Genomic DNA, 115,343 nt, shown 5'->3' on the forward strand with positions numbered 1-115,343 from the left:
TTCTGCTATTATGCATGAAAGTTGACTATAAGTTAGCTTTTATAGGAGCTTTAGCATTTGGGTTTTCAACATATTTCATTGTCATTCTTGGAGTTGGCCATAACGCAAAAGCGCATGCCATTGCTTATATGCCTATGGTGCTCGCAGGAATAATTTCAGTCTTTAGGAACAGGAATATCTGGTCATTTCTATTACTTACTGTGGCCATGGCCCTGGAAATACAGGCAAATCATTTCCAGATGACTTATTATTTGTTGCTGCTGGTAATTATTTTGGGCATAGCTTATCTTATTGATGGTATTCAAAAAAACAGGTTACCAAACTATTTTAAGTCCCTGGGGCTCATGGTTGTTGCAGTGCTTATTGCAGTTGCGGCAAATGCTACCTTATTGCTGGCTACCCAGGAATATACGGCACATTCCACTAGAGGTACAACAGGCATTAGCATACAGCCTGATGGAAGTGAAAAACCCGAAGCAGGCCTTTCTTATGATTATATTACCACGTATAGTTATGGGATTATGGAAAGTTTTGATCTTTTTATTCCCCGTTTTATGGGTGGGGGAAGTGGAGAAAATGTGGGCAAAGATTCAGAAACCTATAAGGCTATTCTAAAAATGGGAGCATCGCCCGTCCAGGCATTGGATTTTGCTAAAGGCGCTCCAACTTATTGGGGTGAACAGCCCATCGTTGCTGCACCGGCTTATATTGGCGCCAGTGTATTATTCCTTTTTGTTTTTGCAATTTTCCTGATTAGAGGTCGGTTAAAATGGTGGATTCTAGGTGCCAGCATTTTGGCACTTTTACTAAGTTGGGGTAAGAATTTTGCCGTTCTCACGGAACTGTTTATTGACTTCGTTCCGCTTTATAACAAGTTTCGGGCGGTTTCTTCCATCCAGGTGATCATCGAATTATGTGTTCCCATTTTGGCAATTTTTGGGTTATATAAATTATTTAATCCTAAAGTAAAAGAAGAAGAAAAGTTGTATGCACTCAAATGGAGCGGCATTATCGCAGGAGGCCTTTGTTTATTTTTCCTATTATTTAAATCTGTTCTTTTTGATTTTTCGGGAATGAGGGATGCGATGTACCGGGAACAACTGGGAATGGACTTAATGCGTGCCATTAAGGAAGATAGAAAAGCAATGTTCACCAATGATGTATTAAGATCTTTATTGTTTGTGGGCCTTGGTGTGGGATTGATCTGGGCGGCGATTAAGAATAAACTGAATAGAAACCTGGTTATAGCCGGTTTTGGAATTCTATTTTTGGTAGATCTACTTCCCGTGAATTTTAGGTATGTAAATGAAGATGATTTCGTGCAATCACGACAGGTAAATCAGCCATTTCAGGCCACTGCTGCCGATACTCAAATTATGCAGGATACCAGTCATTATCGGGTTTTCGATTTAAGTGGGGATCCTTTTAATACCTCCCGAACTTCCTATTTTCATAATGCCTTAGGAGGTTATCACGCAGCGAAACCCGGCAGGATTCAGGATTTATATGATTTCTATATTTCGCAGAATAATATTAAAATATTGAACATGTTGAATGTAAAATATTTTATAGTTCCTACGGAAGAAGGATTACAGGTGCAGCAAAATCCGGATGCTTTTGGAAATGCCTGGTTTGTGGAAAGGATTGAATTTGTAAATTCAGCCAATGAAGAGATCCTCCAGCTTAAAGATGCAGATCTTAAAAATAGCGCGGTGGTGAATAAAGAATTTTCAGAAGCAATAGATCAATCCTTTAAATTCGATCCTTCAGCAACAATCGAACTTATAGAACAACAACCAAATCTATTAAAATATAAAACTACCGCTCAAAATGCCCAATTTGCCATATTTTCTGAAATGTATTACCAGCCAGGCTGGAATGCTTATATAGATGGCAAACCTGTGGAACATGTGCGGGCCAATTATACTTTAAGGGCAATGAATATACCTGCCGGAAAACATGAGGTCGTTTTTAAATTTGAACCGGTAGTTATCCAAACGGGTAGCAGTATTACTTTGGCCAGCTCTATATTAATAGGTTTGTTGTTTCTGGGAGCGATTGCGTTTGAAATAAAGCGCCGAAAATAATTTGTTTGAAACCCGCTTCATGAAAAAAGCACTTATCATTACCTATTACTGGCCACCTGCAGGTGGACCGGGAGTGCAACGTTGGCTGAAATTTGTAAAATATCTACCGGACTTTGACATTGAACCGGTGGTATTTATTCCTGAAAATCCCGATTATCCCATTATGGATAAATCCCTGGAATCTGAAATTTCACCAAAATTAAAGATCATTAAAAACCCGATTTTCGAACCTTATAAGATCGCTTCATTTTTTTCAAAAAAAGAAACCAAAACAATAAGTTCAGGCCTTATCGCTGAAGAAAAAAAACAGGGATTTCTTCAGAAACTGCTGCTTTTTATCCGTGGAAATTTTTTTATTCCCGATGCCCGAAAATTCTGGGTTAAACCTTCCGTTGATAAAATTTCAGACTTATTAGAGGTGGAAAAATTTGATGTTGTTATCACCACGGGACCGCCACATAGTGTGCACCTAATTGGTTTGCAATTAAAAAAAATACATGGCATCAACTGGATTGCAGATTTCAGGGATCCCTGGACCAATATTGGGTATCACTCTAAATTGAAATTACTGAAATTTGCTCGTAGAAAGCACAAGCAATTAGAGCAGGAAGTTTTGGATAAAGCCGATCAACTCCTGGTTACCAGTTTCCAAACCCAAGAAGAATTTAGGTCAAAAACCACCACGCCGGTGGCTTTGATAACGAATGGTTATGATTCTGAAATTTTTCCAAAAAAAAGAAGGTCGGAAAAATTCAAAATTTCGCATATTGGATCTTTACTATCTGGACGAAATCCTGAAAATCTGTGGAAGGCCATTTCAGAATTAATTCATGAAAATAAGGATTTTAAAGAGCAGGTTTCTATAGAACTTGCTGGTAGGGTGAGTGAAGAAGTAATTCGTTCGATAATAGATTTCAACCTCTTCGATTATTTAAATTCTTATGGTTATTTAAGCCATAAGCAGGCTGTGGAGCTTCAACGAGCATCTGATATTTTATTGTTGCTGGAGATAAATTCAGTAGAAACTAAAGGAATTATTCCGGGGAAAATATTTGAATATCTGGCGGCTCAAAATCCCATTTTAGCAATAGGGCCGCGAAATTGGGATGTGAATAAAATTGTTTCTGAAACAAAAGCGGGACAGGTTTTTCAATATAATGAGAAAGAGGAGATCAAGCACTTTATTTTATCTCATTTTGAAGGTATAAATATTTCAGAGAATTCACATCCAAAAATTGAAGAATATCATCGAAAGCGTCTTACGAGAAGACTTTCAGAATTAATTAAAAGTTTTTAATGGGGATCATTATTAACCAATCGCTAAAAAACATGGTCACTACCTATATTGGGTTTGGCATTGGCGCGATTAATACCTTATTTCTCTTTACTTATTTTTTATCCCAGGAGTACTATGGGTTGGTCAGCTTTCTATTATCTGCAGCAAATTTAATTTGGCCCTTTCTCGTTTTTGGGGTTCATTCTACGCTCATAAAATTTTTCACCTCGTATAAAACAAGAGGGGAACAGGATCGATTATTAAATTTTATTCTTTTAGCCCCAGCGGTTGCCGGAGTTGTGATAGGATTATTTGGACTTATTTTTTACGGTCAATTGCTTAATTATTTCCAGGGAGAAAATGAATTAGTTCAGCCCTATATATGGCTCATCTTTGTAATAGCCCTGAGTACCGCCTATTTTGAAGTCTTCTTTTCCTGGTCCAAGATTTACTATAAAAGTGTATTTGGAAACTTTATGAAAGAAGTTTTCCAAAGGTTTTGTATTACAGTCTTGCTCCTTTTAGTTTTTTATAAGATTATTTCTGTAGAATGGTTTATTTATTTGATGAGTGCAACTTTTGTTATTCGAATGCTCATCATGGCTCTGTATGCTTTCTCCCTTCATCGACCTAAATTTAAATTACAATTTCCGGCGAACCTTTCTTCAGTTTTAAAATACAGTGCCCTGATCCTTATAGCAGCTTCGGTAGCAACAGCTTTATTAGATCTGGATAAAGTGATGATTGAATATTATTTGCCCATTGAGAATGTGGCGATCTATGGAATCGCTGTGTATATCGCTACCGTAATATCAGTACCACAAAAGGCCATGCACCAGATCACCAATCCTATGACCGCAGAAATGTTGAATAAAAAGGATAAAATAGGATTGGAAGGGATTTATAAGAAGAGTTCTTTGAACTTATTGATCGTAAGCGGAATAATTTTTATCTGGATCATCACCAATGTTGATGCATTATATGAATTGATCCCAGATAATTATTCTTTAAGTATTTTAGTCATTTTACTGATTTCCCTAGTAAAGCTTTTTGATAATATTCTCGGGAATAATAACAGCATTTTATTTAATTCAGACTATTACAGGTTAGTGCTCGGGATAGGAGTTATTCTGGTAATTATAGCTTTTATACTTAATATATTGCTTATTCCTAAGTACGGTATTGAAGGTGCAGCGATCGCCAGTTTTATCGCTTTTTTCCTGTATAATGGGATTAAAATTTATATCGTTCAGAAGAAATTTAAAATCCAGCCTTTTAGTTTATCAACTTTATGGAGCTTAATAATCATTGGCTTCTTTACAGGAGCGTTTTATTTCTGGAACTTTCCAATTCATCCTATCCTTGATATACTCCTGAAAGTTGTAATAGCAGGACTTCTATATATCCTAATCTTTTATAAGCTCAGAATTTCTGAAGATATTAATTCGATGATATATAAACTTATCGGGAGGCGTTAAAATGGGAAAACCCCTTTGCCTTGGGAGCTTCAGGGGTTTTCCAACTAACCAACCAAAAAATTAAATTATGAATTTATCATCATAAATTATATATTCATATTCCGTGCCGAACTTCCAGATCTTGAAGTATTATTTGTAGATTTTCCTCGAGAATTTGCTTTTGTTTCACTTGTTCTGGTTGAAGAACTTCTTTGTGAAGGTGAATTTGTTCGAATACTTTTATTATTGCCTGAACTTCTCTGATTACTCGTATTAGTTCTTGTACTCATTCTATTGGGTACTGAAGAGCGTTGAGTTGTTGCTGCTTTATTTGTCCTGGTAGAAGTCATATTTTGCGACCTTTCACTAGAAGTACTTCTTTGAGGAGTTCTTACAGCTTTATAACTATTTTTTTCTACAGAAGTAGAAGGCCTGGCGGTAGATAAATTATTGCTGCTTCTATTTGTAAGAGAAGAATTTCTTCCTGTAACTTCTGAACTTCTACCAACAGTTTTTTTAGTTTCATTACGATTTTGCAAAGTTCGGTTAGACGTAGATCTTCCTGAAGCATTAGTGCTGCTTTCAGTTCTTGACTGTATTACCTGTCCGCGGCTATTTTGAGGGCTTTGGCTCCTGCCCGTAGTAATCCTATCTGAATAGGCTCTATTTTGATTCGCACTTCTAGCTGATAAATGCCGTTGGGAAGCCATATTGTTTTCAGCTACGCCTCTACGAGTATTACTATAATTCTGGCGACTGTCAACATATTTTGTTTTAGTTCTCTCGCCATAATTATAATGATCTACAGTTTGGGATGGGCGATAAAAATTTCTATTCCGTTTACCCGTAACATAATAATTGTTGTAGATATTCACATGTTCGTGATAGCTCATTCTATATGGGGCATAATATGCCCGGTAAGGTCTGCCGAAAACTATACTTACGTTTACCTGAGGTCTGCGGTAATAGTCATGCCATGGTCTATAAACATAAGCTCTGTTATAACTATTTATAAAACCAGTTTGGTGGGTAAAATGATTAAAACGGTCATAGTGAACACGCATCCTGCCTACATTGGTGACATAACCTAAGCTATTGTATCCAATAAGAATATCACCGGCCTGGACAATTCTTCCATAAAAATCATAATAAACAGGAACCGTTTCAATTTGAATCACGGCACCATAATCATCATATTGCACGTACGGCTCATAGTTGTATCCAGAATTATAACTGATATTTACATTAGGGGAAGCGATATGAACTGAATTTCCTCTTCTAAAATCAGGATTAAAGTAAAAATCAAACTCACCATTAGGATAAATAGCGAATTCAACCCCTCCTTCAACGAAAATAAAAGAATCTGAATAATTGGGGGTTAGTGTAGATGCTACGGATGCCTTTACTGACAAGCCTAAAAAGATAGCGGCAATAATTAAAGTCAGTTTTTTCATGATTTCGAAGTATTTAGTTAAAGAACTTTTTAAACCAGATACAAAGCACGTGCCAAATTCTAAAAATCGAAAATGGTAGGAAATATCTTAGATGTAAAATTGAAAGGTTATTTAATATGCACAAAAACTTCAGGAGACTGCTTCGTCCACTTCGTTCCCTCGCAGTGACATTATAGATTGTTATTGCGAGAGCAACGAAGCAATCTCATAAAACAGTTAATTAACATGATAAATGTAATTCCTGAAAGTATTGGGGTGGCGAAACAATAATTATAATAAAAAACATCTTTCCATAGAAACGCTATTAAAGTTTCTGTTTTAAATAAGGCGCGGTAAACGACTTTTTATTTTTGGCCACTTCTTCAGGAGTTCCAGTTACGATTACATGGCCTCCGGTTTCCCCTCCTTCAAGGCCAAGGTCAATGATATAATCAGCACATTTTACCAAATCCATATTGTGTTCAATAACAATCACGGTATGGCCTTGTTTGATCAATGCTTCCAATGACTTCAGGAGTTTTTTGATATCATGAAAATGCAAACCGGTGGTTGGCTCATCAAAAATGAACAGGGATTTATTTTTGTTAGCACCTTTCACTAAAAATGAAGCGAGCTTTATTCTTTGTGCTTCACCTCCTGAAAGAGTGGAGGAACTCTGTCCCAATTGAACATAACCTAAACCAACATCTCTTAAAGGTTTTAATTTCCTTACAATTTTATCCTGACTATGATCTTCAAAAAATTTAGTAGCATCGTCAATAGTCATATTTAAAACATCATCGATGTTTCTCTCGTGAAAAGTTACCTCAAGAACTTCTTTTTTAAACCTTTTTCCTTTACAGGTTTCACATTCCAGATGAACATCTGCCATAAATTGCATCTCGATGGTCACTTCACCTTCTCCCTTACAGGTCTCACAGCGTCCGCCATCTACATTAAATGAAAAATGTTTTGATTTGAACCCGCGTATTTTAGATAATCTTTGAGAGGCAAATAAATTCCGAATATCATCATATGCCTTGATATAAGTAACCGGATTGGATCGTGAAGACCTGCCTATAGGATTTTGATCTATATATTCTACTGAACTTATCGTACTAAAATTTCCTTCAATGGAACTAAATTGACCGGCTTTTTCACCATATCCTCCAATTTCCTTCTGCATTGCAGGGTAAAGAATTTTTTTAACCAGGGTAGATTTCCCACTTCCGGATACACCCGTAATTGCAGTAAACACACCAAGGGGAAATTCAACGTCAATATTTTTAAGGTTGTTTTCCCGGGCACCTGTGATCAAAATTTTATTTTTTGAAATCCTTCTTTTTTCAGGGACTTCAATTTTTAAATTACCATTTAGATAACCTGCAGTTAAGGAATCAGATTTTAAAATATCTTTGAGCGTTCCTACCGCAACAACATGTCCCCCATTGGTTCCAGCTTCGGGACCAATATCAATAATTTCATCAGCAGCATTCATAATTTCTTCATCATGCTCCACAACGATTACCGTATTGCCCAGATCGCGTAAATGCTCCAGGACACCAATTAGTTTTTCGGTGTCTTTTGGGTGCAATCCTATAGATGGCTCATCTAAAATATACATGGAACCTACCAAACTACTGCCTAAAGAGGTTGCCAAATTTATTCTTTGGGATTCACCTCCGGAAAGGGAATTAGATTTCCTGTTCAGCGTTAAATAATCTAAACCTACATTCGATAAGAATTGAAGGCGATTACTTATTTCGGTTAGTAATCTTTTACCAATTTGGGCATCATATTCATTTAATTTCAAATTGCTAAAAAATTCGCGGACTTTATCGATGGGTTTTTCAACCAGATCTGTAATGCTGTGATCAGCAATTTTTACATATTCAGTTTCAGGTCGCAATCTTTTTCCTTTACACAGCGTACATCTGGTTTTACCGCGATAACGTGATAGCATCACACGATTTTGAATTTTATAAGCTTTACTTTCCAGAAATTCAAAAAACTGGTTGAGACCTTCAAAATATTGGTTTCCATTCCAAATGAGATCTTTCTGTTCCTGGGTTAACTGAAAATAAGGTTTATGGACAGGAAAATCGAATTTGTGCGAATTTTTGATCAATTGATCTTTATACCAGCTCATGCTTTCCCCACGCCACGGGAAAATTGCATTTTCATAAACCGAAAGTCCTGTATTTGGGATCACCAGGTCTTCATCTATTCCTATCACATCCCCATAACCTTCACATTTTGGGCATGCCCCATAAGGATTATTAAAGCTGAATAGATGAACATTTGGTTCCACAAAGAGGATCCCGTCCAATTCAAATTTATTGCTGAAATGTTGCGAAGAATTATCGCTTAACTTTTCAATATATAATTCGCCTTTACCTTCAAAAAAAGCAGCTTCGATAGCATCGGCCAAACGATTATAAAAATCCTCATCATCATTTGTAATAATCCTGTCTATGACAAGTGAAACATCATCGGCTTTTAATTTCTTAAGATCTGTTTCATCAATTCGAACTACCTTCTTACCAACCTTGATTCTACTATAACCTTGCTGGGCCAGCACATTTATTTTGTTATCAAGCTTTCTTCCTTCTTCAAGATGAATAGGCGCCAGCAATAGTAATTTTTCCCTTTCAGGAAATTGCTTCACATAATTAATTACATCTGTAGTGCTATCTTTTTTCACCTGTCTACCTGAAACGGGGGAGTAGGTTTTACCAATTCTGGCAAAAAGCAACTTTAGATAATCGTAAATTTCAGTAGATGTTCCTACAGTTGAACGTGGGTTAGTAGAATTTACTTTTTGCTCAATAGCTATCGCCGGGGCAATACCTTTTATATAATCTACTTTCGGCTTATCAAGTCTGCCCAGGAATTGACGTGCATATGAACTAAGACTTTCAACGTATCGCCTTTGACCTTCTGCGTATAATGTGTCAAAAGCAAGGCTGGATTTCCCAGAACCTGATAAACCAGTAATAACTACTAATTTATTTCTGGGAATTACCACATCTATATTTTTAAGGTTGTGCAATTTTGCACCCTTGATGATAATATTCTTTTTTGGATCTATTTTTGAAATATCTACCGGCATGTTCATTTTTGCTAAAACCGCAAAGATACTCATTCTAAAGGGGTATTTAAAGCAAGCGAATTCCTATTGTAATGTTAAAAATTTAAATTTTTATTTGTATTAGTTAATATTATTCTCCTATATTTGAGCCAATCTACTAAAAATCATTGCCTATACAGCACAGTTACTTTTTTAGAAACCTAAATATCTAACCCTCAGGAAATCCCAATCTCCTGAAATAAAAAGTAACTGTTATGAACAACACAAAGGTAACTGATGCTACTCTTGTTCGCGATTATCTAGATGGAAACGAAAATGCACTTGGTGCATTAATAAATCGTCACGAACATAGAATTTACAGTTTTATTTATTCCAAAGTATTCAATAAAGATATCGCAGAAGATATTTTTCAGGATACATTTATTAAAGTCATTCGCACTCTAAAGAGAGGAAAATATAATGAAGAGGGGAAGTTCTTACCCTGGGTGATGCGAATCTCTCATAATTTAGTAATAGATCACTTCCGAAGAAATAAAAGAATGCCAAAATTTGATAATAGTGGCGATTTTAATATTTTTTCAGTTTTAAGTGATGGCTCATTAAATGCTGAAAAGCAACTTATAAAGGATCAGATCGAGCAGGATGTTCAGGAACTTATTAAAGAATTGCCCGAAGATCAACTGGAAGTGCTTACTATGAGAATATATAAAGACATGAGTTTCAAGGAGATATCTGAAAGAACTGGTGTGAGTATCAATACAGCACTTGGCAGAATGCGTTATGCCTTAATCAATCTTCGTAAGATCATCGAAAAACGCAACTTAATTTTAACAAATTAAATAAACAATATCCCCAGTTTTGTTGCGTTAATTTTATAACAATTAACAAATAAACCACATGGGGAAAATTTACTTTAAAAAATCTTCGAAAGAAGAAACTTTCAATCAATTGAGACCTAAAAAAGAGACTATAGAGTTTCTTTTGAATTATTCAAAAGCGCTGCAAGTAACAAAGTTTAGAAGTATGCAGTTTGATACGCTGCTGAATTGATTTAAAAAAGACCTGATTGCCAAAATCAGGTCTTTTTTACTTTTTCCAGATATTCTTTGATTACAGATTTTCTTCCAATTGTTTTGGTAATAGTATCTTTTTCCAGATCCCAAGCCCTTGCTGGCGAAAATTGCCTTCCATACCATATAATTTGAAGATGGAGTTTGTTCCATTTCTCCTTAGGAAATAAACGCTTTGCATCTCTTTCTGTCTGCACTACATTTTTACCATTACTTAAATTCCAGCGATACATGAGCCGATGGATATGTGTATCTACAGGAAAGGCTGGTACATTAAATGCCTGGGACATCACCACACTGGCAGTTTTATGGCCCACCGCCGGGAAAGATTCTAAAGCTTCAAAACTTTGAGGCACCTGTCCATTATATTTTTCAATTAAAATTTTTGAAAGCCCATGAATCCCTTTGGATTTCATAGGTGATAAACCAACCGGTTTAATGATATCCCTGATTTCTTCTACGGAAAGTTGAACCATTTTATAAGGATCGTCAGCAATTTCAAACAGGATAGGAGTGATTTGATTTACCTTAACATCTGTACTCTGTGCAGAAAGTAACACGGCTATTAAAAGTGTATAAGGATCTTTATGATCAAGGGGGATAGGAACTTCAGGATATATTTTTTCCAATGTCGTAATTACGAAGTGAACCTTTTCCTGTTTGGTCATAAACCTTTAAATTTACTGTAAAAGTAAGAATTATGACAACATTGAAAAAAGGGGATAAAGCTCCCGAATTTAATTCAGTAGATCAGGATGGGAACGAAGCAAAATTAACCGATTACAAGGGGAAAAAACTAGTGATGTTTTTTTATCCAAAGGCCAGCACTCCTGGTTGTACCGTAGAAGCCTGTAATTTAAACGAAAACAAAGAGAGTCTTAAGAAAAGAGGTTATGAAATTCTTGGAGTAAGTGCCGATTCTCAAAAAAGACAACAAAACTTCAGAAATAAATACGAACTGGATTATCCTCTTTTGGCAGATGAAGAAAAGGAAGTAATAAACGCGTATGGCGTGTGGGGCCCAAAGAAATTTATGGGAAAAGAATATGACGGCATCCACCGTACTACTTTTCTAATTGATGAAAATGGTAAAATTGAAGAAGTGATTCAAAAAGTAACAACGAAAGATCACGCAGCACAAATCTTAGGTTCTTAGTGTGAGTTATCAATTTCGGCTTTTAAAATCACTGCTGTACTATCGCAATTTTTAATGGTTAGAAGAAGTAGCGGGTTATCTTTAGACTTTCCTGAAACCTTATAGATATTACAGGGTTTAGCTTCAGTATCACTTTCGCTAAAGTCCACATTTCCGTTTTCAAGAATTTCTGAAACTGCAGCAGTATCAATAGATTTTGAATTAAAAAAACGTAAACTTTCATCAGAAAAAGATCGTTCCTTAATGCGAATATTTTTAAGTACCCTGGCTGTGGGACTATAATCGCAGGAAGTTCTTTTTCCGCCTAGAAAAAAGATGAGAATTACAATACCAAAAAAAAGTCCGAGACCATAATAACCCAGGCGATGAACAAATTTCATTAATTAAAAATAAGAAGATTAATATCTCTATATGAAAGATTAAACCAATCGGCAATACTTTTGTTGGTTAAAATTCCGTGGTAAAAATACAATCCATTTCTTAGACCTTTGTCAAATCTTAGTGTATTTTCCAAACCACCTTCCTCGGCAATATGTAAAAGGTATGGCGTAAAAATATTGCTGATGGATAGGGAAGAGGTTCTCGCATAACGAGAAGGGATATTGGGAACACAATAGTGAATCACTTCGTGCTTTGTAAATATAGGATCGTCATGTGAAGTAATTTCACTGGTTTCTACACAACCACCCATATCTATACTAACATCAATTACTACCGCGCCTTTTTTCATGGACTGCACCAGCTCTTCTGAAATCAACACCGGTGATCTGTCCTTTCCACGGACCGCGCCAATTAGAACATCACAGCGTTTCAACGCTTTCGATAAATTTTTAGGCTGAATGGTACTCGTATAAAAAGTGCTTTTAAGGTTTGACTGAATGTGCCTTAGTTTGGTAAGCGAACTATCAAAAACTTTAACGCTGGCCCCTAAACCAATGGCTGATCTTGCCGCGAATTCTCCAACTGTACCAGCACCAATAATCACTACTTCAACTGGAGGAACACCACTAATATTTCCAAACATAAGGCCATTTCCTTTAGTATTATTGCTCATTATCTCCGAAGCAATTAATACAGAGGCGGTACCGGCAATTTCACTTAAAGCTTTTACTATAGGATAGCTTCCATCATCGTCTTTGATGAACTCAAAGCCCAGAGCGGTAATCCTTTTTTCGGCCAATTTTTCGAAGTACTCTTTGCACTGCGTTTTTATTTGTAAAGCCGAAATTAGGATAGATTGTGGATTCATCATCTCCAATTCTTCTATGGATGGGGGTTCTATTTTGAGGATCATGGGACAGCCCCATATTTTTTTTGTCTCGTTAGTGATTTGAGCCCCGGCATCGGAATAGTCCTTATCGCCAAATCTAGCCCATTTTCCGGCGCCAGATTCGATCATCACTCTATGGCCATGAGCAGTAATTGCGGCGACAGCATCTGGGCTTAAGCAAATTCTCTTTTCCTGATAAGCAGTTTCTTTGGGGATTCCAATAAAGAGCTCTCCTTTCTTTTTCGAAATTTCTAATGTTTCTTCCTGAGGTAGTAATTGCTCTTTGGTAAAAGGGGATATCTGCTGTTTCGCCATCGGTTGATAGGTTAAAACAGTTAAATTACAATTAAATTAATAAAGTAAAAAAGAGAATTAAAGCTTACGGTAATATTCTTCTAAGATGGCATTTCCAGAATATGAATCTTCATCAAAATTTTCATTTTCCTGAAAATGTTTAAATTCTTTCCTATCGTTATCAGAAAGATCATTAAATACTGAAACTTCGGTTTCATCCAACTCTGAAAGATCTATTCCATACACACGGTCAAAGATTTTAATCCTTATCAAGTAAACGATTGATAGAATAACAATAAAAAAAGGAGCTAGATAAATAAGCTGATCAATATCCATGAATTTTGTTTCGAGATATACATCTTGATAAAATAATATTACTATTTGAAAAGAATACATTGCTATTGGTATCAGTATTACATGATACCACCAATGTTTACAGGTAAAAAACCAAATTAACAATAAAAATAGAGGAGTAACCTTACCCAAGTATGTCCAAGCGGCGGTTAATACATTTTCATAATATTTACTTTCATAGGTAAAAAAAGAATTTTCCCAAACAGGAGTGCTTGGGAAAATTTCATATAAATAAAATATATATGGTGAAAAAGCGATGCAAACCGCAACAATACTACCCAGCAGCAGGGACTTTGATTGTAGTTTTATCGACTGCTTGTTTTTCAATTTTATTATTATTGTTATCTTCGCTAGAAGTCGAAGTTACAAAAAAACTTGCTCCAAAAATAGCTGCGGCGAATAATATTGCTTTAATTTTCATCTTTATTTAGATTTTAAGATTGGTATTCCGTTTTGTTTCTGTTACAAACATATAACAACCTTAAATCCTGTGCTTTACTACATTAATCGTATCTTTGCACCTTTTTTTAAGCCAAAATTTTGGCAAAAAAGCACAATTCATTTTATAGATATGTTAGCTTAAATTTATCTATAAATCGTTTAATGAAATGAAATCATAAAATTTCATTTTATAAAGAAACCGAAAAGTAATAAAATTCTTACAAATATTCTTTCAACCTTATTTGACGTTTAAATGAAATTGTTAACAAAACTTTAACATTCTTTCTTCACTTGACATGACTTTTATGATCAATTTTTGGGTGTTTTCCCCCATTAAGTTTTTGATCTTCTCTGGCCATTCAATTAAAATCCAATTATCAGAATCCAAGTAATCCTCAATCCCAATATCTAAAGCTTCAGATTCATCATTTAACCGGTATAGGTCGAAATGGTAAACTGAACCCTCATCTGAATCGTAATGGTTAACTAGTGAAAACGTGGGACTGGAGGTAGCGCCTGTAACGCCTAGTGCTTTGACCAACTCTTTTATTAGAGTAGTTTTGCCTGCACCCATTTCACCGTAGAAAAGCAAAGTTTTGCTTTTAGTATTTTCAAGTATAAACTTGACGGCTGTATCCAGTTCTCGAAGTTTGTAGGTTAACTCCATATTCAATATGTCAGATTCGGGATGGTAAATATATATAAAAATATCTACAAACCGCTACAACTATCTGATGTTCATATTATTGTGAAATATAAATAAGCATTTAAACGGTATAAAAATACCTTTTATCGATTATTTAGGATTCAGGACTACAAATGGGATTACAACCTCTTCTAAAGAAATGCCTCCATGTTGGTAGGTATTTTTGTAATAACTAACATAATGATTGAAATTATTAGGGTAAGCGAAGAATAAATCTTCTTTTGCAAAAATATAGGAACTGGACATATTAATAGTGGGCAGGTAAACAGATTTTGGATCCTCTATCGCGAGCACTTCCTTTTTTTCATAAGTGAGGCTCCTCCCAGTTTTATACCTCAAATTTAAACTGGTGTTCTTATCGCCTATTACTTTAGAAGGATTTTTTACATTTATTGTTCCATGATCTGTAGTAATAATTAATTTAAAGCCTAATTGCTGTGCTTTTTGTATGATCTCCAAAAGCGGTGAATTTTTAAACCAACTTTGGGTTAGACTTCTATAAGACTTATCATTCGATGCAAGTTCTTTAATAACTTCCATTTCTGTCTTGCTGTGGGACAGCATGTCTACAAAGTTGTATACAAGCACCGTAAGATCGTTGTCTTTTTGACCCTTAAAATTATCAACCAATTTTTTACCGGCTTTAAGACTGGTTATTTTGTGGTATTCATATTTGTAATCTTTCCCTAACCTTTTAAGTTGTTCTTTCAGAAACTGTTCTTCATATAAATTTTTACCACCTTCTTCAACATCATTTTTCCAATATTCCGGGTATAGCTTTTCCATTTCACTAGGCATCAATCCAGAAAAGATGGCATTACGCGCATATTGTGTGGCAGTAGGTAGGATACTGTAATAAGGTACTTCTTTCTCCTTTTTATAAAAAGTATTCACGATAGGTTCCAATGTTTTCCACTGGTCATATCTTAAATTATCCACAACCACTAATAAGGTAGTTTGTTCAGAGCTAAGTTCAGGAACTACAAGTTTTTTGAACAAAGTGTGGGACATTACCGGAGCTTCAGCATTTTTTTCAAACCAGGACTCATAATTTTTTGATATAAATTTAAAGAACTGGTTATTCGCTTCAGATTTTTGGGATTCCAGGATTTCAAACATACCTGAATCTTCAATTTCTTCCAGTTGAATTTCCCAGTAAATCAATTTCTGATACAGTTCCGCCCACTCTTCAAAAGAATTTACCTGTGACATTTCCATGGCAATTTTCCTAAATTCCTGCTGATAATTGGAAGTGGTCTTTTCAGAAATAAGCCTGGAATGATCCAAATTCTTTTTAATACTCAGTAAAATTTGATTTGGATTTACAGGCTTTATAAGATAATCTGCGATTTTAGATCCAATCGCTTCTTCCATAATATATTCCTCTTCACTTTTAGTGATCATCACAATAGGAAGTGTTTCCCTCTTTTCTTTAATTTCAGATAGTGTTTCTAATCCCGTAAGGCCGGGCATATTTTCATCAAGGAATACAATGTCAAAATTTTCCGTTTCAATTAATTCTAAAGCTTCGGTTCCACTTTTACAGGTTTGCACCTCATAACCTCTGGTTTCCAGAAAAATAATGTGAGGTTTTAGAAGATCAATTTCGTCATCTACCCATAAAATTTTGATATTGTTCATATACGTATATTTGTTACTAATTATATAGAATTTAAGCTTGGCTTCCCAAACAAAACTCAAAATATTAAACGATCCAATTTACGGTTTTATTACCATCCCAAGTGATCGCATATTTCAAATCATAGAGCATCCTTATTTTCAAAGATTACGCCGAATTTCCCAAATGGGACTTTCGTACCTGGTGTATCCGGGTGCCCATCACACTAGATTTCATCATGCTTTAGGTTGTGTGCATTTAATGCAAAAGACGGTGAATGTGCTTAAGCTTAAGGGTGTGGCGATTTCCCAGGAAGAGGAAGAAGCATTATTAATTTCTATTCTAATGCATGATATTGGCCATGGTCCTTTTAGCCATGCCATGGAGCATAGCCTTGTGGAAAATGTTGATCATGAGTCTATTTCCCTCATTTTTATGCAGGAAATGAACCGGAACTTTAACCAAAGTTTAACTCTGGCCATAAAAATGTTTAAGGGGGAATATGAGCGGAATTTCATGAATCAGTTAATTTCCAGTCAGCTGGATATGGATCGGCTGGATTATCTTAAACGAGATAGTTTTTATACCGGTGCTGCGGAAGGCAACATTAATAGTGAACGTTTGATCACCATGCTGAATGTGGTAAATGATGAATTGGTGGTTGAAGAAAAAGGAATATATTCCGTAGAAAAATTTCTTATTGGCAGAAGACTTATGTACTGGCAGGTTTATTTGCATAAGACCAGCCTGGTCGCAGAGCAACTTTTAATTAGGGTATTAAAGAGGGCTAAGGAATTAATAGGACAAGACGGTGAGCTAGAGGCCAGTGAGCCGCTGCTTTATTTTCTGAATAATAAAATAAGGCTTAATAATTTTGATCTCAATACGATTGATCATTTTGCCAGGCTGGATGACTACGATGTAATTTCTGCCATGAAAAACTGGGTTTCGCACGACGATTTTGTGCTCAGCAATCTTTCAGAAATGATTATTAATCGAAATTTGCTAAAAGTCAAGATCAAGAAAAAGAAACCTTCAGATGCGAAACTTGGATCAAAAATGATCGCTCTTCAGAAAAAATATAGTATAACTGAGAAAGAGGCTGCATATTTTGTATTTGATGGTGAAATTGCCAATCTCGCCTATAAAAATGAAATTGATAACATTAATATCCTTCAGAAAAATGGGAAAATTTGTGATGTGGTAAAGGTTTCCGATCAGTTTAATTTAGAAGCCCTCACAAAAACTGTTACAAAATATTATATGTGTTATCCCAAAGTTAAACATTAACTCATTTTTTTTACTTTTGCCAGAATGAAATTCACAGCAGCGCAGATAGCAGAAATATTGGAGGGTGAAGTAGAGGGGAATCCGGAAGCGGAAGTTTCTGAACTTGCAAAAATTGAAGAAGGCACAAAAGGCAGCCTAACTTTTTTGAGCAATCCTAAGTATAATTCTTTTTTATATACGACCAATGCCAGCATCACCATCGTAAATAGCGATTTTGAAGTGGAGCAACCTATAACAACTACCTTAATTAAAGTTAAGGATGCTTATAAAGCATTTTCAACCTTACTTACCTATTATAATCAGGTAAAACTTAATAAAAGTGGAATTGAAGAACCAAATTATATTTCCGAATCTGCCGAATTCGGAAAGGAAATATATTTAGGGGCATTTTCTTATTTGGGGAATCAGGTTAAAATTGGTGACCATGTTAAGATTTATCCGAATGTATATATTGGCGATAATGTGAAAATTGGAAACAATGTAACCATCTTTGCCGGGGTAAAGATTTATTCTGAAACTATTATAGGGGATAATTGTACTATTCATAGTGGTGTAGTTTTAGGTGCTGATGGTTTTGGTTTTAGTCCCGAAGAAGGCGGGCAATATTTAAAAGTCCCGCAAATTGGAAATGTGGTTGTTGAAAATAATGTAGATATTGGCGCAGCTACGACGATAGACCGGGCAACATTAGGCTCTACAATCATACGCGAGGGGGTAAAATTGGATAATCATATCCAGATCGCACATAATGTTGAAATAGGAAAACACACCGCCATTGCTGCCCAAACCGGGATTGCCGGCTCTACTAAAATCGGCGAAAATTGCCTTATTGGAGGACAGGTTGGTATCGCCGGACATTTAACCATTGGTAATCGGGTTAAAATCCAGGCACAATCTGGAATAGGTAGGAATATTAAGGACGGTGAAATGTTGCAGGGATCACCGGCAATTTCATACGGAGCTTATAATAAATCTTACATTCACTTTAAAAATTTGCCTAAAACATTAAATAGGCTGGACCAACTGGAAAAAAAAATAAATAATGGCTGAGAATAGTTCAAAGCAGAATACCATTAAGGAAAAAGTTTCACTAGAAGGAGTGGGACTACATACAGGGAAAGCAGTTACTTTAACATTTTGTCCTGCCGAAGAGAACACAGGTTATGTGTTTAGAAGGACAGATCTTGAAGGAAGTCCTGAAATCGAAGCTGATGTTAGCTATGTGGTAAATACACAACGTGGTACCAATTTAGAAAAGAATGGAGTAAAAATCCAGACATCTGAACACGTGCTTGCTTCCTGTGTTGGTTTAGGGATCGATAATATTATTATTGAATTAAATGCTTCTGAACCGCCTATTATGGATGGTTCTTCAAAGTTTTTTGTCGAAGCTTTAGAAAAAGCGGGGATTGAAGAGCAAGATGCGGAGCGTGAAGAATTTGTAGTGAACGAAATCATTTGCTACCGGGATGAAGAAACCGGAAGCGAAATAATCGCCATGCCTGCCAATGAATACCAGGTTACCACCATGGTTGATTTTGGAACCAAGGTATTGGGGACTCAAAACGCCTCGATTAATAATCTTTCAGAATTTAAAACTGAAATAGCCGATTCAAGAACTTTCAGTTTTTTACATGAACTGGAAACCCTTCTAGAACATGGTCTCATTAAAGGTGGTGATCTTAACAATGCCATTGTTTATGTTGATAAGGAGATTAGTGAAGACACTATGAAGAAATTAAGAGTGGCCTTTAATCGCGATAAAATTTCCATCAAGCCTAATGGAATTTTAGACAACCTTACTTTGCACCATGCAAATGAGGCGGCGAGACATAAACTTCTTGATGTCCTGGGGGATCTTGCCTTAGTAGGAACAAGAATTAAAGGAAAAATTATTGCTAATAAGCCCGGCCACCATATTAATACGGAATTTGCCAAAAAACTTTCCAAAATCATCAAAGCTGAAAAAAGAAATAACGTTCCCAAAATAGACCTAAGCCAGATACCTATAATGGACGTAAACGATATTATGGAAACCCTTCCTCATCGTCCTCCCTTTCTTTTAGTAGACAAGATATATGAATTAACAGATACGCACGTTATTGGAATGAAAAACGTGACGATGAATGAGCCTTTCTTTGTGGGTCATTTTCCTGGAAAACCGGTAATGCCGGGAGTTCTTCAGGTAGAAGCCATGGCTCAAACCGGAGGAATTTTAGCGTTAAAATCGGTTCCCGATCCGGAAAACTACCTCACTTATTTTATGAAAATTGATAATGTGAAATTCAAACAACAGGTAGTTCCGGGAGATACGTTAATTTTTAAACTCGAATTACTGGCACCTATTCGCCGCGGAATTTGCCAAATGCAGGGTTATGCCTTTGTAAATGGAAAACTTGCTACAGAAGCTATTTTGATGGCTCAGATAGTTAAATCTAAATAATATGAACCAGCCATTAGCATACGTTCATCCCGGAGCGAAAATAGCAAAGAATGTAGTGATCGAACCTTTCACCACGATTCATAATAATGTAGTGATAGGAGAAGGATCCTGGATAGGAAGTAACGTTACCATTATGGAGGGTGCTCGTATCGGTAAAAATTGCAGTATTTTCCCAGGAGCTGTTATTTCAGCAGTACCTCAGGATAAAAAGTTTAATGATGAGGACACTTTAACCATTATAGGGGATAATACCACCATAAGGGAGTGTGTGACCATAAACCGGGGAACTTCTGATAGAATGAAAACCGTGGTTGGCAGTAATTGTTGGATTATGGCCTATTGTCATATTGCCCACGATTGTATCGTAGGAGATAATTGTATTTTTTCAAACAATAGTACACTTGCCGGACATATAAATGTTGGCGAACACGTTATACTGGCTGGAATGGCTGCTATTCAGCAGTTTTGTAGTATAGGAAAACATGCATTTGTAACCGGTGGTTCCATGGTGAGAAAAGATGTACCACCGTTTGTAAAGGCCGGGCGTGAACCTTTAAGTTACGTTGGAATCAATTCCATAGGTCTTAGACGTCGTGGATTTTCTACGGAAAAGATCAGGGAAATACAGGATATTTACCGAATATTATATCAGAAAAATTATAATAACTCACAGGCAGTAGCCATTATTGAAGCAGAAATGCAGGCTACAGCCGAACGTGATGAAATTTTAGAATTTATTAAAAACTCTCAGCGGGGTATCATGAAAGGATACTTCAGCTCAAACTAAATAAAAATGGCTACTTCAAACGATATAAGAAACGGACTATGTATTAAATACAATCACGACATTTACAAAGTGGTGGAATTTTTACATGTAAAACCTGGTAAAGGCCCTGCATTTGTTAGGACTAAACTCAAAAGTGTGACCACCGGGAAAGTTTTGGATAATACATTTTCCGCGGGGCATAAAATTGAAGATATCCGTGTGGAAACTCATAAGTTTCAGTTTTTATATGAAGACGGTGAATTTTTCCATTTTATGAATGTGGAAGATTACACCCAGATTCGACTTACTGAAAATGCTCTGGATATGCCTAAATTATTAAAAGAAGGCGAAGTAGTTACGATTCAAATAAATACTGAAGATAACATGCCACTCTCTGTGGATATGCCCGCAAGTGTTATTTTGGAAATCACCCAAACGGAGCCTGGTTTAAAAGGAAATACAGCCACCAACGCCACCAAACCTGCGACTACTGAAACCGGGTATGAGGTAAATGTGCCACTTTTCATCAACGAAGGGGACAAAATTAGAATAGAAACCGATAAAGGCACTTACAAGGAGAGAATAAAGGAGTGATTTAATTTGAAAATTTGAAAATGCATCAATTTGTAAATTATTTTTACACTCATTTCTTAATACCCATTTCTTAATACTCATATCTAATATCTCAATACTAGTTGAAATGAAATTTCCCCGCAGATATTCTTTAAAAGAAATAGCAGCTTTAATTCAGTGTGAATATCTGGGCGATGATGATTTTCCGGTAATGGGCATGAACGAAATTCATGTGGTCACCCCCGGGGATATTGTTTTTGTAGATCATCCAAAATATTACGACAAAGCATTAAAAAGTGATGCTAGCATAGTTCTGATCAACAAGGAGGTTGAATGTCCCGTGGGAAAAGCATTGTTGATTTCAGAAGACCCGTTTACCGATTTCAATAAACTTACACTTCATTTTCAGCCATTTCAACGGAGTGAAAAATTAATATCTGATTCTGCTGAAGTAGGAGCGGGAACGATCTTACAGCCCAATGTTTTTCTAGGCAATGAGGTCAAAATTGGTAAAAATTGCCTTATTCATGCAAATGTTTCTATTGGTGATCGTTGTGAAATAGACGATAACGTAATTATTCATAGTGGCACCGTGCTTGGTGGTGATGCCTTTTATTATAAAAAAAGACCAGAAGGTTTTGATAAATTGCGATCGGGTGGGAGGGTCGTTATAAAAGATGATGTTGAAATTGGATCAAATTGCACCATAGATCGTGGCGTTACCGGTGATACTATAATTGGAAAGGGCTCCAAGCTGGATAACCTAATCCAAATTGGCCACGATACGGTAATTGGCAAAAATTGCCTTATCGCTTCGCAAACAGGTATTGCCGGCTGCGTAATTGTGGAAAATAACGTTACCATTTGGGGACAGGTTGGGATACGAAGTGACATCACCATTACGGAAGGAACTGTTTTGATGGCTCAAAGCGGAATTTCAAAAACCACTACTCCCGGAATGTCCTATTGGGGTTCCCCGGCGATGGAAGCAAAAGCAAAATTAAAAGAGTTGGCTTTTATAAAACAAATCCCGAAATTGATCGATCAATTAAACAAAAAGGATAATGGCTTTAAAAAGTAAAGATATCGTTGAGAATTTTTATCAGTCAAATTTTTATAAGGATAAAGAAGTTTTTAAACAGTATCTACATCCAGAGGCTAAACTTGACTGGTATGGTACAACGGGTCTTCGAAAACTTGATTATAACGGCCTTGCTGAAATTCGTGAGGAACTTTCCAAATCCTACGAGTCATTACGTGCTCAAATAGATAAAACAGTAGCCCGTAAAGATGATGTGGCCATTCATTTCACCTATCACGTAAAAACAATCGAAAATCCAGATGAGGAAATGCCCCTTGCACATTTTATTGCCATTTGGGAACTTAAAGACGGCAAACTCTACAAAGGAGTTCAAATAAGCCAGCCCGGGGAGGAGATAGAAACCAATCCCGAGGAATAAATTTTGGCCTGAAACAGGCCTTTTTTTATATTATTTCATTCTACGTTTGTAGAATCAATATTTTATTCTACATTTGTAGAGTTAAATTGTCAATTATGGAACTTACCAATGCCGAGGAAGAATTAATGCAGATCATCTGGAAAAAGGAGAAAGCCTTTATCAACGATCTGGTAGATGCATATTCTGAGCCTAAACCTGCCATTACAACCATTGCCACCTTATTAAAAAGAATGCAGGATAAAAATTTTGTAGGTTATGTACAGATGGGACGGTCGCGGGAATATTTTGCAAAAGTGACCAAGAAGTCCTATTTCAGCAAACATATGAACGGACTCATTAAAAGTTTTTTCAATAATTCAACTTCCCAGTTCGCTTCATTTTTTACCCAGGAAACCAACATGTCTGAAGCTGAATTAAAGGAACTTAGAAATTTGATCGACGAGAAAATTAAAGAAAAATAAGATGTTGGAGTATATTTTAAAATCGGGATTATGCCTGCTGGTGCTTTTCAGCTTCTATAAACTATTTATGGAAGGTGAGACATTCCATAGCATCAAAAGAATTTATTTACTCCTGGCTCTGGCCATTTCTTTAATGCTTCCCCTAATCACCATCAGCTATAATATAGAAATTCCTACGGAAGAAATTGGGGAAACGATTGTTTTAAAAGGCGTTAAGTCAGCAACTGAAGTTTCGGAAAGGGCTTCATGGAAAGAACTACTACCAGGAATATTATTAGGTATTTATTTTATAGGTTTTTCAATATTTGCCTTCAGGTTTTATAAAAATTTAAAAGATTTAATTTCGGAAGCAAATAAGAACGATCAGCTTAAGGACCTGCCTTATATTTATGTATTGCTAGGTAGAAAATTAGATCCTCATTCCTTTTTTCAATACATTTTTCTGAATAAAGAAGAATTCAGAAACGATAAAATTTCCAGTGCAGTGATGGAGCATGAAAAAGCGCATGTAGATCAGAAGCATTCGCTGGACCTGTTTTTCCTGGAATTAATTCATATTGTATTCTGGTTCAACCCGGTTTTTATTTTCATCAAAAAATCGGTAAAACTGAATCACGAGTTCCTGGCAGATCATCGGGTTTTACAAAAGGCTTATTGTCCGCTGCAATATTCAAACATTTTATTTCAATACAGTTCGGGGCATCATCACAATGCATTATCGAGCCCTATCAATCATTCATTAATCAAAAAACGAATTATTATGATCACAAAAAGTTTTTCGCTTAGGCGATTGTTCTTAAAATCATTCCTTTTCCTGCCGGTGCTGGGAGTATGTGTGTATCTCTTCAATGAAGAAATTGTTGCTAAACCAGTACCTACAAATGCTGAAACCATTACAAGTGTTTCAGGGAATATTCAGGAACAGGTACGTACAATTAAAATTAAAGTAGAGGGTGAAAAAATTCAGCTAAATACTAAATTGGTAAGTCTGGAGAATTTTTCAGAAGCACTGAATAAGATCACCCGTAACTGGTCCCAGGAAGATATGAAATCTCCCTGGTTTGAGATCGATTTTGAGAATTCTACAACCGAATTTATTCAGAAACTAAACAAAGAATATCGAAAATCGAAGCTTTCTAAAATTTCTGACACCGAATTTTTGGCACCAAGTCCGGTAGTTCCGAGTGGAACTCCGCCACCGCCACCGCCACCACCCGTGCAAGGAAGAAATGGAAGTGTGCCACTACCTCCGGCAGCTGCACCACATTTAGACCAGGATACGCAAAGAGAAAATCTGTTCAGCATTAAAATAATAGGAACAAGTCTTCAGGTAAACGGAAAGGAGATCAAACCGAAAGACTTTAGTGAAACCCTGGATAAACTTTCAGAAGATAAAACAGATGAGGAATTGAAGAATTACAATTTCCGGATGCATATTTCAGATCCTGCGCCTGGATTCATGGAAAAACTGAATCATGAATTTAAAAAATCCCGTATGTCTAAAATTACGGGTCATGAAATCCTACCACCACCACCACCAGCACCACCAATGGAAGGTACTATGCCGCCACTACCATCTCCAGCACCAAATACCTATATGGAGGATAGCACCAGAATTCATCACGATAAAATGAAATTAGTTCATGAGAGTATTCAGAATGAGTTGCAGAGAATGGAAAAAATACAATTGAATTATTTAAAGGATTCAGATCTTAGTAAGGAGGAATTGGAAAAAAAGAGAAGAGAGATCGCTTTAGAATCAGAAAGGATACAATTGAGAATGGAAGAATCTCAAAAAAGAGAGGAAGAACGGGAGTTAATTATGGCTAAAAGACTGGAAGCACACGAGAAAATGATCCAGGACAGGAAGCTTTTAATATTAGAACGTCTGGAAAAATATAAAAAATCGAAAAAAGATTCTATTAAATAAGAAAAGCCCCAATCTTTGGGGCTTTTTTAAATATCACATTCTTTACATATAAATAGCTACATAAGCAATAGCCATTACTCCAATAAAGATTAAAGCCGCACGCCTAATTTCATCCACTGTTTTTTCCGGACTTAAAAGTTTTACGATTCGTTGCGTTTTAAAGGGAGCATCCTTAGTACGGAATTCCATAATTATTATGATTTGGGATTTGTATGATATAATTTTATAAAAAATATTCGATAATAAATAATGAAAACCACATAAAATTTATCTTTTATATGACTAGTAACGTGTTTATTGGAAGTTTCAGCGATTAAATATTTATTTATAAAAATTAATTGAAAGAAAAGGTTTACAAAATATTCTTGTTTTCAAAAAATATGAAATAAGTTTCCCATTTTTGCTCTAGGCCAATTAACGATCAAAACTCTTTAGGTTTTATTATTAAAAACATACTTTTGTAAACCAAAATTCAAAAGACATTTATGAGCGTTTTAGTCAATAAAGATTCTAAAGTAATTGTTCAGGGTTTTACCGGTAGTGAAGGTACTTTCCACGCCGGCCAGATGATCGAGTACGGAACAAATGTAGTTGGTGGGGTGACTCCAGGAAAAGGCGGACAAAAGCATTTGGATAAACCTGTTTTTAATACAGTTTCTGAAGCTGTAGAAAAAGTTGGAGCAGATGTTTCCATTATTTTCGTACCACCGGCATTTGCTGCCGATGCAATTATGGAAGCTGCCGATGCGGGAATTAAAGTGATCATTACCATTACCGAAGGTATTCCCATAGCCGATATGGTGAAAGCCTCACATTATATAAAAGATCGTGATTGTAGATTAATTGGGCCTAATTGTCCTGGGGTTATAACTCCTGGCGAAGCAAAGGTTGGAATTATGCCAGGTTTTGTTTTCAAAAAAGGTAAAGTTGGGATCGTTTCAAAATCCGGGACCTTAACCTATGAAGCGGCAGATCAGGTTGTAAAACAAGGTCTTGGAATTACTACGGCTATTGGTATTGGTGGAGATCCAATTATTGGAACTACTACTAAAGAAGCTGTGGAGCTTTTAATGAATGACGATGAAACTGAAGTGATTGTCATGATTGGCGAAATTGGCGGACAGTTAGAAGCCGATGCTGCACAATGGATCAAAGCAGATGGAAATAGAAAACCAGTTGTTGGATTTATCGCGGGCGAAACTGCTCCGGCAGGTAGAACGATGGGACATGCTGGTGCGATCGTTGGAGGAAGTGAAGATACTGCTCAGGCTAAAAAGAAAATTTTAAGGGAGAATGGAATTCATGTAGTAGATTCTCCTGCGGAAATAGGATTAAAAGTAGCCGAGGTTCTAAAAGGCTAATTTCATTAATAAATAAATTTAATCCTTCTGGAATAACATATTTCAGAAGGATTTTTTATGCTTATTATTTTCAGCTTAGAGAAACCCATGTTTCGTCCACCCTTCAAAATTATTATAAAAATGCTTATTTTTGAATATGAAAAGTCTCCAAGAAATTCGATTGAAGCTTGCAGAACACAAAGCACCGCTTTTTGCAAAATACCCTATTAAAAAACTGTCAATTTTCGGTTCTTTCAGCCAGAAGAACCATGAAATCAAAAACGATTTAGATTTATTGGTCGAGTTTAATGAACCAATTGGTATTCAATTTATAGATTTGGCAGAAGAATTAGAAAATCTAATAGATTACAAAGTAGATCTTGTTTCTAGAAATGGACTAAAAGAACAATATTATGAAGCCATAAAATCTGATCTAATAGATGTCTAAGCGTAACGATATGCTTCTAATTAATGATATTCTTGAAGGGATTCTCAAAATTTTCAGATATACAAAAGACATGGACTTTAAGGCATATATGAAAGATGAAAAAACCATAGATGCCGTAAATAGAAATTTTGAAATTATTGGAGAAGCTGCTAATAGGCTTTCAAAAATTTTTATAAAGGAAAATTCAAATATTCCATGGGTTCGCATCCGTGGTTTTAGGAATAGAATTGTACACGAATACTTTGGGGTGGATAATGAAATAATATGGTCAATTATCAAAAATGACCTTAATCCCCTATACCATAATTTAAAGAATTTGAAATCCAATTAGATAAAGAAATTAACATGAAATTATTAGAAGGTAAAAACGCGATCATCACAGGTGGAAGTAGGGGAATTGGAAAAGGAATAGCCCAGGTATTTGCCAAACATGGTGCGAACGTAGCTTTTACATATAATTCTTCTGCTCAGTCTGCAGAAGATCTGGCTAAAGAATTATCAGAATCTGGAATTAAAGCGGTTGCCTATCAATCTAATGCTGCCAGCTTTGAAGAATCTCAGAAACTGGTAGATCAGGTACTGGAAGAATTTGGTTCCATAGATATTCTGGTAAATAACGCCGGGATCACTAAAGACAATCTTTTAATGCGTATGAGTGAAGACGATTTTGATAAGGTGATTGAAGTGAACCTAAAATCTATTTTCAATATGACCAAGGCGATTCAACGTACTTTCTTAAAGCAAAGAAGTGGGAGTATCATTAATATGAGTTCTGTGGTTGGAGTGACCGGAAATGCCGGCCAGGCGAATTATGCCGCTTCCAAAGCAGGAATCATTGGATTTTCGAAATCGATGGCTCAGGAACTAGGCTCAAGAAATATTAGGACTAATGTGGTGGCACCCGGTTTTATCGAAACCGAAATGACCGCGAAACTGGATGAAAAAACGGTTCAGGGTTGGAGGGATGCAATTCCTTTAAAACGTGGCGGTTCACCTGAAGATATTGCCAATGCCTGCGTATATTTGGGAAGCGATCTCAGTTCCTATGTAACCGGCCAGGTTTTACACATCGATGGTGGAATGCACACATAAACTGGAATAGGGATATCTTCAATGACAATAAGCACAATTTTATTAATAACCCTGGCACTATTCGTAGCACTGGGGTTCGCTTTTTTTCAATATCTCTACAAATCACGAAGAAAAGGAAGGGATTTTCTGTTTTTTGGCATTAGAGCGGTCATTATATTTATTATGCTGCTATTACTTATCAATCCTGAAATAAATAAAATCCAGACTGAACTTGTTAAACCAAAATTATTTCTACTCGCCGATAATTCTAAATCTATTGAATATTTAAAAGCTTCTGAAAAGCTAGCATCAGATATTGAAAAATTGAAGAATAATGATCTTCTAAAAAAAAGATTTGATGTTGAGCCCTATTTTTTTAGTTCAGAAATAAGGCTGAAAGATTCTTCAGATTTCAACAATTCTCAATCAAATACATACAACGCCCTTTCCAAAATTGAAGATTTATCTAAAAATAATTCCAGCGCTATAGTATTGATGACCGATGGAAATCAAAATATTGGTCGTGATTTTAGTTATTATAAATCGAAGGAGAACAATACAATCTTACCTGTTATTTATGGCGATACGACTATTTACCAAGATTTGGCGATTGAACACATAAATGTAAATCCTTATGCATTTTTAAATAATCGATTTCCTGTGGAAGCTTTTGTAGAGTATCAGGGCAAGGAATCTGTAAATGCCACGATGGAAATTAGAAGCGGTAAAACTCTTATCTATTCTGAAAAAATTGGGTTTTCTGAAAATAAAACCTCGGCGATCGTAAACACCACGCTCCCGGCAACTTCCATCGGAATTAAGAAGTATGAAGTAAAAATAAGCGGTTTAACTTCTGAAAAAGATATCCTGAACAACACCAAACCATTTTCCATTGAAGTGATCGATGAGCGAACATCCGTGCTCATTTTAACCGATATTCTTCATCCAGATTTAGGGGCATTTAAAAAATCGATTGAAAGCAATCAGCAAAGATCGGCAGAGATAAAAACAATTACTGAAAAATTTCAACTATCATATTATCAATTGATTGTTTTATATCAGGTAAATAAAAAGTTTAATGAAGTAGTTCAGGAAATTTTAAATTCCAACCTCAATTTTATAATGGTCTCCGGCATAAAAACCGACTGGAATTATTTGAATAGCCTTAATCTAGGTTTTACGAAAAATCCCACTTTTAGCGCTCAGGAAATCTTTCCCGTTTACAATAAGGGCTTTGCTATTTTTCAGTTTGAAGATATAGGTTTTGAAGATTTTCCACCGCTCGAGGATAAATTTGGAAACATAGAGATGACCGGAAATGATTTCAATATGCTCTTGTTTCAAAAAATTCAGGGTTTGCAATTGGACGAACCTTTAATGATGGTTACAAATTCAAAACCTAAGCGCGGATTTATTTTTGGAGAGAATTTTTGGCGATGGAGGGCAAAGTCCTTCTTAGATCAACAGTCTTTTGCAGCTTTTGATAATTTCTTTGGAAAGTTTATTCAGAATCTGGCCGCTTCACAAAGAAAAGATCGTTTAACCATCAATGCCAACAATTTTTTCTATGCAAATTCAGAAGTAGTAATCCAGGCGCAATATTTCGACGAGAATTATCAATTTGATCCAAATGCTAAAATCCAGATTAAAATTATCAATCAGGATTCCGAAGAGGAAATATCCACAGAGATGCTTTTAAATGGTGATCAGTATGAATTTAGATCTTCGAATTTGGCAGGTGGAAATTATAATTATAATGTTCACGTTGTTGGGGGGAATATTTCAAAATCCGGAACTTTTGAAATCGCCTCTTTTGATATAGAAATGCAGCGGAGCAACGCAAATCTTCCAAAAATGCAAAGTTTTGCCTACTTAAATGAAACCCCGCTTTTCTTTCCTAATCAAATAGATGGTTTGATTAATGAACTTACGCAAAATGATAAGTGGAAGTCTGTTCAGAAAAGCCATCAAATTTCCGTACCTTTGATAGACTGGTACTGGTTACTATTTCTACTTGTTTTATTTCTTGCCGTAGAATGGTTTTACCGAAAGTACTTAGGTCTAATTTAAATTCAATTTTATATATGGAACGTTTACCCAAATTTGGGATCCCTTTATTTATCGGGATTGTCATTTTAATTATCATTTTAGCTAAATCTACTGTTACCATTGATTCCGGAGAGGCCGGGGTACTTTATCGAACTTTTGATGAAGGGGTAGTAACAGATGAACCGCCTCTTTCAGAAGGATTTCATGTGGTCGCTCCCTGGAATAAAGTTTTTGTTTATGAAGTAAGACAACAGTCTATAGATGAAGAAATGCGCGTACTTTCTTCCAATGGTCTTGAAATTGCCTTGGACGCTTCAGTATGGTTTCAACCAGAATACGCTACTCTGGGGAAATTACATCAGGAAAAAGGGGAGGAATATATTCAAAGATTACTTCAGCCTGCCATACGATCGGCGACCAGGGCTGTGGTGGGACGATATAATCCTGAGCAGTTATATGCAAGTAAAAGAGAAGCGATCCAAAAAGAAATTTTTGATGAAACTAATTTGTTGCTTGACGAACAATATGTCCAGGTGAATGAAATTTTGGTAAGGGATGTATCTCTTCCATCTACGATTAAGGACGCTATTGAACGTAAATTGAGACAGGAACAGGAGTCCCTGGAATATGAGTTTAGGCTTACTAAAGCTTCGCAGGAAGCAGAACGCCAACGTATTGATGCAGAAGGTAAGGCCCGCGCCAACAAAATTCTTAGCGAATCGTTAACTGACAAGGTTTTGCAGGAAAAAGGGATTCAGGCTACCCTGGAACTTGCTAAATCAACCAACAGCAAGGTGATCGTAATTGGTTCTGGAGAAAGTGGAATGCCGATAATTCTAGGTAATAATTAATAAACAAAACTTAAAATTTGATTTTTTTCTTTTTTGATTGAATTTTTTAATTAGTTTTGAAATCTAAATGAGAACACAAAAAGTACATCATCATCATTTTAATATCCACGCTCAGGCGAGGTGTATATGATGTGTTGTAAATAACAAAATATCATAACCCGTTTGAGCAATCAAACGGGTTTTTTTATTGCGAAAAATTATGGGTAAAGAAAAATTAAGAATAGCCATTCAAAAATCAGGAAGATTATTTGAAGATTCCATTAAGATCTTAAAAGATTCTGGAATTTATATCGATAATGGAAAGGAACAGTTACGGGCATCTTCCAACAATTTCCCTTTGGAAGCCATGTATTTGCGTAACGGGGATATTCCGCAGTATTTAAGGGATGGAGTTGTAGATTGTGCAATTATTGGCGAGAATGTATTAATAGAGAAAGGCCAGGATATCATTCGCGGGGAGAAATTAGGCTTTTCAAAATGCAGGGTTTCCCTGGCGGTTCCAAAATCTTTTAAGTATACTACCATAAAGGATTTGGATGGGTGCAAAATTGCCACCTCTTATCCTAACACAGTAAATCGTTTTTTAGCTGAAAAAGGAATTACCGGGGAATTGCATATTATCAATGGTTCTGTTGAAATTGCCCCTAATATTGGACTTTCCCAGGCTATTGTGGATATTGTTTCCAGTGGCAGCACACTTTTTAAAAATAACCTGAAAGAGGTGGAAGTCATTTTAAAAAGTGAAGCAGTTTTGGCAATTTCCCCCCAAATTTCTGAAGAAAGAAAGGCGATTCTGAATAAACTTCAATTCAGGTTCAATTCAGTTTTAAAAGCAAGAACCTCAAAATATATTCTGCTGAATGCACCCAATGATAAACTTCAGGATATTATAAAATTATTGCCGGGAATGCGCAGTCCTACAGTTTTGCCTTTAGCTGAAGAAGGATGGAGTTCCGTGCATACAGTTATCAATGAAGAAAAATTCTGGAATGTCCTGGATGAATTGAAAGAATATGGCGCTGAAGGAATTTTAGTGGTGCCTATAGAAAAGATGGTCATTTAATTTAGTTGAAAAGAAGAAAGATGAAAAAGATAATGGATCCAAAACGGGAAGAATGGCAGGAGGTTTTAAAACGCCCCACGCAAACTGTTGCAAATATTGAGCAAACGGTGAATCAAATCTTTGAGGAAATTCGTTCCAAGGGCGACGAAGCAGTGGCTAAATACACCGATCTTTTCGACAGAATAAAAATCACGAATACAGTGGTTTCTATTTCAGAAATTAAGGAAGCTAAAGATCAAATTTCCGAAGATTTAAAAGATGCCATCCAACTGGCCAAAAAAAATATTGAAACCTTTCATCAGGCTCAAAAAAGAGAAAGAATTTCTGTGGAAACCATGCCGGGAGTTGAATGCTGGCAGGAAAAAAAACCCATTCAAAAAGTTGGCCTATATATTCCCGGGGGTACAGCTCCTTTGTTTTCCTCAATTTTAATGCTGGCAATTCCTGCAAAGATCGCCGGTTGCGAAGAAATAATTTTATGCACACCACCTAATAAAGAGGGAAAAATTAATGAGGCAATCTTGTATGCAGCTGAATTATGCGGAGTTACGAAAATTTATAAAATAGGAGGGATCCAGGCAATAGGTGCGATGACTTTTGGTACTGAAAGTGTACCTCAGGTATATAAAATTTTCGGTCCGGGAAATCAATTTGTCACGGTGGCCAAGCAACTCGCAACGAAGTATCAGGTAGCTATTGATATGCCGGCGGGCCCATCAGAATTATTGATTTATGCTGATGATTCTGCAATTCCGGCCTACGTCGCTTCCGATCTTTTAAGCCAGGCAGAACACGGTGCAGATAGCCAGGTAATCCTCGTGAGTACTTCAGAGAAAATGATCGATTCAGTTTCAGAAGAAATTGAAAGCCAAATAAAAGAATTACCTCGAAGGTCTATCGCTGCAAAGGCCATTGAAAACAGTAAGTTAATCCAGGTAGCTTCAGAAGAAGTTGCTCTGGATTTGATCAATGAATATGGTCCGGAACATTTCATCGTTTGTTCAGAAAAGGAAGCTTTTTTTGTTGATGGAATTCAGAATGCGGGTTCAGTTTTTATAGGAAATTTTGCTCCGGAAAGTGCCGGGGATTATGCATCTGGAACCAATCACACCTTACCAACTAATGGCTATGCGAAACAATACAGCGGGGTGAACCTGGATAGCTTTATGAAAAGTATTTCCTTTCAGAGAATTTCCAAAGAAGGAATTAAAAAAATTGGGCCATCAATTGAGTTGATGGCAGAAGCCGAAGGTTTACAGGCGCATAAAAACGCGGTAAGTCTTAGATTAAAAGATTTAAAATAGATGAAAGATTTTAACTTAGATAATCTGGTTCGAAAGAACATTAAGAATTTAAAAGCTTACTCTTCAGCCCGTGATGAATTTAAAACTGAATCCGATAATATGGTTTTTTTGGATGCCAATGAAAACCCTAACGATAATGGCTTAAATCGATATCCGGATCCACAACAGCAGAAATTAAAAAGAAAACTGGCTGAAGTAAAGAATATTTCTTCGGAAAATATTCTTTTAGGAAATGGAAGCGATGAAGTTTTGGATCTTATTTTTCGAGCATTTTGTGAGCCGGGCATAGACAATGTCATCACCCTGCCGCCCACTTATGGAATGTATAAAGTGCTGGCAGATATCAATAATATTGAAAATAGGGAAGTTCTTTTAAACCATGAATTCGAGCCAGATCTTACCGCAATTTTTGAGAGGATTGAGGATAATACCAAGATCATTTTCCTGTGTTCACCCAACAATCCTTCCGGTAATTCATTTTCTCCAGATAAAATTGAACAAATTTTAAATAAATTTGAGGGACTCGTGGTGATAGACGAAGCCTATATAGATTTTTCAGAAAATGACAGCTGGTTATCAAAACTGCAATCTTACCCTAATTTGATGCTCACCCAAACCTTTTCTAAAGCCTATGGTGCCGCCGGAATTAGACTCGGAATTTTATATGCCTCTAAAGAAATCCTGGAAATTCTAAACCGTATTAAGCCTCCATATAATATAAATGAATTGACACAAAAAACTGGCTTGGAATGCCTGGGTAATATGGATTTAATAAAAAGCCAAATTTCTGAAATCCAAATCGAAAGGAACAACTTATCTAAACAATTACTTGAACTGAATTTTGTTCAAAAAATTTACAAGTCTGATGCGAATTTTTTGCTGATTGAAGTAGATGAGGCAAATAAAAGATATAATCAGTTATTAAAGAAAGATATAGTAGTTCGTAATCGATCAAATCAGCCACTTTGCAATAATTGTTTGCGGATAACGGTGGGTACAAAACCAGAAAATAATAAGTTAATTTCAGCTTTAAAAGAATTGGAAAATGAATAAAGTTTTATTTGTAGATCGCGACGGCACTTTGGTTTACGAACCGGAAGATTATCAAATTGATTCCCTGGAAAAACTGGAATTTTATCCTGGCGCCATTCCTTATCTGGCAAGAATAGCCAGTGAACTGGATTACGAAATTGTAATGGTTACCAATCAGGATGGCTTGGGTACTGAAGATTACCCGGAATCTATCTTTTTCCCTATTCAGGATTTTATCCTCAAAACTTTTGAAAATGAAGGGGTGAAATTTAGTGAAATCCTTATGGATCGTACTTTCGCAAAAGATAAGGCTCTAACCAGAAAGCCCAATACCGGTTTGTTAGAAGAAAAATATCTCCATAACGAAAGTTATGATCTCGCAAATTCCTATATGGTGGGAGATCGTTTGACCGATATGGAATTCGCCTTAAATTTTGGCGGAAAAGGAATTTTTATAGATGGTCATGAAGATCTTGCTCAGGAGGAAATAAAGAAAAATAAAGAGACCGTAACCGGTTGTATTGCTTTAAAAACGAGATCATGGAAAGATATCTATGAATTTTTGAAACTGCAGGATCGAACAGCATCCATTTCCAGGAAAACAAATGAAACCGATATTCAAATCGAGCTAAACCTGGATGGCACTGGAAAAAGTGAAATTTCCACAGGAATTTCTTTTTTCGATCATATGCTGGATCAACTTGCCCGTCACGGTCAAATGGATCTTAAGATTATCGTGAATGGTGACCTGGACGTAGATGAACATCATACGATAGAAGATACGGCAATTGCCTTGGGAGAGGTTTTTCATAAAGCTATCGGGAATAAACTTGGGATTGAAAGATATGGCTTTTGTTTGCCCATGGACGATTGTTTAGCCCAGGCAGCTATTGATTTTGGAGGCAGGAACTGGCTGGTTTGGGAAGCCGATTTTAAAAGGGAAATGATTGGGAAAATGCCCACAGAAATGTTTTATCATTTTTTTAAGTCATTTACAGATGGTGCGAAAGCCAACCTCAATATAAAAGCAGAAGGCACAAATGAGCACCACAAGATTGAAGCGATCTTTAAAGCCTTTGCCAAGGCTATAAAAATGGCGATAAAACGTGATACGGAAAAAATGATTTTACCATCAACCAAAGGAATGCTTTAATGAATATTGTAATTATAGATTATGGCGCAGGAAATATTCAAAGTATCAAATTTGCCTTAAAAAGGCTTGGTTATGATGCCATTTTAAGTGATGATCCTGAAATTATAAAAGCAGCAGACCGGGTTATTTTCCCGGGTGTTGGGGAAGCAGGAAGTGCCATGAAAATGCTGAAAGATAAAAGGCTTCATGAATTGATTCCGAAGTTACAACAACCCGTGCTTGGAATCTGTTTGGGCATGCAACTGATGTGTAATTATTCTGAAGAAGGAAAAACGGAAGGCCTGGGAATATTTGATACGGAAGTTAAAAAATTCAACAAGGATCTTAAAGTTCCGCAAATTGGATGGAATACCATTAAAAACCTGCAAACTTCCTTATTCCAGGATGTTTCTGAAAATGAATATGTATATCTGGTGCATAGTTTTTATGTAGCGGAATGTGAACATGAAATAGCACAAACTAACTATGGGGTAGATTATTCCTGTGCTTTACATAAAGAAAATTTCTATGGAGTACAGTTCCATCCAGAAAAAAGCAGCAAAGCGGGCGAGAAAATATTAGAAAACTTTCTGAAGTTAGAATTGAGAAGTTAGAAGTACTAACTATGAAGAATTTGAAAGATCGGACTAAGCAATTTGCAATAGCCTCAATCAATACTACCAGAAAAAAAATTAATAAATGAAAATAAAAATTTCGTATTTCCAACTTCTAAATTCCTATTTTATATGAGGATAATACCCGCAATAGATATCATAGATGGAAAGTGCGTTCGGCTTTCGAAAGGTGACTACAGCACTAAAAAAGTTTACAACGAAAACCCTTTGGAAGTTGCCAAAATGTTCGAAAGTCACGGAATTCAGTATTTACATTTGGTAGATTTGGACGGCGCAAAGGCTAAACATATTGTAAATCATAAGATTCTGGAAAGTATTGCCAGTAAAACCGATCTAAAAATTGATTTTGGAGGAGGTTTAAAGTCTGATAAAGACCTGAAGATCGCTTTTGAATGTGGGGCAAAACAAATTACCGGAGGTAGTATAGCGGTAAAAGACCCACAGATTTTTGAGAAATGGATTGCAACATATACTTCAGAAAGAATTATTCTTGGAGCAGATGCAAAAGATCGAAAAATCGCTATTTCCGGCTGGCAGGAAGAATCTGACCAGGAAATTATACCCTTTATTCAGAAATATGAAGAAAAAGGAGTAAAATACGTGATTTGTACTGATATTTCCAGGGATGGTATGTTAGAAGGACCTTCATTCGACTTGTATGAAGAAATACTTTCTGAAACTAAAAATATCAGGCTTACGGCTTCTGGAGGAATTTCCAAATTCGATGAACTTCCAAAATTGAAAGATTTGGGTTGTGATGGAGTGATCATTGGCAAGGCGATTTATGAAAACAGAATCAGTTTAAAACAATTGGAAAGGTATATTTTGAAGGGTTGACTATGGACGATGAGTGACGAACAATGAAGTACGAACGACGAGCGCCGAACGGGGGAATAAGCACGACGAGCAAATGCGCCAAAATAATTAGTAAGAAATTAAAATAATAACTTGAGGCAGGATTTAAAAAATAGAACCAAAATTTTTGCGCTGAATTGTTGGCATCTCTGCAAATCAATTCCGAAAACGTGGGAATATCGTCCTTCAAACCTTAAATATTAGAAATATGCTAACAAAAAGAATAATTCCCTGTCTGGATATTAAAAATGGAAGAACCGTAAAAGGGATTAATTTCCTCGATCTCATAGATGCCGGCGATCCTGTAGAACTAGCCGCAGCCTATGCTGAGCAAGGTGCAGATGAATTGGTGTTTTTAGATATTTCAGCTACGGAAGAAAAGAGGAAAACTTTGGCCGATTTAGTGTTGAAAGTTGCGGAAAAACTAAACATTCCATTTACGGTTGGAGGTGGGATCTCTTCCATTGAAGATGTAGATATACTTTTAAAAAATGGAGCTGATAAAGTTTCGATCAATTCTTCCGCAGTGAAGAATCCGCAGCTTATTAATCAGCTTTCCGCTAAATTTGGGAGTCAGTGTATCGTGGTAGCTATAGATGCCAAATTAATCGATGGCCTTTGGAAAGTTCATTTGGTTGGAGGGAAGGTTCCAACAGATCTGGATCTATTCGAGTGGGCAAAGGAAGTTGAAAGGAGGGGGGGAGGAGAAATTTTATTTACTTCCATGGATCATGACGGGACGAAAAATGGTTTTGCCAATGAAGCTTTAGCCAGACTTTCCGAGGAATTGAATATTCCCATCATCGCTTCCGGGGGAGCAGGAAAGGTTGAGCATTTCCAGGACACTTTTATTAAAGGAAAGGCTGATGCCGCACTGGCCGCAAGTGTTTTCCATTTTAAGGAAATTGAAATTTTAGAATTAAAACAGAAATTGAATAATACCGGAATTCCGGTGAGGATTTAGTTTAACCAATCTTTTAATGTACCAATGTACCAATGTATCAATGAAGGGCAGTAAATTAATTTGAAAATAGTTTTACTAAAGACCACGAACTAAAAAAGATATGAACATAGATTTCAATAAAAATAAAGACGGTTTAGTACCAGCCATCATTCAGGATAGTGAAACCAGGAAAGTATTGATGCTTGGTTATATGAACGAAGAAGCATTTCTAAAGACTAATGAAAGCAAAAAAGTTACTTTTTTCAGCAGGACAAAAAACAGATTATGGACGAAGGGCGAGGAAAGTGGAAATTTTCTGAACCTAATATCTATTGAATTAGACTGTGATCGCGATACGCTTTTAATTATGGTTGAATCAGAAGGTCCTGTTTGCCATAAAGGCACCGATACCTGTTGGGGTGAAAATAATGATTTTAATTATGGATTTCTTTCTGAATTGGAAGGAATAATTAATCAACGAAAAAAACTAAGTGAAACGGAACCGGAACTTCGTAAAGAAAATGATAGTTATGTCGTTTCTCTTTTTGATAAAGGGATCAACAAGATTGCCCAGAAAGTTGGAGAAGAAGCTATAGAAACAGTCATTGAAGCAAAAGATGAGAATGATGAGCTCTTTCTCAATGAGAGTGCAGATCTTTTATTTCATTATCTAATTTTACTAAAAGCCAAAGGTTTTGGATTGGATGATATTGTTGAGATTTTGAAAAAGCGACATTAATTGCTTCAGGATCCCATTTTTCCTGAATGAAAATCGTCATAGGCTTGTTGGATTTCCGCTTCACTATTCATCACAAAAGGATTTCCAAAAACAACTTTTTCCTCAAAGGGTTTGGCGTGTCCAAATAATAGGGTTTCCAGATCACCAACAGGATGATATTCTGCTTTATGAAGTTTCTTTAAATTCCTCATTTTCTATCTATTCCTTACATAGATAAGTTTAAACCTTGAATTTGTATTCTCCCGAGATTCAATTTCAAAACTTGGAATAGAATTGATCATGGGAGTCAGCTTTTGAAATCCATAATTTCTGGAATCGAAATTGGGTTGTTTTTTTTGCAACAAACTTCCCACATCACCCAAAAAAGCCCAGCCTTCTTCATCTGCAACGTCATTAATAGTTTGAGAGATTAGCCTTATCACCTTGGGGGTGATCTTGTCCAGATTCGCCTGTTTCTTACCACCTTTCTGTTTTTCTTCCTGTTCAGTACCTTCTTTAGACTGAGCTTTAAGAATTTCGATATATATAAATTTATCACAGGCTACAATAAATGGATCTGGTGTCTTCTTTTCTCCAATCCCAATTACCTTCATACTGGCTTCACGTAACCTTGTGGCGAGCCTTGTGAAATCTGAATCACTGGAAACTATGCAGAACCCCTGTACTTTATTTGAGTACAGAATATCCATTGCATCAATGATCATGGCAGAATCTGTCGCATTTTTTCCCTGGGTGTAGCCATATTGTTGGATAGGATGGATAGCGTTCTCCAAAAGAACATTTTTCCACTTATTTAAATGCGGTTTGGTCCAGTCGCCGTAAATTCTTTTTATCGTAGGGTTACCATATTTGGCAAGTTCCTCCATCATTTCTTTAATGTGTGCTGAAGGTATATTATCGCCGTCTATAAGAACGGCCAGGTTCGTTTCCATGGTTTGAAATAATTTAATTTATCCAAATTTAAGATTTTAAAAATGGAGAACTTTCATATTAGCGGTATTTTAAGAAATATAGGAGTTTTCTAAAATTTAGAGATCCAGCTCATCATCTGGCTCTACATGTATGAGTACATTGGCAATTTCCGGGAGCTGTTCCAGAATTTGGTCTTTTACTTCATGGGCGATATCGTGGCCTTCTTTAACGGTGATATCAGCAGAAACAGCTATATGAAGATCCACATGATAGGTCATCCCGGTTTTACGGATAAAACACTTTTCAGTTTCTACCACCCCTTGATGGGAATTGGCAATATCACGAACTTTAGATTCTATGACCGGGTGCATATGTTCATCCATAATTTCGCCTAGTGCGGGCCTTAAAATGAGATAAGCGTTGTAAAGTATAAAACCTGAAGCAAATAATGCCGCCCAATCATCGGCATTTTCATAGCCTTTTCCCAGAAAAAGTGCGATAGAAATTCCTATAAAAGCCATAAGGGAAGTGATCGCATCACTTCGGTGATGCCAGGCATCTGCCTTTAAGACCGAACTACTGGTCTCTTCACTTTTTTTAGAGATAAACCGATAGAAGACCTCTTTGATAATTACAATAGCAGCAAGGACTATCAGCGTAAAAGGTTCGGGGATTTCATGCGGAGTTCTAATATTCTCAATACTTTCATAGGCAATTATCGTTGCTGAAATTATCAAAAAACCAACCACCATAAATGTTATCAGTGGTTCAGCGCGGCCATGACCGTAAGGATGATTTTTATCAGGTGGTCTGGTAGAATATTTTAAACCGAAAAGAACCAAAATAGACGAGAAAACATCGGTAGTAGATTCGATTCCATCAGCGATAAGGGCATAAGAATTACCGAAAATTCCCGTGATGAATTTTGCGGCCGCGAGCAGCACATTTCCAATGATGCTAAAGTAAGATGCTTTTATGGCCTGTTCTTTCGCCTGCGACATGCTTTAATTTTATTGCAAAATTAGGATAATTGTTTACTTAATGGCAAGAATGTCGTTTTTTGAAAAGAATAATAAAGAAGGCTATCTATTTTGGGAATTTCAGCATTTACCACCAGGTTATAAAAGCAGATTTAAATTGATCATGATTTTTGATCCAGATTAAAGGCGCCCTTTTTTCCTGTAGTTGCTTTTCAATTTTTATTAAAACTTCGGAAGGTTTTTCCCAGGAATTATTTTTTTCAGGATTTAAGCTCCACCCGGTTTTACCCGGAAGTGCCAAAGTTTCAAAATTTCGGCTTAATTCTTTAAATTTTTGAAGATTGGAATAATTGCCGAATAAGGCATCTGGATTGATAAATTCAGAATTAGATTCTATATCTGGTGGAAGAAACAGTTGTGCTTTAAAGCAAATCTGTTGCTGAATTTGCTCCATATCAATATTGAATTTTTTGATCACGTCCCGGGACTCTTTTCTGAATAATAGCGGCAATTGTTTGGATTTTAGTTTATTTAGTTTTTTGGCAAGGGAGTCATTCCGGTTGGGGCCTAGCCATTTTTGGACTTCCGAATCGAAACCGGGATCGTATAAGTAGAACTTATAAATTAGTTCTACATGCAAAGGCTTATTAATTTGATGGTCCCACAGCAAAAAATCAATTTCTCCAAGGGTGATCTTTTCAGAAATGATCTGAATATTTGAACCAATAACCGTATAGCGTTCACTATGATCCATTGCGATCTTAAAAAAACTTTCCATCCGTTTTCCCAAAACTTTATTCCGCGGATGCTCTAAATCTTTTAACTGCTCGATAATTTTATCTGAAATCGCTACTTCAGGAAATTGAAAGTTCTGGAGACCGTCAAAAGTTTCCGTTGAAAACAGGGAAGGGGTTTGGCAAAATCCCTGAAATTGATCTGCCAGTTTTTGAATTTCAGAATCTTTCACGAAGTAGGCTTGTTTTTTATTAGAATATATGCTTATCTGTTTAGACTAACAAGTTTGTCACCTTGAGACCAGTGATAAAAAATTTATCCAGCGAAAACTGACATATTTTTTAGTAGTATCTCATAAGATGCTGAAACAAGTTCAGCATGACGGCAATTCTAAAGATCAGTATCGTCACCCTGAACTGGTTTCAGGGTCTCAATACCTAAATAAATAAAAATACGTCAATGGTAGCGCAGTCGAAAGGTCAAACAAAAATGTCTCGACTGTGCTCAATAGACAATTTTAGTCATGATTTGCCTATTAGGTGCTTTAACGGACAAGTACCTAATAAAAAACCGGCTTTAAGATTTTCCAGTTTTTACCAAATTAAATTTTAATTTGAACTCGTAAGAATTATTAAAGCCGATTTAAAATTTTAAGCCTTGCTAATTCTGCGGATTGATCACAAAATCCTTAGGCGGCGTCATTCCCTTTAAATTTTCAACAAAATAATCCCATCTCTTGCGCATCATATAATAGCTATCCTGCCCGTAACCATGGCGTGCATTCGGAAAGATTAAAAGATCAAAATCTTTGTTCGCCTTGATTAGAGCATCAACGACCAAATAAGTATGATAAGGCGGAACATTATCATCAAGGCCTCCATGCGCCAATAGCAACTTACCCTCGAGGTTTTCCGCATATTGGGCATTGGCATCGGTGACATAAGTTGAAGTGCTATCTGTGGCATCCATAAGCCCTATATACCTTTCAGCCCAGTCATCTTCATAATTCCGGTTATCATGGTTTCCACTTTCGGCGATACCTACTTTATAAAATTCGGGATATTTGAACATGGCGGCAACAGTCGCCGAACCTCCACCGGAATGTCCCCAAACGCCCACCCGGGAAGTGTCGATATACTTATATTTTTCAGCTAATTGTTTAATACCGCTTATTTGGTCTGGCAACGTGTTTTCAGCCAAACTTCCATAACAGGAATCGTGGAAAGATTTTTCTCTGCCTGGATTACAGCTACCTTCCAATACAACTACCACAAAACCTAATTCAGCCAAAGCCTGGTGATCACCACGTGAAGGATAAAATGACCAACGGCCCACGCTACCGCCTTGCGGACCCGGATAAATATAATTTACCACGGGATATTTCTTGCTTTCATCAAGATTAGTGGGAGTAAACATGAGTCCGTAAAGATCCCAATCGCCGGTCTTAGATTTTACCGAAAATTCCGTAGGGGCTTTCCAACCTGTTGCTTCCAGCCTGCTAAGATTTGTTTTTTCAAGTTCTGAAATCTTTTTTCCATTCGCATCCCTAAGCACAGCGCCGCCCGGACTAGATGGGGAAGAATAATTATCTACGAAATAATCGTGATCTGGAGACCAGCTTACCGTATGTGTTCCTTTTTCCGGGGTAAGTTTTTTCAAAGCCTTCCCATTAAATTTCACTTTATATAGATGGCTGAAATACGGATTTTCAGTTTTATCCTCCCCATTCGCCATAAAATAAATTTCTTTATTGTCCTCGTCTATATACTCAATTTCGGTTACCACAAAATCTCCTTTGGTAATTTCATTTTTTAATTTACCAGATTTCGCATCATATAAATAGAGGTGTCCAAAATCATTTCTTTCAGAATACCATATTATTTCATCAGAATCATCTATATAACTCCAGTTGATATTTCCCTGGCCAGATTCGTACTGTGTATCTACTTTTTCTTCGAAAATATTTCTCACTTCCCCGGTTTCAGCATTTGCCATTTTCATTTTAGCCGAGCGGTGATCCCTGGAAGACGAAACGAAATAGAGTCTCGCGGAATCCTCGCTCCAGTCGTTATCATCAAACGCGCCGGAACAGGAAATATCGTCGCACAAAGTGCCACGCCTGGGGTCGGCATCCATATCAAGACGAACCACCTTATTATTTTCAACATTAATAATTACGCGTTCTATCTGAATAACTTTTTCATCCTGTGGTAATGGATACTTCCATTGCTGAAGCTTTGGTGCTCCAATATTCGTAGTAACCAGATACATATCACTCACATGTCGCTGATCCTGTTGAAAAGTGGTAATTTTCTTAGAATCTGGAGACCAGAGTACAATTGGGCGATCGCTTTTTCTCCAACCGGCATTATCGGTGGCATAACCATAATTTTCAATCCCGTCTTTGGTCAGTTGGGTTTCGGTTCCGGTTTCGAGATTCTTCATCCATAGGTTCCAGTCTTTGATATAAACTACTTTTTTGCCATCTGGAGAAATTACTTCATCTCTGGAAACCTCTGGTCGCGTCGTTTCTTCTTTGGGTTTATCCATAAGTTCTTCGGAAGTGGAAGCAGTCTTTTTGTTTCCATTCTTTGGATTGATCATGACGTATTGATCTACGCCATTTTCTGAAGTTTTATAGTATAGATTTCCGTTCTCCCAGTGTGGCTGGATTCGAAGATTATCAATATTAGCTGAACCGTTAAGACTTAGAAAACTCACAGCCCTTTCATAGTCGGCCGTGGTGAGGGAATCCTGATTTATTTGAGCATTAAATTGAAAAGCGAAAAAAAGGCTTAGAAAGAAAGTCGGAATAAATTTTTTCATAAAAATTGAATTGAAATATTGAATTTGAAATATACTAAAAACCAGAAAGAAGTAGAGTGATTTATAAGAATAGCTAGAACTATTGTTTAAAATCCAAAACTTAAGATTTTATTTTCACCTGCTTTTTCCAAACTATCCATCTTGAACCAGAAATGAATCATAAATAAAAAAATAATTTTAATGATGACTTTCTGTTAAAACACCTGCAAACATTAGATAAATTTATCACTTGTAAAGCTTAAGTTTGTATACAAAAATCAATTTTTAAAGTTTGTTCCGAAAGCGTTTTTATTACTTGATAAAAGTTCAGTATTTAGGTTATCGTTTACATGGCTGGCAGAAACAGCCCAATTTGAAAACCGCGGAAGGTTTGATCTTTAAAACCCTAAAATGGGTTTTGCCGGAAGCGAAATTTAAGATTCTGGGAACCAGCAGGACAGATGGTATGGTATCTGCAGAAGAATCGGCTTTTGAATTGTTTTTAGATCACGAACCTTTAGAAGATCTGGAGGCATTTTTGAACCTTTTCAATCAGAATTTGCCCCAGGATATTAGAGCTTTAAAAATTCAGGAAGTAGATGATCAATTTAATATCATCAAACATTCAAAAACAAAGGAATATGCTTATCTCTTTACGTTTGGGAAAAAATTTCACCCGTTCAGCGCACCTTTTATGGCCAATTTTCAGGAAGGGCTGGATATAGTACTAATGAAACAAGGGGCATTACTTTTCAGGGGAACTCATAATTTTCAGAATTACTGCGTACGGGTTTCAGAAAAAAGCACTTTTGAACGTACCATGATTAAATCAGAAATTGTTGAAAACAAGCTTTATACAGCTAGTTTTTTTCCGAAGCAATCCTATCTTTTTCACATTCATGCTGCCGGTTTTTTACGTCATCAGGTTAGATTGATGATGGGAACCCTCGTATTGGTTGGGAGGGGCGAATTAAATTTAGCGCAAATTGAAGAAAGTTTACGACCAGATACCCCACACTTACAAATGGATTATTTAGCCCCCGCATCGGGTCTTATTCTGAATAAAATTGAATTCGAATAGATAATTCTCCTATTTTTATAAAAAACATTGTTTATGGCTAAGCGCAGGTTACATCTTTTAAAACGCCCTAAAAACACCCACACGGTAAACCAGATACCGGGGACGATGACTTATGTTGGCCATAAGGCGGGAAATGAGACCAAGCTGGATGTTATAGATTATAATAAGGAAGCCTATGAGCGTTTTTCTTCCAAATCTACTGAAGATGCTTTTAAATTTATGGATGAGGACAGGATCACCTGGTTTAATATCGACGGACTTAATAATATATCTGAAATTGAAAAACTAGGCAAACACTATGAATTGCATCCTTTGGTCCTTGAAGATATTGTTAATACCGGGCAACGGCCTAAAATTGAAGAGTATCAGGATTATTTATTTATTGTGGCAAAAATGCTTTATTTCGAGCAGAGAGGGGATAGCCATGAGATCGTTCAGGAACATATAAGTTTTATTGTGGGCTCTAACTACCTGCTTTCTTTCCAGGAGTCCGATGGGGATGTTTTTAATCCTGTAAGGGAACGCATTGAGACCGCTAAAGGTAGAATTCGCAGTCGCTCTGCAGATTATTTGATGTTTGCCCTGCTGGATGCAATTATCGATAATTATTTTATCGTTATCGACGATATGAGCGATCGGATTGAAGCCCTGGAAGAAAGTTTGTTTACCGCCCAGCCAAATGACGATATTACCATCGAAATCCAGGATCTAAAAAAGAATATTTTACGCATTCGCCGTGCAGTTTTTCCATTAAGAGAAGTAATAAGCCGTTTAGAGAAGCTGGAAAGTGAATTAATAGAAGAAAAAACAAAAAATTATTTACGGGATCTTTATGACCATATCATTCAGATTTCTGAAAATATCGATATCTACAGGGAAATGATCTGGGGACTGATGGATATGTATATGACCACGATAAGTAACAAAATGAACGAGGTGATGAAAGTGCTTACCATTATGGCAAGTATCTTTATTCCGCTTACTTTTATCGCGGGGATCTACGGAATGAACTTTGAATATATTCCGGAACTGCAATGGCATTACAGTTATTTCGTACTTTGGGGGGTGATGATTTTTGTATTCCTGATGATGCTTTATTATTTCAAACGGAAAAAATGGCTCTAACTTAACCTGCAATTATGAGAAAGATTTTACTATTATTTGTCCTAACATTAATGATGATACCTATGCATGCGCAAGAAACCCAGGATTCGATCAACCAGATTTATGTAGGCACCTATACTAAAAAAGAGGGGCACGTAGATGGGCAGGCTGAAGGGATTTATCTCCTCAACCAGGAACCAAATACCGGAAAATTATCTTATGTATGTGTTGCAGCGGAAGCAGTGAATCCTTCATTTGTGAAAGTGGGCAAAAAAGGTAAATATGTATATGCAGTTTCTGAATTAGGCCCCGCTGATGGAGAAACAGGATTTGTAGAATCATATAAGATCGAACCAAACGGTTCTTTAAAAAAAATAAATCGGCTGGAAACCGGCGGACTGGCTCCCGCCCATATAGCTTTAGATCGTTCAGGAAAGCTGGCTTTTGTTAGTAATTATATAGGAGGTGTGGTAAGCCTTTATAAGATTTGTGATAATGGTGCTTTAGAGCTGTCTCAGGAAATTGAAATTGAAAATCAGGACGAAGCACATACGCATTCTGTAAAAGTGAGCGGAGATAATCGTTTCGCTTATATCGCCGATCTCGGAAATGATAAGATCTGGATCTATAATTTAGATTCTACTGAAGCCAAAGTGACCCCGCATACACAAAAATTTGTAGCTCTTCCAGAAGGTGCAGGACCAAGACATTTGAGCTTTTCCAAAAATGGGAGTTATGCCTATTCCATCAATGAATTGAATAGCACGGTGAGTTCTTTTGAAGTTTTAAAAGATGGGGGATTAAAGCTTATCCAGAATATTTCCTCTTTGCCTGAAGGATATAAAATGAAAAATTCCGCAGCCGATATACACATGCATCCATCTGGCAAATATCTATATGCATCAAATCGTGGAAACGACAGTATCGTAATTTTTAAGGTCGATCAGAAAACCGGTAAACTTGAAGTGGTAGATTTTGTTGCTGTGGCTGGAAAGACCCCCAGAAATTTTGCCATTTCCCCTTATGGGAAATATTTATATGCCGCGAGCCAGGACACCGGAAACATCACCAGTTATAGAATTGATGATGCTACCGGAAAATTGACTCCAATGCCCCCGGTATTTGAATTAAAAACACCGGTTTGTTTAGATTTTAAACAAAAGGGAATTTAGACAGACTGAACAACGAAAAAGCCATCGTCCCCCTGTGCCTGATATAAGGGCATAAAAATATAGGCATCCCATTCACTTTTTAACTCCTTTCCATTTTGTGTGGCAAGGATTTCCCCTTTCTTAATCTTTTGAAAATTCTCATAACCCGGTTTCATCTCAAAAGTGTCATTTTTTTCTAATCCATGACGATGTATAATTTCAAAAGTCTTTTGATCTGGGGCATTCTTTTTTGTGAATCTTTCCACACATTCCGGATAGGTTTCAATCTTTGAAAGATCCAGGTCGCAGGCTTCTTTTAGTGCCAGCCAGATCACCCCCTCGTGATTTTCCGCAGAGGTTTCGCTGGTATGTTGTCCCGCTTCAAAAACAAAACCGGTCATTCCAATTCGGCTTAAATAATGATCGATATCCCCGGTGATAATATCACTAAAACCACGTATAATATAAGTGGGAAATTTATGCGCCCATGTATCATTATCATTCACTTCCTGCACAGAAACATAAGGCAAACTAGGGGAGGAGGTGGTGTGGCAGTCCAGGAAATAACGTTTGCTGAAATCACTTTCAGGATATTCGTTCAAGACATCAATAATTTCAAACATCTCCTTCTTCTCATGTGAATCTTTTTTTCCAGATTTCACATTTTCTGAAGTCCAGGTACGGTTGAGGTCTTCGTCTATATACCGCTGATTTTTATTCAGCGCTTTTTTATTTCCTGAAACCCCAAGAAGAGTTCCTTTTATTTCAGGTTTTGTTTTATGCAATTGTTTAAAAACCTCTTCCAGCGCTTTGACCCCGCTGGGTTCATTCCCATGAATTCCCGCAGTTACAAATAATAATGGACCTTCTTTTCCGCTGGAATATTTCCCGATGATCCGGGAGATTTCCTCATTCAGTTCTTCATTCATAAATTTCCAATTTTACTCCATGGTTGCCAGCGTACGATTAGCCAGTTGTCCCGCATAGATTTTCTTAAATTCTACCTTTCTTTCAATAGACTCGATGATCTTATCTGTAAAGGGAGGAAGGCCTATATCCTTAAAACGATCCATCCCACCGGGACTTAACACGTTGATCTCAATTAATTTGTCATCAACGATATCCAAGCCTACAAAGAAAAGTCCGTCACGGATTAATTTAGGTGCGGTAAGGTCGATAATTCGTTGCATAGCGGGAGTTAGATCGCTGCTATCTGCAGTTGCACCCACAGAGAAATTACTACGGAATTCCCCTTCGCCACTAACCCTACGAATTATGGCCATTTTCCCATCCTGTTCCATTACTTTCCCGTTCACCAAAAGAACGCGAACATCACCATCTTTTCCTGCCGGGAGATACTCCTGAGCGATCACATAACCTTGCGAACTTAAATGTGTAATGATTTGGTTCACATTTTTCTCATGCTCGTCTATTAAATAAACATCCTGGCCACCGGAACCTTCTAATGGCTTTAATACCATTTTTTTATTTTTCTGATTCTTCCAAAATTCCAGAATTAATTCTTTATCCCGGGTAATAATGGAATCTGGTTTAATCTCCTGGGGCAATTCTTCAAAATATAATTTATCAATAAAAGCATGAGAAAGGGCATAAGCATCATTCAGTACCAAAACATTTAATTGCTGGATCATTCTTCCAAAAGCAACGCCGGCCTGTTCTGCCCATTGTCTTCCTTCCTCTTCCGTGGGATTATTTCTTATAAAAAGAACATCCAGGGTACTTGAATCTATGGTCTTTGTTTTGGCTTTTTTATCCTGAAGTGCTTCCAGATATTTAGCCGGAGATTTGCTTTTGAAACTTTTCGCTACAGAAGTAGTGTGTATACTTATAGGCTTGTCGTGGTGAAAGGTAAAATCACCCACACCAATCGCAAAAACTTCATGACCTCTTTGATGTGCCATGGACATTAACGCGATCGAAGTCCCGTTTTTTTCAGTTTGAACATCGTTCAATACAAAACATATTCTCATTTACATACCATTTGTGGAAGGCTCATACCTTTCCTGATTAAATTTAATTTTTCATACATCTTATCGCTGTGTAAATAGCTTGGTTTAAGCTTTAGCGTTTTAAGAACTTTTCTTTCAGTTAATTCATTGATTACCGGGAGGTGTTTTAAGCCATATTTTCCGGCAAGTAAGGTTTCCAGTTCCCCACCATCTTTCAGGTGATTTTTTAATAAAACCAATCCCTTTAAATAAATAATATCTTTAATAAAGCCACCACCCTGCATTATTCTCGAGGTAATATTAAAAGCTCGTTCTGCAGAAAATCCATATCCGGTTTTTAATAACCTGAAAATTTCCTGAAAACCAGCCCCATTCATCACCGCTTCACCCGCAAGAACCCTTCCGGCCAAAATTCGAAGTCGATTAGGAGTGAGGCCATCGATCATGAATTCAGACATCACCGCCATTCCTTCTTGCAGGGGATCATAATCTGCCAGACCAATACTTAATTGTTCCAGTGGCTGGGTACTTCCGTTATAATAGGTAAGTACATGCGTCCCCACCTCATGTTGAATCAAAGCATCGGCTTCAACACGATTCATCTTATAATCTGAGGGGATATAAAGTTCGCCGTGAGAAACCATCATTACATTAACATCTTTTCTGATATGAACTTTACAGGTAAAGTTCTCATCCTGTTTTTTATAGAAATCAAATTCTTTTCGCGCAAGGCTACTGAAGGCCTTGGCATCTAATTCCTTTACTGCATCCGGCTCAATATGCTCTTCAACATTATTCAGAATATTAACAGCCTCCTCGCAAAGATCTTTTTGTACACCTTTATATAAGCGAATACTGTCGTACAGAAAATTATCGGTTCCGCGTTCGTTCAACATGCTAATTTGCAAATCCAATTCCTCCCTTTTTTCACGAAAAAGAAATGACATCGCTGGATCATCGATATCCTCGATTTGAAGGTTATACAGTTTTCGTTTCAGCACATCCGGATCTACCGGGAGTAACCGGTAATGGTAATCCGGAACTTTGTCATATTTACTTTCAAAGAACTCTTTCTTAATTTCAGCAATATTGGAAGGGGAAATTAACCACAGAAATTGGTAGGATCGTTCAATATCGGCAAGTTTTTTATCAATATCGAAAACGATCTGTTTTAAATATTTTCGGCCTAAAGCGTTATAACTGGCAACCCCACCAGAGGTCTGCACCCGGATAAATTCAAAAAAGGAACGGTGCATCGCCTTAATGAGGTAATCCTTGAATTTTCGAAAAAAGACGGGGTACAATTGGTTATGGGCATTTCGATAAACCGGGGGCACTTCTAAACCTACAATTACCGCTCCGCAATTTTTAGCTTCCTCAGTCGTCATTAAAGCCTCTGTTGTTTCAGGCTGCCGTTTATTGGTGTCCAGAATTTCTACCTTAAGATACATTCCTGAAAATTCAGAATTAATACCATCCAAATCTTCCTTTAGAGTATCCAGGGCGGTGGGAAGTTTGGTATGCGGACCTTTAATTTTTATTGTTGTTGATCCCTCATTGCCTGAAAAGATTTCAAACAGGAGATAGGAGTTGAATTTTGTTGAGAGCTGATCTGATAAAGCGATAAGGAGCTTTTTGTAGGATTCAAAATCATCATGGCCAATGATTAAATAGGAGGCCTCATTAATAACAAACCTTCGTGTGCCTCTATCCTCTTTTTTTCGACGATAAATTACCAGATAAGGTAATTCTTTTTCAATATGAAGAAATCCGTCAGAAGGAAGTTTGCAGATTGCTTCGTGTTCTTCCTTTAAATTTGTTAAAATTTGATTAATAGAATTTTCAGATAGATCAGCAATTTCCAACATGTACTTCGGAATTTATAGAATTATATTTTATAATCTATTTATTATCAATTGATTGAATTTAAATTCAATTTTTACAATCTTCAAGTTATAAAGATTTGGAAGCTTAGCCCTAACTGCTGAAATGTTTTATAAATACTTTAAGAAAGACTAATTATTTGAGAGAAAAATTTTACTTTAATAGCTTAATTATGATTGCTGATTTGCCAAGTGAGATAGATATTTGATAAGCACGATGTAGAACTATATGTATGTTTTTTTCCACTCTAATAAATACATACAATTTAAAATGGGAACGTAATTTTTTTCTTTCTTTCTACGATAGTTTAATTTCAGTAATTGTAGTCCAATTAATGCTTCAATTTTATTCTTCACAAGTAAATTTATTTCTCCGCAGAGTGGAAATTAAATATCAATTAAATAATTTTTTTGGTAAAAATTTATTAAATCCTGGGATAAAAAAGCCCTCAAACAAGAATCAACTAAGATGTAAAAGGCTTAAAAATTCTTTCTTATAAATTATGTAGAATGTTAAATAAAACCTAGAATGTTGTATTTCGTCTATGTTTTAGTATCTTTAATCTACCAAATCTATATATCGTGCAAGAAGTTAAGCAAACATTATCCTTTCCGAGTCTAAACTCTTATGGGATTACGCTAGTAGAAACTATAGTTAATCCTCGAAAAGGGTTCTTTGGACTTTTTAATAGTAGCACAGCAGAACCTAAGAAAGCTTATGAATTAAAAGGAGCAATCTTTGGGAAAGTGAGTGAACAGGAAATTAATTCTTTCTATAACACCTGGAGAACGCTGGTAATGAATCCGCTTTCATTTTCTTATAATAATAAAGCTTCAGTTGAACAAATTATTTTACAGGAAGAAAGTAAATTTCATGAAACCGAGATACTAAAAATCATCCTTTCAAAAGAATTGGATTTGCCGATAGAGTCCAACTATCTTAAAAATAAAATCGCTGATTGTAATAAAATATTTCATGAAGATTTTCCAGGAAATTATATTTTGGAATTGAATGGAAGTAGATTAGGTCTATTCGTATTATCAATTTGCAAAAATAATTCTGGCAACTTTAATCTGCGATATACTTTTAAAAGCGATGTTACCAGATTTTACTAGAAATGTAAATTATATAAAGTTCAAAAAAAAGAAATCCTGTTTATACAGGGTTTTTTTTTGCAATAGAATTATTAGGTGACAAAGATCTTTAAAATCCTGTATCAAACTCTTCGCATCTTTGAAACAATATTTGACAACTTTTGTCTCGGCAAAAACCAAAATTTGCGTTTTTCGAAATTTAGAGAAATATGAGGTATGTTATACATCTATAATATTTTACCATTCAACTGACCTCCAAAATCTTACGACTACAAATTTCTCAAAATTAGAAATTTTCTTTAAAGCTTTATATTTGTTTTTTCTGAATAAAAACATTGAATAGTTGCTAATAACTGATTATTAGAGAATGGAATTGTATTTATTATAAGAATTCATTAAAAATTATTCATGAAAAATTACCTGCCTTTTTTGGGCCTAAATTTTTAACACACCATATTATGATCGCTCTACTTTTTTTTTGATCTTCATCATTCAATTGAATAAGCCCCCAACTACCTTTTTTCAATTGAGTTATCTCTATATTTTACCCCACTCAAAATTTTGTGAATTCCAATTATTGGGACTCACTACGGCGGAGCCATATTAAAACTATAAGGGAAACAATAATGATCAATCATATGTTATTAAAGGAAGTAGCTTTTGTCCCTTATCTCAAAAATCGAGATGTAAGCAATTTTTAAATAAATTTTCTAATATATCTTTGTATGTATTAGCTATTGAACAAAACATGGGATTTTGCGATAGATTAATAGATTATTAGTAGGGGCAACCAAGAATATTTGTATCATACTCAAACGATTCTTCAAAATATAGGAAAAGTAAGTATTAAAAATAATCACATAATCTAGACCGCGGAATGCGGCAGAGTAACTAAATAGAACAATAGGGACTCATTTAAAGCAGTTTATAATTTAATTTTATTACTAAGGGTTACACAATTAATCAAAAAGGAATAGACAATAGGGGCAAAAAGCGAAACTTTTTTATTTAATATTTCAAAAAGATCATCAGGATTAAAATAGTTTATAACCAACTGCAGGAAAAAAACCCTACTTATTTAATGAAGTAGGCAATAGAAAAATATACCGATGAAAAGAATTTTAATAACGGGCGGTGCAGGATTTATTGGCTCCCATTTATGTGAAAGACTATTGAATGAAGGTAATGAAGTGATATGTCTGGATAATTTTTTTACAGGTCACAAGCGAAATATCTTGCCTTTCTTGGATAATCCTTATTTTGAATTAGTGCGGCATGATGTTATAAATCCCTTTATGATTGAAGTGGACCAGATTTATAATATGGCTTGTCCTGCATCTCCAATTCATTATCAGTATAATCCTATTAAAACGATTAAAACATCTGTAATGGGGGCGATTAATATGCTTGGATTGGCAAAAAGGATAAAAGCTAGGATTTTACAGGCTAGTACCAGCGAAATATATGGCGATCCCGAAGTTAATCCCCAAACGGAGGACTATTGGGGGAATGTAAATACTATTGGTCCAAGATCCTGTTATGATGAAGGAAAGCGTTGTGCAGAAACGCTTTTTATGGATTATCATAATCAAAATGATGTAGATGTAAAGATTATAAGAATTTTTAATACCTATGGACCTAACATGAATCCTCATGATGGAAGGGTAGTTTCTAATTTTATTGTACAGGCTTTAAAAGGAGAAGATATTACTATATTTGGTAATGGAGAGCAAACCAGATCTTTTCAATATGTAGATGATTTAATTGAAGGAACGATAAGGATGATGAATAAAGATAATTTCATTGGACCTGTTAACCTCGGAAATGAGAATGAATTTACCATGTTGGAACTGGCAGAAAATGTCCTCGAAATAACAGGTTCAAAATCTAAACTTAAATTTTTCGATCTGCCCAAAGACGATCCTCAACAAAGAAAACCTGATATAAGCCTGGCAAAGAAAATGCTAAACAACTGGGAGCCCAAAGTCCAGTTGAAAGAAGGTTTGATTAAAACAATTGAATATTTTGATAAAACCCATCTAACAAAAGATTGATTAAATAAAATTAATGCATTATTTTAGTACTTAATATCCTACGCTTTTAGAATTTACCCTAACTCTAAAATCACTCAAATCTTTTATTACCTACGATAAAGATACTTACCCCGAAATTAAGTGTCTAAAACCTCAATACTAACTAAATATAAATTCAAATGAGAGGGTCGTTTTTAATTATTCCGTTCTCGGTAATTTTTAATTTATTAATTATTAATATTACCCTATTAAGTCTAGCTCCAGAAATATTTACAGGATCGCTGGCTATTATCAGTTTAAACATTTCCTGGTTACTTATAGGAATCGGATTAAACTTTTATAATATTGACAGGACTGAAAGGTTTTTATCAAATTATCATAAATTTGTAAGGCACTTTTTCGTTTTTGCACTTTCCTATTTTACCGTTTTAGCATTCCTAAAAAAAGAATTTGTTCCTAAAGAGCAAATCTTGATCTTGTCTATACTCTTTGTATCACTTACTACCTACAGGTTAATTTTCTTTGAAGTAAGGAAATGGTATAGAAAAAGAGGTGGTAATTTTCTAAATGTAGTAATCCTGGGGCAAAATAAAAATACATTAAAACTGGAAGAAATTTTTGGAAATGAGGATTATGGCTACAAGTATTTTGGATATTTCTCCGGTAAAAATACCACAAAGAACTATGGCAATAATCTAGGAGATTTTTCCATGGCTTTTAGCTACATAATAGAAAACAGCATAGACGAAATTTATTGTGCTGCTAGTGATTTTTCAAATTCACAGTTGTTAGAACTAAAACAATTTTCTGATAATAATTTAAAAAGGCTCAAAATATTGCCGGATGGCAAAGGGATTGAGGCACGAGCGGCACAATATGAAATGTTTGAAAATATTCCGGTGCTTAATCTCCGGAGGTCCCCATTAGAGAAAAACTATGCTAAATATGGGAAAAGGATTTTTGACCTTTTAGTGAGTAGCCTTGTGATCATATTGGTATTGTCCTGGCTCATTCCCGTTATTTTTCTCCTGAACCTTATAGAATCCCGTGGCCCGGTGCTTTTTAAGCAACTTAGGCATGGTTATAAAAAAAACTCTTTTTACTGCTATAAATTCAGGTCTATGGAGATAAATTCACAGGCGAATTCTCAAATGTGTATTAAAAATGATACACGTGTAACCCGTTTAGGAAGAATTCTTCGAAAAACTAGTATTGATGAGCTACCTCAGTTTATAAACGTCTTTTTGGGAGAAATGAGTATAGTGGGACCACGACCACACATGCTTTTGCATACACAATCTTTTCAAAAAGATGTGGATAACTATCTGGTAAGGCATTTTACAAAACCAGGAATAACCGGCCTTGCACAGGTTAAAGGATTTAGAGGTGAAATAATTCGCAAGTCTGACATAGTTAACAGAACAAGAATGGATATCTTTTACCTCGAAAAATGGTCTGTCTTATTAGATGTACATATTATGTATGAAACAGTGCGGAATGCCTTTTTTGGTGATGCAAAAGCGTATTAAATAGTACGGATTACTTTCATATTTATCTACCTAAATCGAATTAAAAATGAAAAAGCGTTTATCACTGGTGGTGACGGGTCAAGATGAGGCATACTTAAGCGAATTCCTTTTAAAAAAAGGTTATGAAGTTCACGGATTAAAAAGGAGAGCCTTTCTTTTTTTAATATTGATCGTATAGTATATCAGGATCCACATGGAGAAAACAGAAATTTTATCCTGCCATTACGGCGATATGATGATAGTACTAACCTAATCAAACTCCTTCAGGAAACAAACTAGACGAAATTTATAATCTCGCGGCGATGAGGCACGTCCGGGTTTCCATCGAAATTCCAGAGTATACTAGGGTAATGCAGATAGTTTATGAACCCTAAGGATATTAGATGCAGTGAGGCTTTTAGGCATTTAAAATACAAGGGATATTCCAACCAACCTGGTGTTGAGATCTTATAAGGACTGGATTTAACAAATTCTGGCGCAGTTTCAGAATTTTTTAAAAAAGAAAATCCCTAGTATGTTTTCTTGCCGTAGCAAAAGTTGGTGGGATCATGGCCGAAAATACCTAAAGGGCAAATTTTATCTATAAAAATTTGATGATTCAAAATAATGTATTCATCAAAGCTAAATGCATAAGATTAAAAAAACTTCTTTTTCTGGAAGCAGTTGTATTTACCCGAATAATGCGAAGCAGCCTATGCAAGAAAGTTCGTTGCTTACAGATGAATTGGAATATACAAATGAACCTTATGCTAAAGCCAAAATAGCCGGTATAAGAATGTGTAAAAGCTGATTAATAGTTACAATGGAAAGGGGAAAATTCAAATCTGGGGTTCCGGACAACCTAGAAAGGGTTTTTTTTTAGTAAAGATATGGCCAATGCCTGTGTCTTCCTAATGGAGAATACCTCATTTGAAGATAGTGTCGCACAAATAGGTTCAGAACCAGAGAATTATTCTGAGATAAGAAATACGCATATTAATATAGGTATAGGAGATGAAATCTCTATTAGTGAACTTGCTAAAAAAATTAAAACCCGCGTTGATTTTCAGGGCGATTTATATTTTAACTCTGAAAAACCTGATGGAATGATGAGAAAATTAACTGATCCTTCTAAATTGAAGAGGTTAGTGAAACTATAGCACTAGTCTGGATGAAGTCTTAAGAAACGTATGGTTGGTATATAAATTTTGATTAAATTAAAATCCTTCTAATTTACTTCTAAAATAATAAAAATATTACATTTAATCTCTAAATGTTAAATTTTAGGAATGCTTTGCATTGAAAATTTAAAAATGATGAGAATCATACCTCCGAGTAATTGCTGCGAGGTAGTTATGATATATATTTACTTAATAAATAACTTGATTATGAAGACAGAACTAATATTTAATAGATTCTTATTAGTAGTAACTGTAGGTTTTATTTCATTGAGTTGCGACAAGACAGATGATACCACAGATGAAGGTGCCAGTATGGGACGAACAAAAATAAGAATGGAAATTCCCAGCGGAGTAAATCTTGATACTTATAACTGGAATAATGCCTTACTGGTTTGGAGTAAGGAGTTTGATGAAAACGCCTCTTTAAAGGACAACTGGACTTTTGAAAGCAACTTTAATAATCTAGGTAGTTCAGATCAGTTGCAAAGTTATTCTGAAAAGAATGCGGAGGTAGAAAATGGAAAGTTAAAAATATATGCGAGAAAAGTTGGTGCAGGTCAAAACCAGGGAGATTATACTTCTTCAAGGTTAAGCGGAAAATTTGCTTTTCAATATGGACGTATAGAAATTAACGCTAAACTTCCTATGGGTGAAAAAAGTGGACTATGGTCCAAATTAGCATTACTTGGTAATAATATAGATGAAGTAGGTTATCCCGATTCTGGAGAAATTGATTTTATGGAATATTTCAGTCATCTGCCAAATGAAACTTATATTACTGTACATTCAGCTGCAAATAATGGAGATAATGGTAATTTGATAACCTCAAGAAATGTTTTGGAAACAGTTGAGGAAGAATTTCATTCATATGGAATTTTATGGACGGATAATTACATTAGATTTTATATAGATAATACAAACAATATAGTATATACATTAGACCGTCCATCTAATGCCACCGAATTTAATTGGCCCTATGATCAACCTTTTTATCTTTTAATAGATATGGTCGTGGGAGGCCAATTTACAGGAGCCCAGGGGGTTGATGATTCTATGTTTCCGGCGGTAATGGAAATAGATTATATAAGGGTGTACCATGCAAATTAATATAGAGTATCTGTATAGAATTCTATAATTGAATTTCGAGGTATATTGAATACTTAAAAAATTTAAATTGTTTTTTAATCAGTACAATTTAATACAATTTTCAGTTATGAATAAATTTTATAAAGCCATTTATATATTGGTTGCTGTTTTGAGCTTCACCTCCTGTACCAATTTGAAAAAGGCAACCTACTTCAATAATATTCCAGAAACCCGGTTTCAATCGAACCTGGAAAATTTGGAACCTGTTTTAAGTGAAAATGATTTGCTCAGTATTTCCGTAAGCAGTTTAAACCCAGAGGCCACTCAGGTTTTTAATCCCATGAACAGTTCAGAAATATCTAAATATAATGAGAACAAGTCTCCAGAGTATTTAATAGATGAAGATGGGTTTATTCGTTTTCCATTTTTGGGAAAAATTAAAGCAGCAGGTAAAACCAAGCAAGATTTGCGTGAAGAAATTACCAATGAACTGGTAAAAAGAAAATTGTTGGTTGAACCAATAGTATTTATAAGGTATTTGAATTTTCGAGTTTCAGTTTTGGGAGAAGTGAGCAAACCTTCGGTATTATTTATTCCAAGCGAAAAGGTGAGTATTCTGGAAGCTCTTAGCCTTGCGGGAGACCTCACAATCTACTCCCAGAGAAATAACCTTCTGTTAATTAGGGAAGAAAATGATGCCAAAAAACTTACCAGAATCGACTTGACCTCAGATGATATATTTACTTCACCCAACTATTATTTAAAACCGAATGATGTTATTTATGTGCAACCAAACAAAGCAAAAGTTGAAAGCACTTCTAGACTTATAACCTGGCTACCTGTAATAATAAGCGTGCTTTCTTTTGGAATTATTGCCATTACAAGATAAATATAGAAAATTAGGTTCTATGTCCTATAATAACAAATCTGCAAAAAACGATAATCTGTTCAATACAATGATGGATTTGTTTTTCCCGTTCTGGCCGTTGCTTGCAGTAATTTTAGTATCAGTTTTATTCTTGGCCTGGGGTTATAAGAAATATGTTACTCCTACTTACGGGGTTTCAGCTACATTGATTATTAAAGATGAGAACAAAGGGGTGGATGATTCTAGAATGGTGGAATCTATGAACCCATTCGATTCTAAAAAGATAGTGGAGAATGAAATCAAGGTAATACAATCTCCAGACCTTATGAAAAAGGTGGTAGATAGCATGAACCTCTACGCTCCTTTTTATGAAGAAACTGAGTTTTTAGGCATGAATATAAAATCAATATCTGCTTATAATTCATCCCCCATCCGCCTTCAACTCAAAAACTCCAACAAGATTATTATACAAAATGACAACCCTTCTAAATATTATTTTACATACAATCCCACCTCGAAAAATGTAAAAATTGATGGGAAAACCTATCCGCTAAATGAATGGGTTGATACACCTTTTGGAGAAACTATGTTTCTTCCCAATAATAATAAAGTTAAACAAGCTAAAAATCCCTTATATTTTCTTTTAATAAATCCCCGTAATGTCACCCAAGGCTTGGCAAAATCTTTAGAAGTTGCCCCGCCCGAAAAATTGTCCACAGTAATTAATCTTTACATGGAAGATGAGGTGCCAAATCGTGGCGAAGATGTTCTAAACGGATTGATCCAGGCCTACAATCAGAAAGGTATCGATAACAGGAATAAGCTGGCTGCCAATACCATGGAATTTATTGAAGCCCGTATCAAAAATGTAGAAGATGAATTAAGTACACTTGAAACTGAAATAGAAGAATTCCGGTCTTCCAAAGGTGTAGTAGACCTTAGCGAGCAGGGAAGAATGTATTTGCAGGATGCCGGTCAAAATGATCAACGAATTGCTGATATAAGACTCAAACTTTCCGTATTGGATAAAGTTGAAAATTACATTCAATCCAAAGGCACCGGTGGTAGTATCGTGCCATCAACCTTAGGCATCGATGACCCTGTATTAACCCAATTGCTACAAAAACTATACAATGCTGAAACGGAATATGAACGCCTAAAAAAAACAACGGCGGTAAATAACCCAATCTTGATTTCCCTTGCCGATGAAATCGAAAAAATACGACCAAATATTTTAGATAACGTGCAAAGCCAAAAGAGTAATCTTAATGCTGGTCTTTCCAATTTATATGGTAACTCAGGGAAATATAGCTCAGCTTTAAAAACAATCCCCGAGAATGAGCGTAAACTGCTGGAAATAACCCGAACGAAAGCGGTAAAAAATGATCTTTTCGCTTATTTGTTGCAAAAAAGGGAAGAAATTGCCCTTTCTTACGCACCCTCCAATGAAGATGATACGGTAGTTACTAGTGCCCAGGCTTCTTTAGAACCTGTAAGCCCCAAAGGAATCAAAATTTATGGATTTGCATTGTTTATTGCTATTGGTCTTTGGATTGTTTATGTGGTGGTTAAAGAAATGCTGAACAAAAAAATACTTTTTCGTTCTGAGATAGAAGAATCAAGTAATTTACCGGTTATAGGGGAATTGACGCATTTGAAAGGGGGCAAATTGGTCTCTTCGGAAAATCCTGAAGACCTTGCCATCATTGAACAGTTTAGACATTTGGATGCGCAACTTGGATTGTACAGCAGGACATTCAGAAAAAAGAAAATTTTGGTTACTTCCAGTTTGGCCGGGGAAGGTAAAAGCTTTGTGAGCAAAAATCTGGCGTATAGTTTAGCAAAATCCGGCAAAAAGGTAATTCTTCTGGACATGGATTTTAGAAAGCCCAATACAACAAAAACCTTCCATCTTACAGACCGAAAGGGAATAATCGATTTTTTAAAAGATACGGCACACCTTGATGAACTTATAGTAAATTCTGAAATAAATCCAAATCTATTTATTCTTCCCGCTGGTAAACATAGGGAAGACTACACCCAGCTCCTCTTAAATGGGAAATTAGAGTCCTTTTTTAACAGCCTTTCTGAGAGATTTGACTATATAATTATGGATTCTGCCCCAATAGGCCTGGTATCTGATGCGAACCTACTTGCTGAATTTAGCGAAATCACATTACTTGTAGTTAGGCACGATTATACACCAAAGAAAATTGTTGAAAGATTGGATCAAAATCTTGCCGATAAAAACCTGAACCATATCGGTATCGTATTTAATGGATTGAAAAAAAGAGGTTTCGTAAAGGAAGATAGCGGATACGGCTATGGTTATAGCCAAGTATATGGATATGGTGATTATATTGCACGAAAATAATTAATGTTGATCATCTTAAAAAAGAAATTTAATGTATGATTAACAGGTACCTTCAACCATTACTCAGTTTTTCTCAAAAATTTCTTAATAAGGGGCAGGAACGGAGTATAAAAGCTAAAAAAAATATACTTTCTGCAATTCTAATTAAGGGGGGAAGTATTGGAATTAGTTTGTTGCTTGTACCCTTGACCATTAATTATGTAAATGCCGATCGTTACGGTATTTGGTTGACCATTAGTTCAATCGTTGCATGGTTCAGTTTTTTTGATATCGGCCTCACCCAAGGTCTAAGGAACAAGTTTGCGTTGGCCAAAGCTGAAGGGGACGATGAAAGCGCACAGGTTTATGTGAGTACTACATATGCTGTCCTAGGAATAATTTTTACAGTTCTTTGGGGGCTTTTTCTTCTGATAAATCCGTTATTGAATTGGAGCGATATTCTAAAAGTTTCACCTGATTTCTCTAAGGAGATTTCATTACTGGCTGCAATTGTTTTTTCATACTTCTGCTTACAATTTATTTTAAGGGTTGTAACAACAATTATTACAGCAGATCAAGAACCAGCAAGAGCATCTCTTATAGATTTTATAGGGCAGGTTATCTCCCTTTTGATAATTGGTATTCTTGTATCTACTACTGTGGGTTCTTTAATATATTTAGGAATTGCTCTTTGTGTTGCTCCTATCATCGTCTTGGTAGGGGCAAATTTTTTTTTCTTTTCAGGAAAATATAAATTATACCGGCCTTCATTGAGCAAGGTAAAATTCTCCCACGCCAAAAGTCTTTTTAACCTGGGCAGCATATTTTTTATTATACAGATTGCTGGAATCATACAGTTTGAATCTGCCAACATTATTATTTCCAGAAATTTTGGTCCTGAAGATGTCACGGACTTTAATATTGTTTACAAATATTTTGGGATTTTGAATATGGCATTTATGATATTTATTACCCCATTTTGGTCCGCTTCTACCGAAGCTTTTTTAAAAGGTGATTTACAATGGATAAGAAAGAGTATTAAACAATATAATATCCTGAATATCTTTTTTATTTTCATAGGTGCTTTTATGCTCGTGTTTTCCGGATATGTCTATACCTTATGGCTTGGCGAAGGAACAGTAAATATTAACTTTGCATTATCTCTTTGGGGGTTCCTATATTTTAGCGTTATGATGTTTGGTTCCAAATATGTTAATTTTTTAAATGGAATTAGTGCTTTGCGCATACAATTTTGGGCCAGTATTACAAGCCCTTTTCTATTTATAGCTTTGGTTTTTTTATTTATTAAATATTTTAAAATGGGGGTATATTCTTTATTTCTGGCCTCAATCATTGCTAATTTCAATGGTTTCATACTTGCGCCCCTTCAATACTATATGATCATTGTTAAAAATAAAAAAGGGCTTTGGCTTAGGTAATACCTCTTTATGACCGATTTAAATATACTTCATCTCCAATACAAAACCACAGAGTCTAGTCCAGCTAATAGACTTCACAATGCCTTTGTGGACGCGGGGATCAATTCCAACCTTCTTTCTTTATATAACGAGATAGACGAACAAAAAAATAATTCCAGTCTTGGGAGAAAGTCTAAATGGATTTCTCAAATAAACAATCGAACAGAAACCTATTTAAAAAGCAAAATGACCTCTGAATTTGGGATTTTTTCCTTTCCGGTCATTGGTTCTAATATTTCGGAAATGGATGTGGTCATTGAAGCAGATGTCATATATATCCATTGGGTGCTCAACGGTTTTTTAAGCCTTAAAAATATTGAGCAGTTGATCAAACTCAACAAACCTATAATATTTTTTATGCATGATATGTGGACCATTACGGGAGGTTGCCATCACAGCTTTGGATGTGATAAATACATGGAGCACTGCCACAACTGCAAATTTTTTAGAGGAGAGAAGCAGAATGACTTATCTTCGCGGGAATTTAAAATAAAGAAAAGATTATTTTCAAGGTTTGATAATATATATTTCGTAGCTCCAAGTAAATGGCTTTATGATTGTGCAAAACAGTCTGCACTTACAAAAGAAAAGCCTGTATTTTATATCCCCAATTATTTAGACGCCAAAATATTCAAACCATTTGAGAAGAACGTTGCCAAAAATATGCTCAATATTCAAAAAGATGATATCGTTATTGCTTTTGGCGCCATTTCTATCGATAGCCCTTATAAGGGATGGAAGTACCTGCAGAAGGCGTTGGAAATAATGGAAGAAGAAGGCAATTATAAAAATGTGAGTATATTGATATTTGGAAGTGGATTCAAACAGGAGGTTGCCGAAGCGATACCGTATAAAACAAAATTCATGGGATTTCTTACTAATGAATATGCAACGAACATTATGTATAACGCAGCAGATGTCTTCCTGGCACCATCCCTTGCGGATAATCTGCCATATTCCATTTTAGAATCCCATTATTGCGGCACTCCAGTGGTTGCTTTTAATATAGGAGGAATACCTGATTTGATCGAACACAAAGGTAACGGCTATCTTGCAGAATATAAAAATTCGATTGATCTAGCAAAGGGAATAAAGTATTGCATTGATTACGATGTCAAGGGCTATGCTTTACCTGAGTTTGAAGGTAATTTGCTCATTGGTAAACATGTAGATCTAATAGAACAAATATTGAACTAAGAAGTTGATTTTAAAGAATCAGGAAATTTTAGAAGATGATTTATATTTGGGCCGCAGGGATCGCCAGGTGCTCAATCTTTTCTGGTTCGGGTTTGTACTGTATACAGCGGGCTACACAATTTCTACTACTGATACTGTCAACTATAATGTATGTCAGGCTATTCAAATTATCGGGATTCTTATTTTTATACCCATGGCCATTCATTTAATGAGCTATACTATAAAAAACAGGTACCTACAAGGTATATATATATTGTACGTATGTTGGTTGTTGGTAATAGTAGTAAGGGGTGTTGAATTTAATTATGACTCTATAAAGTTTACCCTATTTGATGCATGGTTTGGGGTTTTTTTGTATTTAGTCCCACTTTTTTTATTGTTCCCTAAAAAATTGATCTTCTATAAACGGATTTTTGATATTATTGTAATTTTAGGAATTATCTACCTTATTTATGACGCTCTATATATCCAACAGTTAATGCGGGGTGACTTAGAAAATTTACAAAGTCAGGCAATTGTTGAATACTTTTCTAAAACCTTGGCAACCCCGTGTTTATTTCTGGTACTTACCTATAGATACCATACATTTAGAAGGAAGTTATTCGCTATGGGTATAATAGTAATAACCGTATTTTTTGCATTGATCAGGGCGAGGAGAGGCTTATTGGTAATGGAATTGCTACCATTGGTATTGGTTTATCTTCTCTATCTTTCCAATACTGGCGGTAAACTTTTTATTATATTAATGTCAATTTTGCTAAGTGGTATTGTAGTGGTGTTGGGATTAGAACTTTTCAATGCGGAACAGGACGGCCTATTCGGCAATCTTATGGATCGGGGTTTGGAAGATACGAGGTCGTTAGTTGAAACATGTTTTTATCAGGATATGACCGCTAAAGATTGGCTACTAGGCCGTGGTTTGATGGGTGAATATTTTTGTCCCGGGATAGATGTCAATGAGGTGACCGGCTATAGAGGTACTATAGAGACAGATTATCTCCAGCTAATCTTAAAAGGTGGGGTAATTTCTTTATTCCTTTTTCTATTGATAACGATCCCGGCTATTTTTAAAGGACTTTTTTATTCCAGTAATTTGCTTAGCAAGGCAGCTGCTATGTGGATAGTTTGGGTTTTAATTATCATGTACCCCTCAACTATTCACACTTTCACCATGCAGTATATTTTATTATGGATTGCTGTTGGGATTTGCTATTCCAAAACCATTAGAAATATTCCAGAACAGTTTCTTGTGGATTATTTTAAGGGAAATGAAAATCCTATCTCACTTACTCAGGAAGAAATAGAAGAACGAGCTTATTAAAATTAAATCTATGCCCATACCAAAAGTTCTTATTATAAATCAACCTTTTAACAACAATACGGGTGGCGGGATTACCCTTTCTAACCTTTTCGGTAATTGGGAACGAGAAAAATTAGCTGTTGCGTGCTCGGGATATTTGCTTAAAGAAGATATGGATCCCAAGTTATGCAATAATTATTATCAATTGGGCTCTAAAGAGCGTAAATGGATTTTCCCTTTTAACCTGTTCAGTAGGAAATATTACTCGGGTGGTTTAAATATGAACAATCTTGCAGCTACTCAAGACAAGGTAGTTATTAAAAAATCAAAACTACGGGTTAAGCTGATAATGGAATACATAAATCCCATTCTTGAATATATTGGATTTTCAAATTTTCAGGCTAAAACAAAGTTGTCTCCAGAATTTTGTTCCTGGATAGATAATTATAATCCTGATGTTTTATATATTCAAACTCATACCAGAGAAGACATTTTATTTGCAATCGAGGTTTGTGATTATGTAAAACGACCTATGGTTTTCCATATGATGGATGATTGGCCTACATTAATTGGAGTAAAAGGCCTCTTAAAAAATTTTTGGAAAAGAAAAATAAACAAAGAATTTAGGCTCTTGTTAGATAGAGCAGAGTTGCTTATGGGAATAAGCGATTATATGTGCGAGGAATATAAAAAACGATATGGGAAAAAATTCATCACTTTTCATAACCCTATAAAATTGGATTTTTGGAAAAAAGGGCAAAGGGAGAATTATGAGTTTCCCAAAAGTCCAACAGTATTATATGCCGGAAGATTGGGCCTTGGTATTGATAGATCCTTAAAAAGCATAGCGGAAGCAATACAAAAGGTTAATGAAGAACTGCAAACAAATGTAAAATTTGTGGTTCAGGCACAGGATGCACCAGATTGGATCAAGAATGATAAAAATATAGAACATAGAGGATTTGTAAAATATGAAGAACTTCCAAGGATTTTTTCAAATGCAGATCTTTTAATCCTTCCTTACGACTTTAGTGCAGAATCATTAAGTTATATAAAATATTCTATGCCCACAAAAGCTCCGGAATACATGGCAAGCGGTACTCCAATTGTTATTTTCGCCCCTCAGGATACAGCATTGGTTCAATATGCTGAAAAATACAATTGGGCAGCTATAGTCACAAATAACGACGTTGACGTATTAGCGGAAAAGTTAAAGCAATTATTTATTGAGGTATCCCTTAGGGAAGATATAGCAAAAACCGCAAAAAATATAGCTGAAATTCGCCATGATTCAGAACGTGTAGTGAAAGAATTTCAACAAATGATTTTGAAGGTGGCAGAAAATAATAAATATGAAGAAACACTTACCTTGTGAACCACTTGGGTGGTTGGGTATCTCCACTTAAAAAAGGACAAATTATAGCGTAAAGTTAAGTTTGGCATTACTTGAAAATATTGAAATGAAATTATTATTTATTTGTTCAAATAACTTCCAAACCCTTCCTGGGGGTGGTGGTTCAAAATGTACCAACAGGAATTACCTTTCTTTTTGCGATATTCTTGGAAAAGATAGCGTTGACGTTATTCAATTAGCCACTCCGCTGAAAAAAAATCTATCCTCCATTTTATCTAGGTTTAGAAACTATTCTAAAGGATATAATGCCGGCTTGTCCCAAAAAGTGATAATAAGTATTCTGGAGCGGTCACTTAAGTATAATTACATTTTTATAGATTCATCCTATTATGGAATAATTTGTAAATGCCTAAAAAAAAATAATTACAAAGGACAAATTATATGTTTTTTTCACAACGTTGAACATAAGATGCATCTTCAGCAAGCAAAAGCAAGCCCCTTCAACTTTTGGCGAAATTTTATTATCTACCACAATGAAAAAAGCGCCGTAAAATTTTCAGATCAGGTAATTGTTTTGAATGAAAGGGATTTAATGGATCTGGATGAGATTTATAAATTACCACATATTAGCACCCATATCATCCCGATAAGTTTTAAAGACAGTTATCATTTGGAGAAAATAAACCTTCAGGAGCAAACAATTATACCCCCGGTTTTTTTATTTGTGGGGAGTGATTGGTTTGCAAATATCCATGGGATTACTTGGTTTGTAGAAGAGATATTGGATCATGTGGATATAAAATTGCAAATAGCGGGAGGGGCGTCCAATGTGTTGAAGAAAAAATTTATTAATTCTAAAATACAATTTTTGGGTTTTGTGCCAGATCTTGCTTCCGTAATAGTTAATGCTGATTTTATATTGGCCCCCCTTTTTAAGGGAGGAGGTATGAAGGTCAAAATTTGTGAAGCACTAATGTATGGAAAAAATATAGTGGGAACTAAAGAGGCCTTTATGGGATATGATTTAGACCTGCAACAAACAGGAGCAGAATGCAATAACAAAAGCGACTTTATTCGAGTACTTAATGAATGTTCCTCTTCAAAAAGACAAAAGTTCAACATATATAATAGAAATCGTTTTTTAGAAAGTTATTCTTTTACCTCTACCTTAGAAAAATTTAAAAGAGTTCTTGAAAAGTCAGATGTGCCTGCTTCAAAAGAAACCCCCCATTAAAGCTATAGAAATGAAGGGGATAAGTGTTATAATTCCCACCTACAATAGGACAGAACTTGCAAAAGAAGCTGTGCATAGTGTGCTAGAGCAGGACTTTTCGTGTCCCATAGAAATCATCGTTTCAGACGATGGTTCTACAGATGAGACGCTGTCCGCGCTAACTTCTTTTGGTAACAAGGTGAAAATTCTAAAAAAACCAGACGATTGTAATTCCCAAGGAGTTTCTGGTGCGCGTAACCGAGGGCTTTTAAAAGCGACACAACCCTTTATCAGTTTTTTAGATTCCGATGATTTTTATCTTCCTGGCCACCTGCAAAAAATGAAGGAGGCCATAGAATCTGACCCTGAATTAGGTTTTGCTCTCTGTAATTCTTTAATAATGATGGATGTTGAACAGGAGAATAAATTTAGGCGCTGGACGAAAAAAAGTATCAAACCAAGGGATATTGCCAATCTTTCCATCTCCACTTTTCATTTTGCAAACAGCAACGGATTTATTTTTAAAAAGGAGGTTTTTGAAAAAGTCGGCTTATTTAATGAAAGCTATAAGAATGCGGAAGACACGGATATGTGGATGCGTATCAACGAAAATTTTAAAGGCATCCATGCAGACCATTATGGTACGGTAATTCGCCTTCATAATCTTCACCGGCTTACGGATGTTCCCAAACAATGTTTACTTCAAAATCATTATGATGTTTTTCGCAATGCCCTTAGACGTCACAAACATAAAAATTTAAATGATACATACAGAGTGCGAAAACTTTGGTTTCTTTGCTTTAAATATAAAGTAAGCCAATGGCCGGGTTTCAATAAAGTTTACAAATTTGTTAGTAAACAAAACACGAAAGCATCGGTTCTGGTAGCAGAATATCCTTCATGGAAACCTTTAGAATATTTTATCAATTCCCATTAGATACTTTTTCTTGAGGTTTAACACTATACTAGGTTGAGCCGAAAATGTATTAAAAAATCTACTGTTTTTCAGGAGTAAATAATCAAAAAACTAATTCAGCCTTATGCCCCAAAAATTATTTGGAATGGGAGGTTTATATGTGTAAATTAATTTATACTAAAAATAATATGAAAATTTTGGCAGTCGCTTCAGTAGGAGGACATTGGACTGAACTCTTACGATTATTACCAGCTTTCGAGGGTAATGAGATTATATTTGCATCCACTAAACAAAGTGTGGCTGAAACCTTAGAGTTCTCTAAGTTTCACGTGATTCCAGATATAAATAGAAATGATAAACGCAAACTTCCAAATGCGTTATATAAAATATTTGCTTTGGTAAGTTCTATTAGGCCTGATATTATTATCTCTACCGGAGCCCTCCCGGGACTTCTCTCGATCATTGCAGGAAAGATTTATGGAGCAAAAACCATCTGGGTCGATAGTATAGCAAATGTAAAAGAGCTTTCGCTTAGCGGAAAAATTGCATCTAGGGTTGCCGATAGAACCTATACGCAATGGCCCGATCTCACCAACAAAAGATGTTTGTTTCACGGAAATGTACTTTCATGATCTTTGTAACTGTAGGTACTCAAGAACCTTTTGATAGACTCATAAGAGCTATGGATGAAATTGTTCCAGAGTTGGGAGATCAAGAAATAATTGTTCAGGCTCCCTTGAAGACTTACAAACCTATCCACTTTAAAACTTTTGATTTTATAAATCCATCAAAATATAATAATATTTTTGATCGAGCAGATTTAATTATAAGTCACGCGGGAATGGGCACTATATTATCGGCCTTGACAAAAGAGAAATCTCTATTGGTAATGCCAAGACTTGTTAAGTATGGTGAACATAGAAATGAGCACCAACTTCACACAGCTCAAAAATTTAAATTTTTAAATTATATTAATGTTGCTGAAGATGAGAAACAGCTACAAACTATATTGTTGAACAAAAAGGATCAAAAATTAATGATTCCGAAAAAAATGGGAAAATATGCCTCAGATGAATTAATAAATTCTCTAAGAAAATATATAACAATAAAATGAGGACGATTATGATAATAGGGATAAGGGTATTAATTGTTTAAATCTAAATTATAATTCCCTCCGTCCATATCGTTATAAGCCATTCCTCCATTTCCCTTTTTGAGAATTTCATTTCTTTGTAATGTATTACCCGTTGCGCCTGGGAAGAAAGCTACGGTATCTGCGTAATCCCTTATGGTAATAAAAGTATTATCGTAAAAAGTGTTGCTATTGCTTTTATTCTCTACATATAAGCCTATTCCCCCATCAGAAGAATGAAAATTATTCGTAAAAGATGAGTTTTTAACATCACTTAAATGCAGGGCATCGGCATAAAATGAATTTTTTGAATATTCTAGTCCATCACAATTATAAAGTTCGTTCAAATGGGCCGCGTTTCCGGTAACAGTTCCAGAATTTCCGATTATGGCAACACCCGTCATATAAAGGCTTCCACCGGCCCTTCTATTCAAGGTTATTGGATTATATGCGTTATTTACTGAAGAGAAGGAGTTGTTCTCTATTACTACATCGTTCCAAGCCACATTTTCAATGGCCCGATCCTTGGCGTCCACAATAATATTATTCAATATGTTGGCATTTCTTCCGGTACCGCTTAAACTTATAGCCATTCCATATTTAGATGTCGTACCAAGGTTGTTAAAATAGCAATCCTTTACAGTTACATCTTCAAATCTTGAAATATCGTCCCAATCATGATTTACCGTTTCAATAGCCATTCTTCCTATATCCTGAAATATGCAATTAATAATCATTATTTTGCTGGACCTATAGGGTCCCTGGGATGTAAATTTTAAACCGTTTGTATCAATTTTTGGACTTGAAAAGCGGCACCCATCAAACAGGATATTTTCCGCATTTGTCTGACTAAAATTAATGAGTCCCCCAAAATTTATTGCAGTAGTAGAAGATGTGGAATTAAAAGTTACATTTTTAAAAGAAATGTTGTGCGCGTCTTCTTCAAATTGAATTAAGGTTTCCAGGTTACCAGAAATTACCACACCATCAGCCGCCCCTGTAATATTCAGGTTGTAGATATTCCTTAAGTTAATCCTGGAGTTTAAAGTATAAGTACCGGGAAGTAAATACAAGTTCGAATCTGATTTTAATCCAGCTATTAGTTCATTTATATTGCTTATTTCCGTAAAATTTTCTAAAATTTCATTTTGAGGTGTTTTCAAAGAATAATAATAACCTTGGGCAAATAATGAATTACCACTAAAAAAAATAAGGAATAAACTAAATATAAGTACTTTCATTATAATACAATATAAGAATTGTTACCAGTTTTTCGTATAATTCCTCCAGTATAAGCATCATTGTTTCCAATACTGGTATTTCCTCCAGAATTACCGTTGATAACAACACCTGATGCACCTTTTACTGTAAAAGTAGTACCGTGTACTTCAATATTTATAACATCGCCAACTGCCATAGCTATAAAATTAGAATCAATCGTTAAAGTTGCGGATAAAGTACACGCAATGGTATTTCCAACATCATTAGTTTTTATATTTCTAGAAGATGAAAATGGTACTACCAAAGCTTTTTTAGCATAATTTTCTTCAACTTGTTTTAATATTTCTGCTTTAATACTATCTACCTCTGACTGTGTATAAACTTGAGGCGCTCCGGTTAGACTAGAGTAATTTCCATCAAAATCATCTGCCCCATTCGTATCCCAACCCTCAAAGTTTACAGCGTTACCCCCAGATATGGAGAGGGATGAGCCTTCTAGCACCAATTCTTGGGGTGTCCCATTCCCAATTTCAATGCCTGCTATGAGATTATCAATTTCTGTAGTAGTATATAGCTGTGGGATATTGGTAAGGTCCTTATAGCTTCCACTGAATAGGATTGGTTTATCCATTAAATCTGAATAGCTTCCAGAAAAATCATCACTTGCATTGGTATCCCAACCTGTAAATGATATTGAATTACCGCCAGTAATAGAAAGAGCATCACCCTCCAGAATCAAATCTTGGGGAGACCCGTTCCCAGTTTCAATACCTGCTATAAGATTATCAATTTCTGTAGTAGTATATAGCTGTGGGATATCGGTAAGGTCCTTATAACTTCCACTAAAGAGGATTGGTTTATCCATTAAATCTGAATAGCTTCCGGAAAAATCATCTGCCGCATTCGTATCCCAATTTTCAAAAGAAATAGAATTACCCCCGGTTATTGAAAGAGTATTGTCCAATAAACTAAGGGATTGCACTACAGCTTCACCACCTTCATAGCTCACAAAAAGGCTGTCAATTTGTGAAGCTGTGTATAATTCGGGAACTTCAATAAGATCTGCAAACCTTCCGGAAAAATCATCAGTAGCGTTAGTGTCCCAATTTTCAAATGAGATCGAGTTTCCACCGGTAATAGAAAGAAGGTTTTCTTCCAGGGATAGTGATTGCACGATGCCTTCGCCGCCTTCCACACTAATTAACAAACTGTCAATTTGTGATGCCGTATATAATTCGGGAACTTCAATAAGATCTGCAAAGCTTCCGGAAAAATCATCAGCAGCGTTCGTATCCCAGTTTTCAAATGAGATCGAGTTTCCACCAGTAATAGAAAGGAGATTTTCTTCCAGGGATAGTGACTGCACCATTCCTTCTCCACCTTCCACATTAATTAACAAACTGTCAATTTGTGACGCCGTATATAATTCGGGAACTTCTATGAGATCTGCAAAGCTTCCGGAAAAATCATCAGCAGCGTTGGTGTCCCAATTTTCAAATGAGATCGAGTTTCCACCAGTAATAGAAAGGAGATTTTCTTCCAGGGATAGTGACTGCACCATTCCTTCTCCACCTTCCACATTAATTAACAAACTGTCAATTTGTGACGCTGTATATAATTCGGGAACTTCTATGAGATCTGCAAAGCTTCCGGAAAAATCATCAGCAGCGTTGGTGTCCCAATTTTCAAATGAAATAGTGTTACCTCCAGTGATAGAAAGTTGGGTTTCTTCAAGCAGTAGGGTGGGAGCAATGCCTATGCCCCCATCTATGTTGATTAATAGTTCATCAATTTCATCTTTGTTATACACCTGAGGGGTATTAATTAGATCTAAGTAATCACCGGAAAAATCATCAGATGAATCTATGTCCCAATTTTCAAAAGAAATAGTATTTGCGCCTGTAATACTTAATTGATTCGCATTAAGATTGAGCGATTGTACAGTTCCTTCACTGCCATTTAGGTTTACTACGATGCTATCAACTTGGGCTGCTGTATATAATTGCGGAATCTCCAATAAGTCAGAAAATTTTCCGGAAAAATCGTCCAGAGCATTGGTATCCCAGTTTTCAAATAAAACACTATTTCCTCCAGAAATAAGAAGTTGATCTCCCTCCAGATTTAAAGATTGTGTAATCCCTTCTCCGGCAGAGATACCGTTTAATTTTTCATCTATTTCGTATCTGTCGTAAATGTCGGGTTTATTCAATAAATCATTGTAGTCGCCCGAAAAATCATCATTGGCATTGGTATCCCAACCAGTTAGATTGATTGAATTACCTGAAGAAATTGAAATTCTAGCACCATTAAGATCCAGTTTCTGGTAGTTCGAGTTATTATTGTCACGATTCCCCTTTCTCAAAAGGTCATTTATTTCCTCTTTATTATAAATCTCCGGTATGCCGGATAGACTGGAATATTGTCCGTCAAAATCATCGCTGGCATCTTTGTCCCAATTTTCAAAAGCCATCTCCGTTCCTAAGATATCTGCTGAATTGAAGTGGGTGAGATCAGAAATCTGTGATTCCATAATTTCTCCTGTAAAGTTTTCTGTAGATTTTGAATATAGCGCATAAGGGACACTTGTGAGTTGACTAACTCCCGCAACCTTAAAGTCTGCTTCCCCATTAGGATCTACATAAGTCTCTATATAGTATAAGCCTTTATTCCATGGAATATCTTTAAAAGTACCTTTAGCTATTTCTCCAGTCCCAATTTCTAAACTAACCAGTCCGTTGTCATTAGTTTTTTTATAATGATGCTCCTCATAAACTGTGGAACCCGACTTAGACCCTTTTTTTATTAATATTTTAAGATCAACCATGGAGTTACTCACAAGTTGTTGATCCCCATTTCTAATAATTGCCTGAAAGCTGAATTTTTCCGGAGCCTGGGCGAAACACTCCAAGCTAAAGAAAATCAATATAAGTAGGGAAAGAATTGATCTCATTGCACTATTTTTTAATTAATTTTAATGTTTGGATTGTGTTATTAGTTCCAATAACCTTTAAAAGATATATGGAGGTAGGTAGTTCTTCAACTGGAATAATTGTTTTTGAACCACTTATAGCGGCAGTCTTTAAAAGTTTTCCGCTAATGGTATAGAATTCATAATAGTATTTTTCTTTCTCATATTCCGGAATACTGAGGATGACATAATTGGTCATAGGATTCGGATAGGCTTTCATGATAATTTGCTTTGGAGGAGCCTTTTTGGTTATTATCTCTGTATAAACAGCACTTTGCTGTACACCTTGGAGAAGCACTACATCCTGAGCATTGTTATGTTCATAAAAAGTTTGACCAATCGAAAATGAGATTGAACCCTGGTCATTGATACCATCGGTTCCAGATGCATTTATAGATTGCATCATAAGTGTAGGTTCTGCTGAAAGATTAGCTTGTTGATTCTCCTGGCTGTAAGTGAATAAAGGAGCGAACAAAAGCAATCTGAGTAAAAAGTTTTTTTTCATTTAGGGCGTGAAAAAAATCGTTAAAATCAAATATATAAGACGCTAAAATAAGATTGTAAAATCGATATAAGCAAGAAAAAACACGACAAAAGGTATATATTTTCTTAAGCTAATCATAAATAATTTTTTATTTTATTTAAATTTAATGAGCTTTTCCATAAAATAAAGCTTAAATAAAAACTTCAGGTATTGGAGATTAAATTACTATAAAATAGAAGTTTAAGTGTTTTATAATAAAAGAAGTCATATTGTGATTTCTATCAAAAAAATACATGTTTTTTATCTTAAAGATTTGTAAAGGAAAATTTTTGAAGTTTGTGATTATGTAGGAAAAATATTTCCGTAAAATTCTATTAATGATAAAGTTGTAAGAAATTTCTGAAAATATTGTGAAGGTTTGAAATGGTATTTTAATGATTTAGCTATTAGAATAGACCGGAAAAATATGCATGTTTATTTTTAACCGGAAACTCCCGATCTGTGAAGTTTAACCTCGTAGCTGAATAACACCATTCTATTCCATTTGCTAACTTCGAGGAGCAGTTATATCTACCATATCCAAGTCTGTAAATCTACAGGTTCTGCCTGTAATCTCTTCTTCTGCTTGTATACTTTGAATAGTAAAAAAAAGGCTTTCATTGTGAACATACTTACAAAGAAGTTTTTCATTTGGTTTATTTTATGATTCTGAAGAAGTATTAAGAAAATATTATACCTAAAATCTAAATTTTTGGTAAAGCTTTGGAATTGGGCATGTAAGGATTGCTATCTCATTTTTCATCCCATCAGCTCTATGTGGAATATCAGCATTTTTTCTACAATATGTGGATTACCCACCCGCTTTGCGAAGTTTACAACTCACAACCTTAGGTTGTTTGGAGAATGGTCGGATTAAAAAAGTTTTATGTGAAGCTTCGAAATTAATTTTAAAACTGGTACCGGAACCCTAACAAATAATGGTCGCTACTGCTTTTAAAAGTGAGTTGCATATGCTCCTGCTGGTATGGAGTAGTGAAGATTAGAGTACTTCCAATTCCTACAACCGCACCGGCAAGAATATCATACCCGTCATGTTTATCGGCATTAATCCGGGAAAAGCCGGTGAAGCCCGCGGCAAGATATGCCGGGATACTGTATTTAAATCCGTAGCGTTTATGGATAAAAGAAGCACTTTGAAAAACGGTGGAAGTATGACCTGAAGGAAAGGCATTATCACCGTTTCCATAAGGTCTTGGTTTATTTAAAGCGATCTTTAATCCAAAAGTTACTGCCTGATTTGTTAAAAAAGCTTTGGTGAATTGCCATGATCCTTCCTTATCCTTTAAAATAAAAGTTGTGGCTAGGGTAGTGGCGGGTACTGCAAATAGAAAAAAATCCCCTGCATTTTCGATATTCTTATCATTATGCTTAACCAGCTGGGAACTCCCAACAAATGGGAAAGCAAAAAGGAGAAATATTAATATGAATTTTCGAAAAAGGGAAAGCTTATTATTTAAAGTGTTTTGGGGCATATTATATCAATTGGATGCAATACTAGAAAAAGATTCTAAAGAAATACTATACCTTAAGTTTAATAATATATCCTCCATTCATTAAAATCTTTTTCGTGGTTATACCAGTCTAAAATTTCCTGAAGTGAATCATTTAAAACTTTTGTTTTTTTAATAAGTACAGCAGAATTTTTAATTGTGAGAGCCTGGCTAAATCTTCTGAATTCCCCATCAATCCGAAGATCATAGTAACTTTTTTTATAATCTTCATCGCTTTCAAAACTCAAATTTCGGAAAGTTTTATAATCCTGCTCTGCAACTGTCACGATTTGGGCATCTGTATAAAATGCTGCGGAAGGAATCAATTTATCATAAATAAAAAGCCTTTGAAGTGAAGGTTTGGTGGTGTTGATAAAACTAACCGGCTCTTTCACACTATTAATAACCGATGGATTACTGCTTGCAAAAATACTGAAGCTTATAAGAAGGGTACAGGAGAACAGGAAACCAGGGAATAATAATTTAATACTTTCAGAAGCATCAAATTTCGTAATTAGAAAAACGGCGAGCGCAAGAATTATAATTATCGTGAGCATAGAAATATATGAAATAGCGAATATTCCCAAAAATCCTGTAATCATAATTCCCAATATCAATAACCCAATAAGGGCATAAATGATCCCATTAAAAATACGCATCCAGTTTTTGGATATTTTTATAAAGAGATAGCCACCTAACAATGCTAGGAATGGATATAGAGGTAAGATATAAAGCACCAGTTTAGAAGAGAAGAAAGAGAAAATAAGGAGATTGATTAATATAGTTAAAACCAACAATTTAAGCCCGACATCTTGTTTTATAAGCTTCTTTTTCTTTATTAATTTCAAACAAATCAAAGCAACCCAGGGTAACCCAATTGCAGGAGCCAGTAAGAAATAATACCACCAGGGTTCATCACGGTGAAAGCTTTTTGCATTTACAGTCCTGTCTATTAGTTGCCTGTCTATAAAATAATCCCAAAGTTGCGGATTCGCATGTATCACAGCGACAAACCAGGAAGAGGAGATGATTAAAAATAAGAATGTTCCCAGTATATGATGCAGGGTAATTCTAAAACCTTTTTTTAAAAGTATATTATAAATAATCACAAAACTTATAAATGGAAGAAGGACCACGGGACCTTTTGTTAAAAAGCCAAGGCCAAGGAAACAACAACCTGCATATAAATATATTTTTTTGTTTTCAGCTACGTATTCGAGCCAACTATATATCGACAATAGAAAAAAGGTTGTAAGATAAGCATCTGTGGTTAGGTTCCTAATGGAAATTAATACGATAGGAAATGAAAAATAAATTAGAGTGGAGGCATAAGCAATCTCCTTATTTTTAAACAACCTATTTCCAATTTTATAGATTAAGATCAATTGTATAATTAAAGCAATTCCAAGAAAAAATCGCGCTCCAAATTCATTTGTTCCAAACATTTTATAACCTAAAGCGGTAATATAATAAGTTAGTGGTGGCTTATGAAAATGTTTAATTCCAAGTTTGGTAGGGTTTAAATAATCCCCATTTTCCGCCATTTCCCGACTTATTTCTGCATAGCGGGCTTCACTGGTTTCAGATAAACCATAACTTCCTAAACCAATGTTTAGGACACAAAAAATAATTAGAAGTGTAACAATTAATCTTTTAGACATTATAAATAGCTGAGATTAATTAGGAAGGATTTCAGTGTTTTCTTCTACAGGAGATTTAACTGCCCCTGCGGATGTTGCCGGATGACTAGTTTGATAATTGATATAACTTTTTTTCATCCATAAATAGGCAAAACAATCAAATAATGGTTTTATGAGTCGGTTTCTAAGTCCGAATTTTGGTGTGCCGGCGGTTCGGGGAAAATGCTTAATTGGAACCTGTTTTATTCTTCCTTTCTGTAATAGGATCATAGCGGGTAAAAATCGGTGTAAACCTTTAAACATGGGAATTCGTTGAGCATATTCAGTTTTAATAATTTTCAGGGGACATCCGGTATCATCCATCCCATCATCAGTAAAAGTTCTTCTAATGGTATTGGCTATTTTAGAAGTGAGATTCTTTTTAAAGCTATCTTTTCGGTTAGATCTAACACCGGTGACCAGTTCATGATCTTCAATTTCTGCCAGTAATAACCCAAAATCCATTGGACTTGTTTGCAGATCACTATCTATATAGCCCACCAGGGATGTCCTAACATGATCAAAACTAGCTTTTATGGCACTACTCAGGCCGTAATTCTGATTAAAACTTAAATAGTGAAAATTTGAGTTTTTGGATACAACTTCTTTTATAAGCTTCAGGCTGCTATCTGAAGAACCATCATTTACAAATAGAGCTTTTACGGGAATGCTGGCAATATCAATATATTTTTGGACCTCTTTTTCCACTCTAAGAATATTTCCTTCTTCGTTGTAAACCGGAATAATGATCGTAAGAGTATGTGTCATGAAAACCAATGATTTTTGTAAAAATAGAAATAGATTCTTAAGTCATTCTAAAGTGTTGAAAATTCTTGTTTCTGAATTTTTTCTATGGTCGATCAGAATCAAAATACTTATAGCAATAACTGAAACTATGGGAGAAAAACAGCGATCCAAAAAAAGATCTCTTTTTTTCGCTCTTTAATTGGGGTTACCCGTAAATTAGAATAGGTAAAATACCAAATGCTTAGGATTAGAACCAGACAGGTAAAAAAAATAAGGCTTCCATAGAAATAACCGGTATGCAAGTCCTATCCAGATAATCTGAAATTTCAGTCCCAAGTGTTGTGGTTGCGATAATCACCAACCAAAAGTTTATTCTTTCCTGGTAAGATTTATGGGGTAATTATTCACAAAAGTCGTTCTTTCAACAGGTTTTAAACAAATTTCGTTAAATTCCAGAATTTCATTACCCTGATAAATTCCTCTTCGTATGATTGCTTTAATACGTGAGTTAAGTTCTGCCAGGTGAAAGGGTTTGGTCAAATAATCATCGGCTCCCAGATCCAAACCTTCGAGTTTATCTTCTAAAGAACTGTTTGCTGAGATAATAATTACCCCGGTTGTTGTGTTGTTCTTTTTTAAATTTTTAAGAACTTCAATCCCGCTACCCGAAATAAGGTTAATGTCCAGAACAATAATATCATACTTGTAAAGTTCAACTTTTGAAATTGCTTCTTCGTAATTTGATGCAGTTTCGCAAATCGAGCCATCCTGTTTAAGGTAGTTTGCAATGGAAAGTTGCAATTCTTTTTCGTCTTCGGCAATTAGATATTTCATCCAAAAAGATTTAAAAGGAAAGTTAAGTACACTTTCTCAATTAAATCTAAAGAAATGAAAGGTAAAATAGGATGAAAAAAAGCCCTGAATTTTCAGGGCTTTAGTGTGCATTTGTGATCGCACCAGGATTCGAACCTGGGACCGCCTGCTTAGAAGGCAGCATTTTTGAATACACCTGAATACAAACTAAAGGGTGTAAATCTGTAAAACAGCATATATAGCAGTATTCGACCTCATTTGATAGCGATTGATATCAAAAATATGTGTGCGTAAAGTGTGCGTAATTTTAGCTAAATTTATATTGTAAATAGGAAAGGAAATGGCAAGAGCGAGATTAGTTTTAGATACACGGGTGAAGTCAAAATATTCCAATGATGGTCTGTTTCCAATTACTATTAGAATTTTTCATAAAAAACCTCGAATGATCCGTCTTCCGTATAGTACTTCCAAATCTGGATGGGATGATAAAAATATGTTGCTTAAGAAATCGGCTGTTGCAAATAAAGATGTTGAATGTGATAAAATTAATACCTTAATTTATAACAAACTGCATTTAGCAAAGTCTACAATTTACAATTTAGGAGATACAATCAACATCATTTCTGTTGATACCTTAGTAGAAAACATTAAAAAGTGTTGGGATGAACAACTGGATTCTAAAGTAAAACAAAACTTATCTAATGAAATTACTTTGGATAATTGGGGTCAGATTTTAATCGATCGTAAATTAAAGGCTAATAAACCAGCTACAGCAAAATGGTATAAAGACTCCATCACCGCTTTTACACAATTTAATGAAGGTAAATCGGTGAAGCTATATCAAATAACAGTTACATTTTTGAAAAATTTTGAAATGGAGCATATTTCCAGAGGAAATTCGAAAAACGGCATAAGTTCTTATATAAGAGCTATCCGGGCAATTTATAACAGCGCTTTAAGAGAAGAAAAGTATAATAATTTAAAAAATCCTTTTTTAAATTATAAAATTCCATCAACTGGAAGGACAAAAAAGAAAGCTCTCTCAAAAGAAAAAATTGTGGCTATTAGAAATTTAAAATATGAAAAATTTTCCAATCTCTGGCATACAAAGAACTACTTCTTATGTATGTTTAATTGTAGAGGAATGAACCTTATTGATTTAGCAAAGTTAAGAGTTAAAGATATAAGGAATAATAGAATTTTTTATGGTCGAAGTAAGACGGGAGATCCTTTATCTGTAAAGGTGACCATAGAATTTGCCAAAATTTTAGAATTTTATATTCAGGATAAAGATAAAGACGATTTTATTTTTCCTATCGGATATGATGGTTCCGTTAGCACTTTTAAAAAATATAGATCTGATAGAAGGTTAGTAAATAAATTGCTTAAAAAGATTGCTGAAGATGCAGGTATTGATGAAAAGATCACCTCATATTATATTCGGCATTCCTGGGCAACCATAGCTAAAAATATGGGTATTTCGACTGAAATAATAAGTGAAGGTTTAGGTCATCATTCATTAAAAACTACAGAAATCTATCTCAAAAGTTTTGATAATACAGTTCTGGATGATGCAAATGATTTAATAGTAGCTTAATATATAGCTCTAATTTTCAATAAATTTGTTTTAATAGCCTTTTAGTATATTTCTATTCCAGATTAAATAGCAAGATTACCTTTTTAAAATTTCTGGTATCACCATATCATTTTTTTACATAAATTTATAAATTCCAATTACTTACGAAGCTCTTTATAATTGCTTGGTAAATTTTTTTTGTGGTCGTGATAAAATCTATTTTCACCCAAAGGATAGATTTGTAGTGTTTTGACGAATAGGCCGTTATTTATAAATAGTCTGTTAATTCGCCTTCCTTCATTTTTGTTATAGATTAATTTAGTGCTTTGATTTTCAATTGGGTGTCATGTTTGGTGCAATTAATTTTCCGGCTTATCGTCAGCTTGATCAAATGGATTGTGGGCCTACCTGCCTAAAAATCATTACAGAATTTTACGGCAGACATTTCAATATAGATTTTTTACGTGAAATCTCATCCCAACAAAAAGGAGGAGTATCCTTTCAGGGTCTTTCACAAGCAATGGAAAGAATTGGATTAGATTCTGTTGGCATTAAAGCTAACTTAAAGGAACTGATTGAAGATATTCCACTTCCTGCAATTGCTCACTGGGAACAGAATCATTTTTTGGTGATATATAAAACTGATAAACGAAATGTTTTTGTTTCAGACCCGGCCATAGGAAGAATAAAATATTCTCATAATGAATTTCAGGTGCGATGGTCAGGTAAGAATGAAAATGAGGGCGTATTACTCCTTGTCCAACCTAAAGAGGATTTTCTGGATAACGATAATGAAGAAGCTAAGCCGGAAGGAATAGGATTTTTACTCGAATATCTTAGTCCGTATAAAAAATATATAGGACAAATCACCTTGGGTTTATTCACTGCGATGTTAATTCAGTTAATCCTTCCTTTTCTAACTCAAAGCATTGTGGATTACGGGATCAATTATGAGAATCTTGATTTTATATACCTGATCGTTATAGCACAACTTTTTTTATTTCTAACACGTTCCGTCACAGAGGTGATTCGGGATTGGCTCTTACTGCACATCAGCACCAAAGTTACCATCGCTATGGTATCGGATTTTCTGGATAAACTTTTGAAACTTCCAATTACTTTTTTTGACTCAAAAACCACCGGCGATTTTATGCAGAGGATTTACGATCATCAAAGAGTAGAGGAATTCCTGAGCGGCCAATCCCTGAGTATATTTTTTGACCTGCTTAGCATAATAGTTTTTGCTTTTGTTTTAGGAATTTTTGATAGTACGATACTTCTAATCTTCTTGATTGGAACTTCTTTGTTTTTAGGGTGGTCTCTTATATTTATGAAAAAGAAAGAGGTTCTGGATCACCAGCAATTTGATTTGCATAGAAAGGAGCAATCCCATTTTCTTCAAATCATTATGGCGGTGATGGAAATCAAACTTAACAATTCTGAAGAAAGAAGAAAATCGGAATGGAAGGTGAACCAATCCAGGCTTTTTGGTTTACAATCAACTATCCTGAAGGTTGATCATAGTCAAATTAAGGGCGGTAAATTTATTAATGAAATTACGGGCATCCTGATTGTTTTTTGGTCAGCAAAGGCAGTTATATCAGGGGAAATATCCTTAGGTACCATGCTGGCAATCCAATTCATTGTAGGAAGTCTTTACATACCAATTTCTAATACCATCGATTTCCTAGTAGGCTATCAAAAAGCAAAACTTTCTTTAAAAAGATTGGCGGAAATTCATAATCAAAAATCTGAAGTATATCAGAATGAAAGAGTTGGTTTAGAGTTTAAAGGCGATATAAAACTCGAAAATATCTCGTTTAATTATGGGGAACAGGGATCAAAAGCTGTTCTCAAGAATGTTTCTACAATTTTTCCAAACAGAAAAGTTACTGCCATTGTGGGAGCTAGTGGATCTGGTAAGACGAGCCTTCTGAAAATATTATTGAAATTATATAAACCTTGTGAAGGCAGGATAAGTATTGGAAACGAAAATTTCGAACATATTCAAGTAAACAACTGGAGAAGGATGTGTGGTGTGGTTTTACAGGATGGAATTTTATTCAATGATACCATCGAACGAAATATCACAGAATCAAAATCTGATGAACCATTAAACCAAAAGCGATTAATAGAATCGGTTGAAATGGCCAATTTGACCGGTTTAATTAGTTCACTCCCTCTTGGGTATCAAACCAGGATTGGTGAACAGGGACAGCTATTAAGCGGGGGAGAGAAACAAAGACTTCTAATTGCAAGGGCGATATACAAAGATCCTAAATATTTATTTTTTGATGAAGCTACAAGCTCCTTAGATGCTGAAAACGAAAAAATAATAACAGAAAACCTGAATCTTTTTTACCGGGATAAAACAGTAATTATCGTAGCCCATAGGCTATCCACGGTAAAAAATGCAGATCAAATACTGGTTATGGACAAGGGAAATATCGTGGAACGAGGGAATCACCAAGAGTTACTATCTCAGAAAGGTGTTTACTATACATTAATAAGAAATCAACTTTAAATTTAACCATTATCGAAAAATTCAAAAAATATAAAAATGATAATATTCTTCAGCGTGAACCCGGTTGGATATTACGGAATGGCACTAAGTTGACATTTGTTTTCTTTGTATTATTACTAATTTCCGCTGCCAATTTTCCATTTAATGAAGTTATTCAAGGAAAGGTAATTGTCACCTCTCAAAATCCACCCGTACATATAAAAGCAAAATCTGGAGGTAAAATTTTAGCGATTAACTACCAACCCGGAGATTTAGTTTTTAAGGGGGATATTTTAGGAGAACTGGAAAATGATTCAAACACAAAAGATGTTGTAAATCTACGAGCTAATTTAGATACCGTTTTCAATATTCAAACTCTCAAAGATTTAAATGAGATTTACCCTCCACATTTAATTTTAGGCAACGACCTTCAATTATATTACAATGCTTTTTTAAGTAATTATCATCATTTGATACTTGAAGCATCACTGAATGACCAATCTATTCATGATCATCAAATGAGGCAGGAATTATCAAATCAGCTTTATTCCATTGATAGTAAAAAAGAAGAATTATCTATCGCTAAAAGAAATCTTGAAGTCTCGGAAACCAATTATAAGAGGTTTCAGGAATTATTTAATAAGGGGGTGGTTTCTCAGGTTGATCTTGAAAATATAGAAAAAGATTTCTTAATGCAGCAGCGCCAATTTCATTTTTTAAATCAACAGTATTATCAGTTAACTTTAGAAAATAAGGGTATACATTCCAAATTGCAGCTTTCGAACAATACATCCTTAAGAACGAAGCGTAATCTAGAGGTTGATCTACTATTATCTCAACAGAATTTAATCAGTGCTATCCAAAAATGGGAAGATACCTACCTTTTGAAAAGCCCCATTGATGGCCGATTATCTTATTTTGAAGTTTGGGGAGAATATCAGAATGTAGAAGTAGGAGAATCAGTATATAGTGTTGTTCCCGATATTCAGCAGGATCTGATAGGGAAATGCATAATCCCCATTCGGAATGCAGGAAAGTTGAAAACAGGGCAAAAGGTAAATTTAAAGCTGGATAATTATCCTTATCACGAATGGGGAATGGTTAGAGCCAAGGTAGGATCGATTTCACAGATACCCAAAGGAGGAGACAATCCTGGTTACATTGTTTACTTAACTATTAATGATCTGAAAACCTCTTATGGTAAAGAATTAGAGTTTCATCAGGAATTAAATGGAACAGCAGAGATTTTACTGAAGGAAGTAACATTGATAGAACGGATTTTTTATCAATTCCGTCATTTATGGTCAAGTAGAGAATTTTAAATGGTTGAACATGATTTTTTCTTCTGTAATAAATCTTTCCCTGTGCCGCTCACTGTTGTTCGTGGCTTTGACTTTATTTATTTATAAGCCATTATTATTTGCCCAGGATAATATAAAACAGAGCACTACCATTTATTCAGTTAATTCATCTTTTCTAGAATTGCATGAACTTGAGGCGGCGGCTATGGCAGATTCTAAAATTGACGAACTAAATAAGATTGTAGAAGTCCATTCGCAGAAGGCTAAAAAAGAGAATGATCCCGTTGAACTAGCCAGAGCTTATTACTACAGAATTTTGACGGAGAAGCCTGAACGCGCAATTATTTATTCAGATTCCATGATCGAGATTACTGAAAACAGCGAACATCCAAACTACCCGACTCTTGGCTATATTCTCAAAGCAAATGTGCTTTATGATCAGGGTAAATTTCAACCTGCATTAGATAATTTTTTAAAAGCCTATAATCTGGCTTTGGAAAAGAATAATATGGAAGATCAGCGTGAAATTTCCCTTGCCATTGCTGCCATAAGGAATATTAACGGGCAACATTACGCCGCCGCCGATTTATATAAGCGATCCCTTAATCTTTTAAAACAGAAATCAAATTCAACCGAAGATTATTACGAGGATTATTCAACTCTGTTATATAACCTCTCACTTACCTACCTGAGATTGTCACAATTGGATACCTCAAAATATTATGTTCAGAAGGGAATTGATTTGTCAAGATTAGAGAACAAAAAAGAAGATTTTAAGGATTTTGTTTTGGTGGATGCTCAGATAAATTTTTATAAAAAGGATTTTAAAAGGGCCAAGGATACACTTCTAAAATATATTGACGATTTTGACGGTACCAGTAAGGCGATCAAGCTTTATTATTTGGGAAAAATTGAAAAAAATTATGGAAATGATAAGGTCGCGCTTAAATATTTTAAAACCATAGATTCCATCGTCTCCTCAACAGAGGATCCTTTTAACGAAGTAAAAGATGTTTATCAGCAATTAATAATCAATTCGGTTTTAGAAGACGAAGAAAAGGAACAAATTGGCTATATAGAAAAACTAATATATTATGATAGTGTTTTGTCCTCAGAGCATGAAAATATTGCAAATCAGGCAATAGTTGCTTATGATATCCCGGATCTGAAAAGACAAAAACTTAAAGCTGAAAATCAACTCAAAACAAAAAATTTATATGTGACATTGATTGCTATTCTGGCTGGTCTGGCTGTTCTTATTGGCTTATATTTTTTTATACGCTCCAGAAAAATGAATGCAAGGTTAAAACTTCTTATGGAAGGATCGGAAATGGAAGAGGGAAAATCTAAGGCCATTACAGAGCATCCTTCTTCCATTCCGGAGGAAATTAGAAAGGATATTTTAGAAAAACTGGCTGTATTTGAAAAATCAGATCGCTTTATGAGCAAAGATTTGGATATGTATGGCCTGGCCCAACAAATAGGTACCAATACTACCTATTTGTCCACTGTAATCAATCATTACAAAAAGATGAATTTTCCAACCTACGTCAAGGATTTGAAAATTAAAGCGGCAATAAATCAACTGAGTAAGAATCCTGATTTATTGAAATATAATTATCAAGGTTTAGCGGAAATTTTTGGTTTCAAAACAGGGGAATCATTTTCGAAAGCCTTTTACAAGAAAACTGGGGTATATCCATCTAAATTTTTAAATGAATTAAAATCACGCTAAACAACACGTCATTTATAAATGGAGGGTTAACCTTTTTGCAGCCTGTACCCAAATGTGATTATTTAGTACTGAAATTTATTAATCCATTAAATATTCTAATTATGAAAAAAGAACTAAAAGATTTTAAAGGAAGAGCCCTTAAAAATTTACACCAAATTAAAGGTGGGGGAGAAGATGGTCCAATTGACAGGGATAAGATCAAAACTCCGAAAGTTGGAAAACGAGATTGAAATTAAATCCGTAAAAAAATTCCCGGATCAAAATCCTGATTCGGGAATTTCAAAAAATGAAAAATGAAAAAATATATCAAATATTTTCTATTCTATTCTTTGTGTTTTTTCCTTTCGGTTTCTTTTGCCCAGGAAGGAAAGAGCAATCATTTGGTTTATCCCCAAATCCTCAAAAAACCAACTTCCGAAATACATTATGGAATAAAAGTCTTAGACGAGTATTCAAATTTAAATAAGCTAGAAGATAGTTCGGTGAAAAATTGGTTCAAAGCTCAGGATTCTCTGGCTGAAAAGTATTTTGCTACAAATGACTTAATGAAAGAATATTTAGAGAAATTTAAAAAATACCAAAATAATGCTCAATCCTCCTTGAGTATGGTTCGTATTAGTGAAAATGGAAATTATTTTTACTTAAAATATGATGATAGTTTGGGATATGAAAAATTGTTTTTTAGGGAGAATCTTGCTGATAAAGAAAAAGAATTATTCGATCCTTCCCAGTATAATTCTGGTAATCCGTCAATAACTTATCTAAACCCCTCATTTGACGGAAAAAAGATCGCAATTGGTTTTAATGACAATGGTAGTTTTTCAAGTACAATCTTAATTTATGATCTTGAAACGAATCAGATTTTAAGAGAAGTGATTACAAATATCAATCCCGATTTTGGGGGAATAGAATGGTTGCCGGATAATTCAGGATTTATCTATTTATTTTTTCCGGAAGTAGATAATTCCCAACCGGGTTATAAGAAGAACTCTTTTTCTGTTATTTATAAATTAGGTGAAAACCCCGAAGATAGAAAACCAATTTTCCAGTCTCATTATGACTTACATATTTCTGAAGATTTTTATCCTAAAGTAAAAATAGGATCGAGCCTGGATAATTATATCATTGGTTATATAGCCAGTTCTGATGATTATTATGACAGCTATATAGCTACCATTTCAGATGTCCTACAAGGAAAACCAGATTGGAAACCATTCTTCAAAAAAGAAGATGCGATATTCTACGATCAGGGAGAGGTTCGTGGTGATAAATTTATTTTCCGCCAAGGAAATTTAAACGGGAATCTATTGGGGAAAGTAAGTATCGAAAATCCTGATTTCACTAATCCGGCTGTTTTGGCAGAAGGCAGTAAAGAGAATCCTATTATTAAATTTGAAGTAACAAAGGATAATATTTATTTCGCACGGTCCTTATATGGAGCAAATGTTTCTTTATATGTTCTCAACTCTTCAAATAAGATCAGACAATTACAACCTCCTTTTGATCCCGGTTATGCTACCTTTTTTGGGGAGTCTGTAAAACACAATAATGTTGGGGTGGGTATGGATGGTTGGACTTCTGATTATACCCGCTATTTAATAAATGAAGATGGAAGTTTCTCAAGAGAAGCACTTTCACCTCTATTGGCTTATCCAGAGTTTGAAAATATTATAACGGAACAAATAATGGTTACCTCCCATGATGGGGTAGAAGTTCCTTTATCGCTGGTTTATAAGGAAGGTCTGGAAAAAAAATCAGCAAATGAAGTATTTATGTATGTATATGGTGCATACGGGGAAAGTTTGAGTCCATTTTTCTCTCCTATGTTTTTAGATTGGGCAGCCCAGGGTGGAATTTTGGCATTCCCTCATGTTAGGGGAGGCGGAGAAAAAGGGAAGGAATGGCACAAGCAGGGAATGAAGAATCTTAAATTTAATTCCTGGAAAGATCTTATTGCCTGTACCGAAGCTCTAATAAATTTGAATTTTACGGAACCAGGATTAATTTCACTTTATACCAGCAGTGCAGGAGGGATTACAGCCGGAATGGCTGTAAACGAACGTCCGGATCTTTTTTCTTCCTTTATAGCTGATGTTCCGCGACTAAATCCTTTTGGTCTGGAATCATCCAGCACGGCCAGCAGTACGAGTTACCTTGAGTATGGAACGGTCAAAGACAGTACAGAATTTTCGGGTCTTGTAAAAATGGATCCATACTTAAACATACGGTCTAAAATGGCTTATCCGGCAGTTCTTGTAATGCCGAGCTATAACGATGACCGTATTCCATTATGGGATAGTGGCAAATATATAGCTAAACTGCAAAATAGTAATCAGACAAATAATCCTGTTTTATTGGATATCGACTATCAAAACGGGCATGAAACAGCAGGTGATTATGATGAATCTGTCCGTCTATACAGTAAAATTTTCAGTTTCGCCAAATCCAATATGAAGCGTTAGTTATTTCATCCAGATTAATCAGAGTTTTCCTGTTTTTATTCCGATTGTTTATGAATGCAGCCCATTCATTTATAAAAGCAGATATCTAATATTATTTAAAGTGCAGGAATTACAGGATATTTAAGGTAGTATTTCTTAAATATCAATCTAATGGATTTTCTGATTACCGAGGATGAGCTTAAAAATGAGATTCAGGAAATTGAGCAAACTTTCCTAAATAAGAATGCTGCATACTTTGAAATAATTAACTACTGCCGTAAAGTATTAGAAACCTACCGAAAAGAGATTTATTTAAATGGCTTCCCGGATACTCCTTCAGAAATTCAGTTTTTTAAAAAACAGAAAACGATTCCTTTAACATATCAGATTTATTACGAAAACTTGCTATCCATCGAATTGGAAATTTCATCTATAGACGAATCCTCACAGTCGAAATTTATATCTAAAAAGATTCAAAAGATAAATAGTTTTCTTACTGGGCATAAAAATTTCCTTCGGTATATCGCCCTGGATCAGGAATACATGGATGAGATCTATTTCACCCGAAAATATTTTCATAAAGATCATATTGTTAATTATAGTCATTATGAAAGAGATCCCTTATTCAGCTGCTCCCACGATTTACTTTTGAGTGAATTGAATGCCCGTAATTTCTTGCTCAAATATCTAAATAATAAATTTCGGGTTAAAGAATCTGCTTCCATAGCTTATGAAGAACCTATAAAAATTAACTGGACTTCTTCTAAGGTGGCTCTAACCGAACTGATCTATGCCCTGCAGGTTAGTGGGAGCATAAATAATGGAAATACTACGCTGAAAGAACTGGTGGATATATTTGAGACATTAACAGGCTTAGATCTGGGAGACTACCATCATACTTTTTTAAGACTCAGGAGCCGCTCTGAACCTTTAAAATTTATCGATAAAATGAGAAATTCCATGCTTGAATATATGGAAGAGCTTGATGCGTGAACTTGAACATCCAAGCAGGAGCCAAGTTGGGTATTGGTTTCAATTGAAATAAATCATTTTAGCTTTATAAGCTTAACTATCATTTATATCCTATACTACCATTATTCTTCCTGAAAATCAATTTTGCCAAGTTGGTGATTGCTTGGCTAATTGTTCATTTGTTATCTACCAATTTTGTAATGAAAATCAATTCCAATCCCACTGCTTTAAAAATTATAACCTGCGGTGGGATTGTTTAAAAACAATTCATTATGCCAACGTCAATTATTACTACAGATGATTTAAGGGAGTTCAAAATAGAGCTCCTTGAAGAAATTCAGAAACTACTAGAAAAAGAATCCGGTAATATTTCTAAAAAATGGCTGAAATCCACCGAAGTCATGGAGATGCTAAAGATTAGTTCCGGAACTCTAAATGGTTTTAGAACAAAGGGGATACTACCATATAGTAAGATAGGAGGACTCATTTACTACGATTCAGCTATTATTCAAAAAATATTGACAGATAATCTAATCCAAAATGAATAAGCCATGAATTACATAAAACATTTAAACGCGGTGTTCAAGAGATTTTCTAAGGACTCTAGTCTGAATGCCACTCATATTAGTGTATATATGGCATTATTTCAATCCTGGAATATCCACCGTTTTAAAGAACTATTCTATATCCATAGGGATGAAATTATGGAAATGGCTAAAATTGGCTCCAATCCAACTTACCATAGATGCCTGAGAAAATTACACGATCAAAAATATATTCAATATCTGCCTTCCCATAATCCATATAAAGGGAGTAGGGTTAGGATGTTCATTTTCGATGCAAGCTCTAAACAAGTAGTGGGCAAGCATGAAACAAGTTCAGAACAAGTATTAACTCCTTCAATAAACTTAAATAAACAAAATAAAAACCTTAATAAACTTGAGCTCCCCCAAAGTGAAAATGAAGTATTAATTTTTTTTAAAAATAAAAATTGGCCGGAATTAGAAGGACGAAAATTTTACAATCACTACACTTCAATTGGCTGGTCGGTAAGAGGAAATATTAAAATCACTAATTGGCATGCAACTGCTGAGAGCTGGATGTTGAAAGCAAACGATTTTAGAAGTCAGTCATCAGTATTTCAAAATAGAGACAACCTTAAAACAACTAAATATAAAAATTATGGCGAACCCCTCTAGCATTGTAGAAGATGGAATTGAATATTCTCTTGGTAAATATGATGGAAAGAGAATAATTTACGATTTCCCTAAAATCCTGATTTTTCTTGAAGCCAAAGGTAAAATTCTTTTTGGGCAGCATTTTAAAATATTTGAAGAGGATAAAGATATTCTGTTTAAGCTCTCCAACTACTTTATTAAAGACTATATAAATTGTGAAAAGTTGCGGATTGATCCGGATAAAGGAATTTTGCTTACCGGTCCCGTGGGATGTGGTAAAACGAGCCTGATGAAGCTCATGCGGTATTTGGTGCCCCATCAAAGGAGCTACGTGGTTATGCCATGTAGGAATATTGTTTTTGCTTTTAATCACCTGGGATATAAAACTATTGAAGATTATGGAGATGAAGGTTTTTTCTGCTTTGATGATATGGGAATAGAGCCAATAGGAAGGCATTATGGTAGGGATTGTAATGTGATAGGGGAAATTCTGATATCTCGTTATGAACTTTTTCTTCAAACAAATTTAAAAACCCATGGCACCACAAATTTAAGTGCCATTGAAATTGAAGATATGTATGGCTCAAGAGTCAGGAGCCGAATGAAAAAGTTATTCAACCTTATTGATTTTGACTATAATACAAACGATAAACGAAAATGAAAATAGCAACCTTCAATGTTCAGAATTTATTCCATAGGGATAGAAGTTTTATGGAGAAATCTTATAAAGATTGCTCCGTGGATTGGTTTTATGAGATAGACTTTTTATTGGGGAAAACTAATAAATCGGATAAAGATAATGAGCGATTGAGAGAACTTTCATATATGGTAGGGATCGATAACTCATTGCAATTACCCTATGCGGTTATTAAAAGAAAATCAGGGTTTCTTTTTCTAAAAGGAATGAATTATTCTAAAGAATTGAAAGCAGGGGAACTTACTGACTGGAATGGATGGATAGCGTTGCAAAATGTACCATTGGAATCTTTAGCCATTGATAATAAAGCGAAGGTAATTGCAAGTGTGAATCCTGATATCCTAATTTTGCAGGAGATCGAAGATCGGGCTTCTTTAGAGGAGTTTAATACTGTTGTACTGCCCAAATTTGACTGTGAGCCATTTAAGGATTCATTTGTGGTGCAGGGAAATGATAAAAGAGGGCAGGAAATTGGAATTTTAACCAGGAAAGGATTTGAAATTCAATCGGTAAGAAGTCATATTTTTGATGTTAGCTTATCAGGAAGAAAAATTTTCAATAAAGATTTACTAGAGTACAAAATCCGAACAAAAGAGAAAAATACAATTTTTATTCTTGCCGCTCATTTTCAGGAAACCAGGAAAGATAATGATCTTTCAGGAATTTTTAGACGGGAACAGGCGGAAAATGTTGCTGAGATCTATAAGAAATTACTTGCTGAGGGTAAAGAAAATATTGCAATAGTGGGTACTCTTAATGCTGCATCTTTCTGCAATACCTTAATGCCCTTACTTCAGGAAACCAATTTGAGCGATATTACCAGGCATCACTCCTTTAATGTCGAATTTGATAAAGGAATAGATGCTGGATATTATAGCTTGGGCGCTTACCAGAAAGGAGTAAATATTAAACAAAAGGATTATTTGTTACTGTCTCCGGAGCTTTTCGCCAAATTGAAAAAATGTGGGCTAAATAGAAGAGGAGTTTGGCCCGAAAAAAGACCTATGTGGTCTATTTATCCAAATATTCAACGGAAAAACCAGGCCGCCAGTGAGCATCCTGCAGTTTGGGTGGAGTTGGATATTTAAATTAAATGTTTGAATTTTTTTGTAAACCTATTTCAAGAAATGACATATAGGTTACGGTTACGGTTCGTATGTTTAAGGAGTAAGGGACTCGGATTTGTTGTCTTAGTATTGGTTTATTGGTCAAGTTAATTATTTTCTTTCTACGGCTGCCGCTTATTGGCGATTAACCGTCTTTGTTGGGGCTAGTTATAATGTATGCGTCCGTCTAAGTGCATCTTTTCTGAACCCTTTGTAGATTATAATTTAGCGGTCTAAATATAATCAAAATGACCCGATCTTCAATTGCCACAGAAATGCGTAAGCTAGTCGATAACTATTATGAATCAGGACAAAGCCGATCCTCTTTTGCCCGTAATCACGGAATTAGCAAAGGAAAACTCTGTTATTGGATCCAGAAATTTCCCAAGGAGCAAGTTATAAAGCCCGCAAAAAGTAATTTTGTTTCCTTGTCGGCCGACCCTTCTACCACCCCAACATCCTCCAGGAGTATGCATATCCGTTTAGGTAATGGCGTAGAAATTGAAATTTCCCTGTAATGTTTGCCTTAAGTAGTTCCCTGAATTACCAGCTATATCTTCCTGGTACTGATATGCGTAAGAGTTTCGATGGATTATGTGGGCTGGTCCTTAGAGAATTAGGCCATAGTCCCCAGGATGGTTCAGTCTATATCTTTATCAATAAAGCTCGCAATAAAGTCAAGTTACTGCATTGGCAGTCCGGGGGCTTTGTGTTGTACTACAAGCGCCTGGAGCGTGGCACCTTTGAGTTGCCAAAATACGATGCATCCGTGGGAGGGTTACAGCTGGATTACACCCAACTGGTGATGCTTATCGACGGGGTGGCCATCACCAATATTACCCGAAGAAAGCGCTATAAAAAAGCCGGATAAATGCTGGCATATCTCTAACAAGGGTAGTATTTTAGCTGCCCGATGACCTATCAGGAGCTACAAAAAGAAAACCAGCAACTTCGCCAGTCCAATGAAACCTTCAAGGAGAAGATCTCCGCTTTGGAGGTACAACTCGGACAGCTCTACAAGCTGATCCAGGGCTTTAAATCGGAACGTTTTATTCCTGAAATACTTCAGCAGCAGCTATCGCTTTTTTCTGAAAATTCAGATAAAACCGGGCAAGTAGTCACTCCTAAAGAAACGATCAGCTATACCCGGGAAAAAAAGAAGCACCCGGGCCGTAATACCTTGCCGGAACACCTTCCGGTACGGGAAGTCATTCTTGAACCAGAGGAAGATGTAAGCACGCTAAAAAAAATAGGTGAGGAAGTTAGTGAAACCCTGGAGTATACCCCGGCCAGTCTGGTTAAAAGACGTACCATACGTCCTAAATATGCCAGGAAAAATGAGCAAGGGGTAGTCATTGCGCCACTGCCCACACGTCCTATCGAAAAATCTATTGCCGAAGCCTGTTTATTGGCTTATATCCTGGTGAGCAAGTATATTGACCATTTGCCATTCTATCGTCAGATCCAGCGTTTTAAACGGGAGTTTGGCTGGGAACCTGCCTCCAGTACTTTAAGTGACTGGATGGCGGGTTGTTGCCAGCTCCTGGAGCCCCTCTATAATACCCTGAAACAAAAAATCCTCACAGACGGTTACATCCAGGCTGATGAAAGTCCGATTAAGGTGCTGGATAGTGATAAAAAAGGCAGCACACATCAAGGCTACCAATGGGTCTATCACGACCCCTTGCAAAAACTGGTGCTCTTTAATTACCGTAGGGGACGTGGGCAACATGGTCCCAGGGAATTCCTTGACGGGTATAAGGGATACGTCCAATGTGATGGGTACAGCGTGTATGATAAAATCGGTGTAGATCCGGATATTACTATGGCCGGTTGTCTTGTGCATGCCCGAAGAAAATTTGTAGATACTCGGGATCAGGATAAAGAAAGAGCGGATAAAGCATTAGCCATATTTAGTGAAATTTATAGGCAGGAACGAGCGATCAAAGAAGAAGCAGCTGGTGATGCGGATATGCGAAAAGAACTAAGATTACAAAAGGTGTTGCCACTATTGCAACAGATCAAAACCTGGGTCCAGGAAGAACAGTTTAAGGTGTTGCCAAAAAGTGCTATCGGAAAAGCCATGACCTACTTTTTAAATCAATACCCCAAGTTCGAGGTGATCTTTGAGGATGGCAGGATCGAACTGGACAACAACCTTATTGAGAATGCCATTCGTCCGCTGGCCCTTGGCCGAAAAAATTTCCTGTTCGCAGGTTCCCACAGGGCTGCACAAGATGCGGCCATGTTATATTCTTTCTTTGGTAGTTGTAAAATGCAAGGTATTAATCCCCAAGAGTGGTTAGAGGATACCTTACGAAGGATACCCGATCATAACATCCAAAAGCTGGAAGAGTTATTGCCGGGGTACCACCGTACAGACAAACCATAAAAAACAAAACAATGACCAAAGAGCAGATTAAAGAAAGACAAAAACACCTTCTAGAGCTTACCGGGACCTTTTGCGCCCAGAAACTTGATGGGGAATATTTTGAGCTCTGCGAAAAGCTCATCAAAAAAATGGGCAGGAAAAGGGAAGTCCCTTTTAAAAGGGGAAAACTCGAAATATGGGCTGCTGCAGTAATATATGCCATAGGCTCTATCAACTTCCTGTTCGATAAATCTTTTGAACCCTATATCCCTTCCAAGGAGATCCACGATTATTTTGGCACCAAGCCTACAACAGTATCCAATAAAGCCAGGATCATTAAAGAAATGTTTGATATGTGGCATTTTAGCCCGGAGTTCTCTACTTCCAAAATGGAAGAAGACAACCCTTTTAACAATATGGTTATGGTTGATGATTTTATCGTTCCTGTTGACTCCCTTCCTGAAAATATGCAACAAATGGTACACCAGGCAAGGGCTGAAGGTAAAGACATTACTTTTACTACAAAATAATAAGATGATTAATCTAGCCCAGCAAATGAGCTGAACCCAGATATAAGGCGTAGTTGCTCGGACGGATACAAGAATAATTAGGGGTAAGCATCGGTGTTGGACTGATATTTTGAAATTTACCATCCTTATAATTAGAGAGTTGTTCATATTTTTGCCTGTCATCTTTGGTTGGAGAAGCCCCAAATTTATCTTGTTGCATAAAAAGCCAAAGAGCAAGAATTAAAATGGAAGCTATTACAATAAATACAATCATCACTTTTTTTAATTTTCGAAAAAACTTGTTCATCTTTTTTAGATAGAAAAATTTGATTCATTTAAATTCTTGAAAAAGCCAACACATCTAATCTTTTCCAGAAAGCTTATCACTATTTTCTTTTATTAATTTGCTAAAAACACAACGGGCAACTACTACGGGATTTTCTTGGTGGTCTTGAAAAAGTTGAATATCCACTTTAACGATGGTTTTCCCATCTTTAATCACTTGAGCCTTAGCTTCTATATCGATGGAGGTTGCAGCGTGTAGATAGTCTATGCGCATATCAATGGTATTGAGTTTGTCTTTGGGAGATTGCAGCGTAGTAGCAGCTGCAGTGCCACCTGCTGTATCTGCAATAGCAGCTAAAAACCCTCCGTGCCAACGCTCTTGAATGAAATCTCCAATGAATTCGTTTTTAAAAGGAACGTGAAGATGTGCATAACCCGACTTCACTTCCAAAATTTTTATACCTAATAGTTGATTAGCAGGCATCAATTCTTCAATGCCTTTTTTTAATAACTCAATAAATTCTTTTTGCATATTTTATGGCTTTATTTGTCATTTAATTTGCCGGTTGCAAATAAATAAGACCGCAAGATAATTTTTTTAATGATTTCTTTTTCTTCTTCATTTCGAGGGGCATACACCATAATAAAATTATGAGTAAGATAGCCCATTTTGGCAACTGGGTGTAACTCACCCCAACCTCGGCTTATGACATATTCAGCATCTTTTAATGTTAGACCTAAGTGCATACTGCCATCGGGCACTGGATGAAAGTGAGCAAACTCATTTCCAATCATAAAGGCGTGACAATCATTGCACATTTTGTCGGAAGAGAGACACATAGCTTGGGCTCCGGGAACAGATATTTTGCTGAACTCTTTGTTGATTTCAGGAAGCGAGAATGCCCAATCCATTAGTGAATCAACGAGTTTACGGTCTTCGGGCTGTTGATTCAGCTGCATATGTGGGTTGCTTGGTGTAGTTTTGGGTTTAATCCCATTTCGTAAGGGAAGTTCAAAGGTGTTTTCGTTTATCATATTTTTAGGGATTGATTTTTCATATTTTGTTAATTGTATTTTTCCTTGATTGAAACTGACGCTAAATGAAGTGAAAATCAAAACGATTAATAGTAAGTACCAATAACAGGATACTGTCATTATTGTTTGATGATAAAACTCCTTTCCCCAAAAGCGGGAAGGGAAGACTCTGATTCAAAAAAGTAATGTATTTCATCTTTGGAATCCATCAACCCTAAACTATATAATACAGGCACAAAATGGTCGGGCGTAGGAGCTGCCAGTTTGCCTAATTTATGACTGTTTTGATAATTAATAATGTTAGAGATATTTCTTTTATCTATTTGTTCCTTAACCCAGTTATCATATTCCATCTCCCAACCATAGGGCGAACTATCATTGCTTTGCATTTTTTTCATAGCAAGTGGGAGATTGTGAATTAATGCACCGCTGCCAATGATGAGTACTCCTTTTTCACGAAGTGATTTTAATTGTTTTCCTAACTCGTAATGATATTCAGGTTTTGCATAATAGTCGATGCTTAATTGAAATACAGGCACGTCCGCTTCAGGAAACAAGTGCATAAGCATAGGCCAAGCTCCGTGGTCGAGACCCCAGTCGGTAGTTTCGCTAACCGATGGGATAATGCGTTTTACTTCTTTTGCAATTTCAGGGGAGCCTTTAGCTTTGTAAAATACATCATAATATTCTTTAGGAAACCCATAGTAATCGAAAATCTGTTGCTGTTCAGGCGATACGTTAACAAAAGTTCCTCGGGTACACCAGTGAGCCGAAACCACCAAAGCAGCTTTTACTTCATAATTTTTTTTCAATTCCTTTCCCAATTGAAATAAGGTATTCCAAAAGGTGCGTTCTTCTCTTGAAAGCGGAATATCCATAGGATTGCCGTGCGAAGTAAATAAAACAGGCATCTTTTTTCCTTGAACAGGAAGTTCATCCGTATATTTTCTAAAGCTGCTTAAGGTATTCACAATTGTTAGTCCTAATGTTGCTAATATAAATTGTTTTCGATTCATTATATTCTACTGTTCAAAATTAGGAATTTGATGATGATAGATTTCCATTGAAAAGTTTATTAAACATTTCAGGGATTCTCACCCAAGCAGTTACCCAAATGAACAACAGAACGATGGATTGAAAAGCGTAAGGCTCGTCATTGGCCATATGTACCAATATGGCACCTCCAAAATAAGCACTCAATAACAACACCCCTAAAACAGCGGTGCGAGGTATTAAAAACAACAATACACTTACCAATTCACCTAGAGCTATAATGGTTATCATTGAGCCCAAGCCCCATTTACCGAAATTTTCAACCATTTCGGGGTTGCCTAATAGCTTTTGGCTGGCACTCATTACTAATAAAGCGGTAAGCAATCCTGCCATTACCCAACCTGTAATTTTTCTACTTTTGCTCATAATTGATGTTTTTAAGGTTTAAACTCTATTTTCATCTGCCGTCCAGTTTTTTATGCTTTCTTTTATGGCTTTTGGACTAAGGTTTTCTTTGGCTGCCCGCTCTATCAATGCTGCTAATTCTTTATCTGATGCAAATCTGGTGGCTACCATTTGTGCCATTGTTAATTTATCTTCTAATTCTTCTAATCTGTTGCCTGTCAAAATATAATAGCGTAATCGCAGTTCTGCTCTTATGGTTCTGTCTTGATTTTTTGTGGCATACAATCTAGCTATTAAAGAAGCGAGAAAAACACTTAAAGCTAAAATCAGAAAAAAGATTTTTTCAGTCAGACTGTGGTCAGAGAATAGCAATACAATACTCAATATCACCCCAACGAGCGTGAGCGGTGATAGAATAAAATGATGAAGTGGATTGTAACGGACGTGATTTTTAAAATTTTGCATATTCAATTATTTTTTGGTTATACTTTGTTTAAAATTATTTACAATGATGCTCTTTAGTTAAGGCAATTAGCTTTTGCAAGGTATGTTTCATCTGGTCCATTTCTTCTTGACTTATCCCTGAATGACTAATGGAGCAAGATAATTTTTCAGGTATGTAACTCGCCTTCTTTTTTAAATTTATTCCTTTTTCTGTAAGGCTTATCTCCACTACACGTTCGTCACTACTAGAGCGTTTCCTTGAAATAAAACCTTGACTTTCCAACCTTTTAAGCAAGGGAGTCAGGGTGTTGGACTCCAGCATTAGTTTACTGCCAATATCATTTACCGTCAGGTTTTGGTATTGCCAGAGCACCAACATCGTTAAATATTGAGGGTAAGTAAGCCCCAACTCGTTGAGCAGGGGCGTATAAAGTTTGGTTACCACTCTAGATGCTGCGTATATCGGAAAACAATACTGATTTTCAATTTCTAATTCAGCAGAATTTTTCATTTTTAAAGAATTTTTCGCAGGTAACTTTCCATTTTCTCCGGCTTGGTGGTAGGAGCAAATCGTTTGACCGGCTTTCCGTTTTTGTCAATGACAAATTTGGTAAAATTCCATTTGATGTTGCTACCTAAAATGCCTCCAAGTTTGGATTTTAAATACTTAAAAACGGGGTGAGCATTTTCCCCATTGACTTCTACCTTGTCGAACATAGGAAAACTTACCCCGTAATTAATTTCGCAAAATTCACTAATCTCATTGGCTGTGCCTTGTTCCTGCTTTCCGAATTGGTTGCAAGGAAATCCCAAAATAACCAACCCCTTGTCTTTGTATATTTTATACAAATTTTCCAATCCCTCATATTGTGGGGTAAGTCCGCACTTGCTAGCAGTATTTACCACCACTATGGTTTTACCTTCAAACTCTTTCAAAGAAATGGTTTCTCCGTTAAGTTTTTTTGCCTCAAGTTCAAATAAGCTCGCTTCCATTTTAATTACTTTTTAGTTGGAAAATAAGTTTTGAAAAAGGCTTTCATATCCTTCCAAGAAGCTTTGTCGGCAGCTTCATTGTAGGAAATGGGAAGGTTGAATTTTTCCCCGGTAGCTGTAGATGCTTTATTGGTAAAAGCGTGTGTGGCATCAGCATAAGACTTAAACTGGTAGGTAATGTTGTTGTCTTTCATTTGTTGATGAAAATTATCCACATCAGCTTGCGGCACAAACGAATCACTTTCACCGTGGCAAACCAATACTTTTGTGTTTTTCATTGCAGGACTTGCTTGAAAGCCGGTAAGTCCACCGTGAAAACTTACCACAGTTTCTAAAGGTACCCCTAAGCTGGCAGCAAAAAGCGAAACCGTTCCGCCAAAGCAATAACCTATGGCACTTACTTTTGAAGCGTCCACCTGTTGTAGTTGGGTTACGGCATCATAAGCCGCCTGCATCCGACTTTTTATCAGATTAGGATCGCCATAAAACCTTCCTGCATTGGCCTCTGCATCGGCAGGGTTTTCTACGACCAATCCATTACCGTACATATCTACCGCCAAAGCCACATAGCCTAACTCTGCCAACATTTTAGCACGATTTTTCACATATTCGTTCAATCCCCACCATTCGGGCACTACTAAAATAGCAGCTTGTTTTCCCTTTTGCTTTGCAGGATAATAAACAACGCCATTGAGTGTAACCTGGCCATCTTTATAGGTAATTTCTTCAGTTTTAACCTTGCTTTTTACATTTTCTTTGCTGTTTTGGGCAGTCAGAGTTTCTACACTAAAAAGGAGTGTAAAAAGCAATAAAATGTATGTTTTAAAATTTATCGTATTCATTCTGTTTGGTTTTTAAATTTTATAAAAAGAAATCTCCATTGGCTCTATCCATAGCTGTAAACTGCAACATCCAATAAGGATAAATAGGGTTTAATGCTGTTAGCTCATCCAGGATTTTAACATCTTCTGCATCCATTTCCCAGGTAGTAGTTTTGATGTTGTCTTCCAACTGGTGAGGCTTGGTAGCTCCAATAAGTACGGAAGTTACTCCGGGTTTTCTCAAAAGATAATTTAGGGCTGCTTGTGCTATAGAAGCCTTGTGTTTGTTGGCAATTTTTTCCAACTCATCAACAATAGCATAGCCTTTTTCCGGATCGATTTGAATAAAATTCTGCTCTTCATTGGTTCTTCTTGCTCCTTCCGGCATTGGCTTGTCTTTTCTGTATTTACCGGTTAAAAATCCGCCTCCAAGTGGCGACCAAGGGGTAAAGGCTAGTTTTTGATCCAAGCAAAGCGGTATCAATTCATATTCTACATCTCTGGATATAAGTGAATAAATGGCTTGCAATGAGACGGGTTTTTCCCAATGATTTTTTTCAGCGGTGTTGATAAACTTCATTAGCTGCCAAGCCGGGAAGTTACTTACCCCATAATATCTAATTTTTCCTTGTGAAACGAGGTCATCAAGGGTTGAAATGGTTTCTTCAAAAGGGGTAATAGGATCATAACTATGAAGCACATAATGGTCGATATAGTCGGTACCCAATCGTTTTAAACTATTGTGGCAGCTCTCGATGATGTGTTTTCTGGACAAGCCCACATCATTAATTTCTTTACTCATTCTACCGCGCACTTTGGTAGCAATGATGACATCCTTTCTTTTGTCTTTTACTGCTTTTCCTAAAATCTCTTCCGATTGGCCGTGAGAATACACATCAGCAGAATCGAAGTAGTTGATGCCTGAGTCTATGGCTATGTCCACTAATCGCTTGCTATCTTCATAGCCTAGAGAACCTACCACACTCCAGTAGCCACTGCTACCAAAACTCATCGTTCCCATACAAAGTTCTGAAACTAAAATTCCTGAATTTCCTAATTGATTGTACTTCATAGTGATTTAATTTAAAGTGAATGATAAATATTTAAGTGCAAAAGTATATCTTTGAAGATTAAATCGTAAGCGATATATTTTGTTTTAACAAATTTTAGGATTTTGAAATTTTTTACACTGACCGCTAACGGTTTCGCTTATCGCAAGTGTGCGGAATTTAGCACACGGAGTTGTCAGTTTATTGTTTTGTTATTTGGAGTTCTAAATTATCGATTTTGTTCAAATACCGCATATTTGCGATGAAGCGGTGTTGGCAATTGGCTGCTACTTTGTCTGCTCTATTTTTTCTGGATTTTGCCGAGTATCAAAAACATTTGCAATTTCGATACGGTTTTGTGTCTTATTAATCCAATAAATGATTTTGTAGTTTTTAAAGACTAAGTATCGAAAATCATGCTCTCTTTCTTTAAGAAGAAATTCTTTCTGCCCAATTTCCGGTGTTTTTTCTAAACCAATTGTAGTATCAATAATTCCATTAACCAATTTCGCAGCTACCCTATTGCTGGCTTTATATTTATAGTAATGAAATATATCTTCTAATTTATCCTCAGCTAGTTGAGTCCAATAAACGGTTAACTCCATTTTTGAACTTTTGCTTTTAAGTCACTTGCTTTAGTTAATCTTCCTTTTTTAGAGTCATCTAATGCTTGATCAATTTCATCATTGAATTGCTGCATAGACATGGGTTTCATCTCTTTTTCAAGTAATTCAGCCTTTCTTTTATGCAACATCTTTTCTAAACCATTTATAATTTCCTCATTTTGTAAACGAAGAAATTCTTGAACAAAAGATATTTTTTTAGCCTCTAAATCCATCTTTCTGCTTTTTATCAAAAATACGAATTCTAATTTATTACTTCTAGTTTAGTAGAATTTTTGTGCAGCTGTCTCGTCCTAGAATACGGCTACAGGTTAAACTTGATTTTTACGCTGCATTTTGGTGTACCGCATTAGGTGTTTGATAGTCTAAAGATAAATGTAATCTTATTTCATTGTATAGTTTGATCGCATTTTTTGCGGCTCTTTTAGCATGAGCTAGATCTGTAAAGGTCTGATCGAGGTAAAATTCATCTTTGAGTATTCCGTTTACCCGCTCTGCCAGTGCATTCTCATAGCAGTGATTATCCTCGGTCATGCTTATTTGTACTTTATTCTTCTGAAGGATCTGGGTGTATGTAGTACTGCAATATTGAAAACCTCTGTCGGAATGATGAATAAGCCCTTTGATATCCTTGGCCTGGTATATGGCTTTGTTTAATGCTCTCACACATCCTTTGAGTTCAAGACTGTTGCTAATGTCGTAACCTACAATTTTTCTGGAATGCATGTCTGTAATGAGGGCCAGGTAACAAAAGCCTTTTACGGTTCTGATATAGGTGATATCGCTTACCCATACCTGATTGGCTCTGCTAACTTTAAGTTCTTTGATGATATTTTTGTACTTATGGAACCGGTGCATAGAGTTGGTGGTTTTAGTGCAGTATTTCTTTCTAAGTGTGAGCATATTGTGTTTTCTAAGGATGTTGAATAAAGTATCCCTGCCTACTTTTAGGCGTGCTGTTTCGAAATCATGGTTCAGGGATCTCATGAGTTTCCTGACACCTTCTCTTGGAAGGGATTTGCGTCTTTGTTTGACGATCCTAACGACCTGTCGTTCTACTTCCAGGCGCTCGTCCTCTCTTCGTTTATACTTGTAATAGGCATCTCGTTTGAGATCGAAACACTTGCAAATAGCGGTCAAAGAAGCAAATCCCTTGGCTTTATCTTTAGCCTTAATTAAGGCTTGATATTTAGTTTTTTTTTGAGTTCCACCACTGATTTGTAGCCTAGTTTTTCAGCCGCTACTTCCAGGTATGATTCTTCAATCAAAGCATCCATATCTTTTTTAAGCAAGAGCTTTTTGAGCTGTTCAATCTCTTTCTGAAGTTGCTTAATCCGTGTTATTTCATCTTTAGTGTTCACAGTAACCCTGGTGTTCATAAGGTCTTTCCGATGGTATTTCTTGATCCATTCGTTAATAGTAGAAGGAGCAATCCCATAGAGTTTCCCTAGTTGATACTTGTTTAGTTTACCTGTGGTAAGTTCGTCTAAAATTTTCAATTTGAAGGATTCTGAATACCGTCTGATTACTTTGTCATTTTTGTACATAACTATTTAAAATTATGTAGCCTTTATTCAGGACGGGTCAAGCTTGTTGCCAACGGCCGCGCATAACACAAGTCGCGGGAATCAGGACTCGAATTTGTCGGCTTGTTGTATTTAAATTGATCTCTAAAATAACCATTTTCACTCAACTACCCGCTATTTGAGTTATGCGCTGTTGTGTGCAGCGGAGTGGCATTTTGCAGAAATGCCGCGAGCGTAGTCGCATGGCGGGCCACCATTAGCCAGGTCGAGAAGTAGCCTGGTGGTTTAGACTTATGCATTTTATCCCCCGGGACGGATAATAGGCGTCAGTCTAAATGTCGGATGGCTCCATGGAAGCCTCCCGCTGCGCACCGCTGCTTTTCCCAATTCAGTTGTTGAATGTTAGTTCTTAGATGGAACCGTTGATTTGTTAGTGCTTGGGTGCAGGAGTTGAATTTTTAGTTTTTGAAGTGTAGTTGAATATGGGTTGTTAAGCACAATTATACGTGTTTTCCTCTAGTGCTTCTTTCAGGAGTACCAACTAACTTGGGCAAACTCGCTGGCGTGTCCACGCCTTGAGAGCGAGCTCTCGGCGATGTCCATCGCGCAAGTTTGAACCAAGACTTCTCCTAACGTCAAAGTCTTGTTTAAAAAGCAGCAGTGCTTGCGGGAGACCCTGGGCCATTGCCATCCGCACCAGGCTTTTCGAGTCGGCCGCCCGCCAGACGATTGCATGCAAAACTCGTTATATTCATCCAAATATACACTTTTAATCGAGTACGTTCCGGGATAAACGCAGTTCTACCTATTTTATAACACTCAAAATTGCTAGACTTAATTCTTTCAGATTCCTAGGATCACTTAAATATCCTGCTTCAACCGGATTACTCAAAAAACCCATCTCTATCAATAAAGAAGGGGTGCTATCAATAGTTTCCCGCAGTACCTGAAAATCCGAGAATTTTACGCCCCGACTCTTTATACCAGTCCTTTGAGTGACTGATTTTTCAATTTGGTATGCTAGGTAAGTGGATTCATTTAGATTAATGCTATTCCTCCGGGAAACATAAATTTCAATTCCTCTGGCGTTTATAAAAGGGGAGTGGTTGCAATGCAGGGAAATAAATCTATCCGCTTTAAGTGATCTGGCAATTTTAGATCTGTCGCTTAGAGAAATTAAAGTATCTGAATAGCGCGTAAGATAAATTTCAAATTTATTCTGGAATACAATTAGATTTAGTTTTTGAAGGTGCAACGCTAATTTCAGCACTACCTCTTTTTCCTGGATCTCATTTACTCCTATGGCTCCGGCATCTTTGCCTCCATGTCCGGGATCGATAACAATAACTAATTTTTCATTTCCTTTCAATTGCGCAGAAATATACTGGGGCATAAGGATTAATCCTGTCAAAATAATGATCCCTACAATTGATCTTAAAAACTGCATGACTTCTGTTTTAATTGTTTAAAAATCAGACAATCAAAACTTCTATTGAGAATATTTCAAAGTTTAACATGAGCTCAAGTTAAAATTTGAACATTTCAATCCATCCCTTCTATTTCATGATAGATTCGATAAAAATTCATTCATCAAGTTGTCATCAACTACCTGTTATAACTAACAGTCAAAAAACGAAACATCATGAAAAGATCTATTTACACTACACTTTTTTTGTCTCTTTTTTCTATTCCAGTTTTCGCACAGATTGGCGGTATAGAAAATTCTGTAGCGGACATTTCCGACACTATCAGAGCAATTTTTCCCATCATTCTCGGAGTGATATTTCTGGTAGGCTTCCTTTTTAATGCCGGCCATTTTTTTGGTGAAAATGCCGATTTGAAAAAGGGAATCACCCGTGTGCTGGTTTTTGTTTTAATCGCCGGAGCGGTGGTTGGAATTTTTACTTACCTCATAAGCATCGTTGTATAATGAAACAGTTCGAGGTATATAGAAATATTAGAAAAGGAGCCATGATTTGGGGACTTCCAATCACCATGTTTGCATTGATGATGATCTGTATCGTAGGCTCACTTATGGTGATTATTTTCTCCTTCAGCTTAACAATGATCATTGGGGTTTTTATTTGTAATACCGGTCTCTATATAATTCTGATCAGGATATCAAGCAATCCCCGGCTTTTTCAATTTTCAAGTGTCTTTCCAGGTATTATCAGCAATAAAAAATCAAGCCTTTTAAATTATGAAGAAAATTAACCTAGCATCCTATTCACCAATCTTTGATATTCAGGATAATTTGGTTTTTGCCAGTAATGGGAACCTGATTCTATGTTATCAGGTTAGACTTCCCGAAATCTACTCATTGTCAGAAAAAGATTTTGATGAACTGCACAGTACTTTCTTTCAGGCATTCAAGTCACTACCTGCATCCTGTGTTATTCACAAACAGGATGTTTATTTAAAGCAGGAGTATTCTTCAGAAAAGCTTCCCAATAAAACTTTTTTGGAAAAGGCTACCCATAATCATTTTAAAGGGCGGGAGTACATAGAACACCAAAGCTATTTGTTTTTCGTGCTGACAAAAAACAAATCCTTAAACAATGCTAAATATAAAAACCCCTTCAGAAACATTTCAAAAACAATTCCTGAGACACTGGAGGAAAATATCCGGGACTTCGTAAGTACGGTATCAGATTCGGTTTCCTATATCAATAATAGCCGTAAGGTCAGCTTAGTTCCTCTTGCTGAAAATAGTATAATGAGCTTTAGCGATTCTTATTTTAATGGTTTCAATGAAGCTTGTGATACCGATATATTGCTTGATAAATCAGGTATACATATAGGAGATAATTATTTCGATTTACTATCCATAAACAGTGAATTGTGTTTCGGGGAGAGTGTTCAAAGCAGCAAAAGAAATGAACACTTTACCTCTGATGATTTTATTTTTCACCAGGGCTTTATTGATGGTTTAGGCCTGACCTTAAATGAAAACCATATAGTAAACCAGATCATCTATCTGGACGATAAACACAAATGGAGAAAGCTGCTGGACAAAAAAATAGAAGAGCTTAACAAAAGTTCCAATTTTGGATCACAAAATAAGGTGGTTCTCCAAAAAATTCAGCATATACAGGATCAGATTAATAACGACGATAGCTCCAGGATTATTCGCGGGCATTTAAACGTCATCTATTGGACAGATGAGGCCAGCAAGTTGCAGAGAATAGCATCCAGAATAAAGGCTGAATTTAAAGAATTGGATATCATACCATACTATCCGGGTGGTGAAGAACGTAAGAACTATTTCCTTAACAGCTATTTCTGTTTCTCCTCTAATTTTTCGAATGAGGATTTATATGTCACCGATCTCAAGCATGCATTGTGTATGCTTATAAATAATACAAATTATAAATCGGATCCAACCGGAATCATTTTTAATGACAGGGAGTATAATATCCCGGTTTTCAAAGATGTTTGGGATGAGAAAAAGAAGCGGATCAAGGCAAGGAATTTTGCAATTTTTGCCCCAACTGGAGAAGGCAAATCCTTTCTGGCCAATAATATTCTCCGTCAATATTTTGAAAGTGGTGTGCGTCTGGTGATCATTGATCTTGGAGGGTCTTATGCCAAATTTGCCAAATTATACCCTGGCAGCTATGCTATTCTACGCTATAAAAAGGGAACAAATTTAGGTATCAATCCATTTTATATAAATGATCTCAAGGACCTAACTCCCCAGCGTCTGGAAGATCTGGCAGATTTTCTTTTCGAATTGTTCGCCTCCGGTTTGAAAGTAACAAAGGCGCAATCGGTTTCCACTAAAAAGATCTTACTCCATTATTATCAAAATGTTCCTATCCCACATTCGTTGGGCAGTTTTTATCGCTTTATAGAAGAGAATCAAAAAGATCTACATGATCAATTAAAAGTTCATCCGGATTATTTTAATATCACTGATTTCCTTCACATTATGTCTGAATATGTAGGAAATGGAATTTATAGTTTTCTATTTAAAGAAGGATTAGATCTAACCTATAAAATTGAAGATAAAAGGCTTATCGTCTTTGAACTGGATGAAGTGAAGGATAACAAGGAGATCCTTTCGGTAATGCTGAAATTAATTAAATCTGCTATACAAAGGACCATCTGGAGAAACCGTGCTGAAAAGGGAATTATCCTTTTTGACGAATTTGCCAAACAACTGAAATTCGAAAACGTCCTGGAAAGCGTGGAGTTTTATTACCAGGCTATTCGGAAACAGAATGGAGCGATAGGGATCATTCTTCAATCTATCAATCAGCTTCCCAATAATTCCACCTCAGCAAGTATCCTGGAGAATACTCAGGTCATTTACAGCCTTCAAAATGAAAAAGGATATGACGAGTTGAAAAAACGTCTGAACCTCTCAATGCATGATTTAAATCAGCTGAAATCCATTAAAAACAACTTTGTCGGCCCCAGGATATACACTGAAATATTTATAAAGATCGGTAAGGAGAGCAATATTTTCCGCCTGGAAGTTCCGAAAGAAGCTTATGCAGCGTACCTGACCGATGGTTGGGAAAATGAAGAGATTATGAGACTTTATGAAAAATATTCTGATATGGAAAAAGCAATAATTGAATTCACATCTAAAAGATCAAACTATGAAATATCAAACTAAAATTGCAGCGCTGGCGATAGTTATTGCCCTAATCATGCCCGCAAGAGTTGCGAGTCAGGGAATGCCAGTTTATGACAACACCAATTTTATAAGTCTTGCAAAATCGCTTATAGAATCGGCCAAACAAACCTCACAATTATTGAAAACAGTGGATTTCCTTAAACAACAAAAGGAAAATCTGGAGAAAGTAAATAATGTGGTAAAACAATTGAAAGCGGTCCAGGAAATCACGGAAAATAATCAACGGCTATTTGATATAGTTCGGGACGATCTCAGGGAGATCCTGAATTCACCGTATATCAAACCGGAAGAAGTGACCCGTATTTCAGACTCCTTTAATTCTATTATTGAAAACTCATTGGAAGATCTGGATTTTATAGACCAGATACTTTCCAGCGATTATTTAAAAATGACCGATGCTGAAAGAGCGGCCATCCTGAAAGAAAAAGAAATGAATTCAAAAGAAATGGTGGCCGAGATCAACCAGAAGACCCAACGCTATCGCGATATCATTTCTTTTCGGGAGATGCAGGATAAAATTAACAAAAGGGAAACTGATTACTAAACGGCTATGGGTATATTTTTAGGAATAGGACTGGAATATGTGGACGCTGTTTTTCAAACTATCAAAAGCAGCGATTTTTCGCAATACACAATTACGGGGATGAAAAGTCTCGGGGTCATGTTGTTTCTGGTAAATATTCTCAAAAAATATAATGAAGGAATTGCCGATAGGGATGGTTATACCTGGGGTTTGAGTCCTGGAGAACTCGCTAAGAATTTTGTGATCGTTTTACTGGTCATATTCTCAACAGAGGTGCTGGGTGTCTTTGATGGTATTTTGGTAGCGATTGAAACCAATTATCGTGATACTGCACCTGCGCTTATACCGCTTCAGCTGCAGGATATTGATATCGAGCAGGATGTAGGTGCCATAGAAGCAGCAAAAAAGGCGATGGCTTTGTTGTATGAAGCCCTGGTAACTCCGCTTTACCCTGTAAAAGTACTTTCATTTATAATCGGATTATTTTTATGGGTATTGGATCTTTTCATTTACCCATTGTTTTTAGCGGAACGTTATTTTCTCCTTGGAATCATGCAGGCTTTTTTCCCATTGATTATTAGCCTAGCCGTTTTTGAGAAATTCCGAAATATGGCCTATAATTTTTTCAGGATGTATGCGGCGGTTTATATGCTCGTTCCTGCATTTTTCCTGGTGAATGTTTTTGTAAACGCTCTCTATGCGGAAATTAATATCAACTTCTGGTCGAATTTGTTAGGATCATCAACCGATAACGGAATTATTAAAATCATCATAGAAGCCGGGTCTATAGCCTTTATCGTATTTCTGAAATTTAAATTATACACACGAGCTACTTCATTCACCTTTAAACTTTTCACCGCCTAATGAAAACAGCCTATCACAACATTTTTAGTGTTCTAAAGATCAATCGCATTATAGTAATTACGGTGGTATGTGGCGCAGTCGTCACCAGCCTGTTTTCTGGTTGGCTGGTATATAACATACACCGTGAAGCTTTAAACAATGCCTTTGCAGTAAGTACAGATGGAGCGGTAATTCCGCTAAAGTGGGTAGATCAGAAAGAAAATTTAAAAGTTGAAGCCCTGGCACACCTGGAATTATTTCATCAATATTTTTATGATATCGATGCCAGTAATTACGTAAAGAACCTTGAGAAAGCACTCTGGTTAGGGAACAGTTCGGTGGACAATGTTTACCGACAGAAGAAAGCCGATGGCGTTTATAACCGCTTACTTCAATATTCCCTAGTACAAAATGTATTGAGCATAAATTCTGAACTAGACCTGGAACAAGTGCCTTTCCATTTTAAGACCACTACCATTTTTGAAATTAACCGGGGAAGTATTGTAGATACTTATGAACTGGTATCTACCGGTAATCTGATTCAGGTGGATCGGAATTTCCCCAATAATACTCACGGAATTTTGATCACCAATTATTTTGAAAACAGTTTAAAAAAGATCGAATATGAAAATAGAAAAGAATAAAGTAGTCTTCGGAAGTATATTGGCATTTGTTATCATTTTTATCGTGTCTTATTCCGTGTTGGTTTTAGGTGATGATTCTGAAGAATTTGAACAATTAAAACAAACCAAGGTACCGGAACTGGAAGAAGAGCAGGAGCAATACAATTCTAAACTCGACGCCATTAATGCGCTCAGGGAAGTCAGGGAAACCAATGCTCCGAGTATTTATGACGAAAAACTAATTGATTCCCTGGGGTTTTATGATCCAGACCTTGAGATTAAGGAAAAGGAACGTATCGTGGATAGTATCTATAAATCGGGCAGAGTTAATTACAGCGAGAACGGCTATCGAAAGACGAAGCCGGATTTAAGAAAGCCTGAAGTACAAATAGCCGATTCCATTATTCCAGAAATAAACGAAAGCCTGTCAGCTAAGGAAATTGGGCTGGAACACCAGTTATTTTTCGCCTCCCAACCTTTAAATAATGAAACTGAAATAGATTTCAATACTGACCCATTTATTTACGCAGAAGTAGACGGCGAGCAGGTAGTGAAAACTAATTCCAGACTGAGAATGCGTGTGATAGAAAATACAGTGATAAATGGTAAACCTGTTCAAGAAAATTCCCTCATCTACGGGTTTATCAGTTTCAAGCCGAATAGGGCGCTAATTGAAATTGAAAACATTCAACATCAACCGGTAAAATTAAAAGCTTTTGACCTTCAGGATGGCAGCGAAGGGATTTATGTTGAAAATAGTTTCCGTAGCGATGCCACCAGGGTAGTCATAGGCGATGTGGTGGAAGATATCAATGTAGCCGGAGTTCCACAGGTTTCAGGAATTAAAGACATATTCCAAAGAAATAATAAGAATATCAAAGTCACTATTACCAATAACTATAAGCTCATTTTAAAGGCTCATTAATATTCTACAATCATGAAAAATTCACTCATTTTATCAATCATTCTCATTTTTCCTTTTGCAATTGTAAATGCCCAGGTCCAAGGCTTTCACAATTCCAAGGATTCCCGATTGGATACCATTTTTGCAAACGATACAAAGAATGTAGCCCTATTTTTTCCCGAACCAATCCAGCAGGGAATTGCGGGTTCCGATAATTTTGTATTGACCTATAACAGGGAAAAAGAACAAACATTTGCACTGCTCCAGGCAACTCCCGGAAAAGAAAGTAATTTACTGTTTATCAGTAATTCAGGTAGTATTTTTTCGTATATTGTAAAGTATTCCGAAGAGCTTCAAAACCTAAATTATTTTATTGAAAAATCAGGGAGTATTGGCAATGTTAACCGGGTTGTGGCTAAGCCTGAAAATGTTGAAATTGAAACTGATTCACCTCTCAATACTCAAATTAAACCATCATTGAATGACCGACTTTATTTTCAGAAGTTTAGTTCTTATTTGTTGAATAAAAATATAAAGTCTGGAATGCTTCGCAAGCGGAATGAAAAAGTTGTTATAAAGCTTGAAAATATCGTATTCCATAAAGAGCATTTGTATTTTGTGATGGAAATACAGAACAGGTCGGCAATAGATTATGAAGTCAACTTTTTGAAGGTTTCGGTTAAAACCCGAAAAAATGAAAAAAGGAAATCCATGCAAAACCTGGTTCTGGATCCGATATTCAAATATGATATGCCGAATAAGATTGGAGTAGGGGAAAGCGCTCGGTTTGTATATGTAATGCCAAAATTCTCCATTGCTGATGATAAATTAGTAATACTTGACTTAAATGAAAAGAATGGCGAACGGAATATGAAATTGAAAATTAAACAGCGCTTCATTAATAATCCTAATTTCTATTAATATGAAAAATTATGTATTTATCCTGATTCTGGCTATTTGTGTTTCCTGTACTGAATCTCAGATGAGTCCTGCCATGACCGCTCAAAAAGTCGTGGAGAGCTTTTATGCTAAAGATAACTCCCAGTTAAAAAAATATACTACTGCAGAGAGTTATGAGTCCTTCCTTTCTGTACAGGACATGTTTGAAGCTCAAAATTCATCCTCATCAAATTTTAAGGTTCTTGAGGAATCTATAGATGAGAAAACGGCCTGGGTTAAATTTAGTACCAGGTTTGAAGATAATCCTGAAACCTTCAAACTCATCCAGGAAGATGGAATGTGGAAAGTTACTGAAAGCGGGATAAAGGAAACTAGTCCTTTTTAGTTTTTTATCCTAAACCGGTTTTGCTTCCAAATCTACATCATACGGAAAAGCAAAATTTGAAACTTCATTTCCTGTGAGCCATGACTTATGATCTGCAGATTTGAGTACCACGGGCATTCGCTTTTTGTTATTATGGATTTCGCTCATTAGCTCATTGGCTTCGGTGGTTACGATAGAGTAGGAGTTTACTAATTCATTATTCTCAGGATTCTTCCAGGTGGAATAAATTCCTGCAAAGGCAAATATTTCCTGGTCTTTCGGCATAAGCAGATATTTTTGTTTTTCCTTGCCTTTTGGGTCCAGTCATTGCCATTCGTAGTAACCATCTGCTATAATAAGGCAGCGATTTTTGACGGAATTCCTATAAGCCGGCTTTTCCGAAACAGTTTCAATCTTGGCATTTAGGGTCATTTTTTTGATCTTATCATCCTTTGCCCAAAACGGAATCAATCCCCAGTTGAACATTTGAATTTCTCCATGATTCTCATCGGTAATTACCGGTGTTTTCATAAAAGTGAAGGCATTGATCTCATCCATGGGAGAAAACAGCTCAGGCTCTACAAAACGAGCTTCAAACGAACGTTCAATAGCAGCAAGTCTGGAATTCAATTTGGTACGATAACACATATTATTTTATTTTGAATTTACGGAAATTTTGGAAATCAATGGAATTTTCTGTTTCAGTACTATCATTAATTTTATTAAAGAGATAGCATTTAAACTATATTTCACAGACTTAAACTTTGATTGAGTATTTGCTGAATTACTGGAATTCCAAAGGTGGATTTAAGCTTAAAATCTAAAGGTTTTATTAATGGTGGATTATTTCTAAACCAAAAAATTCCTATATTTCGCTAGATTTTCAGATTAAAAATCTTCCCTACAAGATTGTTGGTGCTTAGAAAATATTAAGGTATTTTTAACAAGCCTGAAACCTTGAACTTATTTTATGATTGAAAATAATTTTGTTCCCGGAGCTCGTATCGGGAATAGAGGGGAAGATTTTTTGATAACTGATGTAATCGAGAACTATGATGGTTCTAAAATAATTAGTGCTGAGGGGCTTAGTGAACTCGTAAAGGGAATGAGTTTTAAATTCGATTCCCGCATCGATACAGATATTGAAGTTCTGGACCCGGTTAAAACTCGAATTGTCCCGGATGAAGATTACGCTTATCGACGCACAAAACTCTTCCTGGAAACTCAACTTCGGAATAATACCACCTATAGTAAGAAAATTACCATTGCCCATAAAGCTGCATTTGATATTTCTCATTACCAGTTTGATCCTACTAATAAAGCTTTTCGTTTACCACGACCAAGAATGTTGATGGCGGATGGGGTTGGATTAGGTAAAACTATTGAAGTGGGGATTTTCCTGGCTGAAATGATTAAAAGAGGCAAAGGAAAACGTATAATGGTCCTGGCTCTTAAATCAATTTTGGGTCAGTTTCAGCAGGAAATCTGGAACCGCTTTGCAATTCCTTTAGTGAGCCTGGATTCTCAGGGGATTGCACAAATAAAATCGGAATTGCCTGCTAATAAAAACCCTTTTGAATATTACGACAAAACCATCATCTCTATAGATACTTTAAAAAACAATGCAAAATTCAGGCATTATATTGAGAAGTCGAGATGGGATATAATTGTAATTGATGAAGCTCATACGGTTGCTAATTCCAGCAGTCAGAGAGGGAGTTTGGCACAGTTTCTCGCTACACGGTGTGAATCACTGATCCTTACTTCAGCCACACCTCACAACGGAAAAAAGGAAAATTTCGCGAACCTCATCAATATGATCGAGCCTACCGCTATTCCCAGAAATGGAGAATACGGGAAGGAAGATATCGAGCCCTATTATATGCGTAGGTTTAAACATCATATCCTTGATGAGAAGGTTCGTTCTAATTTTCAGGACAGGGAAATCATTCCGATCCATGCAGTACTTTCTCAACCGGAGGAGGATCTTCTCCAGATTCAACAGAAGATTAAGTTTGAAGCTCTTTCTACTCTTAATGAAAATACAGAGGAGGATATGTTTGGAGAGGGAACACGAAGAGAAAAGAGGGATCTTTTATTCTCCATTGGGTTATTCAAAGCTTATATGTCTTCTCCAAATGCCGCTCTTGCAACTGTTAGAAACAGAATAGAGAAAATCAAGGATGCAGGAGCAGAAACCAATACCGCAGAAGATAATCTCAACCTATTGGGTGATTTAAGGGATAAGATTGAAAAGCTTATTGAAACCGGGGCTGATTCAAAATACCAGGCCTTCAAGGAAAGGCTTATTCAGCTGGGGTGGAATGGCAGAAAGAATGACGATAGAATAGTTGTTTTTGCAGAACGTATCCATACTATAAAATACATCAAGGAAAATATTCAGCGGGATTTTAAGGTTAATGATGAAGCTATCAGAGAGTTTCACGGAGGTCTTAGCGATGCCGAACAACAGGAATATATTGAAGACTTCGGAAAAAAAGATTCAGATATTAAAATTTTTATTACTTCTGATGCCGGTTCCC

The 115,343-nt window shown here is 35.9% G+C and carries 113 protein-coding genes and 2 pseudogenes (2 of these 115 cut by a window edge); 73 read left to right on the forward strand and 42 right to left on the reverse strand.

Annotation, left to right across the window (positions count from 1 at the left end):
* The 3 genes in view from DHD80_RS08575 to DHD80_RS08585 are tightly spaced (at most 19 nt apart) and all read left to right on the forward strand, a layout consistent with a single transcriptional unit that may run on beyond the window.
* Positions 1-2,087 carry the 3' portion of a YfhO family protein gene (locus DHD80_RS08575; RefSeq protein WP_251740752.1) on the forward strand. 328 nt of this gene lie to the left of the window's left edge, so 2,087 of the gene's 2,415 nt are visible here — the last part of the coding sequence; the start codon falls outside the window, past its left edge; the stop codon is at positions 2,085-2,087.
* A 19-nt stretch (positions 2,088-2,106) separates the two neighbouring features.
* Positions 2,107-3,384 (forward strand): glycosyltransferase family 4 protein, encoded by a 1,278-nt coding sequence (locus DHD80_RS08580; RefSeq protein WP_251740753.1) that lies wholly within the window; start codon positions 2,107-2,109, stop codon positions 3,382-3,384.
* Entirely contained in the window at positions 3,384-4,841 is a 1,458-nt protein-coding gene (locus DHD80_RS08585) for a polysaccharide biosynthesis C-terminal domain-containing protein (protein WP_251740754.1), read from the forward strand. Before DHD80_RS08580 ends, DHD80_RS08585 begins: the two co-directional genes overlap by 1 nt.
* Before the next feature lie 86 nt (positions 4,842-4,927).
* Here the strand turns inward: DHD80_RS08585 and DHD80_RS08590 are convergent, their stop codons facing one another.
* Together DHD80_RS08590 and uvrA are read right to left on the reverse strand one after the other, a co-directional pair.
* Positions 4,928-6,274 (reverse strand): hypothetical protein, encoded by a 1,347-nt coding sequence (locus DHD80_RS08590; RefSeq protein WP_251740755.1) that lies wholly within the window; start codon positions 6,272-6,274, stop codon positions 4,928-4,930.
* Between the two features lie 304 nt (positions 6,275-6,578).
* Positions 6,579-9,365 carry an excinuclease ABC subunit UvrA gene (gene uvrA, locus DHD80_RS08595; protein ID WP_251740907.1) on the reverse strand — a complete coding sequence of 929 codons (2,787 nt, stop codon included), beginning with the start codon at positions 9,363-9,365 and terminating at the stop codon, positions 6,579-6,581.
* Positions 9,366-9,598: 233 nt separating this feature from the next.
* Between uvrA and DHD80_RS08600 the strand changes: the two genes are divergently transcribed.
* Positions 9,599-10,183 carry a sigma-70 family RNA polymerase sigma factor gene (locus DHD80_RS08600; protein WP_251740756.1) on the forward strand — a complete coding sequence of 195 codons (585 nt, stop codon included), beginning with the start codon at positions 9,599-9,601 and terminating at the stop codon, positions 10,181-10,183.
* A gap of 236 nt (positions 10,184-10,419) precedes the next feature.
* On the opposite strand, the gene nth is transcribed toward DHD80_RS08600, so the two are convergent.
* Positions 10,420-11,082, reverse strand: a complete 663-nt coding sequence (nth, locus tag DHD80_RS08605; protein ID WP_251740757.1) for an endonuclease III — start codon at positions 11,080-11,082, stop codon at positions 10,420-10,422.
* A 32-nt stretch (positions 11,083-11,114) separates the two neighbouring features.
* On the opposite strand from nth, the gene bcp reads away from it, so the two are divergent.
* Entirely contained in the window at positions 11,115-11,570 is a 456-nt protein-coding gene (bcp, locus tag DHD80_RS08610; RefSeq protein WP_251740758.1) for a thioredoxin-dependent thiol peroxidase, read from the forward strand.
* On the opposite strand, the gene DHD80_RS08615 is transcribed toward bcp, so the two are convergent.
* The 6 genes from DHD80_RS08615 to DHD80_RS08640 form a co-directional block, all read right to left on the reverse strand.
* The gene (locus DHD80_RS08615) at positions 11,567-11,950 is read right to left on the reverse strand and encodes a hypothetical protein (RefSeq protein ID WP_251740759.1); all 384 of its coding nucleotides are present in this window, start codon (positions 11,948-11,950) and stop codon (positions 11,567-11,569) included. The genes bcp and DHD80_RS08615 overlap by 4 nt on opposite strands.
* Entirely contained in the window at positions 11,950-13,155 is a 1,206-nt protein-coding gene (locus DHD80_RS08620) for an alanine dehydrogenase (RefSeq protein ID WP_251740760.1), read from the reverse strand. Before DHD80_RS08620 ends, DHD80_RS08615 begins: the two co-directional genes overlap by 1 nt.
* A 57-nt stretch (positions 13,156-13,212) precedes the next feature.
* Entirely contained in the window at positions 13,213-13,815 is a 603-nt protein-coding gene (locus DHD80_RS08625; protein ID WP_251740761.1) for a hypothetical protein, read from the reverse strand.
* A complete protein-coding gene (locus DHD80_RS08630; protein WP_251740762.1) occupies positions 13,763-13,909 on the reverse strand; it encodes a hypothetical protein in 147 nt (48 codons plus the stop codon). The genes DHD80_RS08625 and DHD80_RS08630 overlap by 53 nt, the downstream gene beginning before the upstream one ends.
* Positions 13,910-14,191: 282 nt before the next feature.
* Positions 14,192-14,596: a tRNA (adenosine(37)-N6)-threonylcarbamoyltransferase complex ATPase subunit type 1 TsaE gene (gene tsaE, locus DHD80_RS08635; RefSeq protein WP_251740763.1), complete on the reverse strand. Its 405-nt coding sequence runs from the start codon at positions 14,594-14,596 to the stop codon at positions 14,192-14,194.
* Between the two features lie 129 nt (positions 14,597-14,725).
* The gene (locus DHD80_RS08640; RefSeq protein ID WP_251740764.1) at positions 14,726-16,276 is read right to left on the reverse strand and encodes a bifunctional response regulator/alkaline phosphatase family protein; all 1,551 of its coding nucleotides are present in this window, start codon (positions 16,274-16,276) and stop codon (positions 14,726-14,728) included.
* A 37-nt stretch (positions 16,277-16,313) separates the two neighbouring features.
* On the opposite strand from DHD80_RS08640, the gene DHD80_RS08645 reads away from it, so the two are divergent.
* The 9 genes from DHD80_RS08645 to DHD80_RS08685 all read left to right on the forward strand — a co-directional run bounded on the left by DHD80_RS08645 (position 16,314) and on the right by DHD80_RS08685 (position 25,176).
* Positions 16,314-17,543, forward strand: coding sequence for an HD domain-containing protein (locus DHD80_RS08645; RefSeq protein WP_251740765.1), 1,230 nt, complete (start codon positions 16,314-16,316; stop codon positions 17,541-17,543).
* A 24-nt stretch (positions 17,544-17,567) separates the two neighbouring features.
* Positions 17,568-18,593, forward strand: coding sequence for a UDP-3-O-(3-hydroxymyristoyl)glucosamine N-acyltransferase (lpxD, locus tag DHD80_RS08650; protein WP_251740766.1), 1,026 nt, complete (start codon positions 17,568-17,570; stop codon positions 18,591-18,593).
* Positions 18,586-19,986 (forward strand): bifunctional UDP-3-O-[3-hydroxymyristoyl] N-acetylglucosamine deacetylase/3-hydroxyacyl-ACP dehydratase, encoded by a 1,401-nt coding sequence (locus tag DHD80_RS08655; protein WP_251740767.1) that lies wholly within the window; start codon positions 18,586-18,588, stop codon positions 19,984-19,986. Before lpxD ends, DHD80_RS08655 begins: the two co-directional genes overlap by 8 nt.
* A 1-nt stretch (position 19,987) precedes the next feature.
* A complete protein-coding gene (gene lpxA, locus DHD80_RS08660; protein WP_251740768.1) occupies positions 19,988-20,773 on the forward strand; it encodes an acyl-ACP--UDP-N-acetylglucosamine O-acyltransferase in 786 nt (261 codons plus the stop codon).
* 6 nt (positions 20,774-20,779) lie between these two features.
* Positions 20,780-21,346 (forward strand): elongation factor P, encoded by a 567-nt coding sequence (gene efp, locus DHD80_RS08665; protein ID WP_251740769.1) that lies wholly within the window; start codon positions 20,780-20,782, stop codon positions 21,344-21,346.
* Between the two features lie 106 nt (positions 21,347-21,452).
* Positions 21,453-22,406: a UDP-3-O-(3-hydroxymyristoyl)glucosamine N-acyltransferase gene (locus DHD80_RS08670; RefSeq protein WP_251740770.1), complete on the forward strand. Its 954-nt coding sequence runs from the start codon at positions 21,453-21,455 to the stop codon at positions 22,404-22,406.
* Positions 22,390-22,785 carry a nuclear transport factor 2 family protein gene (locus DHD80_RS08675; protein WP_251740771.1) on the forward strand — a complete coding sequence of 132 codons (396 nt, stop codon included), beginning with the start codon at positions 22,390-22,392 and terminating at the stop codon, positions 22,783-22,785. The genes DHD80_RS08670 and DHD80_RS08675 overlap by 17 nt, the downstream gene beginning before the upstream one ends.
* Positions 22,786-22,880: 95 nt before the next feature.
* Entirely contained in the window at positions 22,881-23,246 is a 366-nt protein-coding gene (locus DHD80_RS08680) for a BlaI/MecI/CopY family transcriptional regulator (protein WP_251740772.1), read from the forward strand.
* Between the two features lies 1 nt (position 23,247).
* Positions 23,248-25,176: a M56 family metallopeptidase gene (locus tag DHD80_RS08685; protein WP_251740773.1), complete on the forward strand. Its 1,929-nt coding sequence runs from the start codon at positions 23,248-23,250 to the stop codon at positions 25,174-25,176.
* A gap of 42 nt (positions 25,177-25,218) precedes the next feature.
* Here DHD80_RS08685 and DHD80_RS08690 read toward each other — a convergent pair whose 3' ends face one another.
* Complete coding sequence (locus DHD80_RS08690) at positions 25,219-25,365, reverse strand: hypothetical protein (RefSeq protein ID WP_251740774.1); 147 nt, start codon at positions 25,363-25,365, stop codon at positions 25,219-25,221.
* A gap of 296 nt (positions 25,366-25,661) precedes the next feature.
* Here DHD80_RS08690 and sucD point away from each other — a divergent pair, with 296 nt between their 5' ends.
* From sucD to hisIE, 14 genes are all read left to right on the forward strand, one after another.
* The gene (gene sucD, locus DHD80_RS08695) at positions 25,662-26,537 is read left to right on the forward strand and encodes a succinate--CoA ligase subunit alpha (protein WP_251740775.1); all 876 of its coding nucleotides are present in this window, start codon (positions 25,662-25,664) and stop codon (positions 26,535-26,537) included.
* 136 nt (positions 26,538-26,673) lie between these two features.
* Complete coding sequence (locus tag DHD80_RS08700; protein WP_251740776.1) at positions 26,674-26,964, forward strand: nucleotidyltransferase domain-containing protein; 291 nt, start codon at positions 26,674-26,676, stop codon at positions 26,962-26,964.
* Positions 26,957-27,295, forward strand: coding sequence for a DUF86 domain-containing protein (locus tag DHD80_RS08705; RefSeq protein ID WP_251740777.1), 339 nt, complete (start codon positions 26,957-26,959; stop codon positions 27,293-27,295). The genes DHD80_RS08700 and DHD80_RS08705 overlap by 8 nt, the downstream gene beginning before the upstream one ends.
* Before the next feature lie 14 nt (positions 27,296-27,309).
* Entirely contained in the window at positions 27,310-28,056 is a 747-nt protein-coding gene (gene fabG / locus DHD80_RS08710) for a 3-oxoacyl-[acyl-carrier-protein] reductase (RefSeq protein ID WP_251740778.1), read from the forward strand.
* Positions 28,057-28,077: 21 nt separating this feature from the next.
* Positions 28,078-30,105 (forward strand): VWA domain-containing protein, encoded by a 2,028-nt coding sequence (locus tag DHD80_RS08715; RefSeq protein WP_251740779.1) that lies wholly within the window; start codon positions 28,078-28,080, stop codon positions 30,103-30,105.
* Positions 30,106-30,119: 14 nt separating this feature from the next.
* Positions 30,120-30,935 carry a prohibitin family protein gene (locus DHD80_RS08720; RefSeq protein WP_251740780.1) on the forward strand — a complete coding sequence of 272 codons (816 nt, stop codon included), beginning with the start codon at positions 30,120-30,122 and terminating at the stop codon, positions 30,933-30,935.
* Between the two features lie 199 nt (positions 30,936-31,134).
* Positions 31,135-31,998, forward strand: coding sequence for an ATP phosphoribosyltransferase (gene hisG, locus DHD80_RS08725; protein ID WP_251740781.1), 864 nt, complete (start codon positions 31,135-31,137; stop codon positions 31,996-31,998).
* 20 nt (positions 31,999-32,018) lie between these two features.
* Positions 32,019-33,302, forward strand: coding sequence for a histidinol dehydrogenase (gene hisD, locus DHD80_RS08730; protein WP_251740782.1), 1,284 nt, complete (start codon positions 32,019-32,021; stop codon positions 33,300-33,302).
* Complete coding sequence (hisC, locus tag DHD80_RS08735) at positions 33,303-34,355, forward strand: histidinol-phosphate transaminase (protein ID WP_251740783.1); 1,053 nt, start codon at positions 33,303-33,305, stop codon at positions 34,353-34,355.
* Positions 34,348-35,487, forward strand: a complete 1,140-nt coding sequence (hisB, locus tag DHD80_RS08740) for a bifunctional histidinol-phosphatase/imidazoleglycerol-phosphate dehydratase HisB (RefSeq protein WP_251740784.1) — start codon at positions 34,348-34,350, stop codon at positions 35,485-35,487. The genes hisC and hisB overlap by 8 nt, the downstream gene beginning before the upstream one ends.
* Positions 35,487-36,080 (forward strand): imidazole glycerol phosphate synthase subunit HisH, encoded by a 594-nt coding sequence (gene hisH / locus DHD80_RS08745; RefSeq protein WP_251740785.1) that lies wholly within the window; start codon positions 35,487-35,489, stop codon positions 36,078-36,080. The genes hisB and hisH overlap by 1 nt, the downstream gene beginning before the upstream one ends.
* A gap of 132 nt (positions 36,081-36,212) precedes the next feature.
* On the forward strand, positions 36,213-36,938 hold the full coding sequence (gene hisA / locus DHD80_RS08750) for a 1-(5-phosphoribosyl)-5-[(5-phosphoribosylamino)methylideneamino]imidazole-4-carboxamide isomerase (protein WP_251740786.1): 726 nt from the start codon (positions 36,213-36,215) through the stop codon (positions 36,936-36,938).
* Positions 36,939-37,164: 226 nt separating this feature from the next.
* On the forward strand, positions 37,165-37,920 hold the full coding sequence (gene hisF / locus DHD80_RS08755; RefSeq protein ID WP_251740787.1) for an imidazole glycerol phosphate synthase subunit HisF: 756 nt from the start codon (positions 37,165-37,167) through the stop codon (positions 37,918-37,920).
* Positions 37,921-38,020: 100 nt separating this feature from the next.
* Positions 38,021-38,638 carry a bifunctional phosphoribosyl-AMP cyclohydrolase/phosphoribosyl-ATP diphosphatase HisIE gene (gene hisIE / locus DHD80_RS08760; RefSeq protein WP_251740788.1) on the forward strand — a complete coding sequence of 206 codons (618 nt, stop codon included), beginning with the start codon at positions 38,021-38,023 and terminating at the stop codon, positions 38,636-38,638.
* Positions 38,639-38,643: 5 nt separating this feature from the next.
* On the opposite strand, the gene DHD80_RS08765 is transcribed toward hisIE, so the two are convergent.
* The 5 genes from DHD80_RS08765 to DHD80_RS08785 all read right to left on the reverse strand — a co-directional run bounded on the left by DHD80_RS08765 (position 38,644) and on the right by DHD80_RS08785 (position 44,091).
* The gene (locus DHD80_RS08765; protein WP_251740789.1) at positions 38,644-38,829 is read right to left on the reverse strand and encodes a pirin-like C-terminal cupin domain-containing protein; all 186 of its coding nucleotides are present in this window, start codon (positions 38,827-38,829) and stop codon (positions 38,644-38,646) included.
* Between the two features lie 3 nt (positions 38,830-38,832).
* Positions 38,833-39,570 carry an NYN domain-containing protein gene (locus DHD80_RS08770; protein ID WP_251740790.1) on the reverse strand — a complete coding sequence of 246 codons (738 nt, stop codon included), beginning with the start codon at positions 39,568-39,570 and terminating at the stop codon, positions 38,833-38,835.
* Between the two features lie 96 nt (positions 39,571-39,666).
* The gene (locus DHD80_RS08775; protein ID WP_251740791.1) at positions 39,667-40,551 is read right to left on the reverse strand and encodes a cation diffusion facilitator family transporter; all 885 of its coding nucleotides are present in this window, start codon (positions 40,549-40,551) and stop codon (positions 39,667-39,669) included.
* A 106-nt stretch (positions 40,552-40,657) separates the two neighbouring features.
* Positions 40,658-41,497, reverse strand: a complete 840-nt coding sequence (locus DHD80_RS08780; protein WP_251740792.1) for a DUF1853 family protein — start codon at positions 41,495-41,497, stop codon at positions 40,658-40,660.
* A 428-nt stretch (positions 41,498-41,925) separates the two neighbouring features.
* Positions 41,926-44,091, reverse strand: coding sequence for a S9 family peptidase (locus DHD80_RS08785; RefSeq protein WP_251740793.1), 2,166 nt, complete (start codon positions 44,089-44,091; stop codon positions 41,926-41,928).
* A 271-nt stretch (positions 44,092-44,362) separates the two neighbouring features.
* On the opposite strand from DHD80_RS08785, the gene DHD80_RS08790 reads away from it, so the two are divergent.
* Genes DHD80_RS08790 through DHD80_RS08800 form a run of 3 tightly spaced genes read left to right on the forward strand, consistent with a single transcriptional unit; the run spans position 44,363 to position 47,427 of the window.
* A complete protein-coding gene (locus DHD80_RS08790; RefSeq protein WP_251740794.1) occupies positions 44,363-45,151 on the forward strand; it encodes a tRNA pseudouridine(38-40) synthase TruA in 789 nt (262 codons plus the stop codon).
* Between the two features lie 33 nt (positions 45,152-45,184).
* Positions 45,185-46,276 carry a magnesium/cobalt transporter CorA gene (corA, locus tag DHD80_RS08795; RefSeq protein WP_251740795.1) on the forward strand — a complete coding sequence of 364 codons (1,092 nt, stop codon included), beginning with the start codon at positions 45,185-45,187 and terminating at the stop codon, positions 46,274-46,276.
* A gap of 14 nt (positions 46,277-46,290) precedes the next feature.
* On the forward strand, positions 46,291-47,427 hold the full coding sequence (locus DHD80_RS08800) for a lactonase family protein (protein ID WP_251740796.1): 1,137 nt from the start codon (positions 46,291-46,293) through the stop codon (positions 47,425-47,427).
* Here DHD80_RS08800 and DHD80_RS08805 read toward each other — a convergent pair.
* Genes DHD80_RS08805 through DHD80_RS08815 form a run of 3 tightly spaced genes read right to left on the reverse strand, consistent with a single transcriptional unit; the run spans position 47,424 to position 51,244 of the window.
* Positions 47,424-48,335, reverse strand: a complete 912-nt coding sequence (locus tag DHD80_RS08805) for a succinylglutamate desuccinylase/aspartoacylase family protein (protein ID WP_251740797.1) — start codon at positions 48,333-48,335, stop codon at positions 47,424-47,426. The genes DHD80_RS08800 and DHD80_RS08805 overlap by 4 nt on opposite strands.
* Positions 48,336-48,347: 12 nt before the next feature.
* A complete protein-coding gene (locus DHD80_RS08810) occupies positions 48,348-49,397 on the reverse strand; it encodes a glutathione synthetase (protein ID WP_251740798.1) in 1,050 nt (349 codons plus the stop codon).
* On the reverse strand, positions 49,394-51,244 hold the full coding sequence (locus tag DHD80_RS08815; protein WP_251740799.1) for a tyrosine/phenylalanine carboxypeptidase domain-containing protein: 1,851 nt from the start codon (positions 51,242-51,244) through the stop codon (positions 49,394-49,396). The genes DHD80_RS08810 and DHD80_RS08815 overlap by 4 nt, the downstream gene beginning before the upstream one ends.
* 597 nt (positions 51,245-51,841) lie before the next feature.
* Between DHD80_RS08815 and DHD80_RS08820 the strand changes: the two genes are divergently transcribed.
* From DHD80_RS08820 to DHD80_RS08900, 17 genes and pseudogenes are all read left to right on the forward strand, one after another.
* A complete protein-coding gene (locus DHD80_RS08820; RefSeq protein ID WP_251740800.1) occupies positions 51,842-52,375 on the forward strand; it encodes a hypothetical protein in 534 nt (177 codons plus the stop codon).
* 1,088 nt (positions 52,376-53,463) lie between these two features.
* Positions 53,464-54,408, forward strand: coding sequence for a UDP-glucuronic acid decarboxylase family protein (locus tag DHD80_RS08825; protein WP_251740801.1), 945 nt, complete (start codon positions 53,464-53,466; stop codon positions 54,406-54,408).
* 158 nt (positions 54,409-54,566) lie between these two features.
* Positions 54,567-55,916 carry an exopolysaccharide biosynthesis polyprenyl glycosylphosphotransferase gene (locus DHD80_RS08830; protein ID WP_251740802.1) on the forward strand — a complete coding sequence of 450 codons (1,350 nt, stop codon included), beginning with the start codon at positions 54,567-54,569 and terminating at the stop codon, positions 55,914-55,916.
* A gap of 46 nt (positions 55,917-55,962) precedes the next feature.
* Positions 55,963-56,280, forward strand: a pseudogene (locus DHD80_RS08835) (GDP-mannose 4,6-dehydratase); the annotation flags it as partial.
* A 261-nt stretch (positions 56,281-56,541) separates the two neighbouring features.
* The gene (locus tag DHD80_RS08840) at positions 56,542-56,706 is read left to right on the forward strand and encodes an NAD-dependent epimerase/dehydratase family protein (protein WP_251740803.1); all 165 of its coding nucleotides are present in this window, start codon (positions 56,542-56,544) and stop codon (positions 56,704-56,706) included.
* 79 nt (positions 56,707-56,785) lie between these two features.
* Positions 56,786-57,055 carry a hypothetical protein gene (locus DHD80_RS08845; RefSeq protein ID WP_251740804.1) on the forward strand — a complete coding sequence of 90 codons (270 nt, stop codon included), beginning with the start codon at positions 56,786-56,788 and terminating at the stop codon, positions 57,053-57,055.
* A gap of 228 nt (positions 57,056-57,283) precedes the next feature.
* Entirely contained in the window at positions 57,284-58,183 is a 900-nt protein-coding gene (locus DHD80_RS08850; RefSeq protein WP_251740805.1) for a glycoside hydrolase family 16 protein, read from the forward strand.
* A gap of 106 nt (positions 58,184-58,289) precedes the next feature.
* Complete coding sequence (locus tag DHD80_RS08855) at positions 58,290-59,051, forward strand: polysaccharide biosynthesis/export family protein (RefSeq protein ID WP_251740806.1); 762 nt, start codon at positions 58,290-58,292, stop codon at positions 59,049-59,051.
* Between the two features lie 19 nt (positions 59,052-59,070).
* Positions 59,071-61,404, forward strand: coding sequence for a polysaccharide biosynthesis tyrosine autokinase (locus DHD80_RS08860; protein WP_251740807.1), 2,334 nt, complete (start codon positions 59,071-59,073; stop codon positions 61,402-61,404).
* A gap of 35 nt (positions 61,405-61,439) precedes the next feature.
* The gene (locus DHD80_RS08865; RefSeq protein ID WP_347709964.1) at positions 61,440-62,822 is read left to right on the forward strand and encodes an MATE family efflux transporter; all 1,383 of its coding nucleotides are present in this window, start codon (positions 61,440-61,442) and stop codon (positions 62,820-62,822) included.
* Positions 62,823-62,831: 9 nt separating this feature from the next.
* On the forward strand, positions 62,832-64,058 hold the full coding sequence (locus tag DHD80_RS08870) for a glycosyltransferase (protein WP_251740809.1): 1,227 nt from the start codon (positions 62,832-62,834) through the stop codon (positions 64,056-64,058).
* A 4-nt stretch (positions 64,059-64,062) separates the two neighbouring features.
* A complete protein-coding gene (locus tag DHD80_RS08875) occupies positions 64,063-65,379 on the forward strand; it encodes a hypothetical protein (protein WP_251740810.1) in 1,317 nt (438 codons plus the stop codon).
* Positions 65,380-65,389: 10 nt separating this feature from the next.
* Entirely contained in the window at positions 65,390-66,733 is a 1,344-nt protein-coding gene (locus DHD80_RS08880; protein WP_251740811.1) for a glycosyltransferase, read from the forward strand.
* Between the two features lie 85 nt (positions 66,734-66,818).
* A complete protein-coding gene (locus DHD80_RS08885) occupies positions 66,819-67,946 on the forward strand; it encodes a glycosyltransferase family 4 protein (RefSeq protein ID WP_251740812.1) in 1,128 nt (375 codons plus the stop codon).
* Positions 67,947-67,956: 10 nt separating this feature from the next.
* On the forward strand, positions 67,957-68,862 hold the full coding sequence (locus DHD80_RS08890; RefSeq protein WP_251740813.1) for a glycosyltransferase: 906 nt from the start codon (positions 67,957-67,959) through the stop codon (positions 68,860-68,862).
* A gap of 167 nt (positions 68,863-69,029) precedes the next feature.
* Positions 69,030-69,473, forward strand: a complete 444-nt coding sequence (locus tag DHD80_RS08895; protein ID WP_251740814.1) for a UDP-N-acetylglucosamine transferase subunit ALG14 — start codon at positions 69,030-69,032, stop codon at positions 69,471-69,473.
* Positions 69,470-69,955: a glycosyltransferase gene (locus DHD80_RS08900; RefSeq protein WP_251740815.1), complete on the forward strand. Its 486-nt coding sequence runs from the start codon at positions 69,470-69,472 to the stop codon at positions 69,953-69,955. Before DHD80_RS08895 ends, DHD80_RS08900 begins: the two co-directional genes overlap by 4 nt.
* 29 nt (positions 69,956-69,984) lie before the next feature.
* Here the strand turns inward: DHD80_RS08900 and DHD80_RS08905 are convergent, their stop codons facing one another.
* The 8 genes from DHD80_RS08905 to DHD80_RS08940 all read right to left on the reverse strand — a co-directional run bounded on the left by DHD80_RS08905 (position 69,985) and on the right by DHD80_RS08940 (position 79,456).
* Positions 69,985-71,214 (reverse strand): hypothetical protein, encoded by a 1,230-nt coding sequence (locus tag DHD80_RS08905; protein WP_251740816.1) that lies wholly within the window; start codon positions 71,212-71,214, stop codon positions 69,985-69,987.
* Positions 71,214-74,144 (reverse strand): hypothetical protein, encoded by a 2,931-nt coding sequence (locus tag DHD80_RS08910; protein WP_251740817.1) that lies wholly within the window; start codon positions 74,142-74,144, stop codon positions 71,214-71,216. Before DHD80_RS08910 ends, DHD80_RS08905 begins: the two co-directional genes overlap by 1 nt.
* A gap of 4 nt (positions 74,145-74,148) precedes the next feature.
* Positions 74,149-74,568 (reverse strand): T9SS type A sorting domain-containing protein, encoded by a 420-nt coding sequence (locus DHD80_RS08915; protein ID WP_251740818.1) that lies wholly within the window; start codon positions 74,566-74,568, stop codon positions 74,149-74,151.
* Between the two features lie 1,025 nt (positions 74,569-75,593).
* A complete protein-coding gene (locus tag DHD80_RS08920; protein WP_251740819.1) occupies positions 75,594-76,178 on the reverse strand; it encodes a phosphatase PAP2 family protein in 585 nt (194 codons plus the stop codon).
* A 59-nt stretch (positions 76,179-76,237) separates the two neighbouring features.
* On the reverse strand, positions 76,238-77,857 hold the full coding sequence (locus tag DHD80_RS08925; protein WP_251740820.1) for a glycosyltransferase family 39 protein: 1,620 nt from the start codon (positions 77,855-77,857) through the stop codon (positions 76,238-76,240).
* A 15-nt stretch (positions 77,858-77,872) separates the two neighbouring features.
* On the reverse strand, positions 77,873-78,643 hold the full coding sequence (locus tag DHD80_RS08930) for a glycosyltransferase (RefSeq protein ID WP_251740821.1): 771 nt from the start codon (positions 78,641-78,643) through the stop codon (positions 77,873-77,875).
* Between the two features lie 226 nt (positions 78,644-78,869).
* A complete protein-coding gene (locus DHD80_RS08935; protein WP_251740822.1) occupies positions 78,870-78,980 on the reverse strand; it encodes a hypothetical protein in 111 nt (36 codons plus the stop codon).
* Between the two features lie 11 nt (positions 78,981-78,991).
* Positions 78,992-79,456 carry a response regulator transcription factor gene (locus DHD80_RS08940; RefSeq protein ID WP_251740823.1) on the reverse strand — a complete coding sequence of 155 codons (465 nt, stop codon included), beginning with the start codon at positions 79,454-79,456 and terminating at the stop codon, positions 78,992-78,994.
* A gap of 319 nt (positions 79,457-79,775) precedes the next feature.
* Here DHD80_RS08940 and DHD80_RS08945 point away from each other — a divergent pair, with 319 nt between their 5' ends.
* The 15 genes from DHD80_RS08945 to DHD80_RS09010 all read left to right on the forward strand — a co-directional run bounded on the left by DHD80_RS08945 (position 79,776) and on the right by DHD80_RS09010 (position 95,845).
* Positions 79,776-81,032 (forward strand): site-specific integrase, encoded by a 1,257-nt coding sequence (locus DHD80_RS08945; RefSeq protein ID WP_251740824.1) that lies wholly within the window; start codon positions 79,776-79,778, stop codon positions 81,030-81,032.
* Between the two features lie 325 nt (positions 81,033-81,357).
* Positions 81,358-83,535 carry a peptidase domain-containing ABC transporter gene (locus DHD80_RS08950; RefSeq protein WP_251740825.1) on the forward strand — a complete coding sequence of 726 codons (2,178 nt, stop codon included), beginning with the start codon at positions 81,358-81,360 and terminating at the stop codon, positions 83,533-83,535.
* An 89-nt stretch (positions 83,536-83,624) separates the two neighbouring features.
* A complete protein-coding gene (locus tag DHD80_RS08955; RefSeq protein ID WP_251740826.1) occupies positions 83,625-84,836 on the forward strand; it encodes an HlyD family efflux transporter periplasmic adaptor subunit in 1,212 nt (403 codons plus the stop codon).
* A 10-nt stretch (positions 84,837-84,846) separates the two neighbouring features.
* Positions 84,847-86,550: a helix-turn-helix domain-containing protein gene (locus DHD80_RS08960; RefSeq protein WP_251740827.1), complete on the forward strand. Its 1,704-nt coding sequence runs from the start codon at positions 84,847-84,849 to the stop codon at positions 86,548-86,550.
* A 101-nt stretch (positions 86,551-86,651) separates the two neighbouring features.
* Positions 86,652-86,780, forward strand: coding sequence for a hypothetical protein (locus DHD80_RS19895; RefSeq protein ID WP_279347017.1), 129 nt, complete (start codon positions 86,652-86,654; stop codon positions 86,778-86,780).
* 63 nt (positions 86,781-86,843) lie between these two features.
* A complete protein-coding gene (locus DHD80_RS08965; protein WP_251740828.1) occupies positions 86,844-89,012 on the forward strand; it encodes a prolyl oligopeptidase family serine peptidase in 2,169 nt (722 codons plus the stop codon).
* A gap of 150 nt (positions 89,013-89,162) precedes the next feature.
* Positions 89,163-89,984: an RteC domain-containing protein gene (locus DHD80_RS08970; RefSeq protein ID WP_251740829.1), complete on the forward strand. Its 822-nt coding sequence runs from the start codon at positions 89,163-89,165 to the stop codon at positions 89,982-89,984.
* A 251-nt stretch (positions 89,985-90,235) separates the two neighbouring features.
* Entirely contained in the window at positions 90,236-90,511 is a 276-nt protein-coding gene (locus DHD80_RS08975; RefSeq protein WP_251740830.1) for a helix-turn-helix domain-containing protein, read from the forward strand.
* 3 nt (positions 90,512-90,514) lie between these two features.
* On the forward strand, positions 90,515-91,162 hold the full coding sequence (locus tag DHD80_RS08980) for a hypothetical protein (RefSeq protein ID WP_251740831.1): 648 nt from the start codon (positions 90,515-90,517) through the stop codon (positions 91,160-91,162).
* A complete protein-coding gene (locus tag DHD80_RS08985) occupies positions 91,146-91,802 on the forward strand; it encodes an ATPase (RefSeq protein ID WP_251740832.1) in 657 nt (218 codons plus the stop codon). The genes DHD80_RS08980 and DHD80_RS08985 overlap by 17 nt, the downstream gene beginning before the upstream one ends.
* Entirely contained in the window at positions 91,799-92,926 is a 1,128-nt protein-coding gene (locus DHD80_RS08990) for a hypothetical protein (protein ID WP_251740833.1), read from the forward strand. Before DHD80_RS08985 ends, DHD80_RS08990 begins: the two co-directional genes overlap by 4 nt.
* 266 nt (positions 92,927-93,192) lie before the next feature.
* Entirely contained in the window at positions 93,193-93,462 is a 270-nt protein-coding gene (locus DHD80_RS08995; protein WP_251740834.1) for a transposase, read from the forward strand.
* Positions 93,462-93,815, forward strand: a complete 354-nt coding sequence (gene tnpB, locus DHD80_RS09000; protein WP_251740835.1) for an IS66 family insertion sequence element accessory protein TnpB — start codon at positions 93,462-93,464, stop codon at positions 93,813-93,815. The genes DHD80_RS08995 and tnpB overlap by 1 nt, the downstream gene beginning before the upstream one ends.
* 42 nt (positions 93,816-93,857) lie before the next feature.
* Entirely contained in the window at positions 93,858-95,336 is a 1,479-nt protein-coding gene (locus tag DHD80_RS09005; RefSeq protein ID WP_251740836.1) for an IS66 family transposase, read from the forward strand.
* A gap of 11 nt (positions 95,337-95,347) precedes the next feature.
* Positions 95,348-95,845, forward strand: a complete 498-nt coding sequence (locus tag DHD80_RS09010; protein WP_251740837.1) for a DUF6398 domain-containing protein — start codon at positions 95,348-95,350, stop codon at positions 95,843-95,845.
* A gap of 13 nt (positions 95,846-95,858) precedes the next feature.
* On the opposite strand, the gene DHD80_RS09015 is transcribed toward DHD80_RS09010, so the two are convergent.
* From DHD80_RS09015 to DHD80_RS09085, 15 genes are all read right to left on the reverse strand, one after another.
* Positions 95,859-96,131, reverse strand: a complete 273-nt coding sequence (locus tag DHD80_RS09015) for a hypothetical protein (RefSeq protein ID WP_251740838.1) — start codon at positions 96,129-96,131, stop codon at positions 95,859-95,861.
* Between the two features lie 54 nt (positions 96,132-96,185).
* Positions 96,186-96,641, reverse strand: coding sequence for a PaaI family thioesterase (locus DHD80_RS09020; protein ID WP_251740839.1), 456 nt, complete (start codon positions 96,639-96,641; stop codon positions 96,186-96,188).
* Between the two features lie 11 nt (positions 96,642-96,652).
* Complete coding sequence (locus DHD80_RS09025) at positions 96,653-97,264, reverse strand: luciferase family protein (RefSeq protein WP_205780347.1); 612 nt, start codon at positions 97,262-97,264, stop codon at positions 96,653-96,655.
* Entirely contained in the window at positions 97,264-98,055 is a 792-nt protein-coding gene (locus DHD80_RS09030; RefSeq protein WP_251740840.1) for a class III extradiol ring-cleavage dioxygenase, read from the reverse strand. The genes DHD80_RS09025 and DHD80_RS09030 overlap by 1 nt, the downstream gene beginning before the upstream one ends.
* A 124-nt stretch (positions 98,056-98,179) precedes the next feature.
* Positions 98,180-98,563 (reverse strand): DoxX family protein, encoded by a 384-nt coding sequence (locus tag DHD80_RS09035; protein ID WP_251740841.1) that lies wholly within the window; start codon positions 98,561-98,563, stop codon positions 98,180-98,182.
* An 18-nt stretch (positions 98,564-98,581) separates the two neighbouring features.
* Complete coding sequence (locus tag DHD80_RS09040) at positions 98,582-99,007, reverse strand: DUF6526 family protein (RefSeq protein WP_251740842.1); 426 nt, start codon at positions 99,005-99,007, stop codon at positions 98,582-98,584.
* Positions 99,008-99,041: 34 nt separating this feature from the next.
* Complete coding sequence (locus DHD80_RS09045; protein ID WP_127137567.1) at positions 99,042-99,497, reverse strand: MarR family transcriptional regulator; 456 nt, start codon at positions 99,495-99,497, stop codon at positions 99,042-99,044.
* A gap of 2 nt (positions 99,498-99,499) precedes the next feature.
* Positions 99,500-99,979, reverse strand: coding sequence for a glutathione peroxidase (locus DHD80_RS09050; protein WP_251740843.1), 480 nt, complete (start codon positions 99,977-99,979; stop codon positions 99,500-99,502).
* Positions 99,980-99,984: 5 nt separating this feature from the next.
* On the reverse strand, positions 99,985-100,821 hold the full coding sequence (locus DHD80_RS09055; protein ID WP_251740844.1) for a dienelactone hydrolase family protein: 837 nt from the start codon (positions 100,819-100,821) through the stop codon (positions 99,985-99,987).
* 19 nt (positions 100,822-100,840) lie between these two features.
* Positions 100,841-101,872, reverse strand: coding sequence for an aldo/keto reductase (locus tag DHD80_RS09060; RefSeq protein ID WP_251740845.1), 1,032 nt, complete (start codon positions 101,870-101,872; stop codon positions 100,841-100,843).
* A 264-nt stretch (positions 101,873-102,136) separates the two neighbouring features.
* Positions 102,137-102,454, reverse strand: coding sequence for a type II toxin-antitoxin system RelE/ParE family toxin (locus DHD80_RS09065; RefSeq protein ID WP_251740846.1), 318 nt, complete (start codon positions 102,452-102,454; stop codon positions 102,137-102,139).
* Positions 102,445-102,687: a hypothetical protein gene (locus DHD80_RS09070; RefSeq protein WP_251740847.1), complete on the reverse strand. Its 243-nt coding sequence runs from the start codon at positions 102,685-102,687 to the stop codon at positions 102,445-102,447. The genes DHD80_RS09065 and DHD80_RS09070 overlap by 10 nt, the downstream gene beginning before the upstream one ends.
* Positions 102,688-102,796: 109 nt before the next feature.
* Positions 102,797-103,612, reverse strand: a complete 816-nt coding sequence (locus DHD80_RS09075) for an IS3 family transposase (RefSeq protein ID WP_251740848.1) — start codon at positions 103,610-103,612, stop codon at positions 102,797-102,799.
* A gap of 35 nt (positions 103,613-103,647) precedes the next feature.
* Positions 103,648-104,019, reverse strand: a complete 372-nt coding sequence (locus DHD80_RS09080; RefSeq protein WP_252115858.1) for a transposase — start codon at positions 104,017-104,019, stop codon at positions 103,648-103,650.
* 784 nt (positions 104,020-104,803) lie between these two features.
* Positions 104,804-105,445 (reverse strand): N-acetylmuramoyl-L-alanine amidase, encoded by a 642-nt coding sequence (locus tag DHD80_RS09085; protein ID WP_251740850.1) that lies wholly within the window; start codon positions 105,443-105,445, stop codon positions 104,804-104,806.
* A gap of 195 nt (positions 105,446-105,640) precedes the next feature.
* Between DHD80_RS09085 and DHD80_RS09090 the strand changes: the two genes are divergently transcribed.
* From DHD80_RS09090 to DHD80_RS09130, 9 genes are read left to right on the forward strand one after another with little or no spacing between them, the layout of a single operon-like run.
* The gene (locus tag DHD80_RS09090) at positions 105,641-105,928 is read left to right on the forward strand and encodes a hypothetical protein (RefSeq protein WP_251740851.1); all 288 of its coding nucleotides are present in this window, start codon (positions 105,641-105,643) and stop codon (positions 105,926-105,928) included.
* Positions 105,928-106,212, forward strand: coding sequence for a hypothetical protein (locus DHD80_RS09095; protein WP_251740852.1), 285 nt, complete (start codon positions 105,928-105,930; stop codon positions 106,210-106,212). The genes DHD80_RS09090 and DHD80_RS09095 overlap by 1 nt, the downstream gene beginning before the upstream one ends.
* Positions 106,199-108,622: a TraG family conjugative transposon ATPase gene (locus DHD80_RS09100; protein ID WP_251740853.1), complete on the forward strand. Its 2,424-nt coding sequence runs from the start codon at positions 106,199-106,201 to the stop codon at positions 108,620-108,622. Before DHD80_RS09095 ends, DHD80_RS09100 begins: the two co-directional genes overlap by 14 nt.
* Complete coding sequence (locus DHD80_RS09105; protein ID WP_251740854.1) at positions 108,606-109,187, forward strand: conjugal transfer protein; 582 nt, start codon at positions 108,606-108,608, stop codon at positions 109,185-109,187. Before DHD80_RS09100 ends, DHD80_RS09105 begins: the two co-directional genes overlap by 17 nt.
* Positions 109,188-109,193: 6 nt before the next feature.
* Positions 109,194-110,030 carry a hypothetical protein gene (locus DHD80_RS09110; protein WP_251740855.1) on the forward strand — a complete coding sequence of 279 codons (837 nt, stop codon included), beginning with the start codon at positions 109,194-109,196 and terminating at the stop codon, positions 110,028-110,030.
* Complete coding sequence (locus tag DHD80_RS09115; RefSeq protein WP_251740856.1) at positions 110,030-110,653, forward strand: conjugal transfer protein TraK; 624 nt, start codon at positions 110,030-110,032, stop codon at positions 110,651-110,653. The genes DHD80_RS09110 and DHD80_RS09115 overlap by 1 nt, the downstream gene beginning before the upstream one ends.
* Complete coding sequence (gene traM, locus DHD80_RS09120; protein ID WP_251740857.1) at positions 110,634-111,557, forward strand: conjugative transposon protein TraM; 924 nt, start codon at positions 110,634-110,636, stop codon at positions 111,555-111,557. The genes DHD80_RS09115 and traM overlap by 20 nt, the downstream gene beginning before the upstream one ends.
* A 12-nt stretch (positions 111,558-111,569) precedes the next feature.
* Entirely contained in the window at positions 111,570-112,457 is an 888-nt protein-coding gene (locus tag DHD80_RS09125) for a DUF4138 domain-containing protein (RefSeq protein WP_251740858.1), read from the forward strand.
* A gap of 1 nt (position 112,458) precedes the next feature.
* A complete protein-coding gene (locus DHD80_RS09130) occupies positions 112,459-112,821 on the forward strand; it encodes a hypothetical protein (protein WP_251740859.1) in 363 nt (120 codons plus the stop codon).
* 9 nt (positions 112,822-112,830) lie between these two features.
* On the opposite strand, the pseudogene DHD80_RS09135 reads toward DHD80_RS09130, so the two are convergent.
* Positions 112,831-113,448 (reverse strand): annotated as a pseudogene (locus DHD80_RS09135) (SOS response-associated peptidase).
* 322 nt (positions 113,449-113,770) lie between these two features.
* Here DHD80_RS09135 and DHD80_RS09140 point away from each other — a divergent pair.
* On the forward strand, positions 113,771-115,343 hold the 5' portion of the coding sequence (locus DHD80_RS09140) for a helicase-related protein (RefSeq protein ID WP_251740860.1). The gene runs 1,298 nt beyond the window's last position; only the first 1,573 of its 2,871 coding nucleotides appear in the window; its start codon is at positions 113,771-113,773; the stop codon falls past the right edge of the window.

It is taken from the genome of Gramella sp. AN32, from assembly GCF_023718305.1.
GTDB lineage: Bacteria > Bacteroidota > Bacteroidia > Flavobacteriales > Flavobacteriaceae > Christiangramia > Christiangramia antarctica.

Excerpts from the sequence above, each read along its gene's own strand:
- hisA (WP_251740786.1), top strand. The coding sequence starts at position 36,213 with ATGAGGATAATACCCGCAATAGATATCATAGATGGAAAGTGCGTTCGG.
- DHD80_RS08800 (WP_251740796.1), top strand. The coding sequence starts at position 46,291 with ATGAGAAAGATTTTACTATTATTTGTCCTAACATTAATGATGATACCT.
- DHD80_RS09080 (WP_252115858.1), bottom strand. The coding sequence starts at position 104,019 with ATGTACAAAAATGACAAAGTAATCAGACGGTATTCAGAATCCTTCAAA.
- DHD80_RS08975 (WP_251740830.1), top strand. The coding sequence starts at position 90,236 with ATGCCAACGTCAATTATTACTACAGATGATTTAAGGGAGTTCAAAATA.
- DHD80_RS08715 (WP_251740779.1), top strand. The coding sequence starts at position 28,078 with ATGACAATAAGCACAATTTTATTAATAACCCTGGCACTATTCGTAGCA.
- DHD80_RS08590 (WP_251740755.1), bottom strand. The coding sequence starts at position 6,274 with ATGAAAAAACTGACTTTAATTATTGCCGCTATCTTTTTAGGCTTGTCA.
- DHD80_RS08690 (WP_251740774.1), bottom strand. The coding sequence starts at position 25,365 with ATGGAATTCCGTACTAAGGATGCTCCCTTTAAAACGCAACGAATCGTA.
- DHD80_RS09015 (WP_251740838.1), bottom strand. The coding sequence starts at position 96,131 with ATGAACAAGTTTTTTCGAAAATTAAAAAAAGTGATGATTGTATTTATT.
- DHD80_RS08680 (WP_251740772.1), top strand. The coding sequence starts at position 22,881 with ATGGAACTTACCAATGCCGAGGAAGAATTAATGCAGATCATCTGGAAA.
- DHD80_RS08985 (WP_251740832.1), top strand. The coding sequence starts at position 91,146 with ATGGCGAACCCCTCTAGCATTGTAGAAGATGGAATTGAATATTCTCTT.
- DHD80_RS08900 (WP_251740815.1), top strand. The coding sequence starts at position 69,470 with ATGATCTTTGTAACTGTAGGTACTCAAGAACCTTTTGATAGACTCATA.
- DHD80_RS08920 (WP_251740819.1), bottom strand. The coding sequence starts at position 76,178 with ATGCCCCAAAACACTTTAAATAATAAGCTTTCCCTTTTTCGAAAATTC.
- DHD80_RS08720 (WP_251740780.1), top strand. The coding sequence starts at position 30,120 with ATGGAACGTTTACCCAAATTTGGGATCCCTTTATTTATCGGGATTGTC.
- DHD80_RS09040 (WP_251740842.1), bottom strand. The coding sequence starts at position 99,007 with ATGCAAAATTTTAAAAATCACGTCCGTTACAATCCACTTCATCATTTT.
- DHD80_RS09025 (WP_205780347.1), bottom strand. The coding sequence starts at position 97,264 with ATGACAGTATCCTGTTATTGGTACTTACTATTAATCGTTTTGATTTTC.
- hisB (WP_251740784.1), top strand. The coding sequence starts at position 34,348 with ATGAATAAAGTTTTATTTGTAGATCGCGACGGCACTTTGGTTTACGAA.
- DHD80_RS08855 (WP_251740806.1), top strand. The coding sequence starts at position 58,290 with ATGAATAAATTTTATAAAGCCATTTATATATTGGTTGCTGTTTTGAGC.
- DHD80_RS08925 (WP_251740820.1), bottom strand. The coding sequence starts at position 77,857 with ATGTCTAAAAGATTAATTGTTACACTTCTAATTATTTTTTGTGTCCTA.
- DHD80_RS08940 (WP_251740823.1), bottom strand. The coding sequence starts at position 79,456 with ATGAAATATCTAATTGCCGAAGACGAAAAAGAATTGCAACTTTCCATT.
- DHD80_RS08895 (WP_251740814.1), top strand. The coding sequence starts at position 69,030 with ATGAAAATTTTGGCAGTCGCTTCAGTAGGAGGACATTGGACTGAACTC.
- DHD80_RS09110 (WP_251740855.1), top strand. The coding sequence starts at position 109,194 with ATGGGTATATTTTTAGGAATAGGACTGGAATATGTGGACGCTGTTTTT.
- hisF (WP_251740787.1), top strand. The coding sequence starts at position 37,165 with ATGCTAACAAAAAGAATAATTCCCTGTCTGGATATTAAAAATGGAAGA.
- DHD80_RS09035 (WP_251740841.1), bottom strand. The coding sequence starts at position 98,563 with ATGAGCAAAAGTAGAAAAATTACAGGTTGGGTAATGGCAGGATTGCTT.
- hisD (WP_251740782.1), top strand. The coding sequence starts at position 32,019 with ATGAAAAAGATAATGGATCCAAAACGGGAAGAATGGCAGGAGGTTTTA.
- DHD80_RS08630 (WP_251740762.1), bottom strand. The coding sequence starts at position 13,909 with ATGAAAATTAAAGCAATATTATTCGCCGCAGCTATTTTTGGAGCAAGT.
- DHD80_RS08670 (WP_251740770.1), top strand. The coding sequence starts at position 21,453 with ATGAAATTTCCCCGCAGATATTCTTTAAAAGAAATAGCAGCTTTAATT.
- DHD80_RS08775 (WP_251740791.1), bottom strand. The coding sequence starts at position 40,551 with ATGTCGCAGGCGAAAGAACAGGCCATAAAAGCATCTTACTTTAGCATC.
- DHD80_RS08965 (WP_251740828.1), top strand. The coding sequence starts at position 86,844 with ATGAAAAAATATATCAAATATTTTCTATTCTATTCTTTGTGTTTTTTC.
- DHD80_RS09065 (WP_251740846.1), bottom strand. The coding sequence starts at position 102,454 with ATGGAGTTAACCGTTTATTGGACTCAACTAGCTGAGGATAAATTAGAA.
- DHD80_RS09055 (WP_251740844.1), bottom strand. The coding sequence starts at position 100,821 with ATGAATACGATAAATTTTAAAACATACATTTTATTGCTTTTTACACTC.
- efp (WP_251740769.1), top strand. The coding sequence starts at position 20,780 with ATGGCTACTTCAAACGATATAAGAAACGGACTATGTATTAAATACAAT.
- DHD80_RS08585 (WP_251740754.1), top strand. The coding sequence starts at position 3,384 with ATGGGGATCATTATTAACCAATCGCTAAAAAACATGGTCACTACCTAT.
- DHD80_RS08600 (WP_251740756.1), top strand. The coding sequence starts at position 9,599 with ATGAACAACACAAAGGTAACTGATGCTACTCTTGTTCGCGATTATCTA.
- corA (WP_251740795.1), top strand. The coding sequence starts at position 45,185 with ATGGCTAAGCGCAGGTTACATCTTTTAAAACGCCCTAAAAACACCCAC.
- DHD80_RS08995 (WP_251740834.1), top strand. The coding sequence starts at position 93,193 with ATGACCCGATCTTCAATTGCCACAGAAATGCGTAAGCTAGTCGATAAC.
- DHD80_RS08970 (WP_251740829.1), top strand. The coding sequence starts at position 89,163 with ATGGATTTTCTGATTACCGAGGATGAGCTTAAAAATGAGATTCAGGAA.
- DHD80_RS08640 (WP_251740764.1), bottom strand. The coding sequence starts at position 16,276 with ATGAACAATATCAAAATTTTATGGGTAGATGACGAAATTGATCTTCTA.
- DHD80_RS09085 (WP_251740850.1), bottom strand. The coding sequence starts at position 105,445 with ATGCAGTTTTTAAGATCAATTGTAGGGATCATTATTTTGACAGGATTA.
- DHD80_RS08915 (WP_251740818.1), bottom strand. The coding sequence starts at position 74,568 with ATGATGCAATCTATAAATGCATCTGGAACCGATGGTATCAATGACCAG.
- DHD80_RS08860 (WP_251740807.1), top strand. The coding sequence starts at position 59,071 with ATGTCCTATAATAACAAATCTGCAAAAAACGATAATCTGTTCAATACA.
- DHD80_RS09105 (WP_251740854.1), top strand. The coding sequence starts at position 108,606 with ATGAAATATCAAACTAAAATTGCAGCGCTGGCGATAGTTATTGCCCTA.
- DHD80_RS08765 (WP_251740789.1), bottom strand. The coding sequence starts at position 38,829 with ATGAGGAATTTAAAGAAACTTCATAAAGCAGAATATCATCCTGTTGGT.
- DHD80_RS08890 (WP_251740813.1), top strand. The coding sequence starts at position 67,957 with ATGAAGGGGATAAGTGTTATAATTCCCACCTACAATAGGACAGAACTT.
- DHD80_RS08685 (WP_251740773.1), top strand. The coding sequence starts at position 23,248 with ATGTTGGAGTATATTTTAAAATCGGGATTATGCCTGCTGGTGCTTTTC.
- DHD80_RS08885 (WP_251740812.1), top strand. The coding sequence starts at position 66,819 with ATGAAATTATTATTTATTTGTTCAAATAACTTCCAAACCCTTCCTGGG.
- DHD80_RS08980 (WP_251740831.1), top strand. The coding sequence starts at position 90,515 with ATGAATTACATAAAACATTTAAACGCGGTGTTCAAGAGATTTTCTAAG.
- DHD80_RS09050 (WP_251740843.1), bottom strand. The coding sequence starts at position 99,979 with ATGGAAGCGAGCTTATTTGAACTTGAGGCAAAAAAACTTAACGGAGAA.
- DHD80_RS08950 (WP_251740825.1), top strand. The coding sequence starts at position 81,358 with ATGTTTGGTGCAATTAATTTTCCGGCTTATCGTCAGCTTGATCAAATG.
- DHD80_RS09115 (WP_251740856.1), top strand. The coding sequence starts at position 110,030 with ATGAAAACAGCCTATCACAACATTTTTAGTGTTCTAAAGATCAATCGC.
- DHD80_RS09090 (WP_251740851.1), top strand. The coding sequence starts at position 105,641 with ATGAAAAGATCTATTTACACTACACTTTTTTTGTCTCTTTTTTCTATT.
- uvrA (WP_251740907.1), bottom strand. The coding sequence starts at position 9,365 with ATGCCGGTAGATATTTCAAAAATAGATCCAAAAAAGAATATTATCATC.
- DHD80_RS08905 (WP_251740816.1), bottom strand. The coding sequence starts at position 71,214 with ATGAAAGTACTTATATTTAGTTTATTCCTTATTTTTTTTAGTGGTAAT.
- DHD80_RS08845 (WP_251740804.1), top strand. The coding sequence starts at position 56,786 with ATGGCCAATGCCTGTGTCTTCCTAATGGAGAATACCTCATTTGAAGAT.
- nth (WP_251740757.1), bottom strand. The coding sequence starts at position 11,082 with ATGACCAAACAGGAAAAGGTTCACTTCGTAATTACGACATTGGAAAAA.
- lpxA (WP_251740768.1), top strand. The coding sequence starts at position 19,988 with ATGAACCAGCCATTAGCATACGTTCATCCCGGAGCGAAAATAGCAAAG.
- sucD (WP_251740775.1), top strand. The coding sequence starts at position 25,662 with ATGAGCGTTTTAGTCAATAAAGATTCTAAAGTAATTGTTCAGGGTTTT.
- DHD80_RS09010 (WP_251740837.1), top strand. The coding sequence starts at position 95,348 with ATGACCAAAGAGCAGATTAAAGAAAGACAAAAACACCTTCTAGAGCTT.
- bcp (WP_251740758.1), top strand. The coding sequence starts at position 11,115 with ATGACAACATTGAAAAAAGGGGATAAAGCTCCCGAATTTAATTCAGTA.
- DHD80_RS08655 (WP_251740767.1), top strand. The coding sequence starts at position 18,586 with ATGGCTGAGAATAGTTCAAAGCAGAATACCATTAAGGAAAAAGTTTCA.
- DHD80_RS09060 (WP_251740845.1), bottom strand. The coding sequence starts at position 101,872 with ATGAAGTACAATCAATTAGGAAATTCAGGAATTTTAGTTTCAGAACTT.
- DHD80_RS08910 (WP_251740817.1), bottom strand. The coding sequence starts at position 74,144 with ATGAGATCAATTCTTTCCCTACTTATATTGATTTTCTTTAGCTTGGAG.
- DHD80_RS19895 (WP_279347017.1), top strand. The coding sequence starts at position 86,652 with ATGAAAAAAGAACTAAAAGATTTTAAAGGAAGAGCCCTTAAAAATTTA.
- tsaE (WP_251740763.1), bottom strand. The coding sequence starts at position 14,596 with ATGGAGTTAACCTACAAACTTCGAGAACTGGATACAGCCGTCAAGTTT.
- DHD80_RS08810 (WP_251740798.1), bottom strand. The coding sequence starts at position 49,397 with ATGAGAATATGTTTTGTATTGAACGATGTTCAAACTGAAAAAAACGGG.
- DHD80_RS08840 (WP_251740803.1), top strand. The coding sequence starts at position 56,542 with ATGCATAAGATTAAAAAAACTTCTTTTTCTGGAAGCAGTTGTATTTAC.
- DHD80_RS09125 (WP_251740858.1), top strand. The coding sequence starts at position 111,570 with ATGAAAAATTCACTCATTTTATCAATCATTCTCATTTTTCCTTTTGCA.
- hisG (WP_251740781.1), top strand. The coding sequence starts at position 31,135 with ATGGGTAAAGAAAAATTAAGAATAGCCATTCAAAAATCAGGAAGATTA.
- DHD80_RS08580 (WP_251740753.1), top strand. The coding sequence starts at position 2,107 with ATGAAAAAAGCACTTATCATTACCTATTACTGGCCACCTGCAGGTGGA.
- DHD80_RS08675 (WP_251740771.1), top strand. The coding sequence starts at position 22,390 with ATGGCTTTAAAAAGTAAAGATATCGTTGAGAATTTTTATCAGTCAAAT.
- DHD80_RS08830 (WP_251740802.1), top strand. The coding sequence starts at position 54,567 with ATGAGAGGGTCGTTTTTAATTATTCCGTTCTCGGTAATTTTTAATTTA.
- lpxD (WP_251740766.1), top strand. The coding sequence starts at position 17,568 with ATGAAATTCACAGCAGCGCAGATAGCAGAAATATTGGAGGGTGAAGTA.
- DHD80_RS08865 (WP_347709964.1), top strand. The coding sequence starts at position 61,440 with ATGATTAACAGGTACCTTCAACCATTACTCAGTTTTTCTCAAAAATTT.
- hisIE (WP_251740788.1), top strand. The coding sequence starts at position 38,021 with ATGAACATAGATTTCAATAAAAATAAAGACGGTTTAGTACCAGCCATC.
- DHD80_RS08960 (WP_251740827.1), top strand. The coding sequence starts at position 84,847 with ATGATTTTTTCTTCTGTAATAAATCTTTCCCTGTGCCGCTCACTGTTG.
- DHD80_RS09020 (WP_251740839.1), bottom strand. The coding sequence starts at position 96,641 with ATGCAAAAAGAATTTATTGAGTTATTAAAAAAAGGCATTGAAGAATTG.
- DHD80_RS08945 (WP_251740824.1), top strand. The coding sequence starts at position 79,776 with ATGGCAAGAGCGAGATTAGTTTTAGATACACGGGTGAAGTCAAAATAT.
- traM (WP_251740857.1), top strand. The coding sequence starts at position 110,634 with ATGAAAATAGAAAAGAATAAAGTAGTCTTCGGAAGTATATTGGCATTT.
- DHD80_RS08615 (WP_251740759.1), bottom strand. The coding sequence starts at position 11,950 with ATGAAATTTGTTCATCGCCTGGGTTATTATGGTCTCGGACTTTTTTTT.
- DHD80_RS08825 (WP_251740801.1), top strand. The coding sequence starts at position 53,464 with ATGAAAAGAATTTTAATAACGGGCGGTGCAGGATTTATTGGCTCCCAT.
- hisH (WP_251740785.1), top strand. The coding sequence starts at position 35,487 with ATGAATATTGTAATTATAGATTATGGCGCAGGAAATATTCAAAGTATC.
- DHD80_RS08705 (WP_251740777.1), top strand. The coding sequence starts at position 26,957 with ATGTCTAAGCGTAACGATATGCTTCTAATTAATGATATTCTTGAAGGG.
- DHD80_RS09045 (WP_127137567.1), bottom strand. The coding sequence starts at position 99,497 with ATGAAAAATTCTGCTGAATTAGAAATTGAAAATCAGTATTGTTTTCCG.
- DHD80_RS08815 (WP_251740799.1), bottom strand. The coding sequence starts at position 51,244 with ATGTTGGAAATTGCTGATCTATCTGAAAATTCTATTAATCAAATTTTA.
- tnpB (WP_251740835.1), top strand. The coding sequence starts at position 93,462 with ATGTTTGCCTTAAGTAGTTCCCTGAATTACCAGCTATATCTTCCTGGT.
- DHD80_RS09030 (WP_251740840.1), bottom strand. The coding sequence starts at position 98,055 with ATGCCTGTTTTATTTACTTCGCACGGCAATCCTATGGATATTCCGCTT.
- DHD80_RS08870 (WP_251740809.1), top strand. The coding sequence starts at position 62,832 with ATGACCGATTTAAATATACTTCATCTCCAATACAAAACCACAGAGTCT.
- hisC (WP_251740783.1), top strand. The coding sequence starts at position 33,303 with ATGAAAGATTTTAACTTAGATAATCTGGTTCGAAAGAACATTAAGAAT.
- DHD80_RS09130 (WP_251740859.1), top strand. The coding sequence starts at position 112,459 with ATGAAAAATTATGTATTTATCCTGATTCTGGCTATTTGTGTTTCCTGT.
- DHD80_RS08805 (WP_251740797.1), bottom strand. The coding sequence starts at position 48,335 with ATGAATGAAGAACTGAATGAGGAAATCTCCCGGATCATCGGGAAATAT.
- DHD80_RS08770 (WP_251740790.1), bottom strand. The coding sequence starts at position 39,570 with ATGGAAACGAACCTGGCCGTTCTTATAGACGGCGATAATATACCTTCA.
- DHD80_RS08880 (WP_251740811.1), top strand. The coding sequence starts at position 65,390 with ATGCCCATACCAAAAGTTCTTATTATAAATCAACCTTTTAACAACAAT.
- DHD80_RS09095 (WP_251740852.1), top strand. The coding sequence starts at position 105,928 with ATGAAACAGTTCGAGGTATATAGAAATATTAGAAAAGGAGCCATGATT.
- DHD80_RS08930 (WP_251740821.1), bottom strand. The coding sequence starts at position 78,643 with ATGACACATACTCTTACGATCATTATTCCGGTTTACAACGAAGAAGGA.
- DHD80_RS08785 (WP_251740793.1), bottom strand. The coding sequence starts at position 44,091 with ATGAAAAAATTTATTCCGACTTTCTTTCTAAGCCTTTTTTTCGCTTTT.
- DHD80_RS09070 (WP_251740847.1), bottom strand. The coding sequence starts at position 102,687 with ATGGATTTAGAGGCTAAAAAAATATCTTTTGTTCAAGAATTTCTTCGT.
- fabG (WP_251740778.1), top strand. The coding sequence starts at position 27,310 with ATGAAATTATTAGAAGGTAAAAACGCGATCATCACAGGTGGAAGTAGG.
- DHD80_RS08620 (WP_251740760.1), bottom strand. The coding sequence starts at position 13,155 with ATGGCGAAACAGCAGATATCCCCTTTTACCAAAGAGCAATTACTACCT.
- DHD80_RS08850 (WP_251740805.1), top strand. The coding sequence starts at position 57,284 with ATGAAGACAGAACTAATATTTAATAGATTCTTATTAGTAGTAACTGTA.
- DHD80_RS08990 (WP_251740833.1), top strand. The coding sequence starts at position 91,799 with ATGAAAATAGCAACCTTCAATGTTCAGAATTTATTCCATAGGGATAGA.
- DHD80_RS09005 (WP_251740836.1), top strand. The coding sequence starts at position 93,858 with ATGACCTATCAGGAGCTACAAAAAGAAAACCAGCAACTTCGCCAGTCC.
- DHD80_RS08700 (WP_251740776.1), top strand. The coding sequence starts at position 26,674 with ATGAAAAGTCTCCAAGAAATTCGATTGAAGCTTGCAGAACACAAAGCA.
- DHD80_RS09100 (WP_251740853.1), top strand. The coding sequence starts at position 106,199 with ATGAAGAAAATTAACCTAGCATCCTATTCACCAATCTTTGATATTCAG.